Origin of the sequence: Qipengyuania gaetbuli (assembly GCF_020524765.1) — a bacterium.
Lineage (GTDB): Bacteria > Pseudomonadota > Alphaproteobacteria > Sphingomonadales > Sphingomonadaceae > Qipengyuania > Qipengyuania gaetbuli_A.
This window is the reverse complement of the sequence record NZ_JAIVLR010000002.1, coordinates 1-109,970: the sequence shown is the minus strand read 5'-3', so window position 1 is coordinate 109,970 and position 109,970 is coordinate 1. Positions and strand designations below refer to the sequence as shown.

The window sequence follows — 109,970 nt, the reverse complement described above, 5'->3', positions numbered from 1 at the left end:
GTCGAGCTTTCGCCCAGTTCGCGCGCAAGGCGGCGATGCGCCTCGGGCAGTGAATGGTAGGGCATCGAGGGCATCAGGTGGTGCAGCGCGTGATAGCGCAAGCCCACCGGCGCCCAGATCTCTGCAATGAAGCCGGGCGGCGGCACGTTGACGCTGTCGAGGAATTGGGCCGTGACGGTCATCGCCTCGCCTTCGTTCTCCCACAAGTGCGCCACAAGCGTCCGCAATTGGTTCAACAGCGCGACGGCCGAGGCCACGCCCAGCGCAATCAGCAGCGGCTTCCAGCCGAATGCGAAAACGCTGCCGATCAGCAGCCAGGACCAGAGGAACCCGCCTGCCTCCTGCAGCAGGACGCGAGGTGCAAGATCGCCTTCGGGCGCGCGGCGGCGGAAGTCGGGATTGATGGCGAGCGCACTGGCCCTCTGCCAGGTCAGGCGGCGGATCGCAGGGATGATCGCACCAAGCGGTACCAGGACCGCAAAGCGGATCAGCAGGGCGACCGGCGCAAGGATGGCGATGATCACGAAGAGCGGCAGGCTCCACGGCTTCATGAGGGCGAGCGGCAGGTACTCCGGATCCTCGATCGTGCCGTACTGCGTGCGCTTGTGGTGCAGCGTGTGCACCTGTTCGTACATGAAGGACGGCGTCAGCATGGGAATGCCGACGAAGAGGTTCCACGCCGCACGGAAGCCGGGCAGCGCACCGTTCCGGAAATGGGAAATTTCGTGGATGAACAGCAGCGCGCGGTAGAGCGCGAGAACGGAAACTACGGCCAGCGCGACGGCCAGCGCGGTATTGTCCACCAGGATCGCCCCTGCCAGCGCGGCATAGCCCGCCAGTGCCGAGCCGACCATGTCGGTCCAGTAGATGGCGGCGCGGTGATCGGCGATATCCTTGGTCAGGTCGCGCGCTGCGCGCAGCATCGCCTTGTCGTCGGCGATTTGCGAATGCCAGCCGCGGCCATCGTGCAAGGGCGCGGCACTATCGGCAGAAATGGTCTGTTCGGCGTTCATGATCGGTTTTCCTGGGGGTGCCCTTAGTCGAATGGCGCGAAAAATGACAGTCTCACCTCTCGATCATAGTGATCGGGCGCGCGCGATTCCTTGACAAAGATCATATGCCATACGCAGGGCTAACCCCCGCTGAACAAGGGACCTGATGCGTGGCAGACCAGAATATCGTGATCGAGGAAGCGAATGGCAAGGCGGGGCGGGCAGCCTTCGTCGACCTTGGGCGGGAATTCGCGGCCAGTGTGCCGCATTCCGTGCCGCAGATCCGCTCGGAACAGCTGGAACTGATCGACCCGGGCAAGAACCCCTTCTTCGGCCATGCCAGCGTGCAGCTGTTCATCGCCTACCGCGCCGGCAAGCCGGTGGGTCGCATCGCGGCGCATATCGACCATCTGGCGCTGGAACTTCCCGTGGAACAGGGCATGGGCCCGGGCACGGGCATGTTCGGCTATTTCGATGCCGAGGACGAGGCGGTCGCCAACGCGCTGCTGGCACGGGCGGAGGCATGGCTGCGCGACAAGGGCATGACGCGCGTTATCGGCCCGATCTCGCTGTCGATCTGGGAAGAACCCGGCCTCCTGGTCAAGGGCCACGACCATTCACCGATGATCATGATGGGCCACGACCCGGCGCACTACCAGCCGTGGATCGAGGGTGCGGGCTATGGCCGTGCCAAGAGCCTGCTGACCTACGATCTCGACATCTCGAAGCCCTTCCCGCCGCTGATCCAGCGCATCGTCCAGTCGGGCGAGCGTAACGAACGCATCCGCATCCGCCCGGTCGACAAGTCGCGCTGGCAGGAGGAAATCCGGCAGGTCCTCGAAATCCTCAATGATGCCTGGTCGGACAATTGGGGCTTCGTCCCCTTCACCGAGGACGAGATCGCCTATGCGGCCAAGAAGCTGAAGCCGGTCATCAAACCCGAACTCAACATGCTGGCCGAACTCGACGGGCGCCCCGTCGCCTTCATGGTCGTGCTGCCCGACATCAACGAAGTGCTGATGCGGACGGGCGGCAAGCTCTTCCCCTTCGGCTGGTTCCACCTGCTACGCGCGCTCGGCAATCCGAAGGGCCTGGGCATGCGCGTACCGCTGATGGGCGTGCTCAAGGAATTCCAGAGCTCGCGCCTCGCCAGCCAGCTGGCCTTCATGCTGATCAGCAAGATCCGCGAGAACGCCAACAGCCTGTACGGCTCGACCCGCGGCGAGATCGGCTGGATCCTCGACGACAACAAGGGCATGATCGCCATCGCCGATGCGATCGAGAGCAAGATCAATCGCGAATACGTGATCTACGAAAAGGCCCTCTGAACCTGTCCCGCGTTGCAATCGGGCAACGCGGGCGAAGAATGGTCGGACAGCGGGAACTCACGCCCCCGCGCTTCCGTTGATTCCGAAAGGCGCGATCATTGCGCCTTGCCTACAGGATCGACTGCAATCGCCCGCACCAAGCCATCGAGGAAGTCCCTGCCCGCCCACGTGTTGCTGGTGGAGGACGAGGCCGTGCTCGGCATGCTGATCGAGGACGCCCTGCGTGCCGCCGGCGTGGCGGAAGTCGATACCTGCTCCACCACCGACAGCGCCCTCGCCGCGCTCAGGCGCAAGCAGCCCGATGCGATCGTGCTCGACGTGCACCTCGCCGACCGGGACGACGGCTGGGCGATCGCGGAACTGGTCAAGACGCTGGGCCCCGACAGCCCGCGCATCATCTTTTCGACCGGCCAGCCGGAGGACATTCCGGCCAACATCGCCGAGATGGGGAGCGTGCTCGAGAAACCCTACGAACCGGCGGTGCTGGTCGACCTGCTCTCGCAGCCCGAAAGGCGCGGCGTTATCTCGCGCCTGCGCGGCGCCTTGCGTCCCGGCTGACCCGCCGACCCCGCCCGGCATTCCCTCTGCGCAAGTCCCGCTCGCTCTTACGGGCAAGAAAAAAGGCCTCCGCTCACGGGGAGCGAAGGCCTTTCGGGATCGTATCACCAGCCGCTTGGACGGGAGGGGGGTCTCGGCGGTGACATAGGGGAAATGTCCGGACGGGAAGGTAGTTCCCTGCGACGAAAAAATTTTTTTCGCCTGTCAGATGAAGGGTCTGACAGTCTTTCCGGACAAGTCGAAATCGGCGAATTCGGCAGCCTTATCCATGTCCGGCACGCAGATCTCGCGCGAGGTCCACTGGACCAGCCCGTCGCGGTCCAGCGCGCGGATGGTGCGATTGGTATGGACGAGCGACAGCCCGAGCATGTCGGCGATCTGGGACTGGGTAATCGGCATGGCGAACTTGTTGCCCTCGCGAGCGAGGCCTGTCGCCAGTGCGCGGTCGAGCAGCCAGACGGCAAGGAACACGACACGCTCGCGCGCGCTGCGCTGCCCGAGCGAGACCAAGTGCCCCTCCAGCGCGCTTTCCTCTTTGGCAGCCAGCCAGGTGATGTCGTAGCCGAGCCGGGGATGCTCCTTGATCAGCGCGACGAAGTCGTTGCGACGGAAACGGCAAAGGCGCAGCGGCAGGATCGCCTCGACCGAATGGCTCACGACATCGTCGAATGCGCCCTGCAGGCCGATAAGGTCACCGGGGAACATGAAGTTGACGATCTGCCGGCGCCCGTCGTCGAGGGTGAGGAAACGGATCGCCACCCCTTCGAGGATCGTGAAGAGGTAATCGCAGCTTTCCTGTTCCTGCAGCACGGTGTCCCCGCGCTCGAAACGGTATTCCCCGGTCTTGATGGTCTGGATATAGTCCAGCTGCCGCTCTTCCAGCGGTCGCAGGCCCGGACAATGCTGCAGGGGGCACTCCCTGCACGCATAAGGTTTCGCTACTTCAAACATCCCGGCTCTCCCCAGCAACCAGAATTCCATCGAGCGACCGCGGTTCGTTGATTTCCCGGCTCGGTGCTTTTTACAAACAACGCGGATTTTCCTGCGTCGGGATAGGAACCACCGTCGCGATGGGACGTTCCATGCGCGCAAACCACGGAAGGGGTTATATGTCGCTTGGTGATCAAATCGCGAAAAATCTGCCTTACCTGCGCCGCTATGCGCGCGCGCTGACCGGCTCGCAGGCAACGGGGGACGCATTCGTCCGTGCCACGCTGGAAGCCGCCCTGGCCGACGACCAGCTGAAGGCTTCGCTGGAAGGTGGCCGCGTGCCGCTCTACCGCGCATTCAACAAGGTCTGGGCCAGCGCATACATGGACGTGCCCGAGCCTGTCGGCGAAGGCCATGAAGGCGCTGCGCAGGACCGGCTCAAGTCGATCACCCCGCTCAACCGCCAGGCATTGCTGCTGACGACGCTGGAGGACTTCTCGGTCGAACAGGCCGGCGAGATCATGGACCTCGCTCCCGACCAGATCGAACGGCTGGTGCAGGAAGCGGTCAGCGAAATCGACCGCGAAAGCGCGACCAGCGTGCTCATCATCGAGGACGAGCCGCTGATCTCCATGCAGCTTGAAGACCTCGTGACCTCGCTCGGCCACGAAGTGTGCGGCACCGCTGCCACGCGCACGCAGGCACAGGAAGTCGTCGCCCAGAAGACGCCGGGCCTCGTGCTGGCCGATATCCAGCTGGCCGACGGCTCCTCAGGCCTCGATGCGGTCGACGATATCCTCGCCATCGACAGCGTGCCGGTGATCTTCATCACTGCCTATCCCGAGCGCCTGCTGACCGGCGACCGTCCCGAACCGACGTACCTGGTGACCAAGCCGTTCCAGGAACAGACGGTGCGTGCGGCCATCAGCCAGGCCCTGTTCTTCGGATCAAGCCGCCCGCTGGGCTGAGCTGCCAGACCTCTACAAAAGGGCCGCCCGGACTATGGTCCCGGCGGCCTTTTTCGTGCCTGCAATCTGGTGACTGGCTTGATCAGTGGCCCTTTTGCGGGGGCGGGCCGCTGCGCAGCATGAACTCGTTGGGTTCGCGCACAGGGACCAGCAGCTTGCACCGCACGCCCGTCGGCAGGAATTCCAGCTCCACCGGATGGCGCAGTTCGTGGGCGACGATCTTTTCGATGAGGTCGGTGCCGAACCCGCGCTTCTGCGGCTCGGTCACGCGCGGACCGCCGCTTTCGGACCAGTCGATCCGGGCAAGCCCTTCGTTCACCAGCGTCCAGATGACGGTGACCTTGCCGCCTGCCCGGCTCAAAGCGCCGAATTTGGCGGCATTGGTCGCCAGTTCGTGGATCGCCAGCCCCATCGAGAGCGCATCGTTGGGCGCCAGTTCGACATCCGGCCCTTCCATCACGACCGTGTGGTCTTCTGCATTGGCATAGGGTGCCAGTTCGACCTCGATCACCGAACGGATCGGCGTGGTGCCCCATTCGGACTGGGTGAGCAGGTCGTGGGTTGCCGACAGGGCGCGGATGCGGCTGTCGATGCCTTGCGCGAACTCGTCCAGATTGTCCGCCCGCCGCCGGGTCAGCGACACGATCGACAGCACATTGGCGAGCGTGTTCTTGACGCGGTGGTTCAGCTCGCGGGTGAGCGAATTGCGGATCGAGTTCTGTTCAGCGAACCATTCGAGCGAACGGCTGTCTTCCTGCGCCTGCTGGGTCAGCAGGCGGGCGACCACCAGGAGGAGGCTTGCAACCGCCAGGCCGAACAGCAGCGTGATCATCGAAAGCGGCGAAAGGACTTCCACCGCGCTGGACTGGACGACCAGCAGCATCTTGCGGTTGGCCATGTCGACCTCGCGCTCGACATAGGGAACGTCCGGCTTCCAGCCCGGCAGTTCCGCCATCAGGTCGCGCTTGTCGTCACCGATGTCGTAGAGCCGGACCCCCGTTTCGTCATCGCCGACGAGATCACCCGCCGAGGCAAGGAATTCGCCCGCATTGAACGGGCTGTAGACGAAGCCCTTGAGGACGCGGTCGGTGATGCCGCCGTCGAAGACGGGCATGTAGATGAGGAAGCCCGGCTCCTCCACGCCGCCCTCCTGGACCAGCACCACCTTGCCGGTCGAGGTAGGCCGCGCGGACTTGGTCGCCTCATCCAGCGCTTCGCGCCGGACTGGCTCGGAATACATGTCGAACCCGAGCGCGCGGCGGTTTCTCAGCGTGTCGGGCTGGAGATAGAGCACAGGGACGAGCTGCGAGCGCGGCTGGTCGACGATGCTGGGCGTAATCCTGACGCGGCTGACGCGCCCCTCGCTCAGGAGGTCCTCGGTCCTCACGATTTCGCCGGAAGAGATCGCCGGGGCCCAGCCGATACCCTCTGCCCCGCGGTAATCCGCATCGAGCCGCAGTTCGGTGACGAATTGCCGGAAGCTGTCGCTGCTGACCTCGCCTTGCGAGCTGAAAAGGGCAGCCGCGGCGCGCAGGAAGGCGGAATTCGAATAAGCGCGTCGCTCGATCGCGGAAACCATCGACTGCGCCTTGCGGTTGAGTTCCGCCTCTTCGCGCACGGCCTGCCCGCTCTCGATCGCGACGACGCTGACGAAGGTGACGGCCGCGACCAGCAGGAAGATGGCCAGCGGCACCACGCGCGGGTAATCGACCAGCCACCGCCGGCGCCGTCCCCTGCGCAGAATCCTGTTCTCTTCCAGCATCCGTCCCCGAAGGCTCACAACCTGTGATGCTCTATATCCGTGGGCCGCTGTAAGGTTCCGCCGAAGGAGAATTCCAGCAAAAAAGCACTACATAGCTGGAACCCCCGCGCCTCCGCTGCGTTAGCGGTGCACCAAAGGGATCGTTAAGCTTATCCGGCCGGGCGCGACCCGGCACGCGATAGGGCAAGGCAAGGACGTATTTTAGACACGATGACCTCTTCAGCATCTTCCGACAATCAGGGCGGGAAGGCGAAGCCGCAGGGCGAAAAGCAGCCCGAGTGGGCAAACGGCCTGCGCAAGCTGTATGATTCCGTCGTCGACGAGCCCCTGCCTGACGCGTTCAAGGACCTGCTTTCCAAACTGGACTCGAAGGACTGATGGGGGCCGAGCAACGCACGGCCTCCGAAAAGGCCGACTTCAAGCGCGAACTGACCGAGGTCGTTCCGCACTTGCGTGCCTTCGCCCGCGGCCTGTGCGGGCGCGCCGACATGGCCGACGACCTCGTCCAGGAAACGCTGCTCAAGGCATGGGCCGCGCAGGACCGCTTCCAGCCCGGCACCAGCATGCGCGCATGGACCTTCGTGATCCTGCGCAATGCCTATCTCACCGACATGCGCCGCAACCGCTTCCGCGGCGAATATGACGAGACGGTCGCCGAACGTGTCCTGACCGCCCCTGCCGGACAGGAAGAGCCGATCCACCTCGCCGACATGCACCGTGCGCTGCTGACCCTGCCGCCGGAACGGCGCGAGGCGCTGCTGCTGGTCGGTGCCGGCGGCTTCTCCTACGAGGAAGCGGCCAATATCTGCGGCTGCGCCGTAGGCACCATCAAGAGCCGCGTGGGCCGCGCCCGCGCGACGCTCAATTCGATGCTGCAGGAAGGCTCGATCCCGAGGCGCTCGCTCGACGACGATACCGCGCACCGCGCCATCCTCGAGGAACTCGACGATGTCGCCGCCGGGCTCGGCGTAGCGGCGCGCAGCTGAACTCGCCTAACGTCCCGCTTGCCCGGCAACCCGCGTCGCGGCAGATAGACAGGCGATGAGCGAGAGCGAACCCGACAAGCGGCCGCAAGAAGGGCCTGCAACGCCGCACCACATGCCGCGTTACGCGTTCGCGCAGCAGGAACTGCGCCTGATTTCGGCGCTGGTGCTGATCCTTGGCGCAGGCCTGTTCCTCGCCCTGCCCTTCGTCCTCTCGATCGGGTCGGTCGTGTTCCTGCCGGTGGTCACCGCGGTGATCCTGACCGTCATCCTGTCCCCGCTGGCGGACAAGCTGAACGGCTGGGGCCTGCCCAACGCGCTCGCATCGCTGGTTTCGCTGGTCGTATTCTTTGCGATCCTGCTGCTCGCGCTCGCGCTGATCCTGCAACCAGCCATCACGCTGTTCGACGAACTTCCCGCACTGGTCCAGCGCGTGGGCGAACGCTTCCTCGAGCTGCGCGAGCGGTTTTCCTGGATCGAGCAGATCAACCGCCAGCTGGTCGAACTGGTCGAGCGTGACGGCCAGCCACGCGAAGTGGTGCTGGCAACGCCCAGCTACCTCGAAGAACTGGCCTTTGCGACGCCGACCGTCATCATCGAGGCGATCCTGACGCTGCTGATGGCCTATTTCATGATCGAGGCGCGCGTTCGCCTGCGCCAGAAACTGCTGTTCGGCCGCACCAGCTTCGGGTCGAGCATCAAGGCCGCACGCGTCATCCGCGAAGTGCAGGACCGGGTCGCCGCCTACATATTGACTGTTGGCTGGATCAACGCGCTGGTCGGCGTGATCGTAGCGCTCGGGGCATGGGCACTGGGCGTCGATGCGCCGATCATGTGGGGCGGCCTTGCCGCGATCCTCAACTTCCTGCCCTATATCGGGCCCACCGTGATGGTCGGCCTGCTTGCCCTGTTCGGCATCGGCACGGCGGACACGGTACTTCTCGGCCTCGTCCCTGCCATCGCCTATCTCGGCCTGCACACCATCGAGGCCAATGTCGTGACCCCGTCGATCCTCGGCGCGCGGTTCACGATGAACCCGGTGCTGATCCTGATCGCCCTGTCCTATTTCACCTGGATCTGGGGTGCATTCGGCGCGCTGCTGTCGGTGCCGATCCTGCTGATGCTGACCGCTTTGTTCGACCATGTCGGCCGCCCGAACCTCGTCGGCTTCATCTTCGGCGAGCCTTTGTTCCCGGGCAGCATATTGGGCGAGGAAGAACACACCCCCGAAAACTGAAAGGCCCGCCGCGCATAGTCAGCGCAGCGGGCCATCCGTTCGAGCCTGGTGGCTGTGATCAGGAAGGATACTTCCAGGTGCTGCCGCGCGACAGATTGTCGTGCGCGAAGCTCCAGTTGAGCTTGCCGTTGACGGCCTCGAGGTATTCCGGACGCGCGTTCTGGTGATCGAGGTAATAGGCGTGTTCCCACAGGTCGATCACGAGCAGCGGGTTTACGCCGTCGAGGTCGGCCAGCGTGTCGCCGTCATGGGTTTCCTCGATCGTCAGCTTGCCGTCCTTTTCGGCCAGCCAGACCCAGCCGCTGGCGAAGTGGCCGGTGCCGCGTTCCTTGAGCTTGGCCTTGAGGTCGGCAACCGAGCCGAAAGCGGCTTCGATCATGCTCTTCAGTTCGTCGGAAATCGAGGTTTCCGATGCGGCCATCGAATGCCAGTAGAAGCCGTGGTTCCAGCTCTGCGCGGCATTGTTGAACAGGCCCTGGTTGCTGCCGCGCGCGGCAGCGATGACGTCTTCGAGGCTCTTGCCGGCAAGATCGGTGCCTTCGATCGCCGCGTTGGTCTTGTCGATATAGGCCTTGTGGTGCTTGCCGTGGTGGTACGACAGGGTGCGGGCCGAAACCGCCGGTTCCAGCGCGGTGTCGTCGTAAGGCAGGTCGATCAGCTCAAAAGCCATGGATGGTTCCCCTTTTGGTGTCCGTGTTCGTTTCGCGATTTACCCAGCCAACGCATGGGCGCGCGGGTGGTTGCATAGCGGCTGGGAAAATCCGCGCCATGGCTTTTATTCCGCGCCAATCGCGGCCAAGACGTTAGCGCAAAGAGACGGAGCGCATAATCGATGGCACGCAAGTTCTTCGGCACCGACGGTATCCGCGGTCGCACCAATGAAGGCGTGATGACCGCAGCCACCGCCATGCGCGTGGGCCAGGCGGCAGGCACGCACTTCCTGCGCGGCGGGCACCGGCACCGGGTGGTGATCGGCAAGGACACGCGCCTGTCCGGCTACATGATGGAAAGCGCGATGGTGGCCGGCTTCACCAGCGTGGGCATGGATGTGGTTATGACGGGACCGCTGCCCACGCCCGCCATTGCCCTGCTGACCCGCGAAATGCGCGCCGATCTGGGCGTGATGATCTCGGCCAGCCACAATCCTTACGAGGACAATGGCATCAAACTGTTCGGTCCCGACGGCTTCAAACTGTCCGACGAGGCCGAGGCGGCGATCGAGATCTTGCTCGAACAGGAACCGCTGCTGGTCCAGGCCGACCGCATCGGTCGTGCCCGCCGGATCGACGATGCGCGCGGCCGGTACATCCACGCGATCAAGCAGTCGGTCGCCTCCGACATCCGTTTCGACGGACTGAAGGTCGTGGTCGATTGCGCCAATGGCGCGGCCTACCAGGTGGCACCCTCGGCCATCTGGGAACTGGGCGCGGACGTGATTGCCATGGGGGTCGAACCCAATGGCACCAACATCAACAAGGACGTCGGCTCGACCTCGCTCGATGCGATCAAGTCCCGCGTGGTCGAGGAAGGCGCCGACATCGGCATCGCGCTCGACGGCGATGCCGACCGGCTGATCGTGATCGACGAGAAGGGCCAGGCTGTCGACGGCGACCAGATCATGGCGCTGATCGCGACCCGCCTCCAGGCGCGCGGCGACCTCAAGGGCGGCGGCGTGGTGGCGACGGTGATGAGCAATCTCGGCCTTGAACGCTATCTCGAATCGCAGGGCCTCACGCTGGAACGCGCCAAGGTCGGCGACCGCTATGTGCTCGAAAAGATGAAGGCCGGCGGCTTCAACGTGGGCGGCGAACAGTCGGGCCACATGATCCTGCTCGATCACGGCACCACCGGCGACGGCACCGTTGCCGCGCTGCGCGTGCTCGCCAGCCTAGTGCGCTCGGGCAAACCGGCGAGCGAGCTACTGCACGTCTTCGATCCCGTGCCCCAGCTGCTCAAGAACGTGCGCTATTCCGGCGGCAAGCCGCTGGAGACCGACAGCGTCAAGCAGGTCATCGCCGATGCGGAAAAGGAGCTGGAAGGCACCGGCCGCCTCGTCATCCGCCCCTCCGGCACAGAACCGGTCATCCGCGTCATGGCGGAAGGCGACGATGCGGCGCAGGTCGAACGGATCGTGGACCGGATCTGCGATGCAGTGAGGGAGGCCGTCTGATGCTGGAAATGCGCCCCGATTGCGAACGCTGCGGCGCCGATACGCCGGCCGATGCGCCCGGCGCCTTCATCTGCAGCTTCGAATGCACCTTTTGCGCGGACTGCGCCGAGGCGCTCGACGATTTGTGCCCCAATTGCGGGGGCGAACTGATGGATCGCCCGACCCGCGCGCGCAAATTACTCGACAAGTTTCCCGCCTCGACCGAGCGGAAGTTCGAAGGATGAGCGGCGCCCCGCCGCGCGTGCTGACCATCGCCGGCTCCGATTCCTCCGGAGGCGCCGGCATTCAGGCCGACATCAAGACGATCACAATGCTCGGCGGCTACGCCATGAGCGCGATCACCGCCGTGACGGCCCAGAACACTACCGGCGTGCAGGGCGTGGAGGTTTTCTCGCCCGGTTTCGTGATGCAGCAGGTGGAAAGCTGCCTGTCCGACATCGGTGCCAATGCGATCAAGATCGGCATGCTCGGCTCACCCAAAATCGCCCTGCGCCTTGCCGAACGGCTCGACACCTTTCCCGGCCCGATCGTTTTCGATCCCGTCATGGTGGCGACCAGCGGGTCCGAACTGGCGAGCGCTGACACCGTGGCCGCGTTCGGCGCGCTGATGGATATCGCCACCGTCGTCACGCCCAACCTGCCCGAACTCGCGGCGCTGACGGGCCGCGCGGACATTCCCGACGACGAGGTCTTCGACGCGGCGCGCGTCCTGGCGGAAAAGCACGATACGGTGGTGCTGGCCAAGGGCGGCCACGGCGAAGGCGACGAGGTGCTCGACCGCGCCGTGTCCTCGACCGGCAAGCTGGCGAGCTTCGGCCACGCGCGCATTGATACGCCGCACACCCACGGCACGGGCTGCACGCTGTCGGCGGCGCTTGCGACCTTCCTCGCCTATGGCCAGCCGACGACGCACGCCATCAGGCTGGCGCGCGGCTTCGTCTATGCGGCGATCGAGAATGCACCGGGCTTCGGCGCAGGCTCCGGCCCGCTCGGGCACCAGGCGGTTCGCAAGCTGGGCTAGGCGCCTGCCTCAGCAGCCGAGGTTGTAGAAGTCGCAGAGGTATTCCCACGCCTCTTCCGCGGTTTCGCACCAGCGGAACAGTTCGAGATCCTTCTTCGAGATCGTGCCTTCTTCCGCGATGGCTTCGAAGTTCACCACCCGCGTCCAGAAATCCTTGCCGAACAGCAGAATCGGGATCGGCTTCATCTTGCCGGTCTGGATCAGGGTCAGCAGCTCGAAGAACTCGTCGAACGTGCCGAATCCGCCCGGGAACACGGCCACCGCCCGCGCACGCAGCAGGAAGTGCATCTTGCGCAGCGCGAAATAGTGGAAGTTCAGGGACAAATAGGGCGTCACATACTGGTTGGGCGCCTGTTCGTGCGGCAGGATGATGTTGAGGCCGATGGATTCCCCGCCCGCCTCGCTCGCACCGCGATTGGCAGCTTCCATGATCGAGGGGCCACCGCCCGAGCAGACGACGAACTGGCGCTTGCCGTTCTCGATGATCGACTTTTCCGTCGCCAGCTTCGCCAGCTTCAGCGCCTCGGCATAATATTTGGACTTGGCCACGAGGCTCTCGACCACCTTGCGGTCTTCCTCGGGCAGGTCCTTCGCGCCTTCAAGCGCGGTTTCGGCGGCTTCCGGCGGGGGAATGCGGGCGCTGCCGTACATCACCAGCGTCGAGCCGACGCCGGCTTCGTCGAGAATCATCTCGGGCTTGAGCAGTTCGAGCTGGAAGCGGACCGGCCGCAATTCCTCGCGCAGCAGGAAGTCCTTGTCCTGGAAGGCGAGCTTGTAACTGGGATGTTCGGTCTGCGGCGTGTGGACCGCGAGGCCCTTCTTCTCGAACTTGGCTTCCTGTTCGGCCGCGTAGAACTTGCGGTCCTGGATGCCGCGCTTTTGCTTTTCTTCTTCTGTCATGACGGGCGCAGTAGGCCCCGCCGATGAAAGCGACAAGTCATTGAAGAAAGGAAATGGCAGGGGTGACAGGATTCGAACCCGTGGCCCTCGGTTTTGGAGACCGATGCTCTACCAGCTGAGCTACACCCCTGCAGCCGAGGGCGCGCATTAGTCGCTCTGTGCGCTGCTGGCAAGCCGCGTATCGCGTGGAAATGCAAACTGCTAGGATGGTCCCTGCCATGCATGCCCCCGTGCCCGATCTGATCCCTGTCGACCTGCTGCTGCACGCCTATCGCAGCGGCATCTTCCCCATGGCCGACCACCGCGGGGACCGCGAGGTTTACTGGGTCGAACCGCGCGAGCGGGCGATCATCCCGCTCGACGGGTTCCGCTTCTCCAAGAGCCTGCGCAAGGTGGTGAAACAGGACCGCTTCCGCGTGACCTGCGACCGCGATTTTCGCGCGGTCATCGCCGCCTGCGCCGAACCGCGCGAGGAACATGCGGAAAGCTGGATCAGCTACCAGATCGAATCGAGCTACATCGCGCTGCACGAGGCGGGCCATGCCCATTCGATCGAGGTGTGGGACGACGGCGAGCTGGTCGGCGGGCTCTACGGCGTGGCCTTCGACCGGGTGTTCTGCGGCGAAAGCATGTTCAGCCGCACCGACAATGCCAGCAAGACCGCGCTGGCCTGGCTGGTCGCCGCAATGCGCGAGGCGGGGTACGCACTGCTCGACTGCCAGTTCATGACCGACCACCTGGCGACCATGGGCGCGGTGGCCCTGCCGCAGTCGGCCTATCTGGAGAAATTGCGCGAGGCACGCGGTCCGGCGTCAGGATCGATACCGCAGGCCGTGGCCGCGGCGAACGCTCATTCCTCGCCCGGGAATTCCATCGCGCAGTCCTTGACCCAGATATCGTAGATCGGGTGCTCGACCACGTTCAGGCTGGGCGAATTCTTGAACAGCCATCCGGAAAAGATCTTGCGGAACTGGTTCTCGCTGCCCCGGTCGAGGACGAGGACCTGCACGAAAGCGCCGGTTTCCTGCGGCATTTCCCACGGCGCGGTGCGCTCGCAAGCCGAAAGGCGCACGATCACGCTGCCGACGCGTTGCTGCTGGCCGGGCTTCAGTTCGAGCTCGCGGGTCTCGTTGTTACGCTTGTTGAGCAGGCCGATCGTCGCGACCCGGTCTTCCATCGGCGTGCCGATCGCGGCTTCCGCGGCGGCTTCGACCTTGGGCAATTCGACGCGCTTCAGCTCGTCGGGAATTTCGGTGCTGACGGCTTCCGGCTCGGGCGGGTCCTGCGAACAGGCAGCCAGCAAGGCCAGGCTGCAAAGGATCGCACCGGCGCGGAGCACGATCAGGCGTCCGGCGACCAGGCTTCGTAATCGCCGACGGCGGCGGCGCGCTTGCCCCCGCGTTCGAGCGCGCCCTGCGGACGGTAGGCAGAGGCGGTGCCGGTGGCATTCGGCGTGTAATCGGCTTCCCAGATGCGCGGCGCGGGCAGGAAGCTTTCGGGCACGTCGTCACCCGAGCCGTGCAGCCAGCCGTGCCATTCGGCCGGCACGCGGCTGGCATCGTTGGTGCCGTCGTAAATCACCCAGCGGCGTTCGCGCTGGCCTTCGCCGCGCTTCTTCGAACGGTAGTACTTGTTGCCCTGTGCGTCGGTACCGACGTGTTCGCCGTTGCGCGAGGACCACAGCATGGTGCCGATGGTGGCACCGTCCCACCAGGTGAAGATCTTTCCGAGTACGCTCATGGCCGCGCGCCTAGCCGATTCCCGCGCGTGCGCCAAGCGCGCGCATGCGGGAAATCGCCTACCATTCGACGAGATCGCCCGGCCCGATGCCGAGTTCGGCCGCCAGGCCGCCGCGGATTTCGAGCACGCCGCTGGTGAGCCCGTCCGAATAGACCGATTCGAGCGAGTAGGGTTCGGTCATGGCGGCGATGTTGAGGATACGCCCGTCCGTGCCGATGAAAATGATGTCGAGCGGCAGCGGCGTGTTCTTCATCCAGAAGCTGCGCGCGGTCTGCGGCACGCTGGGAAAGATCATCGCAGCATCGTCGGGCAGTTCGGTGCGGAACATCAGTCCCTTGCCCTGCGCCTCTCGCGAATCGGCCAGTTCGGCGCGGAAGACGTGCTTCACCTTGCCCGCGGTGACGGTGACCGGGATGATCTTGAGGCCGGAGATCGGATGCACCTCGTCCTGCGCCTGCTGCGAGGCGGAAGGTGCCGGCTCGTTCGCCGTGCCCTGCTGGGCGCAGGCCATCAAGGCCAGCGGGAGTGCACAGATCAGCGCGGAGCGGAATTTCATGCCGTATTTCCTGTAGTTGGGCCCGGTTAATCGCCCTCTTCGAGCCATTCGTCGAGAGCGCTTTCGTCGCGGGCGGACAGTACCGCCTGCGCATGGGCGAAGGTGTGGCCTGCACGGACCATCGCCGCAAGCTGCTTTTCGCGCCGCTTGTGGCGCTCTTCCACCGGTTCGTCTTCCTGCCCGGTGCCGAAAGGTCCGAATCGGCGCCGCCGGGCAAGCGATACGGCCGCCTGCCGCGCCTCGCGTTCGGCCGGGGCGAGCTCGTCGCGCAGCCCCTCGTCCAGCCCCGCCGACCGCAGTGTCTCGTCCACCCGCCGCGCACCATAGCCGCGGGCCAGCAGGCCGCTGGCTTTCATCCGCCCGAAGCCGCGATCGTCGACATAGCCGCGATCGACGAATTTCCCGACCAGGCCATCGACATCGGGGCCCTCCTCGCCGTCCCAGCCGCGTTCGCGCAGCTTGCGATTGAGATAGGTGCGCAGCTTGCCCGCGCTGGTGGCGAACCGCGCGACATAGGCCAGCGCGAGATCGTTCAGGCGCGTGCGGTCGAGCGGTTTGGGCGTGCGACGGCTTCGCCGCGATGTTGCGTTACGTTCAACCATCGGCCATATTCGTGCCACACTCCTTATCGAATGGGAAAGCTCGATAACGCGCCGGCTCGGGTTGCACGGCGTACGGGACAATGGGGATGGCCGCAAGGTTCTGACTTTTCACGGGAATCGTAACAAAAATGACCGACGCCGCATTGACGCCGACGCCCAATGACTGCGACCTGCCGAGGCGCAGGGCCGACTTCGACACCTTCAACGAGGCGGTCGATTACGCTGCGCGCAGCGAAAAAGGACTCAATTTTCACGATATGCGTGGCGACCTCGTGCGCCCCTATCCGTTCAGCGAGATGCGTGAGGACGCCCTGAAGTTCGCGCGCCAGCTGGTTGCTGCCGGAATCGGCAAGGAAGACCGCGTCGCGCTGATCGCCGAAACCTGCCCCGAATTCGCCGCGCTGTTCTGCGCCTGCACCTATGTCGGCGCCTGGCCGGTCCCGCTGCCCCTGCCCACCGGCTTCGGCGGCAAGGAAGGCTATATCGACCAGCTGTCAGTCCAGCTGCAGAGCAGCGATCCCAAGATGCTGATCTATCCCGGCGAGATCGAGGAGATGGCGCAGGCCGCTGCCGAACGGCAGGGCTGCGAAGGCCAGAGCTGGCAGGATTTCAGCCAGCGCCCCGACCCGGAATGCGAATTGCCCGAAGCCCGGCCCGACGATATCTGCTATCTGCAGTATTCGTCCGGTTCGACCCGCTTCCCCACCGGGGTTGCGGTCACCCACCGCGCGCTGCTGCACAACCTCTTCGGCCATTCGACCGGCGTGGACCTGGGCGTCAACGACCGCGTGGTCAGCTGGCTGCCGTGGTACCATGACATGGGTCTCGTCGGCTGCCTGCTCTCCCCGATCGCGAACCAGGCATCGGTCGACTATCTCAAGACCGAACACTTCGCCCGCCGCCCCCTGGCGTGGCTCGACCTTATCAGCCGCAACAAGGGCAATACGCTCAGCTATTCGCCGACCTTCGGCTACGACATCTGCGCACGCCGCATCTCCAGCCAGAGCCATGTCGACGAACGCTTCGACCTGTCGCGCTGGCGCACGGCAGGCAATGGCGCGGACATGATCCGCCCCGACGTTATGCAGAGCTTCGTCAATGCCTTTGCGCAGGCAGGCTTCAAGGCCAGCGCCTTCACCCCCAGCTACGGCCTTGCCGAAGCGACACTGGCGGTCACCGTCATGCCGCCCGGCGAAGGTATCCGCGTCGAACTGGTGGAGGAGGAACGCCTGTCGGGCCGTCCGCGCAATCTCGACAATCCGGCGCGCTATCGGGCCATCGTCAATTGCGGCAAGGCCCTGCCCGGCATGGAAGTCGAAATCCGCGACGAAAGCGGCAAGGCCAAGGGCGACCACCAGATCGGCAAGGTCTGGTGCCGCGGAACCAGCGTCATGCATTCCTACTTCCGCAACGAGGAAGCGACCAATGAATGCCTCGTCGACGGCTGGCTCGACACGGGCGACATGGGCTATCTTGCCGATGGCTACCTGTTCATCGTCGGCCGCGCGAAGGACATGATCATCATCAACGGCAAGAACCTCTGGCCGCAGGATATCGAATGGGCGGTCGAACAGCTGCCCGGCTTCAACCACGGCGATATCGCCGCCTTCTCGATCGAGACCGAGAACGGCGAGGAAGCGCCTGCCGTGCTGGTCCATTGCCGCGTGTCCGATCCGGAAGAGCAGCTGCGCCTGCGCGACCAGATCGCCGACAAGGTCCGCGGGGTCACGGGCATGAGCTGCGTCGTCGAACTGGTTCCGCCGCGCACCCTGCCGCGCACCAGCTCGGGCAAGCTCAGCCGTGCGAAAGCCAAGCGGCTTTACCTCGCCGGCGAAATCCAGCCGCTCGACCTGGCGGCCTGATTCAAGGCGATCCGTCGCAATTCAACGTGCTGTCCTGCGATGGCACCTTGAAACTCGTGTTATAGAGACCTAATACAGAAGGAAATCTTCTGGGAGGCCTCTTGTAGTTCCATGAGTGACGAAAAACCTCAGGCAGCCGCCGCTCCGTCCGCAGCCAAGCCCGCCGCCACGGCGACCATGGCTCCGCCCGAATTCGACCTGACGCCGCCCGATCCGGTGCCCGCCGTCGCGCCCGAGAAGGCCGCCGGGCTCGTTCCCGTGTCGGACGAGGTGAAGAGCAAGCTGGAAACCAAGGTCGACGGCTTCGTCGCCGACCTCATCGCGCAGGACGCCAATTCGCCCGAATTCGGCAAGAAGGTCGACCAGCTGACCAACATGGGCCGCAAGGAAATCATGGCGGCCGCCGGCATGTCCAACCGCTTCCTCGACCGCCCTGTGCGCGCGATGGACAAGGACGAAGGCGTCGGTGCCAACCTCGCCGAACTGCGCCGCGTGGTGGAGGATCTCGATCCGGGCAAGCGCGGCAAGCTGTCGGGCACCCGCAAGTTCCTCGGCATCATTCCCTTCGGCAACAAGCTGACGAACTATTTCCGCAGCTACCAGAGCGCGCAAACGCACATCCAGTCGATCCTCCTGAACCTTGCCAGCGGCAAGGACGAGCTGATCATGGACAATGCCGCGATCGACGTCGAACGGCAGAAGCTGTGGGAAGCGATGGGCAATCTGGAACAGATGATCCACATCTCCAACACGCTGGACCAGAAGCTGGAAGAAAAGGCCGCCGAACTCGACGCGACCGATCCGGCAAAGGCCAAGGCCGTGCGCGAGACCGCGCTGTTCTATGTCCGCCAGCGCACGCAGGACCTGCTCACGCAGATGGCAGTGAGCGTGCAGGGCTATCTTGCTCTCGACCTGGTCAAAAAGAACAATGTCGAGCTGGTGAAGGGCGTCGATCGCGCCAGCACCACCACCGTCGGCGCCCTGCGCACGGCAGTGACGGTTGCCGAAGCGATGACCAACCAGCGCCTCGTGCTGGGCCAGATCACGGCGCTCAACGAAACGACCGCCGGGATCATCGATTCCACCAGCACCATGCTGCGCGACCAGACCGGCAAGATCCACGAACAGGCCGCCGCCAGTACGATCCCGCTGGAAACGCTCCAGCGCGCATTCCAGAACATCTACGACACGATGGACGAGGTCGACGCCTTCAAGCTGCGCGCACTCGACAGCATGAAGCAGACCGTGACCCTGCTTACGAGCGAGGTCGAGAAGTCGAAGGGCTACATCGCCCGCGCCGAAGGGCAGGCCCAGGCGCAGAAGCAGGTCGCCGAAAGCGGTCTGCTGAGCATCGAGGGCTGAGGAGCGAACCTTGGGCGACCTTACCCGCGAAAGCCAGCGCCTGATCGAAGAAGGCCGGCGCCTGCGCGATGACAACCGTTCCGGCGGGCGTCATCGCCGCTCGGTCTCGATTGGCGAAGGCTCGGCCAGGGCAAAGCGCAAGCACCTGATGAGCAAGGTGCGCAACGTGGTCATCGCCCTGTTCGCCCTGTGGGTCGGCATGGGCGTGCTGGGCCTGATCGTCGACGGCATCGGTTTTGCCGGCATCATGGCCCTGATCGTTGCCAGCGTCGTCGCGGTCGGCATCTTCGGCAATTATCCCAAGATGAAAGTCCCCAAGCGCGCCGAGATCAACAAGGGCAATGTCCAGCAGATGGTCGCGCGTACCGAGTTGTGGCTCGAACACCAGCGCCCAGCCCTGCCCCCGCCGGCGGTCAACCTCGTCGACCAGATCGGCGTGCAGCTCGACGGGCTCGGCTACCAGCTCGACGGGCTCGACCAGAACCACCCCAAGGCGCGCGAAATCCGCAGCCTGGTGGGCGAGCAATTGCCCGAGATGGTCGACAGTTATCGCAAGATCCCCGCGCATCTGCGCACCGAAAAGCGCGCCGGCGTGACGCCTGACGAGCAGCTGACCGACAGCCTTTCCAAGATCAGCGGCGAAATCGATTCGATCACGCGCCAGTTGGCCGAAGGATCGCTCGACGATTTGGCGATCAAGCACCGGTACCTCGATTACAAGTTCGGCAGCGGTGCCGAGACCAGCCCGCAACTGGAGCACAAGAGCTGATGCGCGTCCCGATCGCCCACGAACTTCCCAAGGAAGAGGTCCGCCGCCGCCTGTCCGACCACAGTCACGAGATCGCCGAGGTCGTGCCCGGCGGTATGGCCGACGTGGCCGTGTCCTGGGCCAGCGAGGACACGATGAACGTCGATGTCACCACCATGGGCCAGACGCTCAAGTCACGCGTGCTGGTGGAAGATTCCCAGGTCGTGTTCGAAGTGGATATCCCGCTCGCGCTGTCCTTCGTCGAACCGATGATCAAGGGCGCCATCAAGAGCAAGGGCGAGAAGCTGCTCGCCCCGCCAAAGGCCTGACACCCGACCCCTAGTTGAAGAACCGCTGCTGGTAATAGAAGGGCGCCGATACCGGCTGGCCTTCTGCATTGCGCGCGGGTTCGAACCGCAGCTGGTCCAGCGCCAGGCGACACACTGTCGCATCCGTTTCGGGGAACGGACTGGCGCGGTAGATCGAGCAGGTCACCGCGCGGCCTTCGGCCGAAACGGTCAGCTTCACGATCACGGACTTCCCGATCCGCGCTTCACGTCCGCCCGGCGGGACGGGAAAGGCACTGGCGTCCGTAATCGCCCGGATGAGCACCGGCTTCGTCGCAGCGACGCCGCCCTGCCCGCCGCCGCCGCGTCCCGCACCCGTGCCAAGACCGCTTCCGGCAGCACCCGTGCCATCGCCCGATTGGGTTGCCCCTGAATCGGTCGCTGTTCCGGTCGAGGAGGCGCGCGGCACCGGCCGGTCCTCGCGCACCTGCCGGCGCGGCGTAGGGGCTGTCACCGGCTGCGGCACCGCTTCGCGCCCCGGATCGCCCTGCGCGCCCTCGTCGGGCTCGGGCTCGACCTCGGGTGTCTCCTGTTCCGGCGTAGTGACCGTGACCGAGAACGCAGAGACGACCTCGCGCTCCACCGTGGCGACGACGCCCGGGGCCAGGGCACGTATTAATGCGTAGAAGATTCCCAAATGAATCAACAGTATGAGGAGGATAACCCAAGCGTTGGGCCGCCTCCTAGCCGTGCTGAACCGGGTTTCGCTTTCGGTCATTGCACCCCAACGGGAAAGGGGGCGCACCTGTTCCGACCCGCCCGCCGCTCGGGTCATGGCTAGGAGATCGTCCATGGCAACGCAACCATTGCGCCCCTCGCTGCCGGGTTGGAGCAGGCGCCTCGACTTGCGCATGGTCTTCGCCGCCCTGCTTGGCTTCGCGGGTTTCGCCCTGCTCGCCTACGCCAGCATCGACCTGACGCGCGGGTCCGGCCGGATCGCGGTCGTCTGGCTACCGAATGCAATAGCCGTCGCAATCCTGCTTCGGGCCCGGCTATCGAGCGAGCGATTATTCCTCCTCGCATTGTTTGCGGGCAATTTCGTGGCGAACCGGCTCGTCGGTGACGATACCTTTACCGCGCTGACGCTGTCCCTCGCCAATATCGTCGAAATCCGGATTGCGGTGGAGGTCGTCCGCAAACTGGCCGGCCCCCGCCCCTGCATGGGTGACGCAGGCGAACTGATGCGCTTCGTCTTCGGCGCATGCCTGGTCGCGCCACTGGCTTCGGCGACAATCGCCTCGCTGGTCCTGTCAGGTGGAGAGGCATCGCTGGCGGGCCTGCTCCAGTGGGCCGCATCCGATGCGCTGTCTATGATCATCGTCGCGCCATCCGTGCTCGTTTTCTGGGACGCGCTGCAAAGGCCGCGCTGGCCCACTGCCCGCGAAGTCCTGGAATGGTCTGTCCTGACCACGGTCGGCACCGGCGTGACGCTGGTGGTCTTCCTCCAGACCGCCTACCCGCTGCTGTTCCTCGTACCGCCGGTCATCGTCTGCCATGCTTTCCGCCTTGGGGTCCTCGGCACGGCATTCTCGGTTCTGAAAGTGGCCACCATCGCGTTGATCTGCACGCAGGCAGGCACGGGCCCGATCAACCTCCTGCCCATGCCGCTGCACGCCCAGTTGCTGGTGTTCGAGGCATTTCTCGCCTCCTCGGTGCTCGTTGGATTCCCGGTCGCCGCCATCCTTTCGACCCGCGAACGGCTGCTGCGCGAGGTGCGCGAGGGCAAAAAGCAGATGGCACTGCTGGCGGACAACATCACCGACGCGATCCTGCGATACGACTTGGAGGGCGTATGCACCTACGCCTCTCCCTCGACCCGCCACGTGCTCGGCGCGGAGCCGCGCGAATTCGTCGGACGCCGCACGTCGGACCGGGTCCATCCCGAAGCGCGCAAGGCCATCGCTGCAGCGCAGGAAAGGCTGCTGTCGGGTCGCAGCAAGAGCGAGCGATTTACCTACCGCCGCTTCCTCGACGATGCGGCAGGAGAGGCGGTTTACATCGAAGCGGACTGCGCTCTCGCACTGGACGGCGCGACGGGGGAACGCGAAGGCATCATCGTGTCTGCCCGCGACGTGACCAAGCGTGTCGCGCTGGAGAGGAAACTCAATCGGGCGACCCGCCATGCGGAAAACGCTGCACGGGCAAAAGCGCAGTTCCTTGCCAATATGAGCCACGAAATCCGCACTCCGATGAACGGGGTGCTGGGTTTCGCGGATCTCCTGACCCGCATGGAGCTCGATCCGGAAGCGGCCCGCTATGCGGATCTCATTTCGCGTTCCGGCCGCTCCATGATGATGCTGCTGAACGATATCCTGGATATCTCGAAGATCGAATCCGGACAGCTGGTCATCAATTACGAGGATTTCGACCTGCCGGTCCTGATCGACGATTGCGTCAGGCTGCATATGTCGGTCGCAGACGAAAAAGGCATCGCGCTGACCTTGTCCTGTCCCCCGGAAATCCCGCACCTCCTGCGCGGAGACGCGCTGCGGTTGCGGCAGATCTTGCTCAACCTCGTCGGCAATGCGGTGAAATTCACCGAAAAAGGGCGGGTGGATATCTCGGTCCGCGTCGAAGGTTCGAACCTCGTGATCGATGTCGAGGACAGCGGGATAGGGATCGCCCCCAACCGGATCGACAATATCTTCGATCCTTTCGTCCAGGAGGAGGCCAGCACGACCCGCAGGTTCGGCGGGACCGGCCTTGGCCTCGCCATTTCGCGGCAACTCGCCGAAATTCTCGGCGGATCGCTGGGAGTGGATTCGATGCCGGGTGTCGGCTCGCGCTTTTCGCTGCGGGTGCCGCTTGAACAGGCCAAGGGCGCAGTGCCCGCGCCGGGTAAGCAGGAAAGGCGGGCCGGCCACATGGCTGCCCCGAAGGCAAACGGCCGCATCCTGCTGGCGGAAGATCACGACATCAACCGGATGCTCGTGACGGCCATGCTCGAAGACCTGGGACAGCGAGTGCGCATTGCACATGACGGGGCAGAGGCCATCGCGGCCGTGCTCGATGCAGCGGACAGGGGCGATCCCTTCGACATCGTGCTGATGGATATCCAGATGCCGGGCTGCGACGGCTACACCGCCACGCGCGAAATCCGCAGGAGCGGGATCACCCCGAGCGACCTGCCGATCATCGCGCTCACCGCAAACGCTTTTCCCGAGGACATCGCCGCAGCGCTGGAAGCGGGTATGCAGGCCCACCTTGCAAAACCGCTCGTCTTCGAGGAACTGGCCGCATCGCTTGCGCGCTGGCTGCCGGTAAGCATCGTACCTGACGCTTTGGCCATCACCGGCCAGCCCGACAACACCGAGGCCACGACCGGGCACTCACCCGAAATGCAGGAGCGCTGGCTCGCGCGCCGCAGCGAAGCGATCGAGGCAGTCGTTGCCGCGGTCGAGGAGGATGTTCTCGAAGGCGTCCGGGTCGAGGAACTGGCGCGCACGGTGCACAAGCTTGCCGGCACTGCGGGGATGTTCGGCGAAGAGAGCCTCGGCGAAAAAGCGGCTGCGCTGGAACGCGCCCTGCGCTCGAATGTGGAGCCGCTGGTGCGCCGCAAGCTGGCCGAGGAATTGCTCGCGGCCGCCTGATCCTGGTTTCGGGCAAAGAAAAAGGGCGGCCCCGCATGGGAGCCGCCCTCTTCTTTTCGGTTCGCGATCTGGCTTAGTAGCCGATGATCAGCGAGATGCTGCCGGCGCGCGGAGCACCGATCTGTGCGAAGCCGAAGTCGTCCAGCGAGCCACCGAAGAAGCCGATGTAATATTCATCGAACAGGTTGGTGAGGTTCAGCTGGATGGCTGCGTCGCCGCCGGTTGCGAATTCGCCGAGCGTGATACGCGCGTCGAGGTCGACAACGGTGTAGGACGGAGCCTTGTCTTCGTTGGTGTCGTTGATCCACCGCGGACCGGTGTGCTTCACCTGTGCGCCCAGTTCGAAGTCACCGAAGGCGATCTGGCCACGGCCACCGAACGAGTAGGTCGGCGTACCCGATTCCTGCTTGCCGGCGGTCGGGATGAAGCCACCGCGGTCAAGCACGTCGTCCTGGATTTCGGAGTCGTTGTACGAGCCGAAGACATACAGGAGCGAGTTGCGCGACGGACGGTAGGCGATCGAGCCGTCGATGCCCCACTTGTCGACCTTGCCGAGGTTACGGAAGACGAATTCGCCTTCGCCGTCATTGGCAGTCGGGTCGAACGCAACCGCCAGGCGGTTGTTGTACTTGGTGTAGTAGGCACCAAGCTGGGCTTCCACGTCTCCGGTCTGGTAACGCATGCCGAGGTCGAAGCTGTCGGTCGTTTCCGGAACCGGGCGAGCGACGTCTTCATCGGCGAAGTACAGCGAATCGTACAGCGGGTCGGTACCGGGGACCGAGAGGCCCTTGGCGTAGTTACCGAACACCGACATCGCGTCGCTGATGTCGTAGGTGAAGCCGACGTTCGGCAGCAGCTCGTCGTACTTGTAGGTACGCGACTGCGGTGCGGCGTGATCGTCGTTGAACGAGGCGTTCACGTAGTTCGACAGGTCTGCACCCGGGTTCGGACAGTCGACGAAGCCGCCAGCCGAGGTGGTGAAGCAGTTCTGGTTCAGCTCACGGGTGAAGAACGGAGCACGCAGTGCGAGCTTCGCGGTGAGGTCGCCGAACTGGCCGGTGTACTCTGCCGAAACCTGGTGCAGGATGGCGTACGACAGACGGTCACGCTTCTGGACCGGGTTGCCGTTGACGTCGAGCACCGGCTCATCGATCGCGAACACGTTCCACGGTTCACCGTTTTCGTACATGCCGCTGATTTCACCCGTCTGACGGTGACGTGCACGGTCCCAGGTGTAGGTCAGACGCGCACGATGGTTGTCGGCGATGTCGTAGATCAGGTTGGCAATGACGCCGTAACGGTCGGTGGTCGTCTGGCTCGGGTCGGTACCTGCCAGGCGGTCGAGCAGGTCGCCGTCGCCGTTGAGGTCGCGTCCGAAGTAGTAACCGCCGTTGAATGCACCCGTGTAGGAGCCGCCGTTTACGGTGAAGAACGATTCACGCAGATCGTCGGGGCCGCCACCGTTCGCCTTGACGTACTGGTAGCTCGGATCGAACGTGAAGGTCAGGCTGTCACCGATGCTGAAACGCGAGGCGCCGCGGATGTTGCCCGTGTTCGACGGGTTGTAGCGACGGTAGAATGCCGCGCCGCAACCGTTGCGGTCGTCGTAGCGGTCGCTGACGCCGGGGTTGCCCACGCCGCCGACCAGTTCGTCGGCCGCGATGCTGCAGGGATATTCGCCGTTGGTCTCGTAGATCGAGAAACGGCCTTCCTTGTCGTTGTAGGTGACGCCGTTGATTTCGACTTCGCCATCTTCAGCCATCGGCAGGAGGAAGCGCAGGCTTTCCGAACCGGCGAAGTTGTTGCGGTTCTCGTTGTAGTGGCCCGAAACCGCCACGAAGTCGCCGTTCGAACCCAGGTCCTGCCAGATGCGGGCGTTGAACTGCTTCTTATCGATCTTGCCGTACGGGTTATAGGGAACGCCGTAGCTGGTGTAGCTGGCCGAACCGAACATCTTGAGGCCGTTGCCGGTGATGTCGCCGGTGTCGAGCATCAGGAAGCCGCGCATGTAGACGGTGTCTTCGGCGCCCTTCGAAAGGACGTCGCCGAAGGTCATCGTCGCGGTGATGCCGGCATCGTCGCTGGGCTCACGCGTACGGATGTTGATCGTGCCGCCGGTTGCCGAAGCGGTCGGGCTGTCGACGTCGGTGGTGCCGAGGTTGACGTTGACCTCTTCGAGGACTTCCGGGTCGACCTGCTGGTTGGTGTAGAGGGCGTAGTTACCCGAATCGTTCAGCGGCAGGCCGTCGAGGGTCTGCGAAACGCGGTCCGAGCTGAAGCCGCGGATGGTGAAGCCACCGCCCGACGAACCCCAGGGGTCGTTGTTCTGGAAGCTGACGCCGGGAACCAGGTTCACGATGTCGTTGACCGTCTGGCCCGGACGCTGGCGACGGATGATCTCTTCGTTGAGAACCTGCTTCGCCTTGGTGGTGTTCGGGATTTCGACGCCGCCGACACCATTGTCGGTGGTGCCGGTAACGATGATCACATCGTCATCGAAGTCGATCGAACCGGTCGACTGGGCTGCGGCGGGCATTGCGCCTGCAGCTGCGATACCAGCCACCGACGTGGCCAGGAGATATTTGAACTTCATCGAGAAGACCCCTTCGTCTCTTCGGGTGAATACTTGATGCTTTACGGAAGCGCAGCCCCGCTAGGCCGTGCATGTTTCGGCAAAGCGATGCTTTTGTGACAGAGTCAAGACAGCCACCGGGGGCTGTGAATCAATTGCGCCACACAAAGGGATAAATTCAAGTAATTCAGCAACTTAGATAAGTTGCAAAATTGCACCATTTGGAATTTATCTTGCCGGCCGGGTTCCGCCGCGGATTTGGGCCCACGGCGGATCGGGGTTGTCCGGATCAGGCGAGATTGATCTCGCGCAGGCGCTGCAGCAGGAAATCGTGGCTGGAAATCGGCGCCGGATGGTCGTCCGGACGCGCCGGATCGATGCAGCTTTCCAGCGTCTCGATCGTGTAGTCCGGGCGGAAGTGCAGGAAGAAGGGCATGGAATAGCGCGCCCGATATGCCGCCTCGCCGCGCGGATTTACGACGCGGTGCGTGGTCGAACGCAGCTTGCCGTTGGTCAGCCGGTCGAGCATGTCGCCGACATTGATGACCAGCGCGCCTTCCGGCACGTCCACGGCCTTCCATTCATCCTGCTTGGTCAGCAGTTCGAGACCGGCCTCTTCCGCGCCCAGCAGCAGCGTGATCGTGTTGATGTCGCCATGCGCTGCGGCACGGATGGCTCCTTCGGCTTCCGCGCCTTCGAGCGGCGGGTAGCGCAGCAGGCGCATGACCGAATTGCCGTCCTTGACGGTGGCGGCGAAGAACTCGCGCGGCAGGCCGAGATGGAGCGCGATCGCCTCCAGCACGCGGCCGCCGGCTTCCTCGAAGGCCGTGTAGAGTTCGGTGAAGGTCTCGCGGAAACCGTCGACCTCGTCCGGCCAGACATTGGCGGCCATGTATTCGGCCAGCTCGTGCCCTTCGGGAAGTTCGCGCCCGACGTGCCAGAATTCCTTGAGGTCGTGGACCTTGGCGTCCTTGGCCTTCTCGGTCCCGAACGGCGTGTAGCCGCGTGCGCCGCCCCCGCCCGGGATGTGGTAGGCGCGCTTGGCTTCGTCCGGCAGCGCGAAGAATTCCTTCGACAGCGCTTCGGCGCGGTCGATCAGTTCCTGCGGGATGCCATGGTCGCGAATTACGGCAAAGCCGTATTCCTGGAAGCTGCGGCCAAGCTCGTCGGCGATGTTTTCGAGCGGCTGTGCCAGCGACACAACCGCGATATCGGTGTTGGAATCGGTCATAATGGAAGCGGCCCTTAATACGGTAGGAAGAGTCCCGCCAGTGCCGCGCTCATCAGGTTGGCGAGGCTACCGGCAGCCAGGGCGCGGATACCGAGCTTGGCGATGACCGGTCTTTGATTTGGCGCAAGGCCGCCCGTCACCGCCATCTGGATGGCGATCGAGCTGAAATTCGCAAAGCCGCAGAGCGCGAAAGTGATGATCGCCCGGCTGCGTTCGGTAAGGACAGCCGCGTCCATGGCGCCCAGTTCGATGAAGGCGACGAATTCGTTGAGCACGATCTTGGTGCCGAACAGCCCGCCGGCAGCGCCGGCCTGCTCCCACGGAATGCCGATGAGGTACATGACCGGCGCGAATACATAGCCGAGCAGCTGCTGGAAGCTGATGTCGGGATAGCCGAACCAGCCGCCGATGCCGCCGAGTATGCCGTTGGCGAGCGCGACCAGCGCAACGAAGACCATGACCATGGCGCCGACGGCAACCGCCAGCTTCACGCCGGTCTGGGTGCCTTGGGCCGCTGCCTCGATGACATTGGCAGGCTTGTGGCCTTCCTCGAAAGTCTCGGCCACCTCGACCTCGTGCGGTTTGCCGCTTTCGGTGAGCGCCGCCGGCCCGTCGCCGCTGATGCGGGCATCAGGCAGCTTGACCTCGGCCATCTCGGCCGCGTCACGCGCGAGATCGCTCTCGTCGTCGGGCATGATGATCTTGGCCATCAGGATACCGCCGGGTGCCGACATGAAGGCGGCTGCCAGCAGGAACGGCACGGCTTCTGCGCCGATGAAGCTGGCGTATGCAGCCAGGATCGTGCCCGCCACGCCGGCCATGCCGACGCTCATCAGGGTGAACAGGCGGCTGGGCGTGAGCGCTGCGAGATAGGGGCGCACGACCAGCGGGCTTTCCGACTGGCCGACGAAGATATTGGCCGCGCTGCCGAGCGCCTCGACCTTGGAGATGCCCGTAATCCAGCCGATCGCACCGCCGACCCAGCGCACCAGCCGCTGCATGATGCCCCAGTGGTAGAGGATCGAGACGAGCGCGGCGAAGAAGATGATCACCGGCAGGGCGGCGATCACGAAGGTATTGGTGAAGGGATTGCCTTCCATCGGACCGAAGATCGCGGTGATACCGGCCTTGGAATAGTCGAGCAGGGCAATGACGCCGTTCGACATCGCCAGGATCGCCTCGACACCCCAGGGCGTGCGCAGGACGAGCAGCGCCATCAGGGCCTGCAATGCGAAAGCCGCACCCACGACACGCAGCTTGATGCGGCGCTTGCCGGTGGACAGCAGGAAGGCGATCAGGAGGATCGCGAGGATACCGGCGATATTGACAATGAAAGGCGGCATTGCGGACCCCTTCGCGATGCGACAAGTTGCGGATGAAATCAGCCGCTACCTTGCGCGGCGGGTCCGCTTAGTCAATTTCTGCGCCCTCCGCCAGCGCGCGCTGTCACCAGTTTGAAAGATTGTCCTACCCCGTCATGACCGAAAGCCCGGCCAACGAAACCCGCCTTGCCGCAGCTGCCATGCCGCTCGGCCTGTTCGTCTATATCCTGCTCTACGGGGGCATGACCGTGCTCGCGGGCGTGCTCGCGTTCAAGCAGGTGCAGCTGTGGCCGACCGACCTCGCGGTGGAATCGGGCATCTTCGCCTTCCTCTTGCTGGTGGTGATTTCCAGCACCATCGCCCAGCTCTACGGAGAAAAACTCGCCAACCGGATCGTGTGGTTCGGGTTCGTCCCGCTGCTGATTTCCGGCTTGCTGATGCAGCTCGTGCTGAACCTTCCCGCATCGCCCGAAATGATCGGCGGACGGGCAGAGGACCTGGCGGCGTTCGAGCGGGTCCATGCGACGATCTGGCGCGTCTGGGCGGCCGGACCTGCGGCCTACATCGTCTCGCTGCTGCTCAACGTGTGGATCTTCTCGCGCCTGCGCGGCAATGCCGAAGGCGGCGGCGCGTTTTCACTGATGGCACGCGGCGCGGTCGCGTCGGCGCTGAGCCAGGCAATCGATTCGGTGATCTTCATCACGCTGGCCTTCTACGGCCAGTTCCCGATCACCAACCTCCTCATCGGACAGGTCATCGCCAAGGTGACGCTCAGCATCGTGCTGGTGCCCTTCCTCATCACGGGCGGCGTCGCGCTGGCGAAGTGGCTGGACAGCCGCAAACGCGCCTAGGCCGAGCAGCTGGCCCCGCCCAGCACGCAGAAGCGCGCGCAATGCGGGTGGTTCAGGGCCACCTCTCCGCTCGCCTCTGCCAGCGTTGCACCGAGGTCGAACCCCGCGTCATAGGGAATGAGCGTGCAGGCCGCGACGCGTGGGCCCGGCTCGCCCTTGCGGTGCACGACCATGCGGCTCGATGCGCACATGATGTCGGAAGGTGACTTGCCGAGAATGTCCCAGCACGCGGTGGTGATCTCCGCGATGTCCTTGCCTGCGTCCATTTCGGGAAACAGCACCAGCCGCACAGGGTCATGTGCATCGATTGCGATCCCTTCGGCAGCGAACAGCGCGGCATAGGCGCGGCGCGCCTCCTGCTCGCCCTCGCCCGGCAAGAGGCGTCCGGCAACGGCGATCGAAAAGCCATGGTCCGACAGCCAGCGCAGCCCGTCCATCGCGGGAACCCAGCTGTTGGCACCCCGCTCCGCCTCGTGGACGGGCCGCGAATGGTGGTCGAGGCTCACACGCAGGGTCAGCCGCTCGCCGAACCTTTCGCGCAAGGTGAGCAGCGCGCGCTCGTGCCTGCGCATCGGCCGCATGGCATTGGTCAGGACCAGGACCTCGAATCCGCGCGCAAGGCAGTCCTCCAGCATCGCGAGCATATCGGGGTTCATGAAAGGCTCGCCACCTGTGAAGCCGATCTCGCGGGTCCCCATGCTTGCCGCTTCATCGAGGAAGCGGCCCGCATCGTGGCTACGCAGATAGACCAGCGCATCATTGGTCGGGCTGCTTTCGATGTAGCATGTGGCGCAGGCCAGATTGCACAGCGTGCCGGTGTTGAGCCACAGCGTATCGAGCCGGACCAGCGGCACGCTCGCGCGCGGCTCACCCTTGGCCGTGATGGCTGGATCTGCGAATTTTTCGCGCGGAAGTGCTGCCGCCTCGACCGCGAAGGGCGACGGGCCAGCCGGTGCGTTGCGGGAAGCCGAACGCGCGTTCACGAAAACCGCCGCCTCATCTGGGCAAGGAACCCGGCCCATTTCTTCGGCAGCGGCCCGAACACGGTCGGCTCCCATGCGGCAAAGGCAGTCGCCTTGGTGATCTCGCTGCGGGTGGGATAGGCGATGACCGCCGAGCCTAGCGCGAAGGTGCTGCTCTTGCCGGTGATCGTCTGCGTGTAGGGCAGCAGCAATTCGCCGACATTCTTGCCCACCAGGCTGGCGCCGACGACCTTGGTGCCCTTGAGCATCACCTTCGCCTGGCCCTTGTCATTGCCTTCGGTCAGCGCGCGTTCGTTGTCGTGGAAGCTTTCGGTGACGACCCGCAGCTTCTCGCCGAATTTCTCGCGTGCTTCCTGTTCGGTCAGGCCGATCTGGGCAACTTCCGGCTCGGTATAGGTGCACCAGGGCAAAGCCGAATAATCTACCTTGGCGGGCAGGCCGAGGGTGATTTCGAGGGCGACGTTGGAGCCTTCGTAGCCCGACACGTGGGTCAGGCGCGGCCCGTCGCGGCAGTCGCCGATAGCGTAGATGCCTTTCACGGAGGTGCGGCGGCGTGCGTCGGTCACGATACCGCCGCGGCCCATCTTCACGCCGATGTCTTCCAGGCCGAAGCCTTCGCACCGGGCCTTGCGGCCGGTGGCGATCAGCAGATGCGATCCGTCGATAACCTCCTCGCCGACATGCAGGCGGACAGCGCCTTCGCGGCCCTCGACCTTGCTGGCGAGCCCCTTGACGAAGCGGACGCCCTCGCACTCCATCACTTCGCGCACCAGCGCCACGCTCTCGCGGTCGTCACGGGCCATCAGCTCGTCCGGCTCGACCACGGTGACGGCGCTGCCGAGACGGCGGAAGGCCTGCGCCATTTCCATGCCGATCACCCCGCCGCCGACGATCACGAGGTGATCGGGCAGTGCTTCGATGTCGAAGATGGTCTCATTGGTGAGATAGGGGACATTTTCCACGCCCTCGATCGGCGGGATGGCCGGCTTCGAGCCGGTGGCGATGACGATGCGCGGTGCGCGCAGGGTCCTTCCGCCAACCTCGACCGACTGGGGACCGGTGACTTTCGCCCAGTCGCGGATGACCTCGCAGCCCATTTCCTCGAACCGCTCTTCGCTGTCGTGCGGCTCGATCGCGGCGATGGCATCGCGAATGTGCTGGCGCACGCCGAGCCAGTCGACCTTTGGCTGATCGAGCGTCACCCCGTAGCGCGTGGCTTCCCGCGCCTCTGCCGCACGTTTCGCTGCCGTAATCAGCGCTTTCGACGGCACGCAGCCATCGTTCAGGCACTCGCCGCCCATCTTGCGCCCCTCGATCAGGGCGACTTCGAGGCCGAAGAGCGCGCAGCCGCCGGCAGCGACAAGTCCTGCGGCCCCGCCGCCGATCACGATTACGTCATGGGTGAATTTCATCGCTTGTCCCGTAACCGAAATTGCTCAAGATGCGAACTCTATCGAATTCCCCCGCCCCTTCGACGGACAGGTCCCATCGGTTACATGACGCAAAGGCGCGCCGCGTGAAGGTGCTGGTGACGGGGGCTGCCGGACTGGTGGGCGGCGAGATCTGCGCGAGGCTGCTCGCGCGCGGCCACGAGGTGACCGGCCTCGTCCACCGCAATCCGGAAGTGCGCGCGAACGACGGCGCCGCTGTCGACATCCCCACTGTGAAGGGCGACATCTCGCAAGCGCGCCTGGGCCTGTCCCCCGAGCGTTTCGCCGGGCTGGCGGACGCGCACGACCTGGTCGTGCACTGCGCTGCCAGCGTGCGCTTCGACCTTGAAGAAGAGGATTACCGCGCTGCCAATGTCGATGGCGTGCGCCATGCGCTGGAGCTGGCGGAGGCCGGCGGCATGGGCTTCCTGCACGTCTCGACGGCCTATGTCTGCGGGACGCGCAACGGGCCGATCGCGGAGGACGATGCCCTGCCAGAGGACGGCTTTGCCAATGGTTACGAAGCCAGCAAGGCTGCGGGCGAGCGGCTCGTCCGGCAAAGCACTGCCAGATGGGCGATCGGCCGCCCTTCGATCGTGGTGGGCGCGCATGGGGACGGCGCCATCCGCCAGTTCGACACCACCTATGCAGCCTTCAAGCTGATTGCCGAAGGGCGCGTGCGGCACATGCCTGCCCGCCCGGGCGCGACGCTCGACTTCGTGCCGATCGACCACGTGGCGGCTGGCATTGTCGCGCTGGCCGAACGCATGGACGAGGCAGCCGGCGGCACCTATCATCTCGTCTCCGGCCAGCCGCTACCGGTGGAACGTTTCACCGGGGCAATCGGCGGCTACCCGCACTTCCACGAACCCGAACTTGTCGCCCCCGAGCGCTTCGATCCCGCCTTGCTCCCCGCGCTGGAGCGGCGCTTGTTCAAGCGGGTGGCTGGGCTTTACGCGAGCTATTTCCAGCGCGACCCGCATTTCTCGGACACGCGCTTTCGCGAAGTGACAGGCATCGAATGCGCAGTGACGGGCGAGGACTACATCCGGCGCCTCATCGACCATTGCATTGCCGTGGGCTTCCTGGCCGACGCCTAGCGCACGTCGGGATAGTGCTTTGCCATCCGGCTGCGCAGGCCGAAGGCCCAGAGCATGCCGACCTTGAAATAGATCCAGTTCGCCTTGAGCGCGCCCCATTCGGCAATCCGCCGGTCGGAAGTGTAGACCCGCTGCGGCAGCATCCGCACCCAGCCCAGCCGCGCCAGCTTCACGCACAGATCGGCTTCCTCCATCACCGCATCGCCCGGCGTGCACCCGCCGACGCGGAGGAAATCGGCGCGGCGGAAGAACATGGCATGGTCGCCGAACAGCAGGCGCACACCGCGAAAGAAGAGGTGCGGGCGCGTGATGAGCGGCGCGTACCAGGTCTTGGCCCAATTATGCAGCGTCGTCCCCCAGCGCGTTCGTTCTGGCCCGCGGATGACGGGGCTGAAACTGGCAAGCGCGGTGCGCCGGTCTTGCATCGCGTCCTCGATCACTCGCACCATGTCGGTCGGCGGCAAGGTGTCTGCATGGAGGACGCAGACGATCTCCCCGCGCGCGTCCTCTACCCCGGCGTTGATCTGGAGCGCCCTGCCCCGCGCCGTCTCGAGAATGCGCCATCCCGCATCGCGCGCGATGGCGACCGTCGCATCGCTGCTGCCGCCGTCCACCAGCATGATCTCGGCAGGCGCGGGATCGAGGCTGGCGAGCCGCTCCACCAGCTTGGGCAGCGCCTTTTCCTCGTCCAGCGCAGGAACCAGCAGCGTAACGCTCATTGGAATTCGGGCCAGGCGGCGAGGTCTTCTGCCGTATCGATGTCAGCCAGTTCGGGCAGGATCGCAGGGCCGATCCGGCGCTCTGCCAGCCGCGCGAGCGTTTGCGGCAGGACCTGCGGCGTGCTCCACTCCATCGCCTCGAACAGGAAAGGCATCGGCTCGGCCAGCCCCACGAGGTAGTAGCCCCCGTCATTGGCGGGACCGAGCACCACCTTGCGGTCCGCCAGCGCACCTGCCGCCGCTTGCAGGAGCGGCACGGAGATGGCCGGACAGTCGCTCCCGATGATGAGGCAGGGCGCAGCCACGCCTGCCATCCGCGCCCCCAGATCGCCCTCGCCCTGGTCGACGACGCTCACATCGGCGCCGAAGAGTTCGTGAAACGCTGCTTCCTCGCCCCCTGTCACCCGCAGCTCGAATTCCAGGCCGCTCGCTTTCGCAACCTCGACCGTATGGGCCAGAAGGCGCGCATAGAGGCGTGCCGCCCCCTCTTCCCCGAGAGCGGGGATCAGCCGCGTCTTGACCTTTCCGGGCACGGGCAGGCGGGCGAAAACGGACAGGCGCGGAGCGTTCATCGCTGTCTCGTAACGAAAAATCGCAGGCAGGTGCAAGCAGGCCATGACGCGCATGGAAACGGCTGCTAGGCGGCTGCTTGTCATGACAAAGGTCTATCCAGTTATCCTTTGCGGCGGCAGCGGGACGCGCCTCTGGCCGCGCAGCCGCCGCGTGAAGCCGAAACCTTTCCTTCCGCTCTTGGGCGACCGGACCCTGTTCCAGCAGGCGCTGGACCGCGTATCGGATTCCGGGCTTTTCGAGGCCCCGATCGTGGTAGCCGGAGAGGCGCACACCAGCTTCATCGCAGAACAGGCCGGCGAGCACCGCCTGGTCGTCGAACCGGCGGCCAAGAATACCGCCCCTGCAATCGCGCTGGCGGCACGGCTGCTTCCCCGCGATGCGGTGATGCTCGTCTGCCCGAGCGACCACCACATCGCCGATGAGGCCGCCTTCCTCGACGGAGTGCGCACCGCCGCCTCGCTCGCGCGGGAGGGTTACCTCGTCTCCTTCGGCATCGCACCCGACCGTCCGGCCACCGGATACGGCTACATCAAGCGCGGCCAGACCGTCGGGGCTGGACACCGGATCGAACGGTTCGTCGAAAAACCCGACCTCGAGCGCGCGCAGCAGTTCCTTGATGACGGGGGCTTCGTCTGGAACGGCGGCATCTTCGCCTTTCCGGCGGGAAGGTTGCTCGACGAGCTTGAGACCTATCGCCCCGAAATGGCCGAAGCGGTCGAAGCTTCGGTTGCATCAGGTGAATGGGACGGTTCGCGTTTCGATCCCGAGGCGGCTGCATTTGCGCGCATCGCCGGGGAAAGCGTCGACTTCGCGGTAATGGAAAACACCTCGCACGCTGCTGTCGTGTCGGCGGATATCGGCTGGTCCGATATCGGCGACTGGAGCGCGTTGATGGAAGCTCGCCAGGCGGACGAAGACGGCAATGTCCTGTCGGGCCGAACCGAAGCCATGGGTTGCCGCGGCGTGATGGTCGACACCGATGGCCCGCGCGTGTCCATCGTCGGCCTGAGCGACGTGATCGTGGTCGTCGATGGCGACGAAATCCTCGTCCTCTCGCGCGACCATGCGCAGAGCGTCGGCAAGCTGGACGGGGCCGCCAATCAATGAACTCCCGGATCTTGCCGACCAAGCGGGTGGAAAAGGTCTGGGGTCGCAGCCCCTTGCCGCCACCCTTCGCACTTCCCGGAGACGCAGAGCGGATCGGGGAAATCTGGTTCGAGCCGTCCGATGCGATGCCGGACGTTCTCGTCAAATATCTCTTCACCAGCGAAAAGCTCTCGGTCCAGGTGCACCCTTCCGGTGCCGCCAGCCCGACCGGCCGCGGCAAGGAGGAATGCTGGCTGATCCTGGCTGCAGAGCCGGGTGCAAGGCTGGCGATGGGCTTCACGCAGTCGCTCGATGCCGAAGCCATGCGCGCTGCTGCGCTCGACGGATCAATCGAGGACCTGCTCGAATGGCGGACGGTCGAGCCGGGCGACTTCTTTTACATCCCGGCCGGGACGGTTCATGCGATCGGGCAAGGACTGACGCTGCTCGAAGTGCAGCAGAACACCGACATCACTTATCGCCTTTACGACTATGACCGCCCGCGAGAACTGCATCTGGATGCAGCCATCGCAGTGGCTTCCGGCAAGCCCTATCCTGCGGGATTGCACCGGAAGGTGGCGCCCGATGCGGAAGCGGTGCTGGTGGACGGTCCGCACTTCCGCCTGTTCCAGCTCCATGGAGAGCCTTCGGCGGACATGCTCGGCCGGTTGCAGGGCCCGATGCAGGTCTTGCCGCTTTCCGGAGATGTCGCGGTGTCGGACGCGCGCATAGCGCCCGGGTCGAGCGCAATGGCATCGAACATCGACGAGGTCGAATTCGGCACGGCGGCGCGCACGCTGATTGCGTGTTCTGCCGGACAATCCTGAGGGAAAAGGTGGTGAGCCCTGCTGGGTTCGAACCAGCGACCTACTGATTAAAAGTCAGTTGCTCTACCGACTGAGCTAAGGGCCCGACCACGAGGGGCACCTAGGCATGCGATGGCGGGTGGTCAAGCGTGGTTTGGGTTGCTTTCGGGCAGCCCGGCAATTTAGTTTGGCACGGGGCCGCGACAAGGAAGGGACGGGGTTGCAACCACTCGATGCACGCACTGCGCAAAGCCGCAGCGGAGGGCCGTCCTTCCCGCTCGGCTCGCGAATTGCACGGACATTGTGGATGATCGCCTGGTTGCTGCTCGCTCGCTGGACGCCGCCGCTCCTCCACCCGTGGCGCGCGCTGATCCTCAAGGCTTTCGGTGCGCGGCTCGGCAGCAATTGCCGCGTCCATGCGAGTGCGCGCGTCTGGTGGCCCGGCAATCTCGAGCTGGGCGACAACGTGCTGATCGGTCCGGGGGCGCTCCTCTACAACCAGGGACATATCAGCGTGGGCAACGACAGCGTGATTTCGCAGCGCTCGCACCTGTGCGCCAGTTCGCACGATATCGCCGATCCGCATTTCCAGCTGGTGCTCGACCCGGTGACCATCGGCCGCTCTTGCTGGGTGGCTGCCGAAGCTTTCGTCGGCCCGGGCGTCACCATGGGCGAAGGGGCTGTCCTATCTGCGCGCGGTGCCCTGTTCTCGGACGCAGAAGCCTGGACGGTCTATCGCGGCAATCCCGCTATCGCGCTAAAGCCGCGCGCCCAGCCAGCTGCCGGAGAGTAAGGCCCGTCACGGCATCGCGCCAGTCGGGTGCGATCTCGGCAGCGGGAAGCAGCACGAAGTCGCGCTCGCGAAACAGGAGGTGCGGAATGACTAGGTCCGGCGCGAACCAGGCCCCGCCGCTCCACAGCACGATATCGAGATCGAGGCTGCGTGCCCGCCAGCGCGCGCCGCGCCTCTCGCGCCCGAATTCGCTCTCCACCGACTGCAGCAGGGCGAGCATCGTCGGCGGATCGAGCGGGGCGGACACGATTGCCGCGCCATTGGCATAGGTCCTGAGCGAGGGGCCGACCGGGTGGCTGGCCCGGATGTGCGAGGCGATTTCGACCTCTACCCCGCGATCAGCCAGCCGCTCCAAGGCTGTCAGCAGCACAGCCCGCGGTGCGCCGACACCCGGCACGCGCATGTTCGAGCCGAGCGCGATAACGTAACGGTGGCTGCTTGCCTGCCCCATGGCCTGCGCCTAGCGTGCCGGCACGACAAGGCAAGGGAGATTGCGATGAAGGGGATCGGGGCAGCCATCGGCTTCGCGTTGCTGGCAGGCGCGGCGCCGCTTGCAGCGGACGGGCATGAACGCAGTGCGCATGAGCAGCGCAGCTACGAAATCTACCGCGACATCATCGCCTTCCGCACCGCTCGCGGGCACGGTCAGGTGGACGACATGGTCGCCTATCTCGCAGGCCGCCTGTCGAAAGCAGGCTTTGCTGCCGGGGACATCATGGTCACCGACTACGACAGCGAAGGCGATCCCACGCAGGGCCTGATCGTACGGTATCGCGGCGATGGATCCTCGGGTGAAAAGCCGATCGCGCTGCTCGCCCATATGGACGTGGTCGATGCCCTGCCCGAGGACTGGGAGCGCGATCCCTTCACCCTGACCGAGGCCGACGGCTATTTCTACGCGCGCGGCACGCAGGACAACAAATACGGGGTGATGAACCTCACGAGCACCTTCATCCGGTTGAAGGAGGAAGGCTGGACGCCGAACCGCGATCTCTATCTCGTGTTCTCGGGAGACGAGGAGACGGGCATGGTCTCGACCCGCGCGCAAGCGAAATGGATCGCGGAAAACGTGGACCCTGCCTACGTCCTCAATTCGGACGCCGGCGGCATCGGGCTGGCCGACGATTTCTCGCCGCTCGCCCAGCAAGTCCAAATGGCCGAGAAGACCTACGTCACTTTCGACCTGACCGCGACCAACCAGGGCGGCCATTCTTCCCGCCCGCGCAGCGACAACGCGATCTACGACCTGGCCGCGGCACTGCTGAAAATCGCCGAATACCGGTTCCCCGTGCGCGATACGCAGCTGACCCGCACCTATCTCGGCGCGCTCGGCCAGAGCATGCCCGGCGAGCTTGGCGAGGCACTGAAACGCTTCGCTGCCGACCCGTCGGATGCCTCGGCCATCGAGATCATCCGCGCCGATCCGAGCCTGGTGGGCACGCTCGGCACCACCTGCGTGGCGACCATGCTGAAGGGCGGGCATGCCCAGAACGCGCTCCCCCAATCGGCCAGCGCGGCAGTCAATTGCCGCGTCTTCCCGGGTGACGGGGTCGACAATGTGAAGGCCCAGCTCGCCGCAGCGATCGGCAATCCCGAGATCGCCATCGTCCAGCGCGCCGAAGCGACCGAAAGCGGCGTCAGCGAGTTTCCGGACGAGGTTCGCGATGCCCTGTCCAAGGCGCTCGTCGCACGCTTCGGCAAGCCCATCCCGATGCTGCCGCACATGTCGTCGGGCGGCACGGACGGCATGCATTACCGCACGCTCGGCTATGACACCGTCGCCATCGGTGCAGGCGCGAGCAGGCCGCAGGACATCTACGCCCACGGCCTCAACGAACGGATGCGGGTCGATGCCTTCTATGCAGGGCTCGACCACTGGACGATTATCCTGAAGGAACTCGCCGGCAGCTAGAAGATCGTGTTCTCTGCCGGGCTTGAGGTGAATTCTCCCAGCGACAGGCGGCGGCGACGCCGGATGAGGCCTTCGGAGGAAAGCGCAAAGGGCACTTCCACGTCCTGGCTGTAGTTCGGCGCTCTCAGCTGGACGAACAGCCGGGCCGTCTCCGTGCAATGCCTGACGATGGCGGCGGCGCGAATGAGGCCGTCCTGCGCCCGGCTGCGCAGAAGGTCGGACAGCCGGCCGAGTACGCCCTCGCTCCCGCTGATCGGTGCCGCGTCGAGGACGGCGACATTGTGGATCACCCCGTTGGACCGCAGTTCGAAGACGAGCGGGAAAAAGTGCCCGTCTTTCTCGATCCGCGCGATTCCGGCTTCGAGCGCGGCAGTGAACAGCTGGTCCAGCTGGCCCTGGTCGATCCCTCCGCCGGTGCCGGTCACCGTCAGCTGTCCTCGCAGATCCTGCCGTAGAGCTGCGGGCGGCGGTCGCGGAAGAAGCCCATCCCCGCGCGGTGCGTGGCGGCACGGTCGAGGTCGAGCGTGGTCACCAGCACTCCGGTTTCCTCGCGCCCGTATTCTTCGACGAGGTCGCCCCATTCGTCGGAGATGAAGCTGTGGCCGTAGAAGCTCTGCTGCCGGTCGGCTGGACCTTCATGGCCGATGCGGTTGGCAGCCGCGACAGGCATGCAGTTCGAGACTGCGTGCCCGATCATGGCGCGGCGCCACATCCGGCTGGTATCGAGATCGGCGTCATAGGGTTCGGAACCGATGGCCGTCGGGTAGAACAGCACTTCGGCACCCTTCAGCGCCATCACGCGGGCGCATTCGGGATACCACTGGTCCCAGCAAATGCCGATCCCGATGCGCGCGGTGCCACCCGTGCAGGGCACGTCCCAGACTTTGAAACCGTCGTTCCCGGGGCGGAAATAGTACTTTTCCTCGTAACCCGGACCGTCGGGAATGTGGCTCTTACGATAGGTCCCCATGATCGCGCCGTCGGGCCCGATCATGGCGAGCGTGTTGTAATAGTGGTGCCCGTCCCGCTCGAAAAAGCTGGTCGGGATCGCCACCGAATGTTTCGCTGCCAGTTCCTGCATGGCGAGCACCGAGGGGTGCTCTGCCGTCGGACGGGCGAGGCTGAACAGTGCCTCGTCCTCCTCGCGACAGAAATATTCGCCCGAAAACAGCTCGGGCGGCAGGATGACCTGCGCGCCCCTGCCCGCCGCCTCCTCCACGAGGGCGGCCACTGCGGCCACGTTCTCGCTCTCGTCCTTTCGGGCGAGGGTAAGCTGGAGGACTGCGACGGTCAGTTCGCGCATGCCGGGTCTCAGGGCCGCTTCTTGAAGAGAAGCGTCATACGGTCGCTTTCGCCCTTGTCGGCGAGGTCGGCGCGCTTGGTGCTCTGGACAGGCGGCATTTCCCACACGCCGCCTTCATGGTCGGCGGTATCGTTCGGATTGGCGTTGATCTCGCTCGCAGCGACGAGCTCGAAGCCGTTGAGGCGCATGAAATCGATCACGTCCTGCTGGCGCAAGTAGCCCTTGGTGCCATTCGCATAGGACCACGGCGCATCTGCCTTCGCGCGGTGCTGGACAATGCCGAGGTAGCCGTCATCCTTGAGCAGTTCGCGCATCGCCCGCATCTCGGTGTCGGCAATGCCCGTGCGCGTGATGCCGTGGAGACCGCGGATCACCAGGATACGATCGAAGGTGCCCTTCTGGTCATCGGGGATCGTCTCCAGCGTCATGCCCGAGAAGTTGTCGGCGGGAAGTCCGGTGTAACCCGCCACTTCGGCGCCGAAGCCGGCAGCGGCAGCGCGGATGCGGTCCTGCCGCTCTGCATCGGCAGCAGCATTGAGCGGGTTGGCATAGATACCGACCAGCTTGCCCTCGCCGCCGAGATAGTGGCCGAGCAGGCGCGAGTACCAGCCGCCGCCGGGCGCGTATTCACCCACCTTCATGTGCGGGCCGACGTGGAAGAAGGCGAGCGTTTCGGCCGGGTGGCGGAACTGGTCGCGCTTGCGGTCTTCTGCACGGGTCGGATGGTTGATGGCACCCGACAGCGCTTCGCCGTGGTGCTTCATGAACATGGCGGTGTCTTTGACATGCTCGGCCATGTCGTGCTGGCCGTGATGGCCCCCATGTTCGCTCTTGTGTTCGCCCTGTCCGTGATTGTGGGCGGCGGCAGGCGCTGCGATCGCGATGGCGGCAGCGGCAAGCAGGTAACGCATCGTGTGTCTCCTTCGAACTCCCCGCGCGCCTCCTGCCCTCACATCGGGCAGATGACAAGCGCCCACAGGCTTCCTATCTGCCTGTCCAACAAGGAGACTGACTACATGGCGCAGCAACAGGCGATTGTCGCAGGCGGGTGCTTCTGGTGCACCGAAGCGGTGATGAAGGACGTGATCGGGGTGAGCGGGGTCGAAAGCGGCTATATCGGCGGGACCAAGCCCAATCCGACCTACAAGGAGGTCTGCACCGGCGAGACGGGCCATGCCGAAGGCGTGCGCGTGACCTTCGACGACGAGGCGATCACCCTGCCCCAGATCTACGACGTCTTCCTCGGCACGCACGATCCGACCCAGCTCAATCGCCAGGGCGGCGACATCGGCACGCAGTATCGAAGCGCGATCTTCCCGCTCGACGATAGCCAGCGCGCCGAGGCCGAGGCGGCCATCGCCCGCTGGAACGAAGATCACCCTGGCCAGAGTGCGGTCACCACGATCGAGACCGGCGAATGGTACCCGGCCGAGGACTACCACCAGGAGTATTGGGAAGGCGAAGGCCAGCGCAATCCCTACTGCCTCGCGGTCATCCCGCCCAAGCTGATGAAGCTGCGCAAGAGCTTCCAGCAGTACCTCAAGCCCGAGGCCTGAACCACAGGCGACGCTTGTCGCGCGGGCCTTGGGGTGCAATCTTCCCGCCGATGCCGGGAGCGCACACCAAGGCCTTTACCAGCGACCATGTCGTCAATCCCGACGGCAGCGTCGAATTCGCCTGTTCGCAGGACGAAACGCTGTGGCCGTGGTTGCGGATCGGTCCGCATCATCCCGGAGCGATCCAGGCGGCAAGCTACTGGCTGAGCGTCGAGAGCGCGATGGCTCTGGGCGGCTGGGACCCCGACAAGTGGTCGGCCCTGACATGGACGCACTGGCGCTGCGGCGAGCCCGGCGTCGGCCGCATGGCCCGTGGGCGCTACGAACGCACGCGGATTGAGGGCAAGGAAAGCTTCTCCATCCATCTTCATGACGCATCGGGCGCGCTGGTCTGCCGCCTGGACGGGCGCGGCGTCGTTTTCCGCACGCGCGACTTCGAGAAATGGCGCAGCGGAGCCAAGGAACGGGACGACAAGGTTTCCTCCGCCGATTTTGCCTATGCCGACCAGTCAATGCTCGGCCTCGGCGATAGCGAATCCCCCTTTCTCGGCCCGCTGGACGGCAAGCAGGCCGCAGGCCTCCTCGATCCCGCCAATGCCATGCCTCCCGCCCACCCCTGGCTCGACGGATCGGGCGACCACGTGAACTCGGCGCACCTTGCCGAAGTGGCCCGCCAGTTCGCCAGCCTGCTGCGCGGCGGAAATCCGTTCAGGGTGAGCGAAGCCGAAATGCGCTTCGACCGCTACGTCGAACTCGGGGTCCCGTTCGAGGTCGAATGCATTGCCGACACAGGGACTCGCATCACCATGCAGATCCGCCAGTCGGGCAGGGACTGTACGTCGATCGAATACTGCATCGACAGCTGATTACCGACCGCATTTGGCGGAGCGCCGCACCCGTGATATCTGCCGCGAACGGCAAAAGCTCGGGTCGCGCTGGGGAGGGATCGGGCATGCCTTACAAATACGGACATTATTTCGTCGCTTTCACGCTGGCGATCACGGTCGGCGGTTTCTGGGCAAGTTACTTCACCGCGAGCGGCCCGATGCCGCTTGCGTTCCATGTCCACGCGGTAACGGCGATGACGTGGCTTGCATTCCTGCTGGTCCAGAGCGTTTCCATCCATTCGCGGCGCAACGCGCTCCACAAGACGATGGGTCAGGCGAGCTTCGCCCTGTTCCCGCTGCTGATGCTGGGCTTTGTCGCCATCATCAACCTTTCCGCATCGCGTTACCTTGCGCAGGAAAGCCCGTTCATCATGGAACTCGGCCCTGCGTTCGGGATCGCCATGGTTATCGCGCTCGCCGCCTATCTGACGCTGTTCTACAACGCGCTCAAATACCGGCGGAACATCAAGCTGCATGCGGGATACATGCTCGCAACCCCGATGATCCTGTTCGAATCTCCGTTCAGCCGACTGATGGAGCACCTCTTCCCGTGGATGAATTTCATCCAGAGCGGTGGGCCGCGAAATGTGCTCGACACGATCGCGATCAGCGACACTCTGGTCGCGGCCTTTGCAATGGTGCTCTATTTCCGCGACCGGAAGCATGGCGCACCGTGGCTGATGGCCGCAGGGTTCGTGATGCTGCAGGCAGTGGTGACGTGGTTTGCGCCCGACATGACGTTCCTCAACGCACCGTTCAAAGCCTATGCGCAGATACCGGGTAGCATCACCCTGGCTGCCGGTGCGCTGGCCGGGATCGCCGTGACCTATTTCGGCTGGGTCGCCGGATCGCGCCCCGCCGCACCGCGCGCAGTGCCAGAAGCCGGCTGATCAGTCGTTGCGCCATCGTGCGATGAAAAAGCCGTCCAGGCCGCCTTCATCGCCCAGCATTCCTGGGTCGGTGCGCAGATAACCTTCGGCAGTGGGGACCAGGCCCGCTGGCAGTTCGTCGCTGGCGATGGGAAGCGGCGGCATACCGACCTTGGCTGCCTGCGCCTCGCCCTCCTCGTGCTCTAACGAGCAAGTCGCGTAAACCAGCGTGCCGCCGGGCTTGAGCCAGCCATGCGCGCGCTCGAGGAGTGCTGCCTGCAACTCGGCCATTTCCTCGATCTGGCGCGGGCCGATGCGGTGCAGCACGTCGGGGTGACGCCGCGCGGTCCCCGTCGCTGTACAGGGCGCGTCGAGCAGGATCGCGTCGTACTGGTGTTTCGGCTCCCAGCTGAGTGCGTCGGCGCGCACGGCTCCTGCGGCAAGGCCGGTGCGCTTGAGATTGGCTTTCAGGAGGTCGAGGCGGCGCTTGGAAATATCGAGCGCGGTCACCTTCCACCCTTGCGCGGCCAGTTGCAGCGTCTTGCCGCCGGGAGCCGCGCACAGGTCGAGCGCGTGGCGGCCCTCGCCCGCGCCGAGCAGGCGCGCCGGGATCGAGGCGGCAAGGTCCTGAACCCACCAAGCCCCGTCCGCAAAACCGGCCAGCTTCTCGACACTCTCGCCGCGCGGCAGGCGCAGATGGCCTGGCATCAGGCTGTCGGCGGCGAGCTTCGCTTTCCAAACCTCGGTTTCTGCCGGATCGCGCAGTGTCAGGTCGAGCGGCGGCGGTTCTGCGAGGCCGGCAGCGATAGCCGATGCCCGTTCGCCCCAGCGTGCGGCCACTTCGGCGGGCAGGGTTGGCGCATCGGGCAGCGCAAGCTCGCTCTTGGTCAGCGTGGAGAAGACCCCGTGCGCCAGCCTGCGCGGACCGCCGGCAAGCAGCGGCAGGCCGGTCGCGATCACCGCATGGGGCGGCGTGTCGAGGCGCAGCCACTGGGCCAGCATCATGCGCAATACGGTGCGCACCTTGGCATCGTCGGGCAACTTCTGCTTCGTCGCGCTGTCGATGGCCGCGTCGAGATCGACCAGCCAGCGCAGCACTTCGCCCGCGATGGCGCGTGCCAGCGCCTTGTCCTCGAACTTGCGCACGTCGCTGGTGGCCGCGCCGAAAGCGACGTCGAGCGTCTCGCCCCGGCGAAGAACCGCGTCGAGCAGGCGAAGCGCGGCCTTGCGCGCGTGGATTCCCTGAGGCTGTGCCATTTGTGCTGCGCCCCTACCCCCACTTGAAACCATGCGCCAGCCTGCGCATTCTAACGGCATGACCGAACGCGCGACCAAGCGGCCCGAGAAATTCGAGAAGCCCGAACACTGGAGCAGCGAACCGCCGCCCAAGCCCAAGAAGGGCGAGGTCGACGAGGACCTGAGCCCGACGCGCTACGGCGATTGGGTCAAGGACGGCATCGCGATAGATTTCTGATATTCCGCGCGCACCATGGCGCGTGCGTGCTCGCAAGATGCGCTGCAAGCGGCTCGCGAAATTATCCCGCTTAGATGCTTTTCAGCCTGATCCGCAGGCCATCCTTCGGTTTCGGGATCGGCCAGGGCTGCCATTCGGGATCGCCTGCAGCCAGCTCGATCTCGTAGCGCGGCAGCATCTGCGCCAGCAGGATCTTCACCTGCATGTAGGCGAAGTGCAGGCCGAGACACATGTGCGCGCCGCCGCCGAAGGGGACCCAGGCATATTTGTGGCGCGCCTTCACCGCTTCGGGCGTGAAGTGCATCGGGTTGAAGCTGTCGGGGGTTTCCCAGTGTTCCGCCATATGGTGGACCATGTGGGCGTTGATGCCCACCGGCGTGCCGGCCGGGATCGTGTAGCCGCCGTATTCGAAGTCCCTCAGCGCGCGGCGCGGGGTCGAAGGGACCGGCGGCACCATGCGCAGCGCTTCCTTGAAGGCCATTTCCGACAATTCGAGCTTGCCGAGATCCTCGTAGGCAAGATCGCGCACCTTGCCCTTGGCATCGACGCCGCCGGTCACCGAAATGACTTCCTGGCGCAGCTTTTCTTGCCATTCGGGATGCTTCGCCAGCAGCCAGATCAGCGAGGTCGCCGAGCTGGTGATCGTGTCGTGCGCGGCCATCATGAGGAAGTTCATGTGGTCGACCACCTCGTCGACCGGCATCAGGCTGCCGTCTTCGTGCGTGGCGGTGGCGAACTGGCTGAACATGTCCTGCCCGCCGCCTTCCGCGCGGCGGCGATGCGTTTCCTTGGTGAAGTATTCGACGAGGAATTTGCGCCCGTCGACGCCCTTTTTCATTTGGGTGAAGGGCAGCGGCTTACGCACCGGTGCGACGCTGGCCTGCACCATGTCGATGAAGGCGGTGTTGATCTTGTCGGCTTCCGGCCCCCACTCGATGCCGATGAAACTGTCCGCTGCAAGATCGAGCGTCAGTTCCTTTATCGAGGGGTAGAAACGCATCTCGCCCTCGCCCCACTGCTCCATGCGCTGGGCGATGCCGCGGTTGAGGCTGCCCGAATAATGGCGCATCGGTTCGGGCTTGAAAGCGATCGACAGTGCACGGCGGTCGGCCCGATGATGGTCGAAATCAAGCAGCATGAGGCCGCGCGGGAACAGCTGGTCGAGGATCGGGCCCCAGCCCTGTTCGCTGGAGAACAACTTGCCGCGATCGAACAGCATCAGCTCGTTGGCATCGGCACCGATCAGGGCGACCTGCCAGCCGCCAAAGGCCCAGTTCTTGTAGACCGGCCCGTAGGTCTCGTACATCCGCCGCGCAAAACCATGCGGATCGGCCAGCATGCGGAAGGTATTGCCGACAACCGGCCAGCCGCCCTCGCCCGGAATATGGTCCAGCGCGCCGTCCGGCAGACGGTCGCTCCAGTGGGTGAACTCGACAGGCTTATGCTCGGCTAGCGTGGCCATGAAATAGGTTGCTCCTGACTACTTACTTCCTTGTAAGTAATCCCGGGACCTAAATCCAGCCCGACAATTCGCGCCGCAGCACGCTTTCCAGCATTGCGAGGCCAGCGTCGGAGGCATTGAGGCAGGACAGGGCCGCAAAATGCGTGCCGCCACCTTCGAGAAACTCGTCGCGCCCTTCCATTGCCAGCTCTTCCAGCGTTTCCAGGCAATCGGCGGAAAAGCCCGGTGCGGCAATCGCGAGACGCTTCGTGCCCGCTGCCGCTTCTTCCTTCAGCACTGTGTCCGTCGCCGGCTCCAGCCATTTTGCCGGGCCGAAGCGCGACTGGAAGCTGGTGCGGAACCGGAGCCCGCGACCGGCGAGCCGTTCCTGCAGGAGGCGCGAGGTCTTCTGGCAGTGGCAATGATAGGGGTCGCCCAGTTCAAGCGTGCGCTGCGGCATTCCATGGAAGCTCAGCACCAGCACCTCGGGCGCGAAATCGAGCGCGTCGAGCTGGCGGACAAGGTCGGCCTCCAGCGCATCGATATAGGCGGGATCGTCGTGATAGGGCGGCAAAGTGCGAATGGCCGGCTGCCAGCGCATCTTGCGCAGGGCATCGGCGGCCTTGTCGACCACCGTCGCCGTCGTCGCCCCGCTGTATTGCGGATAGAGCGGGGCGAGCAGTATCCGGTCGCAGCCCGCGTCCATCAGCGCCTGCAACCGCTCGGCAATGGCGGGCTGGCCGTAGCGCATGGCATAATCGACCATCACGCCCTGCCCCAGCCGTTCCTGCATCGCTGCGGCCTGCGTGCGGGTGATAACGGCGAGCGGAGAGCCTTCGGGCGTCCAGACCTTGGCATAGGCTTTGGCACTGCGCTTGGGCCGCGTGTTGAGGATAATCCCGCGCAGGATCGGTTGCCAGACGATGTCGGGGATCTCGACCACGCGCTTGTCCGACAGGAATTCGCCGAGATAACGCTTAACCGGCCCGCGCTCGGGCGCGTCGGGCGTGCCGAGATTGACGATGAGAATGCCGATCCGGCCCGATTTGACAGGCGGGTGATCGGCGGGAAGCTGCTGGTCCTGCCAGGTCACTGCGCGAACCTCATAAACCCTCCGAAAGAAGCGGGAGGCGGCGCAGGCGCAGGCCCGTCGCCGCAAACAATGCATTGCCGATGGCGGGTGCCGCCACCGCCACACCAAGTTCGCCGGGATCGAACGGTTCCGCGTCGCTGGCGATGAAATCGACCACGATCTCCGGACAATCGGCCAGCCGCGGCAGTTCCAGCGCACGCAGATTGCGCGGGACCGGATGGCCGCTTTCGTATTTCACCGAGGAGCCTAGCGCCAGCGACAGGCCGTAGACCAGCCCGCCCTCGATCTGCTGGCGGGCGATATCGAGATTGACGATCCGCCCGATGTCGACCGCTGCGGTCAGCTGCGTCACGCGCGCACCGCCCGGGCCCATGCCCGCCTGCGCCACGCAGGCGATATGCCCTGCTCTCGCCGCGTCCTGCCCCATGCGCACCATCGCGATCCCCTGCCCGCTGCCGGAGCGCCCGCCGTCCCATTCGCCGAGGCGCGAGGCGCGGCGCAGGCATTCGGCCATGCGCGGCGCGCCGCCGAGCAGCGCCATGCGATAGAGGAAGGGGTCGCGCCGGGCCTCCACGGCCAGTTCGTCGATGAAGGTTTCGGTGAAGAAGGCGCTCAACGCCTCGGCCCCGCCGCGCATCCGCGTGACCGGCAGGCGGATGCTGGCCGGAACGTGGTCCACCGCGACTTCGCCGATGCCATAGGGGGGAATCGCACCGGCGACCGCCAGCGCATCGGCCTTGCCGCGGCTTTCTTCGCGTGCGGCCTCGGGCGTTAGATTGTCGAACAGGCGGTGACCCATCTCGCGCATGAAGGGCGGCGTGGTGATCCGCGCCCGCCACGCGAGCGGCTGGCCTTCGCCCCCCATGCTGGCTGCCATGTCCGCCGCTGCCGGAGCGCGCGGCGGCACGGCCTGGATATCCTGCACGCGCGACCAGGTGAGCTGGACCGGCCTGCCGATTTCGGCGGCGATCTGCGCGACCTCGATCGCGTGCTGCTTCTCGATCCGGGCATCGAAGCTGCCGCCTGCCGCAACGGGGTAGAAGACCACGTCCTCGGGAGAGATGCCGATTGCCTTCGCCGCCGCCTCGCGCGCGGCTGCCGGAGCCTGAGAGGCCATCCACAATTCGAGCCGCCCGTCGACTAACCGCGCGGTTGCGCTGGCAGTTTCGAGCGGAACGTGGACAGCGGGCGCTACATCGTAACGGCGCTGGAGCGAAGGCTTGCCCAGCGCGGCGTCGGGATTGCCGAGTTCGAAAATCCGCTCGCCAAGGTCGGCACGCTGTTCGTGGGCGCGCTCTATTTCTGTATCGAGCACTGCCTGCTCGAGCGCGCCAGGACCGGTAAAATGGGCGCGCATCCGCGCAAGCGCCTGGTCGGCGATCCACCAGCTTTCGGCCACCGCCGCCAGCCAGCGCTTCGACTTCACAACGCCCACGAGCCCGCGCATCCCCGCCACCGCGCCTTCGTCGAAGCGGAACAGTTCGGGCAGGCCCACCGGGCCGTGGCGGATCGAGGCGAAGACCATACCGGGCAGGCGGATATCGCCCGCGAACAAATGGCTGCCGTCCACCTTCGACGGCAGGTCGATGCGCGGGAAACTGGTTTGCGCATCCGCTTCACCGAACACAGGGTCCTCGAAGGCCGCGACCGGCAGGAGCGGCGCCGGGTCCGGCGGGTCGAGCTCGCGTGCATCGTCGACCAGTTCGCCGAAGCGCAGCTGGCCGCCGGTCGAATGTCGCACGAAACCGCCGCTTACCTCGCACTCCTCGGCCGCGACGTCCCAGCGGTCTGCCGCTACGCGCACCAGCATGTCGCGTGCGCTGGCAGCCGCGGCACGCAAGGGCGCCTCGTAAGCGGCAAGCGAAGTTCCGCCGACGGTTGCGCCGAACGCCGTTGCGCCGGCGAAGCGTTCGACCAGCCAGTCGTCGGGTTCGCCTGCAAGCGAGGGGAAGTTGGCCCATAGCGGCGCCCATTGCGCTGCCAGGGGCAGGTTGGGGAAATGTCCTGAAGGCGAAACCGGCTCTGCCCCGACCTGCCGCCAGTCCGCGCCCAGTTCGACTGCCGCGATCTGCGCAAGCAGCGTGGTGATGCCCTGCCCCATCTCGAGCTGCGGGATGGCGACCGTGACCACGCTGTCTCGCCCGATGGTCAGCCAGCCGCCGAATTCCGCCTCTCCCTCTCCGGGGACCAGCGAGGTCGGGTAGGTGCGTGGCCAGAGCGTCCATGCCAGCAGCAGGCCGCCGCCCGCTGCCGCGCCGACCAGCAATTGCCGGCGCGAGACATCGGGCAGTTTCACCCGGCCAGCGGCTTCGGTCAGCTTCTTGCGGAAATCCATGCCGCCAGCTTTCCGGCAATCGAGAGGAAGGGTTCGGCCTGCGCGCTGTCGCCCGCCGCCGGCGGTTCGCCCGCATCGCTGCCCTGCCTGATTGCAAGGTCGAGCGGGATGCGGCCCAGGAAGGGTAGCTCCAGCCGCTGTGCCGCAGCCTCGACGCCGCCCTTGCCGAAGGGATCGGAAACCTCGCCGCAATGCGGGCAGGCATAACCGGCCATGTTCTCTACCAGCCCGATCACGGGCACCGATGCCGCGTCGAAGAACTGCCCGGCGCGCGCCGCGTCGATCAGCGCCAGATCCTGCGGTGTCGAGACGAGGATCGCGCCTGCCGGCTTGTATTTCTGCACCATAGTCAACTGCACGTCACCCGTGCCCGGCGGCAGGTCGATGAGGATGACATCTTCCGCATCCCAATGCGCATCGATCATCTGCGCCAGCGCATTGCCGACCATCGGTCCGCGCCAGGCGATGGCGCGACCGGGCGCGACCAGCTGGCCCATCGAAAGCATGCGCACGCCGAATTTCGTCTCCACCGGGATCATCCGGTTGTCGCGGGCGTCGGGCTTGGCATCCTCCGCATCGAAGATGACCTGCTGCGAGGGGCCATATACGTCCGCATCGACGAGGCCGGTGCGAATGCCCTGCCGGGCGAGCGCGATGGCGAGATTGGCGGTCAGCGTCGACTTGCCCACGCCGCCCTTGCCCGATCCGATTGCGATAAGCATGGGCACCTTGCGCTCTGCCGTCATCACCACGCGCACCTCGTTCACATCGCTGCGAGCGGACAGCCGCGCGGTGATGTCACGCTCGATCGCGGCGCGTTCGGCTTCGCCGAGGCCGGCCGCATCGAACACGATCAGCGCGCGTCCGTCCTTCAGCGTCGCAGCGCTGACACGTCCGGCAAATTCGGGTGGTAGATCGTCGGTAATTTCGCTCGTCGCCATGCTGCGGGCTGCTGTAGCATCGAAATCCGCACCGCAACCCCTGTTTTTCCGTCAAACCCTTCCTATAAGACATTCATGAGAATTCTGGACGGATTTGGACGGAGGATCGGCCTCGCAATGGCTGGCGGAAAGAACCCCTGGGGTAGCGGGGGCAGTTCATCGGGAGACGGTGGCGACAAGGACGAGCCCGAGGCAAGCAAGCCCAAGGGCCCCAAGAACCCGTGGCTGCCGCCCGGCAGCGGCGGCGACCGTCGCGGTCCCAATATCGAAGACATCTTCAAGAGCCGCGGCCCCGAAGGCCCGCGCCGCACCGGCGGACCCGGTGGTCCCGGCTTCCGGATGCCCCAGCGCCCCGGCGGCAAGAGCTGGTTCCCCGTGGCAGTGGCCGGCATTGTCACGCTCGGCCTGCTTGCGACCAGCGTCCACCTGATCGGACCGCAGCAGGAAGCCGTGGTCAAGACGCTGGGCAATTACACCCGCAAGATGACCCCGGGCCTCAATTTCTCGCTGCCCTTCCCGATCGAAACGGTCGACGTCGAAGACGTGCAGGGCGTGCGGATCGAACGTGTTCCCGGCTCCAACCAGCAGGTGAAGCTGATCCTGACGGGCGACCAGAACCTCGTCGATTTGAGCTTCATCGTGCGCTGGAACATCTCCGACCTGGAAGACTTCAAGTTCCGCCTCGTCGATCCGGTGGAAACGGTAAACGACGTGGCCGAGGCCGCGATGCGCGCCGCGGTTGCCGAAACCGAACTGGACGAGACTTTCTCGGGCCAGGGTCGTGCGGCGATCGAGCAGGAAGTGCGAGAGCGGATGCAGCGCACGCTCGACGGCTACCAGGCCGGTGTGCGCGTGCTCGGTGTCGAAATCGAAAAGGCCGACCCGCCGTCCGACGTGGTCGAGGCCTTCCGCGACGTGCAGGTCGCCGAACAACAGGCCGATGCCGCGCGCAACAAGGCTCGCGGTGAAGCTCAGCAGGTGCTCGCACAGGCGCAGGGTGAGGCGGAAGCTTTCGACAAGGTCTACGAACAGTACCGCCTTGCGCCCGAAGTGACGCGCCAGCGCCTTTATTACGAAACCATGGAACGCGTGCTCTCCAAGACGCCCAAGACCGTGGTCGAAACCAACAATGTGACGCCTTACCTGCCGCTGCCGGAAATCCGTGCTCGGGCCAAGCAGGGGACGCAGGCGAACACCGTGACCACGCAGGAGGGCCAGTAACATGGCCATGAACATGCAGCAGATCTGGGAAGATCATAAGGCGTCCGTCGCCGCCCTTGGCCTCGCGGTGGTGGCATTCATGCTGAGCGCCTTCGTCGTACCCGAAGAAGAGCAGGTCGTGATCGTCCGGACCGGTGAGCCGGTCGGCACGATCAATACGCCCAGCGGCAATCTGAAGGCCGGCCTCCACTTCCGCTGGCCCTTCATCGACAAGGTGGTGCGCATCGAGAAGCGCCTTCTCGACCTCGAGATGAGCGACGAGGAAGTCCTTTCGAACGACCAGCAGCGCCTGCTCGTCAATGCCTATGCCCGCTTCCGCATCACCGATCCGGTGACCATGGTGGAACGCGCCGGTTCGACCGACGGCGTGCGCAATGCCCTGCAGCCGATCCTGAACTCGGTCCTGCGCCAGGAACTGGGCCGCCGCACCTTCCAGTCGATGCTGACCGCCGAACGCGGCGATGCGCTAGCCAATGTGCGCGCCAATCTCGACCGGCAGGCCCGCCAGTACGGCGCGGAAGTGGTGGACGTGAAGATCACCCGCACCGACCTGCCCGAAGCGCCGCTGCAATCGGCCTTCCGCCGGATGGAATCGGACCGCGAGCGCGAAGCGCGCACGATCCGCGCACAGGGCGCCCGCGATGCCCGCATCATCCGTGCAGAAGCCGACGCGGAAGCGGCGCGCATCTACGCCGAAAGCTTCGGCAAGGACGCGGGCTTCTATGACTTCTACCGCGCCATGCAGAGCTATGATGCCACCTTCGCACCAGGTAACGGGAATGCGGAAAGCAACATCATCCTGTCGCCGGATAACGAGTACCTGCGGCAATTCCGCGGGCGGCGTTGACGGTTCGTCGAACGCGCAACACCGCGTTCAACGGGCATTCAGCGCCCCTTGGCAGTCTCGCCAGCAGGAACCGCCTGCACGGGTCCCGCATAGAAGCGGTGTGATCTTCGTGCAGACACAGACGAAGAGGAAATGAAGGACGTGAAGCCAGTGCGATATGCATATTCCGTAACCGCCGCCCTGCTTGCCGGAGGCGCCGCTCTTTCCCTCGCCGGATACCCCGCCGGAGCGCAGGTCGCCCAGAACGACGATTCCCACATGGCCCGCGTGGTCCCGCGTGCCGGGGCCCCCGAAAGCTTCGCCGACCTGACGGCCCAGCTGCAGCCTGCCGTGGTCAACATCTCTACCCGCCAGCGGATCGAGATTTCCAACGGCAACGGCGGCAACCCCTTCGCGGGCACGCCGTTCGAAGACCTGTTCAACCGCCGCAATGGTGGCCAGCAGCCGCAAGAACCGCAGTACCGCGAAGGCCAGTCGCTGGGTTCGGGCTTCTTCATTTCGGCCGACGGTTATGTCGTGACGAACAACCACGTCGTCAGCCCTTCGGGCCGCGGCACGGTGGAAGAGATCACCGTCACCCTGCCCGACGGCACGGAATACGAGGCGGAACTGGTCGGCACCGACGCCCAGTCCGACCTTGCCGTGCTCAAGGTCAGCCGCAGCCAGCCCTTCCCCTTCGTGAGGTTCGGCGATTCGAGCCAGGCGCGCGTGGGTGACTGGGTCGTTGCCATCGGCAACCCCTTCGGCCTCGGCGGTACGGTGACCAGCGGCATCGTCTCCAGCGTGCTGCGCAACACCGGCGCGGGTGCATACGACCGCTACATCCAGACCGACGCGGCCATCAACCGCGGCAATTCGGGCGGCCCGCTGTTCGACATGCAGGGCAACGTCATCGGCATCAACAACGCGATCTATTCGCCTTCGGGCGGCAGCGTGGGCATCGGCTTCGCAATTCCGGCCGAAACCGCCGCGCCCATCGTCGACAAGTTGCGCCGCGGCGTTGAGATCGAACGTGGCTATCTCGGCATCCAGATCCAGCCGGTGACCGAAGACGTTGCAGCCTCGCTGGGCCTCCAGCGCAATCGCGGGGAGTTCGTGCAGTCGGTCCAGGCCGGCCAGCCGGCCGAGCGTGCGGGCCTGCAGCCGGGCGACATCGTGCTCAAGGTTAACGGCCGCGACGTGACGCCCGACCAGACCCTGTCCTATCTCGTCGCCAATATCGCGCCGGGCACGACCATCCCGCTCGACGTGGTGCGCGACGGTGAACGCCGCCGCATCAACGTCACCGTGGGCAAGCGTCCCACCGACGAAGAGCTGCGCCAGAGCCAGATGTTTGACCCCGATGCCGAACAGGAAGACGACATGGCGCCGAGCGACAATGCAGTGATCGAGGAACGCCTCGGCCTGCAGGTGCTCGAACTGACGCCGCAGATCGCACGCCAGCTGGGCGCTGGCGCCGATACGCGCGGCGTGGTGATCGCTTCGGTCAACCGCAACTCGGATGCGGCGCGCAAGGGCCTGCAGCGCGGCGACATCATCCTGTCCGCGAACTATCGCCCGTTGACCGCTGTCACCGACCTCGAGACCGCCGTGCGCGGTGCGCAAGCCGACAACCGCGAGGCCGTGCTGCTGCGCGTCCAGCGCCGCGGCCGCCCGGCTCAGTACGTAGCGGTTCGCCTGAGCCGCTAAGCGCAATAGCCAAGGCTAGAAACGAAAAGCCCTCCCGGTTCGCGCCGGGAGGGCTTTTTCTTTGCTCGATCTGCCCGCCTACTGCCGGGGGCGTTCGGGCTGGCGTTGTTCGTTGCGCCCCGTCGCCCGGTCGAGGAAATCGTCGCCGATGGCCTGCGGTGCACCGTCCGCCCCGCGCCCCGGTTGGCCGCGCACAGGCGGCTGCTCGCGCAGCGGGGGCCGCGTAGGATCGGTCGGGACCGGTTGCGGGCGTTCGCCGTCCACCGGGAAGGGTAGCTGCCCGTCGGGCCCTTCGGGCGGACGACCAGGCTCGATCAGATTGCCCTGCTCGTCGATGTAGTAATAGTCGTCCGGGCTGCCGAAGAAGTACTCGTCATCCTCCTCCAGCTGCCATTCGGGCAGCTTGAGTTCGGTTTCGAATTCCTCGACCGGTCGATCCTTCACGGCATAGCGCATGAAGGCAGCGAAGGCCTTGGCCGGGGCGGCACCGCCCTGCAGCCCGCCGACGCGCTTGTTGTCGTCTCGGCCCATCCACACGCCGGTGGTGATGCCGGAGGAGAAGCCGACGAAATAGCCGTCCTTGTTGGAACTGGTGGTCCCCGTCTTGCCGGCCACCGGTCGTCCGATCTGCGCGGCGCGGCCCGTGCCGGTCTGGACGGCCGCCTGCAACAGGTCGGTCATGCCTGCCGCCACGTGGTCGGGCACGAGCTGCGTACTGCGCGACTTCTTGTGCTCATAAAGCGTCTCGCCATCGGCCGTCGTCACCTTGACGATGCCATAGGGTTCGACCGAAGCCCCCTTGTTCGACACCGCGGCAAAGGCGCGGGTCATGTCGAGCAGGCGGACCTCGTTCGATCCCAGCACCATGGCCGGATAGGTGTTGATCGGCGTACTGATGCCGAACCGGCGCGCCATCGACGCGACCGAGCCGAACCCGACCTCGTTGCCGAGCTGCGCGGCCACGGTGTTGACCGAATAGGCAAATGCGGTGCGCAGGTCCGTTTCGCCGATATTGCGTCCGGTCGAATTGCGCGGGCTCCACCCGCCGATGGTCACCGGGGTGTCCACCACCCGGTCTTCGGGCGTGTAACCGGCCTCGAGCGCGGCAAGATAGACGAACAGCTTCCAGCTCGAACCCGGCTGGCGGAGCGCATTGGTCGCGCGGTTGTAATTCGTCTCGACGTAATCGGTGCCGCCCACTAGCGCGAGGATCGCGCCGTCACGGTCGAGGCTGACCAGCGCGCCTTGCGAGCCTTCGGGCACGTTCGACTGGACCGCGGCGGTGGCCGCACGCTGCATCCCGACATCAAGCGTGGTCCAGACCTCGATTGGCTCGAACGTCTCGGGCAGCAGCAGGTCGAGCTGCGGTAGCGCCCAGTCGGTGAAGTAGCGCACCGAATTCTGCGCGGCCTCTTCCTTCAGCCGGACTTCCGAAGGGTCGACTGTCGCGTCCTGTGGGATGAAGTTCTGTTCCTTCATCAGGCGCAGCACCACGCTGGCGCGGCCGACGGCAGCATCGACATCGGCGGTGGGCGAATAGCGGCTGGGCGCTTTCACCAGGCCCGCGATGATCGCTGCCTCCCCGACCGAGAGTTCGTTGGCAGGGTGGCTGAAGAACTTCCGGCTGGCCGAATCGATGCCATAGGCACCGCCGCCGAAATAGACCTTGTTGAGGTAGAGCTCGAGGATCTGCTCCTTGGAGAACTTCCATTCGAGCGCCATCGCCAGCACTGCCTCGCGCAGCTTGCGGTCGAGCGAGCGGTTCGAGTTCAGGAACACGTTGCGCGCCAGCTGCTGGGTTATCGTGGAGGTCGCGCCGAGCCGGTCCTCGCCCGTCGCCCAGACATAGACGGCGCGCGTCAGGCCGTAAGGATCGACGCCGGGATGCGAATAGAACCGCCGGTCCTCGACCGCGATCATCGCATCCTTCATGACCTGCGGGATCTCGTCATGCGACAGCCACTTGCCGTAGCTCGGCCCAAGTTCGACGATCTCGGTCCCGTCGCGGGCGCGCACGACGATGGTCTGCGCGTTCTGCGTGGCCTTCAGCTGGTAGAAGCTGGGCAGCGAACGGGCCGCAAAACCGACCGCGATGGCGAGAAAGAGCGCGCCGACAAGCGCGAGCGCGGCACCCCAGACGAAGAGCCTTTTGGTCCACCGCCAGAACCGGCCGGGTTCGTGTTGACCGTCGGCCTCGGCGCGCTGGGCCCGCTGTGCTCGAGCGGCCTTCTTGCGCCGGCTGCCTCTCTTATCCATTCTTCGCAAAATCCCTCATGCGGCCTGGCAGTGCCCTATAGATGCCACAATCTTGCATGGCGAGCCTCAACCCCCGCTGAACGCCCCGAAACGTCCGGTCAGTCTTCGGGCTCGAAATCGAGCGCGGCGGAATTGATGCAATAGCGCAGGCCCGTCGGGCCGGGGCCATCGGGAAAGACATGGCCGAGGTGGCCGTCGCATTTCGAGCAGACGACCTCGGTGCGAATCATCCCGTGGCTGGTGTCGCGATGCTCTTCGACCGCCGCGCCGTCTGCTGGCGCGCTGAAGGCCGGCCAGCCGCAGCCGCTATCGAATTTCTCGTCGCTTTCGAACAGCAGCTGGCCGCAGGCAGCACAGTGGTATTCGCCTTCCTGCCTGTTTTTGTCATACTTGCCGGTGAAGGCCCGTTCCGTGCCCTTCTCGCGCAGGATATGGTACTGTTCGGGGGTGAGCGTTTCGCGCCATTCGGCCTCGCTCTTGATCAGCTTGTCACTCACGCATTGTCCTTTCAGCTGGCCTACCCATATAGGTGCAACAGGAGGCGATGCACGCGGTTCCTGACGCGGACAGCATGTCATGCGACGATGTGCTTGACGATTCGGGCCCTCACCGCTAAGTGCGCCGCTTTCCGGCGGGGCATCCGCCTCTTTAGACACGACCAGACAAGATTTCGCCGCCCGTAACGTGCGGCCCGACCGAGGACAGACATGGCCAATACGCCGCAAGCCAAGAAGCGCATCCGCCGCAACGACAAGCGCGCCGAGATCAACGGTGCCCGCATGAGCCGCATCCGCAACTTCGTGAAGAAGGTCGAACTGGCCATCGAAGGCGGCGACAAGGAAGCGGCCAAGACCGCCCTGCTCAACGCGCAGCCGGAAATGGCTCGCGGCGTTGCTCGCGGCGTCATGCACAAGAACACCGCGGCTCGTAAGATGAGCCGCCTGTCGAAGCGCGTCGCAGCGCTCTGATTCGGCCTCCGGCGGCAACGCCGGACCACGGAATCGACAAGGGGTCGACACGTCAGGTGTCGGCCCCTTTGACATATCCGGCACACTGTTGTCGCAATTCGTTGCCGCACCGTCTCCGGCCCGCAATCAAAACCCAGCGTTTCCAACGATTCGCATCCTGTGAATGTTCACATTGACGGAAAAACAGGGGTTTGAACGGCGGCCTGCGGGGTTCAGCGAGTCAACAAGTTTATTTCAGATTTTTTGCAGTTATCCCCCTTGCGACTCATCGCCGCGGCGACTTATCAAATAGCTCTGCTCGGGGGGGACAGCCCGAGTTTTCACATCGATGGCCAAATGGGGGAAGCGCCCGGGAATCCTGCGATTCCGGGCAACGGCGGAGCCGTGCCGTCCGCCCACGCCGAATAAAAAGCACACCCGGTCGCGAAGGCCGGGCACCGGGGGTTGAATTCACTATGGTCAAGACGGGTGACCTTGCGAACAAGCGGAAGGCAAAAGACGAAATGGAGGATCTCGAGGCGGTAAACCTGGCAGCCGATTGGGCTGACATCAGCCAGGGGCTCCGCAAGGATCTCGGCCATCAACTGCACAGCCAGTGGATCAAACCGATCCAGCTCGGCAAGATCGATCCGGAAACGGGTACGCTGGACCTGTTCCTGCCGACCGAATTCAGCGCCAACTGGGTCAAGGACCGCTTTGCCGACCGGCTGAGCCTGGCATGGAAGATCGCTCGCAGCGAAGTGCGCCGCGTAGCCATCTCGGTCCATCCGGGTCGCCGCCAGGTCGCCGACCTGCGCCTGCACGGCGACGGCCGTCGCCCGGCCAACGATGGCGATCATTCGATGATGGCGATCGGCGCGGACACGCTCGGCGATCAGGGCTTCACCTCCTCGGTGGGCCTCGACGCCTCGCTCAGCTTCGCTGCCTTCGTGACGGGCGAAGCCAACGTGCTTGCCTTCAATGCAGCACAGCGCATGGCCGCGACCGAAAAGCCGCAGTTCTCGCCGCTCTACCTCAAGGCCGCTACCGGCCAGGGCAAGACACACCTGCTGCACGCCATCGGCCATGCTTTCCTGAAGGCCCACACGCGCAGCCGCATCTTCTACTGCAGTGCCGAGCGTTTCATGGTCGAATTCGTCCAGGCGCTGAAGGCCAACCGGATGATCGAATTCAAGGCGCGCCTGCGCAGCTTCGACCTGCTGCTGGTGGACGACATCCAGTTCATCATCGGCAAGGCGTCCGCACAGGAAGAACTGCTCTACACGATCGATGCGCTGCTGGCCGAAGGCAAGCGCCTGGTGTTCGCTGCCGACCGTGCGCCGCAGGCACTCGACGGGGTGGAACCCCGCCTCCTCTCGCGCCTGTCGATGGGCCTTGTCGCGGACATCCAGCCCGCCGACATCGAACTGCGCAAGAAGATCCTGCATTCCAAGCTGAGCAAGTTCGCGCCGCTCGCCGTGCCGGAAGACGTGATCGAATTCCTCGCCCGCACCATCACGCGCAACGTGCGCGAGCTGGTCGGCGGCCTCAACAAGCTGATCGCCTATGCGCAGCTGACCGGCCAGGAAGTCTCGCTCCAGCTCGCCGAAGAACAGCTGACCGACATCCTGTCGGCCAACCGCCGCCGGATCACGATCGACGAGATCCAGCGCACGGTCTGCCAATTCTATCGCATCGACCGCAGCGAGATGTCGTCCAAGCGCCGTGCGCGCGCGGTCGTCCGTCCGCGACAGGTCGCGATGTATCTTTCCAAGGTGCTGACCCCGCGCAGCTATCCGGAAATCGGGCGCAAGTTCGGCGGCCGCGATCACTCCACCGTGATCCACGCCGTCCGCCTGATCGAGGACCTGCGCGAACGTGATGCCGATATGGACGGCGATGTGCGCAGCCTGCTGCGCCAGCTGGAGAGCTGATTTTTTCCTGACCCTTCGGATCGCACCCCGGGAAAGGAAAAGCTGACGATCGACGGGACTGTCGCAGAGGCCTGTCGACAGTCCCTCCACATGCTGCCAACAGGCTTTCCATGAGCCTGTCCCCAGACGCCAACCTGCCGAGTGCCGTGGGCTACGACCTTCCAGCCAGCCTGTTTGCCGCCATGGTGCGCGGTGTGCGCCATCGCTGCCCGCGCTGCGGCGAAGGCAAGCTTTTCCGTCGCTGGCTGAAGCCGGTCGACACGTGCTCTGCCTGTTCGCTCGACATCTCGGGCCAGCGGGCGGACGATCTTCCCGCCTACATCGGCATCTTCGTGACCGGGCACCTGCTCGCCCCGGTGATCATCGCGCTGGTGACGAAGTGGGAGCTGGGCGCGCTAGCCCTGCTGGCCATCATCATTCCGCTGGCAATCGTGATGCTGGTCGCGCTGCTCCAGCCTTCCAAGGGCGCGGTTATCGGCCTTCAGTGGTGGAACGGGATGCATGGCTTCCGCAAGGAGCGCCTGCCCGAACGCGAGGGGCTGCAGGAATGAGCCTGCCCGAGAACCGGCTGGAGCGATTCGCGCGCCATATCGTGCTCCCCGAGATCGGCGGGGCTGGACAGGTGGCCTTGGCGCAAAAGCATCTCGTGCTGGTCGGGCTGGGCGGGATCGGCTCGCCCGCGCTGCAATATCTGGCCGCAGCGGGGATCGGGAAGCTTACCCTGGTCGATGACGACAAGGTCGATGCCAGCAATCTCCAGCGCCAGACGCTCTACAACGAACGCGACATCGGCTTCGGCAAGGCGACCTGCGCCAAGCGCTGGGTGAAACTGTTCGACCCGGCGCTCGACGTCGAGATAAGCGATCGCCGGATCGATGCCGAGAACGTCGACGCCCTCGTCGCTGGCGCGGATCTCGTGCTCGACGGGACTGACAATTTCGCCACCCGCCTCGCCGTGTCGGATGCTTGCGTGCGCGCAGGCGTCGCCCTGCTGTCGGCTGCCGTGGGCCGGTTCCAGGGTCAGGTCGGAGCTTTTGCCGGGCATCTCGACGAAGAGGCCTGCTATCGCTGTTTCGTGGGCGATGCCTTCGATGCGGAAGATTGCGACACCTGTGCCGAAGACGGTATGCTGGGCGCCATGGCCGGCTGGGTAGCGACCTTTGCCGCGATGCAGGCGGTGCGCATATTGCTCGACGGGACAAGCGCCTTCGGCCGCTCCGACTGGAGCAAGGTCTATTTGCTCGACGGCCTCAGTCCAGCGACCAGGGCTTTTTCGATCGCGAAGGATCCGGCCTGCAGTGGATGCGCGAACCGTTAGCACTTTCCTCGCAGATCCGGCCCAGCCGGTCGCGGCCCGGTTCGGGCGCATCAAGCCAGTAGAACAGGAATGCCGCGAGCAGGACTCCGCCTGCCACCAGCGCCTTCAGCCCCAGCACGGCGCAGCCGCCGCTCACTCCGGCCCCGGCGTAATCCTGCCGGGCGAGGCTGTCCTCGAAACCCCTTTTCGCGCTGAAGAAGGCCGTGCCGCCGACCGCGATCAGGACGATCGGCGTCGCGAACAGCAGCACCAGCGTATAGAAGATCATGTCGCCGGAAATGCGGCATTCGTGGCAGAAGAATAGGAGGCTCGCCCAGTACCACGCGACATAGGCATAGGGCAGGACCAGCAGCAGGCAGACGATGGCGGCGCGGCGTGACATTCCTGCGTGCTAGCGCAGTGGAGTAAAGATTTCGAACCTTCCGCAGATGCGACAGTGGGCCGGGACGCGCCTCTCGGCAGCAAATCCCGGCCCACGCACCCCCGCGGTGTCGCAGTGCCGCGGGAAAGCCGTTCAGTCTCCGCGGCGCTGGAACCAGTCGCTGGTCAGCACTTCCAGGCGGCGGTCGTCCATGTACCAGGCGTCGGTCGCCTCGTCATAAACACAGGGGAAGGCACGGACGAGCAGGCCCGCGACCTCGCCGATATTGGAGAAGGTATCGGGGAAGCGCTGGAGCAGGCTCGGCCGGTCCTCCACGCTGAACCGCGCGCTGGCAGCTTCGCACTGCCCGCGCGAGTCATACGCCGTGCCGAGGTTGAGAATGTGGTTGGCCGAAGCCGGTGCGGGAAGCGCCACCAGCGCCGCAGTGGCCGCAAGAAGCAGTCTCTTCATTTCGCTCTCCTCTCGTTTCAAGCGAACGGCGGATTGCCGCTGAGAGAAGCTTATCGAGTCATCCGGCCGAACCCATGATGGGAGGCTGATGCTTTGCCGATGATTTGGCGAAGGAAGACCGATGGGCGAAACAGGCCTTTTGAACCAGTGCCTTAGCTGCCCAGAATTTCGCTAACCCAATGCGGAACGAGGTCGCCAGCGCGGCCCTGGCGCGATTCGTGGAACCAGTGCGAGCCTTCGCTGCGGTCGAGGTTGAGTTCGAGGGTCCGCGCACCGAGATCGCGGGCATCGCGCACGAAGCCGGCGGCGGGATAGACCGCGCCGCTGGTGCCGATCGACACGAACAGGTCAGCCTGGCGCAGCGCGGCATAGATGCGGTCCATCTGGTAAGGCATCTCGCCGAACCACACGACGTCGGGGCGCAGGGAATGCGCCTCGCAGGTCGGGCAGGCGGGCCGGTCGAGCAGCGGCCCGGTCCAGCGGTGCCGCCGCTCGCAAATGGGGCACAGCGCGCTCAGCAGTTCGCCGTGCATGTGCAGCACGCGGCGTGCGCCTGCACGTTCGTGCAGGTCGTCGACATTCTGCGTGACGATGAGCAGCTCCCCGCCCCACTCCGCATCAAGCCGGGCAAGCGCCTCGTGCGCGGCGTTGGGCGCGACCTCCTGCACCGCTGCGCGCCGGGCATCGTAGAAGCGCTGGACCAGTTCGGGATCGCGGGCGAAGCCTTCGGGCGTCGCGACATCCTCGACCCGGTGCCGTTCCCACAGGCCGCCCGCCGAACGGAAGGTGTCGATCCCGCTTTCGGCGGAAATCCCGGCGCCGGTCAGGACGACGATGTTGCGCAGAGCGACCATAGGTTCCATGAACACGGAAACCCAAGGAGGGGCAATGCCAAGTTTCGGGATTATCGGCAGCAAGGGCGCGATGGGCGAAGCGCTGCACCGCGTGGTGGACGCTTCCGGCCATGAATGGGCGGGCGGCGTGGACAAGGGCGGTGATGTGGCGGGGCTGGCCGATGCATCCGACGCGCTGATCGATTTCTCGGCCCCTGGCGCGCTGCAGACGAACCTGCACGCGGCTGTCGGCGCAGGCATCCCGATCGTTATCGGCACCACCGGCCTCGAAGACCAGCACCATGCCGCCATCGACAGCGCAGCCCGCGCGGTACCCGTGCTGCAGACAGGGAACACCTCGCTGGGCGTAACTCTGCTCGCCCACCTCGTGCGCGAAGCGGCGCAAAGGCTGGGGGACGACTGGGACATCGAGATCGTGGAGATGCATCACCGCCGCAAGGTCGATGCGCCCTCGGGCACGGCCCTGCTGCTCGGCCAGGCGGCTGCGCAGGGCCGAGGGATCGACCTTGCCGCCAACCGCGAAAGCGGGCGCGACGGGCACACAGGTGCGCGGGCGCGCGGCGCGATAGGCTTTGCTGCCCTGCGCGGCGGAACGGTGGCAGGCGAACACAGCGTCATCCTCGCCGGAGATGAGGAGCGGCTGACCCTCTCGCACAGCGCGGAAAACCGTGCCATCTTCGCGCGGGGCGCGCTGAAGGCGGCCGAATGGCTACTGGGGCGCGATCCGGGACGATACAGGATGGAGGACGTGCTCGAACTCTAGCGGGCAAACGATGATGGCGGGGCTGAGGACTTTCCTGCATGAGCAGCTCTTCGTCGGTGCGCATCCCGACGGGCGGCTGACAGTGCTCAACCGCCTGCTGATCCTCACCATCCTTCTGGCCGTCATCACTGCAGCGCTGGCAACCGAGCCGAGCTTGCCGGCCGAATGGCACACCGCGCTGCTGCGCACCGAAGTGGCCTTCGGCTTTGTCTTCCTGCTCGAGTATCTGGCCCGCATCTATGCTGCGGCGGAACAGCCGGGGAGCGGAAGCAACTGGGCCAAGCGCTGGCACTTCATCCGTTCGCCGATCGGGTTGATCGACCTGTTCGTGGTCGTGACAACGCTTGCTCCGCTGATGGTCGCCGATGCCGCGATCCTGCGCACCTTCCGCCTGCTGCGGGTCTTCGCCGTCGCCAAGTTCGGGCGCTTCTCCTACGCGGTGAAGGAATTGTGGGGGGCCGTGGTCGACCGGGTGGACGACCTCATCATCACCGCTGCCGTTGCGTTCGTGCTGGTGCTGTTCGGCGCGACCGCGCTTTACATCGTGGAAGGGGACATCCAGCCCGACACCTTCGGATCGATCCCGCGCGCGCTTTACTGGGCGACCATCACGCTGACCACGGTCGGCTATGGCGATGTGACCCCGATCACCCCGCTCGGCAAATTCTTCGCTGCCGGGCTGGCCATGTCGGGGATCGCCTTCGTCGCAATGCCAACAGGGATCATCGTGGCCGCGTTTTCAGATGCCATGCAGCGCCGCCGCGATCACCTGATCGAGGACATGCGCAAGCATCTCGAAGAACTCGATATCGAGGACGACAAGATCGAAGCCAAGATCGCCGCGCTCGAACGCGGACGGGGGCCGCGCCGCTGACAGCATGACAAAAGACCAGATCTTCGAGTTCTTCCGCCGGTTGGCGGAGGACAATCCCTCGCCCGAAACCGAGCTCGAATACGGCAATTGCTACCAGTTGGTGGTGGCAGTGGCCCTGTCCGCGCAGGCGACCGACGTCGGCGTCAACAAGGCCACGCGCGCACTGTTTCGCGAGGTCACAACGCCTGCACAAATGATTGAACTGGGCGAGGAGGGTCTCAAGGACCACATCAAGACCATCGGCCTGTTCAATTCCAAGGCAAAAAACGTCATCGCGCTGAGCCAGCTGCTGGTCGACGAATACGGCGGCGAGGTGCCCGACACGCGCGAGGATCTGGTCCGCCTGCCCGGCGTCGGGCGCAAGACCGCCAATGTCGTGCTCAATTGCTGGTTCGGGCAGGAAACCTTCGCGGTCGACACGCACATCTTCCGTGTCGGCAATCGCACTGGTCTCGCCAAGGGGAAGACCCCGGACCACGTCGAGGCCAAGCTGGAAAAGCGCGTGCCCCAGCCCTTCCGCCTCGGGGCGCATCACTGGCTGATCCTGCACGGCCGCTATGTCTGCAAGGCGCGCAGGCCCGAATGCTGGCGATGCAAACTCGTGGACTTGTGCAGCTATCGCAAGAAGGTGCTGGAAAAGCCCGGTCGCGCCACCGCCAAGGGCTGACCCCTCCCCGTTTGCCAATCGCGCAGCGAAGGCGCATTATCTGCGCAAGCAGCGGGAGGTTCCGACATGGACGCACGACACCTTGCAGCGTTGGCGGTAATCGCCACCGGCGCGGCCGCCTACACTCCGGCATCGGCCCAGGTGGCGGCCGAGGAAGCGGTGATCCTGTCCGGCAGTTCGGGGCAGGCAGCGGCGCAATCCTCGCTCGGCGAGGCGATTTCGGGCAGCATCAATTCGGCCGGACAGGCGCTGCGCTCGGCCAATTCGGCAAGTTCGACAGGCACGCCGCGAGCAAGGTCGCGCGGCAACACGACCGGTTATGCAGGCACCATCCCCGAAGGCGATCCGCTCGAAAACGGCGACGCCAAGACCTACCAGGTCCAAGGCGGTGCGCGGCTGAAGCTGAGCGGCAGTTTCCGCCCTTCCCGGACCACCAGTTGCGAGAAGAATTGCGACACGCCGCCAGCCGATGCGGAAACGCTGGAAGAACCGGCACCGAAACCGGACTGATCAGGCGCCCCTGCCCTAGCCGAAGTTCTCCGGATCGAGTTCCAGCCCCGCCTTGCCGCCAGCTGCGGTATGCGAGGGGGCGTGCGGATGCTCGACGAAGGGCGGTTCCTCGACCTCCAGCATGCCTTCCCACTTGGTGATGACGCTGGTCGCCACCGCATTGCCGACGACGTTGGTCGCCGTGCGGCCCATGTCGAGGAACTGGTCGATGGCGAGGATGATCGCCACGCCTTCGACCGGCAGGCCGAACATGGCGAGCGTGCCGGTGATAACCACCAGGCTGGCGCGCGGGACCGCGGCGATGCCCTTCGACGAGATCATCAGCGTCAGCATGATCATGATCTGCGTGCCGACGCTGAGGTCGATGCCATAGGCCTGCGCGATGAAGATCGTCGCGAAGCTCATGTACATCATGCTGCCGTCGAGATTGAACGAATAGCCGAGCGGCAACATGAAGCCCGAAATGCGGCGCGGCACGCCGAAGCGGTCGAGCTGTTCGAACAGCTTGGGTAACGCGGCTTCCGACGACGCGGTCGAGAAGGCGATCAGCAGCGGCTGGCGGATATAGCGCACCAGCGTGACGATGCGCCGCCCGAGGAAGGCCGCCCCGATGCCGAGCAGGATGATCCATAGCAGCACGAGGCTGAAGTAGAATTCCAGCAGCAGCTGGAGATAAGTGCCGAGGATGTCGAGCCCGCTCGCTGCGACCACATTGGCCAGCGCCCCGAACACCGCGACGGGGGCGTAGCGCATCACGTAGCCGGTCACCTGCAGCATCATTTCCGCCAGCGCATCGGCGCCCTTCACCAGCGCCTCGCCCCGCTTGCCGATCGCCGAGAGCGCAACGCCGGCAAAGATCGAGAAGACGAGGATCTGGAGGATGTTGTTGGTCGCCAGCGCCTCGAAGGCGTTCTTGGGGAAGATCGACAGGATGAATTCGGTCGCCTTCAGTTCCTTGACCTCACCCACCGCCGCCGCGGCCTCTGCCGCATCGGGTATCGGAGCGCCCACGCCCGGCTGGAACAGGTTCACCATCACGAGGCCGAGGCCGATCGAAACGAGGCTGGCAAGGATGAACCACGTCAGCGCCCGCACGCCGATCCGCCCCAGCGCCGCCGAATCGCCCATGTGGGCGATGCCCACGACGATGGTCGACAGCACCAGCGGTGCGACCAACATCTTGATGAGGTTGAGGAAGATGTCGGACAGCAGCTTCAGCCAGGGGGCGACCTGCCCCTCGACCACGGCCGGGTCCATCGTCAGGTACATTGCCTGCCCGACGATGACCCCGAGGATCATGCCGACGAGGATATAGAGCGTAAGCTTGCGGTCCATCCGGGTCCCTCACTCAAGAACAAGCTCGGGACGTTTGGATCGCCCGTTCAGACGTCGTCTGCGCTCACCATCTCGCGTCTGTCAATCTCGCCCGTCATCACGGCCACAGTTGTCGCGACGGCGGCATCGCCGCTGACGTTGGTGGTGGTGCGCATCATGTCCATGATCCGGTCCACACCGGCGACGAAGGCGATCGTTTCCAGCGGCACGCCGACCGCGCCGAAGACCAGCGCCATCATGATGAGGCCAGCCCCGGGAATGCCCGCTGCACCGACCGCGCCGAGCGTCGCCAGGATCGAGATCAGGAAATACTGGCCCAGCGTCAGGTCGACGCCGAAGATCTGCGCGCCGAACAGCGTGGCAAGGCCGAGATACATCGCCGTGCCGTTCATATTCACCGTCGCGCCGAGGCTGATGACGAAGGCGGCGACCGAATTCGACACGCCGAGGTTACGTTCCGCACAGCGCAGCGTGACGGGCAGCGTCGCGTTGGACGAGGCGGTCGAATAGCTCACCGCCATCGCGTCGATGATTCCGCGGAAGAAGTCCCGCACGGGCAGCCTGGCGAGGAACTTGATCATCGCCGAATACATCACGAAAATGATCAGCAGGCAGCCTGCGTAGTTGAGCGCCACCAGCTTCGCGAGGCTGAGCAGCGCGTCCATGCCGAGCGTGCCGGCGACCCAGGCCATCAGCGCGAAGACGCCGAAGGGGGTGAGTTCCATCACCACCATCGTCACCTTCTGCATGACGACTGCGCCGCTATCGAAGATCTTCTGGACCGGCTCGCCCTCTTCCTTGGCCATCAGGATGCCGATGCCGACCAGCAGCGAGAAGACGATCAGCGGCAGGACGGCGACATCCGCCATCACCTGCACGGGGCTTTCGGGCACGATCGAGAGGATCATGTCGACCGCGGTCGTGGGATTGGGTTCGGGCGTCGCGCCCTTCTGGATCGCGCTGGTATCGACGCCTGCGCCGGGCGCGAAGAAGGTGCCGAGACCGAGGCCGAGCCAGACCGCGATCTGGCCGGTCACGACGAACAGCAGCATCGCCCTGCCGCCCACCGCGCCCAGCTTGCGCAAATCGCCGATGGCGGCGACGCCCGACACGAGGCTGAAGAAGATCAGCGGGACGACCAGCATCTTGATCGACTTGATGAAGAAGTCGCCGATCCACTTGATGCTTTCCGCATCCGGACCCCAGGAATAGCCGGTCAGGACACCGAGCAGGAGCGCTGTCAGCACGCGCTGCCACAGCGGAATTTCAAACCAGGTCCTCAGCACGGCGATCCCCTCGTATTCCAGTATTTACAGTGCCAGCGCGTCTTTCGCGATTGCTGCGTAGATGCGGCTTAGCGTGGAAAGGTCCTCGATGGCCACCGCCTCGTCCCGCTTGTGCATGGTTGCGTTGCACAGGCCGAATTCGATCACCGGGCACACGGCGCGCAGGAACCGCGCGTCCGAGGTTCCGCCGGTGGTCGAGGGTTCGGGATCGAGGCCCGTCTCCGCCTTCACCGCGCGCGCGATGATGTCGGAAAATTCGCCCGGCGGGGTCAGGAACGGCTCGCCCGAGATGATCGGGAGCGCCTGCCCGCCGTGCTTTTGCGCGATCGCCCCGACCATCTCCGACAGCGAGGCGCCCGAGTGGCAGTCGTTGAAGCGGATCGAGATGCGCGCCTTCGCTTTGGCGGGAATGACGTTGTGCGCGCGGTTCGGCGTGTCGATCTCGGTAATTTCCAGATTGCTCGGCTGGAACCAGTCGGTCCCTTCGTCGAGCACCAGCGCATCGAGTTCGGCGAGCATGGCGACCAGCTTGGGGATCGGGTTGTCGGCAAGGTGCGGATAGGCGACGTGGCCCTGCGTCCCCTCGACCTCCAGCCAGATGTTGACCGACCCGCGCCGGCCGATCTTCATCATGTCGCCCAGCCGGTTGACCGAAGTCGGCTCGCCCACGAGGCACAGGTCGGGCTGGTGGCCTTCTGCCTTCATGAAGTCGATCAGCGCGCGGGTGCCGTGGAGCGCGGGGCCTTCCTCGTCGCCGGTGATGATGAAGCTGATGGTGCCGGCCTCTGCAGGCACATTGGCCACGGCGTCGACCATGCAGGCGATCGAGCCCTTCATGTCCACAGCCCCGCGGCCATAGAGCAAGTCGCCGCGTTCTTCCGGCTCGAACGGCGCGCTGGTCCAGCCATCGCCCGGCGGCACCACGTCGAGGTGGCCTGCAAAGGCGAAGTGGCGCGAACCTTCAGGGCCGCGGCGGATGGCGAAGAGGTTCTCCACCGCTTCTTCCGGCGATCCGGGCTCGCCATCGCCGCGCCGGAACCGCGTCACCTCGAAACCGAGCGGGACGAGCATCGCCTCCATCGCGTCGAAAACGGGGCCGGTGGCCGGGGTCACGCTGGGCGCAGCGAGGAGCCGCTTGGCGAGGTCGAGAACTTGGGTCATGTTCGCAGCGCTAGCAGGAGTGCGCCCCGATGCCCAAGCTTGATCTCGATGCGATCCCACAGACCAATGCGACGGGCTATCCCCCGCCCTATGACGCGGAGGTGGAGGGGCGCTGGTATCGCCGCCTCGCGCCGCCTTCCGGCCTTACGAAACTGGGCGCGAGCCAAGTGACGCTGGCACCCGGCGCCTATTCCTCGCAGCGCCACTGGCACGAAGGGCAGGACGAGCTCGTCGTCATGCTGGAAGGCGAGGCCGTGCTGATCGAGGACGGGGGCGAGACACAGGTGGTGCCGGGCGACATCCTCGCCTGGCCTGCAGGCGTGCGCGACGGGCACAGGCTCCACAACCGCTCTGCCGAGCCGTGCGTATTCGTCGCGATCAGCGGCGGCGACAGGGATGAAGACCGGGGCGAATACCCCGATATCGACATGGTGTTCACGCCCGAAGGCTATTTCAGGAAGGACGGCACGCCCTACCCGACGAGCCGCGTGCCCTAGTCGCGTTCCGGCGCGGGCAGAGGTCCCGGCGCGAAGGCGGCATCGAGGAATTCGGCCATGCGGATGCCCGCCTGCGTGACGCGGCGCTGGGCGATGGGGATGGCGCGTTCGATATCCTCCTGCGTCAGCGCGGTTTCGTCCGGCAGGTCCTCGCCCTCGCAGGGCGGGCGGTCGAAAGCAGTCGGATAGACGAAATCGCGGCTCGTCTCCCAGCTCTCGCGGCCCCAGTCTGCAGGGGTGCCCCCGCCAAGTTCTGCGCGCTCTTCGGCAGAATAGCGGCGCACCAGCGGGCTCGGCGCAGAAGTGATCGCACGCTCTGCCAGCGGGCCGTCCCAGATCCAGTGCAGGTTCAATCCCGGCGCGATGCCGTAGGCGGTGTCGATATCGTTGCCGCCGCGATCCTCGTGGTCGCCCGAATGCAGCGGCATGTGCACGTCGCCGATGAAGTGGACGAGGAAAGCGAGCGCCTCAAGCCGCACGTTGGCCGGCAGGCTCTCGTCGGCAAGGATGCGCTGGTTGCGCTCGATCTGCTCGAGGATGCAATTGCCGCCCGAGCAGTTGGAGCGCGGGTTATAGGCCTCGCACACCGGCGCGGTGCGGTAATGCCAGGCGAAGGTATAGCCCCAGCGCCAGCCTTCGGACCGCAGGCAGTCGGGCCACACGCTCGCATCCTGCAAGTCTGCAAGATCGCATTGCGGCACGCCCAGCTGCGGCGCGGCGCGCATCAGGCGCGCGATGCCGGCGCGCGTTTCGGGGCGCACGTTTTCCAGTGCGATGTCCGCCGTGGTGCGGTGGGCATAGAAACCCCACGCGCTCGCCTGGACGGGCAGCAGCGCCAGCAGCGCCGCCAGTGCGGTCAGGAAACGGTTTCGTATTGCTCGATGACCCATTCTTCGCTTTCCGAAGCTGCAATCCACGCCTGCATCCATTCGTGCTCCCACACTGCCTGCATATAGGCGGCGGCAAAGCCCGGGACGGCGATCTGGTAGCTGATGAACCGTGACACCACGGGGGCAAAGAACACGTCCGCCGCACCGAAAGTGCCGAACAGGAACGGCCCGCCGCTGCCGAAGCGGCTGCGCGCTTCCGCCCACAGGCCGAGGATACGCAGGATGTCTGCCGTGCATTCCTCGCTCGGCTCGAACCCGTCGAAGCGCTTGCGCACGTTCATCGGGCATTCGCTGCGCAGCGCCTGGAAGGAGGAATGCATTTCCGCGACCATCGAGCGCGCCATGCCGCGCGCGGTATCGTCCTTGGGCCAGAACCGGTCGCGCCCGACCTTGTCCGAGAGATATTCGAGGATCGCAAGGCTGTCCCACACCACCGTGTCGCCGTCCCACAGGATCGGCACCTTGCCGCTGGAGGGCTGGATCTCGCCGCCCTTGCGGGTCGCTTCCCAGTTCTCGCCGAACAGCGGCACCACGATTTCCTCGAAGGACAGGCCCGACTGCTTGGCAGCCAGCCAGCCGCGCAGCGACCAGCTCGAATAGTTCTTGTTGCCGATGATGACTTTCATGCGCCCACCTTTCGCAAGTGCCGGTAAAGGTTCATTTTGGCAGTGTCGAGCCTGAACGGACGTGCTAGATGCAGGTCATGAGCCTGCGCCCCTTCCATCTCGCCTTTCCCGTCCGCGATCTTGCCGAGGCCCGCGCCTTCTACGGCGGCCTGATGGGCTGCCGCGAAGGCCGCAGCTCGGACGAATGGATCGATTTCGACTTCTACGGCCACCAGATCGTCGCCCATACCGGCGGCGAGAGCGGGGACCGGGCCAGCAATCCGGTCGACGGTCACGACGTGCCGGTGCCGCATTTCGGCGTGGTCCTGACGATGGAGGACTGGCAGGCGCTGGCCGACCGGCTGACCGCCGCGGGCGTGAAGTTCGCGATCGAGCCGACCATCCGCTTCAAGGGCCAGCCGGGCGAACAGGCGACGATGTTCTTCCGCGATCCCAGCGGCAATGCGCTGGAGATGAAAGCCTTCGCCAGCGACGACATGATCTTCGCGACCTGAGGCAGGACTGCGGGGCTGGAGCGTCCGGTGACCGACCTTCTGCCTGCTAGTCCCGCCATCGCAAGGCGTCGATCACGAGCCTGAAGGCCGCCGACCCGTGACGGCGGTGCGGGTAATAGAGGTAATAGGGCGGCAAGTCCTCGCTCCAATCGGTCATGGCTCTCTGCAATCGGCCTGCCGCCAGAAGTTCGGCAACCTGGTCCAGCGGCAGGTTTGCGATCCCGAGGCCAGCAAGCGCCGCATCCCTGATGGGACCAAGCGCATTGAATGCCAGTTGCCCGTCGAGGCGGACGTGGACTGCCTTGCCATCTTTCGACAGCCGCCACTCATAGAATGTCCCGGAGGTCGGCATCCGCAGATTTAGGCACACGTGCCTGCTCAGTTCACGTGGTGTCGATGGCGCAGGATTAAGCGCAAAGTAAGCGGGCGAGGCGACGATCGCCATCGGGACCGGTGGCGATATTCTCACTGCGATCATGTCTTTCTCGACCTGCTCGCCGATCCTGACCCCGGCGTCGAAATGGGACGCGATAATGTCCTTCAGGCCGTAGTCGACTTCGATCTCGACCTTGATGTCGGGATTGTCCGGCAGGATCTTGGCCAAGGCCGGGATCAGGAACTGCCTTGCTGCGTGTTCGACCGAAGTGATGCGGATGGTGCCAGCGGGCTTTTCCTTGGTTTCGCTCAGCGCCTCGATACTGGCGTCGAGATCGCGCAACATCGGAGTGAGGGTCGAGAGAAGTTGCTCGCCCACTTGTGTCGGCGCGACACTGCGGGTCGTTCGTGCAAGGAGCCGCAGGCCTAGCCGTTCTTCCAGCCTTCTCACGATCTGGCTGAGAGCGGACTGGGACATGCCCAGCCGCTTGGATGCGCGGGTGAAGCTCTGCTCCTCGGCGACAACCGCGAAGGCTGCGAGATCGGCCATGTCGTCGCGGCGCATTTATCACCTCGTTGATAAGGGCAAGAAGAATTAAGCGTCTAATCTAATTGGCGCATGCGGTCTATCTTCCAGCTATCGCATCAAGGAGACGACCAGTGACCGCCATTTCAAAGGAAAGAATGCAAGCCGCCCTCGAGCAGGAAAAATCCATTTCTGCCGAAGACCACGAGAAGGTGAAGGGGCTTGCCGCACTCGTGAAATCGCCGCGCAGCTTCATCTTCAAGGACCCCGACTATTACGGCATCGAAGGCTGGGATGACCTGACCATTCCCTCCGCCGACGGCACTCCGCTCGCCGCGTGGTACATGCCGGCCAAGGGTGGCGAGAGCGACAAGCTGATCATCTTCAATCACGCCCTGCCGATGTGCCGGGCTGGCTTCCCCGGCCATTTCGGCGAACCGTGGAGCCTGCTCGACGATTCCGAAATCGATTTCGTAATCCAGTACAAGCACCTGACCGACGCGGGTTACAATGTGCTGACCTACGACTTCCGCAATCATGGCCAGAGCGGCGCTGCCAATGGCGGCGTATCCGGCATCGGCCAGTGGGAGTGGCAGGACTGCGTGGGCGTGAAGCAGTATGTCGATGCGCACCCCCGCCTCGGCAAGATGAAGGTCGCGCTGTTCAGCCAGTGCCTCGGCGGTGTCTCGCAATATGCGGCGATCACCAAGCATCCCGAACTGTTCGAGAACGTGCTCTGCATGGCCAGCCCGCTCGTTCCCAACATGACCGCCATTTTCCAGGCTTTCGGCGAACTGCAGGGGATCGCGCAGTACCAGGAACTGATCGACCTCGAACTGCTCAAGCTGGGCGGCTTCCCGGCGGCGGATATGTCGGGTGCCTTGTGGGCACCGGCCGTAAAGATGCCGGTCCTCATGTGGCAGGTGCGCGACGATGCCTGGACGAAGAACCCGCAGGACGCGCAGTACACGTTCGACCGCCTCGGCAGCGAGGACAAGGAAATGGTCTGGATCGAAGATACCACGCGCCGGTTCCGCGACGGCTACAACTGGTTCGGCCGCAACCCCGAGAAGGTACTATCCTTCTTCGCGAAGCACTTCGCTGAAGCCCGGGTTCCTGAACCCGCGGAATGAAGGATGGAGGGGGTCGGCGATGATCGGCCCCCTCTCGCTTTGTGTCCACCGCAACCCGTTACAGGTCCTTCGCCTCACCGGAGCCGAAACAAAAAAGCCCCGCACTGCAGCGGGGCTTTCTCGTAGCCGGGCCTGGGCCCGAGCCTGGTCTTGATGTCGCCTACCGGCCGCCTGCCGGGTCGGCGAAGTGGGTCGGCAGGTGGGCGTTCACGATGCCGCCGTCGACCGCGATGGTCTCCCCGACCGTGTAGTCGCCTGCGCGGCTGGCGAGGTAGACCGCGCTGCCGCCCATGTCGAACTTGTCGCCCACGCGCTTGTTCGGGATGCCCTTGGCGCTTTCATCCGCCATGTCGCGCGCGACCTTGTTCATGTTCGACGGGAAGGCGCCCGGCGCGATGCCGGTGACGTAGACGTGGTCCTTGACCAGCCGCGCCGCCATGCGCCGCGTCAGGTGAATCAGCGCCGCCTTCGAGGCCTGGTAGGAATAGGTCTCCCACGGATTGATGCGCAGGCCGTCGATGCTGGCGATGTTGATCACCTTGCCCGGCTTTGCCTGGCTGGCATTGGCGGTCAGCAGACCGTGCAGCCTCTGCGTGAGGAAGAAGGGCGTCTTGACGTTGAGGTCCATGACCTTGTCCCAGCCTTCCTCGGGGAAGTCGAGGTAGTCCGCGCCCCATGCCGCGCCCGCATTGTTGACGAGAATGTCGAGATGGTCCTCGCGCGAGGAAATCTCGGCCACCAGTTCGTCGATCCCTTCGAGCGTCGAGATGTCGCCCTGGATCGGCACGACCCTGTCGCCCAGTTCCGCGGCCGTCTCGTGCAGTTCGCCGCCCTTTCGCGCGGTGATGTAGACCCGCTCTGCGCCGGCGGCGAGGAAGCCTTCCACGATCATCCGGCCGATGCCGCGGCTGCCGCCGGTGACGAGGGCGTTACGGCCCTTGAGGCTGAACATATCTTCCAGTGTCATGTCGTCTCTCCCGCTCAGTAGCCGCTCATGTCCGCCACGCGGCTCGCGTGGTAATACATGTCGCCGAGGAATTCCTGCAGCGCACGGTCGCGCTTCATGTAGAGGCCGATGTCGTATTCGTCGGTCATGCCGATGCCGCCGTGCATCTGCACGCCTTCACGCACCGCAAGCCCTGCGGCCTTGGCGACCTTGGCCTTGGCGACCGAGGCCATGAGGTCGGCCTTCTCGCTGCCCCCGTCGAGCAGCTGGGCTGCCTTCATGGTGACCGCGCGGGCGATCTCGACTTCGGAATAGAGATGCGCGGCACGGTGCTGCAGCGCCTGGAATTCGCCGATCAGCTTACCGAACTGCTTGCGCTGCTTGAGGTAGTCGACGGTCATGTCCATCGCACCGCGGGCAACGCCCACGCCTTCTGCGGCAGCGCCGATACGGCCGGCGGTCAGCATGGCATTGAGCACTTCGCGCCCGCCGTCGACTTCGCCGATCACGGCATCGCCGTCGAGCTCCACGCCTTCGAACTTGGTGTGCGAGGCCATCGAGCTGTCGACGAGGCGAACCGCGTCGTGGCTCATGTTGGCTGCATCCTTGGGCACGGCGAACAGGGTGATGCCGTCCGCATCCTCATCGGCGCCAGACGTGCGCGCGGCGACCACCAGCATGTCCGCGCTGGCACCGTGGAGGACGAAGTCCTTCTGGCCGGTCAGGCGGAAGCCGTTGCCCGATTTCTCGGCGCGGGTCTTGATGCGTTCGGGACGGTGCTTGGCACCTTCGTCGATCGCGACCGAATAGACGAGGTCGCCCGACACGAGGCCCGGCAACCAGCGCTGGCGAGCGGCATCGTCGGCGTGCTTGAGCGCAGTCGCTGCCAGCACCGAGCTGGCGAGGAAGGGCGAAGGCGTCAGGTTGCGCCCGATTTCCTCGAGCACGATGCCCGCTTCGTAGCTGCCCATGCCGAGGCCGCCGTCATCCTCGCTGACGAGCATTCCGGTGAATCCCATTTCGGCGAACTGCTTCCACAGGCCGTGGCCGAAGCCGTCCTTGCAATTGCGGTCGCGCCAGTGCCGCAGCTGCTTGGCGATGGCACCTTCCTCGGCCATGAACTGGCTGGCGGTTTCGGCCAGCATCGCCTGGTCGTCGTCATGATAAAGAGGCATGGATCAGGCTCCCGGCAGGTCGAGGATACGCTTCGAGATGACGTTGAGCATGACTTCGCTCGTGCCGCCCTCGATCGAATTGGCCTTCGTGCGAAGCCAGTTGCGCGACGGTTTGCCGCCGCCGGTGTCCTCGCTCTCCCATTCCAGAGCGCGGCTGCCGCCGACCGACATCATGAGTTCGTGGCGCTGCTTGTTCAGCTCGGTGCCGACGTATTTCATCATGTTCGGCTGGGCGGGATGCCCCTTGCCCGACTTCATTTCGTCGAGGAACTTCTCGCCCATCGCGCTGTAGGCCAGCGCATCGACGTCGAACATGGCGATCTGCGCGCGCAGCACGGGGTCGAGTTCGCCCGCCATGCGCTTCATCGCCGCGCCGATGGCGCTGGTGCGATCGCCGCCGCCGGCGCCCGAGATCATCTCGCGCTCGTGGCCGAGCAGGTACTTCGCCACGTCCCAGCCGCGATTGATCTGGCCGACATAGCCGGGGATGTCCTCGCCATAGGACTTGGGCACCTTCACATCGTCCATGAAGGTTTCGCAGAACGGGCTGTTGCCCGAAATCAGCTTGATCGGCTTGGTCGAGACGCCTTCGCTCGCCATGTCGAACAGCATGAAGGTGATGCCCTGGTACTTGTTCTCCTTGTCCGTGCGGACGAGGCAGAAGATCCAGTCGGCTTCATCTGCATAGGAGGTCCAGATCTTCTGGCCATTGACGACCCAGTGGTCGCCCTTGTCTTCGCCGAAGGTCTGCATCGACACGAGGTCGGAGCCGCTACCCGGTTCCGAATAGCCCTGGCACCAGCGGATCTTGCCCGCGGCGATTTCATTGAGGAAGCGCTGCTTCTGGCCTTCGGTGCCGAAGTGGAGCAGCGCCGGGCCGAGCATCCAGATGCCGAAGCTCGAGAGCGGGGGGCGCGCGCCGATGCGCGACATTTCCTGGCGCAGGATCTTGCCTTCGGCCGGCGTCAGTCCGGCACCGCCATAGGCCTTGGGCCATTCGGGAACGGTGTAGCCCTTGTCGCGGCAGGCCTCGAACCATGCCTTCTGCGCATCGTTCTTGAAGGTGGCGTTGCGGCCGCCCCAGTAGACGTCGGCCTCGTCCCGGACGGGCTCGCGCATTTCGGGGGGGCAATTGGCTTCCAGCCATGCGCGCACGTCGGCGCGGAATGCATCCGGATCGGACATCGGGGGGCTCCTCTCTTCAATCTCTCGGGTCTTGCGACTTGACGTTTACGTTAGGGTGATTCGGCCTCGCGCCGCAAGGCCCATCGCGGCGGAGCGCCATGCCGTAGCGTCAGGCGGATTACGTTGACGGCAGGTGCCGTGCGCCTAAGCTGAAAGCCTCGGATTCGAGGGAGAGAAAGCATGGCCGACACCAACCGATTCTCGGGCCGGACCGTCATCATTACCGGTGCCGCATCGGGCATCGGCGCCGAAGCGACGCGCCTTTTCGCAAGCGAGGGCGCGACCGTTTTCGCCAGCGATATCGACGATGAAGGTGGCCGCGCTCTGGAGGCTGCGACAGGCGGCGATGTGCGTTACCGGCACTGCGACGTGTGCGACCCGGCATCGATCAAGGCGCTGATGGACGGCGCCGCGGCAGAGACCGGCGGCATCGATGTCGTGTTCAACAATGCCGGCGCGGGCGGCGCGCGTGCAGCCATCGACGAGATCGAGCCCGACGAGTGGGACTGGACCTTCCACCTCCTCCTGCGCTCGGTCGCCTTCGGCATCCGCTATGCCGTCCCGCACATGAAGGGCCGCAAGGGCGCCAGCATCGTCAACGTGTCGAGCGTGGCAGCCGTGGGCCCGGGCTATTCGCCGACCGCCTATGCCGTCGCCAAGGCGGGCGTGCTGCACCTCACCAAGTGCGCGGCCACCGATCTTGCCCAGCATGGTATCCGCGTGAACGCGGTGCAGCCCGGCTTCATCAACACCAATATCTTCACGGCAACGCTGGGGATCGAAGGCGATTTGCGGCGGCAGGCCAATGCGGCGATCGCGCAGATGTCGTCCAACGCCCAGCCGGTCGCGCGCGGCGGCCAGCCTCGCGATATCGCTGAGGCGGTCGCCTTCATGGCGAGCGATGCGGCCGGTTTCATGACCGGCGCATCGATGATCGTCGATGGCGGCATCACGCTGGGCCCGCGGCATAGCTGGGATCCCGAAGAGCCCGGCCTCTTCGCTGCACTCGAAGCGATGGCGGAACAGGCGCAAGCAAACGCCTGATGCCATTCGTAACCGGCCCCCTGCCCCAGCGGCTCAAGCTGATCCACGGCTTCGGATCGGTCGCCTTCGGGGTGAAGGATTCGGGCTTCAGCTTCTTCCTGCTGCTCTATTACAACCAGGTCCTCGGCATGGATGCCGGGATGGTCAGCCTTGCGCTGGTGCTGGCGCTGCTGGTCGATGCAGTGGTCGACCCGGTGCTCGGCGCGCTGTCGGACCGGACCTACACCCGCTGGGGCCGCCGCCTCCCTTGGCTTTACGCCGCGCCGATCCCGCTGGCGATCGTCTGGATCATGCTGTGGTCCCCGCCGACGGGCGAAGCGCCCAGCTGGTGGGGCCTGTTCGGCATCGCCGTGGTGGTGCGCATCCTCCTGTCGGCCTGCGAGGTGCCGTCGGTCAGCCTCGTCCCCGAAATCACCTCCGATTACGACGACCGCACGACGCTGTTCCGCTACCGCTTCCTGTCGGGCTGGACCGGCGGGCTGCTGATGATGGTGATGGCCTATTACGTCTTCATGCCGACGCCCGAAGCGCTGCTGCAGCGTGACGGCTACATGATTTACGGCATATTCGGCGCGGCACTGATCGTCATTTCCGTCGTCGGATCGGCCTGGGGGCAGCACCAACTCGTCGCGCACCTGCCCGAGGTCAAACCCACCCCGCTCACCTTCCGCGGCATTTTCGGCGAGATCATCGAGGCGTTTTCCGAACGCGCCTTCCTCATCTGGGGCCTCGGCGCGCTGGCGGCCTATGTCAGCCAGGGCATGACCTTCTCGATCTCGAACTACGTCAATCTGTTCGTGTGGCAGTTCAACGGGCTGGCGCTGAAGCTCTACCCGATCGTGCTGTTCTTCTCGGTCATCGTCATGTTCTTCGTCGTCGGGCCGCTGCACCGCCGTTACGGCAAGCCCAAGAGCGCCGCGTGGAGCGCGATTGCCGCCATGGTCGTGGGCCTTACGCCCTACGCCCTGTTCCTTGCCGGTGCCTGGCCGCAGCCGGGCGGTACCGCCTCGACCGCCCTGTTCTATCTGTTCCTGTTTTTCGCCAACATGCTGGGCGTCGTCACCATGATCTCGGCCACCTCGATGATCGCCGAAATCGTAGAGGCGTTCGAGGAACGGCAGGGCCGCAGGGCCGAAGGTGCGTTCTATGCGGGCAACTGGTTTGTCCAGAAATGCGCCACCGGCGTCGGCATTTTCCTGACCGGCCAGATCGTCGCTGCAGCGGGCCTCGCATCGGAAGCCAGGCAGGGCAGCGTGCCTGCCGAGGTGCTGGAGCACATCATCCTGTATTACGGCGGCGCGACCGTCGTCCTCGCCCTGTTCGCGGCCTACTGGCTCGGCCGCTTCCCGATCGGGCGCGAGGAACACGAGGCGCGCGTGCGCGCGCTCGACCTTGCCGCACGCGGCGATATCGACGGCGGCACCATGGTACCCTGATTTCCCCCTTGGCGAGGCTGAAAAGCTCTGCCAGTTTCATCACGCAACGGATTTTTCGAAGAGAGGATTACACGATGGATTTCGAACCCACCGAAAGGCAAACCTACTGGCGCGACCGGGTAAGGAACTTCATCGAAGCCAATGTCCGCCCCGCCGTCGCGACCTACAAGGCGCAGGATGCCGAGGGCGAGCGCTGGAAGGTCATCCAGGTGGTCGAGGACCTCAAGGCCAAGGCCAAGGCCGAAGGCATCTGGAACCTGTTCATGCCGCCGCGGAACGACAGCCACCATCATGTCGACGACACGTTCGAATTCGAAGGCCCCGGCCTCACCAACCTCGAATATGCACTCTGCGCCGAGGAAATGGGCCGCATCGGTTTCGCCTCCGAAGTGTTCAACTGTTCCGCCCCCGACACGGGCAACATGGAAGTGTTCCACCGCTATGGTACGCGCGAGCAGAAGGAGCAGTGGCTGACCCCGCTGATGAACGGCGAAATCCGTTCGGCCTTCCTCATGACCGAACCCTTCACCGCTTCGTCCGATGCGACCAACATCGAATGCCGGATCGAGCGTGACGGCGACGAATATGTCATCAACGGCCGCAAGTGGTGGTCGTCGGGCGTGGGCGATCCGCGCTGCAAGGTCGCCATCGTCATGGGCAAGACCGATTTTTCGGCCGGCCGCCATGCCGCCCAGTCGATGATCCTCATGCCGATGGATGCGCCGGGCGTGACCATCCTGCGCCATCTGCCGGTGTTCGGCTATGACGATGCGCCGCACGGCCACATGGAAGTGGAACTGAAGGACGTGCGCGTCCCTGTCACCAACATGCTGCTGGGCGAAGGCCGCGGCTTCGAGATCGCGCAGGGCCGCCTCGGGCCGGGCCGTATCCACCACTGCATGCGCACCATCGGCGTCGCCGAGGAAGCGCTCCATAAGATGTGCCAGCGCCTCCAGGAGCGCGAGGCCTTCGGCAAGCCGATCTACAAACACTCGGTCTGGGAAGAGCGCGTGGCGCGTGCCCGTATCGATATCGACATGACCCGCCTGCTCTGCCTCAAGGCGGCCGACATGATGGACAAGGTCGGCAACAAGGCGGCCAAGCAGGAAATCGCCATGATCAAGGTGCAGGCGCCGAACATGGCCCTGAAGATCATCGACGATGCCATCCAGGCCCATGGCGGCGGCGGCGTGTCGGACGATTACGGCCTTGCCAATGCCTATGCCCACCAGCGCACGCTGCGCTTGGCCGACGGTCCGGACGAGGTCCACGCCCGCTCGATCGCGCGCATGGAGTTCGCCAAGCACCTGCCCAAGGCCGGTCCCACTGCCAACGCCCTGCGCGACGGCAAGGCTCCGACCACCGGCAATGACAACCTCAGCTCGGGCGACATGGGAGTGGCGCGCTGATGGCGAAGGCTGCAATCCTCGAAGCCGTGGGCGGTCTGACGATCGGCGAGGTGGAACTCGCCGATCCCGGCCCGCACGAGGTGCTGATCGACACCAAGGCCTGCGGCCTGTGCCATTCGGACCTGCACTTCATCGAAGGCTCCTATCCGCACCCGCTCCCGGCGATCCCCGGGCACGAGGCGGCAGGCGTGGTCCGGGCGGTCGGCAGCGAGGTGAAGACCGTGAAGCCGGGCGACCACGTGGTCTCCTGCCTTTCGGCCTTCTGCGGCCACTGCGAATTCTGCGTCACGGGCCGCATGGCGCTGTGCATGGGTGCCGACACGCGCCGCGCACAGGACCAGGCCCCGCGCATCATGCGCGCCGACGGCAGCGGCCCGGTTGCGCAAATGCTCAACCTGTCCGCCTTCTGCGAGCAGATGCTGATCCACGAGCACGCCTGCGTCGCGATCGACAAGGACATGCCGCTTGACCGTGCCGCCGTGATCGGCTGCGCGGTAACGACAGGAGCGGGCACGATCTTCAACGCCTGCTCGGTCGTGCCGGGTGAAACCGTGGCCGTGGTCGGCTGCGGCGGCGTGGGCCTCGCGGCCATCAATGCCGCCAAGATCGCAGGCGCCGGCAAGGTCATCGCGCTCGACCCGATCGCGGAAAAGCGCGAACTGGCCATGGTCCTGGGCGCAACCCACGCCTTCGACGCCATGTCGGTCGATGCGGTCGACCAGGTGATGAAGCTCACCGGCGGGGGCGTGCACCACGCCATCGAGGCGGTCGGGCGGCAGGCATCCGCCGACCTCGCGGTCAAGCTGCTGCGCCGCGGCGGTACGGCCACGATCCTCGGCATGATGCCGCTGGACTGCAAGGTCGGCCTCGGCGCGATGGATCTTTTGTCCGGCAAGAAGCTGCAGGGCGCGATCATGGGCATGAACCACTTCCCGGTGGACCTGCCGCGCCTCGTCGATTTCTACATGCGCGGCCTGCTCGACCTCGACACGATCATCGCCGAGCGTATCCCGCTCGAGAAGATCAACGAGGGCTTCGAGAAGATGAAGGCCGGGCATTCGGCACGCAGCGTGGTGGTGTTCGACTGATGGCGACGGGTCCGGAAATCGATTTCGACAAGGAAATGGTCGGCACCATCGAGGTGCCCGAACGCGACCGGCTCGACCTCGACGCGCTGACCGCATGGTTCGAGGCGAACGTGTCCGACTTCGAAGGGCCGATCAGCTATTCCAAGTTCAAGGGCGGCCAATCGAACCCGACCTACCGGATCGATACCCCGGGACGCTCCTATGTCCTCAGGCGCCAGCCGTTCGGCAAGCTGCTGCCGAGCGCGCACGCCGTGGACCGCGAATACAAGGCCATGCACGCGCTCGGGCCGACCGGCTTTCCCGTGCCGAAGACCTACGGCCTGTGCGAGGATCCCGAAGTGCTGGGGTCCAAGTTCTTCGTCATGGGCCTCGCCGACGGACGGTCGCTGTGGAACGGATCGCTTCCGGGCGTCGCCCCGTCGGACCGGCGCGAAATCTACAATGCCATGATCGACACCATGGCCGACCTGCACCTCCAGAAGCCGGAGGAAATCGGCCTCGGCGACTATGGCAAGCCGACCGACTATTGCGCGCGCCAGATCGCCCGCTGGTCCAAGCAGTACAAGCTCTCCGAAACCGAGCACATGGCAAAGATGGAGCGGCTGATCGAATGGCTGCCGCAGACCATCCCGCCGCAGCACGAGAGCAGCGTGGTCCACGGCGACTACCGCCTCGACAACATGATCTTCGAAAAGGATGCCAACCGCGTCCTCGCCGTGCTCGACTGGGAGCTTTCGACGCTCGGCGATCCAATCGCCGATTTCAGCTATCTCATGCTGAACTGGCACAACCCGGCCGACGGGCGTGCGGGCCTGCTGGGGCTCGACCTTGGCGAACTCGGCATTCCCACGCAGGAAGAGGCGGTGGACCGCTATGTCGCGCGCACCGGCTATCCGGTGCCGCCGATGGACTGGTACTTCGCCTACAACCTCTTCCGGCTCGCCGGCATCATGCAGGGCATCAAGAAGCGCGTCATCGACGGCACGGCATCTTCCGCCCATGCCAAGGCGATGAGCGAACGCGTCGGTCCGCTGGTCGACCGCGCCTACGAATTCGCCCAAGCGGCGGGGATGGACTAGCGCGGCAAGGCTGCTAACGACCGCTCCGCATATTCATACGGAGACCAGCATGAGCGCCGAGCTAGAAACCGCCATCGAAGCCGCGTGGGAGGACCGCGCCAACGTCACGCCGCAGAGCGCGGACGTGCGCGCTGCGGTCGAGGCTGCCCTGAAGCTGCTCGACAGCGGTGAAGGCCGCGTGGCCCAGCCCGACGGCAAGGGCGGCTGGCAGGTCAACCAGTGGCTCAAGAAGGCGGTGCTGCTGTCCTTCCGCCTCAACGACAACCGCGTGATGGAAGGCGGAAGCGCCGGCCATCCCGCCTTCGACAAGGTGCCGAGCAAGTTCGCCGGCTGGGACGATGCCCGTTTCCGCGCGGCAGGCTTCCGCGTGGTGCCGGGCGCCGTGGCCCGCGAAGGTGCCTACATCGCGCCCGGCTGCGTGCTGATGCCCAGCTTCGTCAACATCGGCGCCTATGTCGGCAAGGGCACGATGGTCGACACCTGGGCCAGCATCGGCAGCTGCGCGCAGATCGGCGAGAACTGCCATATCTCGGCCGGCGCAGGCATCGGCGGCGTGCTCGAACCGATGCAGGCCAACCCGACCATCATCGGCGACAACTGCTTCATCGGCGCCCGCTCCGAAATCGTCGAAGGCGTGATCGTGGGCGAAGGCTGCGTCGTTTCGATGGGCGTATTCATCACCCAGTCGACCAAGATTGTTTACCGCGAAACGGGCGAAGTCATTCGCGGCCACCTGCCGCCGTTCTCAGTCGTCGTCCCCGGCACGCTGCCCGGCAAAGACGGCGGCCCCGGCCTCGCCTGCGCGGTGATCGTGAAGACCGTCGATGCCCAGACCCGCGAGAAAACCGGCATCAACGAGCTGCTGCGCGACTGAGACGGCGCGGAACATTCGTCACATCCGACCGTAGAAACCCCTGAATCCCGCGCGGTCGCGGAGAACAGGGAGTATTCACGTGCACAAGGAAGGTGACGAAATCCATATCGACGATGTGGAAGCCAGCGGCGGCTCCAAGGAAGGTGTCGTGCGCTACGTGCTCGCAGGCGGCCTGATCCTGGCCATCATCCTGATGTCGGTCGTCTGGATCATTCCGGCGATGACGCAGGGTGATGTCGAGGAAGAAGCCACCGTCAGCGGCGAGATTTCCTCGATGGAAGAGGAAGGCGACAGCACCGACAGCATCCTCGGCACCGACGAGGAACAGGTTGGCGACGACGAAGTTACCCAAGAGGACGGGATCGAAGTTATTGAAAACTAAGATACCGAGGTGACCTCATGAGCAATTCGAACAGTTTCCGGACTGACCAGTACGTGAAGTGGAGCTGGGGCAACGGTACCGCCAAGGGCCAGATCTAGGAACGGTTCGAACGCGAGGTCACCCGCACCCTCAAAGGCTCCGAAGTCACGCGCGACGGGAGCGAGGACAACCCCGCCTATCTCATCAAGCAGGAAGATGGCGACGAAGTGCTGAAGCTGGGCTCGGAACTGCAGGCGCAGGACTGACGGGCCCGGACAGCCCTCACTCCGCGTCGCGGGGCTTGCCCACCGGATATTCGATCGGCGCCATGTCGCGGCGGCTTTCGGCGAAAGCCTCTGCCTCGCGCATGGCGCGCATCATGTTGCGGCTCGAAATCTTTTCCAGGTCCGCCTGCGAATATCCGCGCTTCGCCAGTTCGACGAACAGCGCCGGATACCCGGCCACGTCTTCCATGCCCACCGGGCCGGTCGGCATGCCGTCATAATCGCCGCCGATGCCGATGTGATCGATGCCTGCCACCTTGCGAATGTGGTCGATGTGATCGGCCATGTCGGCCACGGTCGAAACCGGCGGGCGGTTGTTGGCGTCCCATTTCGCCAGCCCTGCCTCGACATTGTCGGGCAGGCCCGGGAACAGGGCCTTCAGCCGCGCTTCTTCGGCCGAGCGATTGGCCGAGTGGTTGCGCAGTTCCTCGTTGATGAACCAGGGCAGCGCGACCACCATCAGGACGCCGCCGTTTTCCGGCAGGCGGGCAAGCACGCTGTCGGGAACGTTGCGCAAATGACCATTAATGGCGCGGGCACCGGAATGGCTGAAGATGACCGGCGCGCCCGACACGTCTAGCGCATCGTGCATCGCGGCCTCGCTCACGTGGCTGAGGTCGACCAGCATCCCCATGCGCTGCATCTCGCGCACGACGTCCTTGCCGAAGGCGTTGAGCCCGTCATGGCGCGGCGCATCGGTCGCGCTGTCCGCCCAGTCGAGCGTCGTCGAGTGCGTGAGCGTCATGTAGCGCGCGCCAAGGTCGTACATCTGGCGCAGCACGGCCAGGCTGTTGCCGATCGAATGGCCGCCTTCCATGCCCATCAGCGAGGCGATCTTGCCCTCTGCCATGGCCTTTTCGACATCGTCGGCAGTCAGCGCGAGCGCGAGCTTGTCCGGATTGCGCGCAATCAGGCGCTTGGTCACGTCGATCTGCTCGATGGTCGCCTGCACCGCTTCGGGCTCCGGCAGTGCGGCGCTGACATAGACCGACCAGAACTGCGCACCGACATCGCCCTTTTCCAGCCGGACCAGGTCGGTGTGCATGGCCGCCCGGTCGCCGTCCTGCGTGTCGAGCGTGTCGACGAAATCGAAATCGTTGATGAGATTGTCGAACCGTCCGCGCAGCTGGATCGGCACGTCGTTGTGCCCGTCCCACACCGGCGCTGCCTCGAGCGCGGCGGCCGCCACCTGTTCCGGGGTCTCTTTCGCCGCTGCCGGCATGGCGAGGACGGCAGTGGTGGCAAGCAGTGCGGCGGCGATGCGGTTCACGCTAATTCTCCCTTTCGGAACGCAACGGGTTCTCGATGGCTCTATTACCCATGGAACAGGGTTTGGAAAGGACTGCGCGATGACTGTTGTGGCAAGCTGGAACGGCGAGGAAATCGCGCGCAGCGACGATACGGTGGTGGTCGAGGGGAACCACTATTTCCCGGCCTCCGACGTGGCGCGCAGCGCGCTGGTGCCGAGCGAGCGGACCAGCGTGTGCCCGTGGAAGGGTACGGCGCAGTACCATTCGGTCAATGCCGGCGGCGCGATCAACCCGGATGCGGCGTGGTATTACCCCGAGCCCAAGGAAGCGGCGGCCGAAATCAAGGACCGCATCGCCTTCTGGAAGGGCGTCGAGGTGCACGAGGAATAGCGCGCAAAGAAAAGCGGCGCCGCGAACTGGTCGCGGCGCCGCCTTCATTGTCAGACCTTCGAGCGATCAGCTCATATGCTTGGAAACAGCACCGGTCATCTTGAACATCGAGATCTGGTCCTTGCCGATCACCGCGCCGAGCTTGGCGTCGGGATTGATCATGCGCTTGTCCTTCGAGTCCTGCAGGTTGTTCGCCTTGATGTGGTCCCACACCTTCGACGTCACCTGGGCGCGGGTCATCGGACCCTTGCCGACGACGGCTTCGAGTTCCGGCGTCAGGTTCACCGGCTTTTGCAGTGCGTTGTTCTTGCCAGCCATTTCAGGTTCCTTTCACTTGGCTATGCTTGGTATTATCAGATGTCGAATTCATCCTCGGCATCCCATTCCTCGACCTCGTGACCTTCGAACCGGGCACTGAGGATCGCGAGTGCGGTGACATGGTTTTCCATGTTCCTGACCAGATCTGCATGCGTGGCGCCGGGCATCAGCGTCAGCGGCAGGTCCAGTGCGAAAAGCTGGAAGGCGTAACGATGCTCCACCCCCACGGGCGGGTCGGGCAGCAGCCATTCCGAATTGCCGCGGGCGTTCTTGCCGGTGCGCGGCGGCACCTCGCCTTCGAAGAGCGCGCCCTTCTGTCCGGGCAGGCCCCAGACGAGCCAATGCACGTCGCCGCGCTCCACGTCCTCGACCACCAGCACGAGTTCCTGCGTGCCGGGAGGCGGCGCGGTCCATTCGAGCGGCGGTGCAACGGCATCGTCCTCGCAAGCCGTGAAGCTGGGGTCGAGTTCGCCGCCATGGCGGAAAGCCGGGCTGGACAGGGTGAAGCCGCCGCGGCCGAGAGCTTTCTCCTCGGCCACCAAAGCAGCGGTCAGCCCGGCCTTCACTTCGCCGCTGCCGATCGCCTGCTGAACCCATGCGGGCACGCCCGTACTCACAACCTCAACTCCGTTTTCTACTGCCAAATTCGCATATCGAGGACAAAGACTAGGCACACCGACGGAGCAAAGGCCACTACACAGGCGCTAATTTGCACTGTTTTCAGGCGAAAACGGCCTTGTTTTCCCCCGAAAGACGATAACTCGCGCAGCGCTCTTGCTCAGGAGGGGTTAATTGCGCAGTTTGCAGTTGCAAATACGGACCGAATTCGGGTCGTTCTGGGAGGAATTTTTCGCATGCCCATGGGTCGCACCATTATCTCTTCGGTACTTGCCATCTCGCTTGCCGCTTGCGGCGGCGGGGACAGCCCCAGCGGTGGCGGCGGCACGCCCACCCCGCCGCCTTCCGGAGGCGGCACGGACACCTGCTCGCTTTCGGCCCGGCAGGACTGGGTTCGCGGCGTGCTCGACGAATGGTACCTGTTCCCCGAGCTGCTCGACAACACGGTCAACAAGGCGAACTATTCGGACGTCCAGACGTATATCGATGCTCTCGTCGCGCCCGCCCGGGCGCAGAACAAGGACCGGTTCTTCACCTACCTGACCTCGATCAAGGAAGAGAACGACCTCATCAACAACGGGTCGAACGCCGGCTTCGGCATCCGCCTGATCTACGACACCGGCGAGAACCGGGTCTATGTCGCGGAATCCTTCGAAACAGGTCCGGCCTTCCCGGCGGGCTTCGATCGCGGTACCGAGATCATCTCGATCAACGGTCAGTCGGTCGTATCGCTGATGGCATCGGGCGGGCCGACCGCGGTCAGCCAGGCACTGGGGCCGTCCGATCCGGGCGTGACGCGGACCTTCGTCATCCGCAATGGCAACGTCGATCAGACCGTGTCGGTCACCAAGACGGAATACCCGCTCGATCCGATTTCGGACCGCTACGGCGTCCAGATCCTGAACGATGGCACGGGCGAGGTCGGCTACGTCAACCTTCGCACTTTCATCGTGTCCGATGCCGGCCCGCAGCTTCGCGCCGCGTTCCAGCAGTTCCGCGATCGCGGGATCACCAAGGTTATCCTCGACCTGCGCTACAATGGCGGCGGCCTCGTCTCGGTGGCAGAGCTGCTCGGCGACCTGATGGCGGACGGACGCGAGGGTCAGGTCTTCTCGCGCACCGTGCTGCGCGATTCCAAATCGTCGGAAAACTCGACCGACCTGTTCCAGAACCAGCCCGAACAGATCGCCGTGACCAAGCTTGCCGTCATCGGGCGCGCGGGCACCGCTTCGGCAAGCGAGCTGGTGACGAACTCGTTCATTCCCTACCTTGGCGGCAATCTGGCGCTGATCGGCACCAACACTTTCGGCAAGCCCGTGGGCCAGTTCGCCTTCGACCGTTCGGCCTGCGATGACCGCCTGCGTGCCGTTACGTTCAAGACCGTCAACTCGGCGGGCAACGGCGAATATTTCAGCGGCCTTGCCGGCGTGATGGACGCCACCTGCCGCGCGGACGACGGTATTTTCAAATCCTTCAGCGATCCGAGCGAGGCATCGATCAGCGTGGCGCTGGACTTCCTAGCAGGGCGCAGCTGCACCGCGATCACCGGTCGCGGTTCGGACCCCTCGGTCCAGTCGGTCGGCACGCGCAAGGAACTGCTGCAGCCGGCCTGGCCGACAGCGGCCCAGCGCGACGTGCCCGGTATCTTCTGATCGCGCCTAGCTAGGTCAAGGCGATGGCTATGGTCATCGCCCCCAGCCCCACCGACAGCGGGACACGCAGCGCCATCCACCAACGCGGCGCGAGCGAGCCGAGGCGCGCATCGACGCCGAGGCTGATCAGCAAGGCTGCCCCCAGCATGACCAGTGAAGGTTCCGGCCAGCGCCAGCCGAATGCCCATGGCAGGAAGCACGCCAGCGCAACGAGGCTCGGTGTGACAGCCGCGATCCACAGCCAGCCAAGGGCCCTGCGCCGTTCGGCAGCGGGCGCCCCTGCGGCAATGCCCCACCACAGCCCGCCGAGGAAGCTGAGGATGAGGGCCGCGTAGATTGCCGCGATGCGCAGGGCGGGCTCGCGCCATTCGGGCGGTCCCAACAGCAGCGCGATCAGGCAGGCCGCCTGCGGCAATAGGCCCGACAGGCCGAGCACCCGTGCAAGACCGGGAATTTGTCTCATCGTACCCTCCGCTGCGAACGAACCTTCGCGCCTTAAACCGCGTCAGGGTGTTTCGGGTCCCGAATAGGGCTGGAGGTCCGTCCACGCGCAGCCCGTGCGCTGCTCTTCGCCAAGCAGGAGCGTAACGGTGAAGGGATAGGTCCGGTCGCTCATCCCGTCAGAACATTCGCCCGGCGTCACGGTCGCATCGAACCGTTGTCCGTCCGCCATGCCGGAAAAGGCCACCCCGTTGAGGCCCGCAAAGCGGCTGGTCGGGAAGCGCAGGCCGTCGATGTTCTCGGGGGTCTTGTAGACGGCCTCGCCATTGACGAGCTCCGCGCTCCAGAAGGGTTCGGTGCCGGTCAGGTATACCGTTTCGCTCGCGGCAATGCCGTCGAATGCCTCGGTCTGGACCGAATTGCCCTGCTCCGTCCCGTTGCAGGCGGCGAGCAGGAGGAGCGGCATCAGGATCGCTGCAAGTTTCACAGGGTATCCTTCACATGGACATGGCGCAGGAAGGCTGCCGTCTCGTCCAGCGCGGCACGGCCTTCGGGGATCGGCAACAGCATCCAGACGTGCTGCATGCGCTCCGCCTCGCGATACACCGCCGGCGGCTCTCCCAGCGAACCCAGCTTTTCGCGCAGGCGCCGCGCGTCGGACACAAGGATATCGGAGGTCCCGGCGAAGACTGCCACAGGCGGCAGGCCGGTGAGATCGCCGAACAGCGGGCTCAGCCGCGGATCGTCGAGCGGCAGGCCGCCCGCATAGCGCGTCCCGCAAGCTTCCAGCCCCGAAGGCGCCAGCATCTTGTCGCGCGGGGCGATGGCGTCCATCCCCTCGCCCGACGCGGTAGCATCGAGCCAGGGCGAGAACAGGACAAGGCTGCCGGGCAATGGCTGGCCGTCCTGCTTGAGGTCCTGCACCAGTGCCAGCGCCATGCCGCCACCGGCACTGTCGCCGCCGACCGCGATGTTTTCCGCGCCGAATTCCCCCGCCAGCTCGTCATAGAGGGCGCGCATGGCGGGCAGCGTGGTGGCCACCGTCACTTCGGGCGCGAGCGGATAGATCGGCACGCTGGCCGAAGCGCCGAGCCGGTCGCACAGCGAGGCAATGGCCTCCCAGTGCAGCGCGGCGATATCCATGACGTAGCCGCCCCCATGGAAGTAAAGCAGGTGCGGGGCGTGCGGCTTCGGCCCGCCGATCGGAATCAGCGTGACCAGCGGGTAGCTGCGCGAAGTGTCTTCCTCGATCGTGAACCGCTTCTGCCACCTGGCGGCGGGGCGCGGCGATTTGGCCTGGCGCATCTTGGCGAGCCGCTCGTCCATTCGGTCGGGCTGGGAAAAGAACCGCTTTATGCCGAGGAGCGGCAAGGCAAGTTCGGCAAGGCGTGCACGCAGGCTGATCATCTAATGTCCTCTCCCCGCAATCGAGAAGCGGACGCTAGCGCAGCGCGGTCATGCTTTCCAAGACTGTTTGCAGCTTCCGCCTCAGCGGCCGAAGAAACGCGCCACGAAGCCGCGCTTCACCGGCTCGTCCTCCTGCCCGGTTTCGGCGACCTTCCGGCGCAGGTCGGCGCCGGTGAATTCCTTCACGTCCTCGACGGTGCGGCGAGCGATGAAATTGGCCGGGATGATCTCCGCCAGCTCGGTGGCTTCCTCGCTCTCGCGGTCCGCTGCCGGATTGCGGGCACCGATACCGTGCACACAAACGACATCCGGGCGCAGGTCCACCATTCCGGCAATCACCGGGATCCCGCCGGGCAGTCCGTGGATGGCGCATTCGCTGGCAACCGCCTGCTGGAACAGCAGGGCCCGCCACCAGCAGGCGACCACGTATTCCACATAGCGTCGCGGAGCGCTGTTGGGCGCATCGTCGCGGAAGAAATGGCGCTGCTTGTGGAACAGAAGGCGCGTGTTGAGGAGGTCCAGCCCCTCGCAATCGAGATAGACTTCGATATCCTCGTCATGGCCGGCCCATGCGGGGCCATCCTCGCGCCGTGTTTCGGCGATGAGGCTGGAGACATCGGCGGCTGAAAAGGCATAGCCCTCGTCCGAATAGAGGCCGAGCATCATGTAGGGCCGGTGCATCTGGCCCTTCTCGAAGGTGCTGTCCGCATCGTTGGCGATGGCAAGGGTCACGCCGGTGATCGGCTCGCCTTCGTGCAGCGCGATGGCTTCGACCAGTTCGGACCAGCCGGAAAGCGACACGTGTTCCGGCGTGATCGCGAGGCATTCGCGGGTCAGCTCGGTATCGAGATCCGTCAGGGCCTGCGCGAGCAGGTCGTGCGCCTTGTCGAGATCGCCCGCCTCGAACAGGTCGCGCAGACCGTCTTCCCAGCGTGCCTCGCCGTCCGCGGCCGCGAACAGGCGCTCCAGTTCATGCATATCCTACCCCAATGTCCTCGCGAATGCCGCGGCTCTCCTAGCTGCGGAACCTCACAATGGCGTTAACTCTAGGCAGGAACCTCTGCGCGCCGCTTACCGTGCGTCCTAAACAAGCCATGAAGGCGTCATCCGGTTAACCACGCGGGGGCGGGAGGGAACCTCGCCAAGGGCTTTCTCGTTCAACCGGCATGAAGTTAGCACCGCACATCATCGGAGCCTTCTTACTGGTCGCCGTGGCAGGGGCCGTCAGCGGCGCAGCGATCGGCGACGCTCCGATCCTGAAGCGCGAGACGCAGGACAGCCTGCCCGAAGCACAGCCATTTTCAGCGCTCGACCAGGCCGCGCATTCGACCAAGCGCCTGCCCGACCAATATGCACTCGAAACGCCCGAAGGCACGGTGGAGGTCGCCGAACTCTCGCTCCGCGGACGCCTGCGCAACACCGCGCATGCCCATTGGTGGCGCGAGAGCGGCGAGGCCAGCGGGCCGGCTGCGAACTACGCTATCGAATATGGCGAGGAGGATCTTGTGCGCCTCGCCCGCGAGGAAGCGCTGATCGCATTTAGCACCCAGCCGGAAGCCCGGCCGCTGCCAGCGTCCACCCGAGCCGAAGCGCCCATGGCGCTCGCGGAGCGCCCCGCTTCCCCGCCCGCGCCCCGTCCCGCAGAGCAGGAAACGATCGCCAATGCCAAGACTATCGACGTCGCCGCCGCGCTCGCAGCGCAGGGTCGATAGACGCTACTCGACCGGACGCCCTTTCCAGGCGAACAGCAGGTAGGCGACACCCAGCACGAGCAGTGCCGGCGCCATGTGCTGCGCGATCCACACCACCCGGAACCAGACATCGTCCTGCGTCGAGAGGAACAGCGCAATGAAGTGGCTGTGGTCTGTTTCGGGCACGTTCCTCAGCGAACTTAGCGCATGGTCGCGGATATGCGCCTGTTGCACCAGCATGGCGGTGAGCAGGCCCATGCCCACGAGGTAGAAGACGAAGGCCGCTACTCTCAGAGAGAGGGCAGCCCGGTGGAGGAAGGTCCACACCGCCACGATCATGGCGAAGTTGATGGTAATCACCATGCCCAGAAGCGCCGCATAGATCGTGTGGACGCCCTCGATCACGTCGAAGAGTTCGCTCTCGCTCATCTTGCCCTCCCCGTGGACTGCCTGCGCATCATGCCACAGGCTTTGCGCCGGACAAGAGCGGACGCAAAAAGGGCGGCCCGCTAGGGACCGCCCTTCCGTATCGAATAGCCCGAGGCTTACTGCGGCATCAGCACGGTATCGATCACATGGATCACGCCGTTCGATGCTGCGACATCGGTCGCGGTGACGGTCGAAGTACCGCCGGCGGCATCGGTCAGGACGACATTGCCATCGACGACCTTGGCGGTCAGCGTGCCGCCATTGACGGTGGTGATCGTGTAGCCGGCCTCGCCTGCATCCTCGATCGCCTTGGTCAGCGTGGCGGCGTCGACGTTGCCCTGCACCACGTGATAGGTGAGGATGCTGCCGAGCGTTTCGGTGTCGTTCGTGGTCAGCTCGGTCAGCGTGGCTTCAGGGATCTTGCCGAAGGCATCGTTGGTCGGAGCGAAGACGGTGTAGGGGCCGTCGCCAGACAGCGTTTCGCCGAGATTGGCTGCGGTAACGGCGCTCACGAGCGTCGAGAAATCGGGGTTGCCCTGCGCGACTTCGACGATCGTGCCGGCGGCGGCAGTGTCGTTGGCCATCTGGTCGGCCATGGCAGTGTCTTCGGCCGGTGCGGTTTCCTCGACGGGATCGCTGCAGGCAGCAATCGCGAGCGATGCGGCAGAGGCGAGCGCAATGGTCAGCTTGTTCATGTTGGTACCCTTTTATGCGTGTGAAATCAGCATATTCGCAGCCGGCCCACCCGGCTGGTGCTTCAAGATACGAACGCAGTGCGGGTTTGGATGTTTCGCAATCCGGCGAAAATGTGACGAAGCGGGATTCGCACGCGGCAGGACGTGGGTGGGTGGCTCAGACCGAGGCGGAGCGCCCCTTCCCCAGCAGTATCGCGAGAAAGGCGAGCATGAAGAGCGCGTCGCCCGCAAGGATCCAGCCGACGGCGGAGGGTTGTGCACCTGATGCGACCTCCGGCCCCATCAGCGCCACCACGCCCAGCTTTCCCAGCACGCCTGCCCACAGGACCGGCCTGAACCGCTCCACATCGCGCGAGACCACTGCGTAGACGACGCCGAAGCACAGCACGAGCAGGCCGACCACCCGCGTTTCAACGGGCGCTCCGGGGCCGAACAGCGATCCGGCCCCGATAACGATATTGTAGAGTGCTGCCACGACCAGCAGCGGCTTTGCCCAATTCATCGCTCGATCTCCCCCCTCGATCGATTGCCTTTGCCTACATCACCTTTTCAGGGCGCGGGTCGTGGCCATGACGGTTGCTCTTGCCGAAATGCCGGTCGAGCCGCTGCGCCAGCGTCGTTGCTGCCCTGCGCGCCGCATCGTCCACCGTGGACGCACCCTCGGTCACGCCGATCGGGCGACCGCCGCGCGGACGTGCCTCGATGGTGCAGGCCTTGTCGTCATGGCCGTGCTTGTGCGCGTTTTCGTCGTGGACGTGGATCTCGATCCGGGTGAGCCGTTCCTCGAACCGCGCCAGCTTGTCCCGCACCTTGGTCTCGATACGTTCGGCGACGTTTGCCGTGCCCATGACGCTGCTGTCGGAATTGAACTGGACCTGCATGGTGCGTGCTCCTCTCGGTTGTGGTTCTCTTACTCCGACATGGGGTGCGAAAGGGCAATGTCAAAGCGATTTCGCCCCTTGCCCGGACCGCTTCGCCGGATCAGCTGCCGAGAGCCTTGTCGGCCAGGATCGTGTCCATGTACTCGCGCACCTCCGCAATCATTCCATCGCGCATCCGGAACACGAAACAGTAGTCATTGTCATAACGCCCGCCGTCGACGGTTGCGGCATTGCCCTTGGCTATCACCGCCACGCGGTCGCCGTCGGCAAGGACCAGTTCCGCAGTGGTCAGATAGGGGCCGTCGATCCGCGCAAAGAGCGGTCCGACAAGATCCCGCTGGACCGCCTCCAGCCCCTTCAGGTGCTTCGACCAGGCGGAAGAGCCCATCACCCGCCACTCGATGTCCGGCGCGAACAGGGCGGTGAAATGGGTTGGATCGCCCTTGGCAAGTCCGTCATAGGCCTTTGTGATCAAAGCACGGTTACGTTCGGTGTCATCGCTCATCGCTTTCTCCTTGCGTAAATGTCGCTTCCGGCCCGCCCTCGCCTTCCAGCCCCAGCCGGCGCGACCAGTCGATCCGCGCCAGCAGGACAAGTGCGCCCAGCATCGCCACCTGCAGCGCAATGCCGAGCGGGCTGGACAGCTCCTCGCGCAGCACTTCGCCCATGCTGGTCGACCGGATGCCCTGCGCGGTCAGGCCGTAGATGGTATAGGACACCACGCGCCCTGCAAAGAAGGCCGCCGTGAAGGGCAGCAGCTTCAGCCGCGCCAATCCTGCCGCCTCGAAGAGCTGCGCCGACGGCACCGGCGACAGCGCGAAGAGGCCGAGCGCCAACAGGCTGTTGCGCCGCCGCCGTTCCAGCGCCTGCCGCGCGGCGGCAAGGTTGGCGTGGGTCTTCGCCGACAGGTACCGCGTCCCCAGCGCGCGCGTCGCGTGGGCAAGCAGGAACCGCCCGCTCGCCGCCGCCAGCGCCGCGAGGCCGACCAGCGGGGCCAGCGCCATGTCGCTGTTGAAAGCATAGAGCGCGATGATCGACCAGGTCGGCGGCCCGAAGGCGGGCAGCAGGTTCACACCGAGCACGAGGGCGAAGAAGAGGAGGTATTCTTCCATCGCCCGTCCGCATCACTCCTTCGCAGTCCCTTGGGGGTTCCACGCCCAGCATTCCATCTCCACCCGCGCGCCCAGCGCCAGGCCGTTCACGCCCATGGCGGAGCGCGTGGGATAGCGGCCCTTCTCGAAATAGGTCGCGTAGATCGCGTTGAAGGCGGGCCATTCGCCCATGTCGGCCAGCATCACCGTGCATTTGAACAGGTCCGCATAGCCCAGGCCATGCGCCTCCAGCGTCTTGCCGATGCGCGCGAACATGGCGCGCGTCTCGGCCTCGATCCCGCCGGGCACGACGGCGCGGCCCGTCTCGTCCGCGCCGATGTCGCCGGACAGGTACAGCACATCGCCCACCTGCACTGCGCTGGAGAAGGGATAGGGCAGTTCCGAAGGCGTGAAGACCGGCGGCGCGGCTTCCTGCGCCAGCGCGGGCGTGGCCATCACGGCTAGTGCGAATGCGAAGAGGCTGCGCATGGCCTAATCCTCCGCGCCCTGCGGCAGCCGTGCGGTCACCTTGACCTCGACCAATGCCGTCGGCTCGTAGAGCGCGCTGATGCCGATCGCCGTCCACGCAGGAAATGGCACCTTGATGAAGCGGTTCTTCACCTCGGCGAAGGCGTTGATCTGGCCGGCAAGGTCGGTGTGGAAGGTCTCGATTTCGATCACGTCGTCCCAGCTCGCCCCGGCGCGCTCCAGCGTGCGGCCGATGGAATTGAACACGCGCACGAAGCTCGGCTCCATGCCATCGTCGCCCTCCATCGGCACCGCGACCACGCCCGACAGGATCACCGTGTCGCCGTGGATGACCGCATCGGAATAGCCGACCGCCTCCTGGAAGGCGCGCGCCTCGTCGTTCTCGGGCATCAGCGTGCGCTTCGCCTCCTGCGCCTGCGCGCTGGTTGCCATTACGAGCGCTGCGAACGCCCCTGCGAATGCTGTAGTTCGTGTCACCGGTACCTCCCCTGTGGCCGCGACCGCTGGCAGACTGAAGCAGCAGGCGAAACTGTCAAGCGCGGGCGGAACGGAGAAGGTGTCATCCGGCGGGGTAGGGTGCAGGAATGGTTCATCGCATGCCAGCCGGAACCATCCGCTCGGAGGGTGGGTTGTCTCGACCATGAAACCCAAGCACGCCTTTGCGCTCCTCACCCTCCCGCTCGCCCTTGCCAGTGCAGCCTGCGTCGGTACGCCAGGCCCTGTCGGGAACACGGCCGTGCCGGAGCCGGCGAAGCCTGTCGCGCTCGATGCCTATCTCGGGAAGTGGTACGAATACGGCCGCTACGAAGCGCCTTTCCAGAAGGGCTGCGAGGGCGTGACGGCGGAATATTCGCTACGTGACGATGACAAGATCAAGGTCGTCAATTCCTGCTACGAAGGCTCGCTCGACGGCGAATTCAAGCAATCCACCGGCAAGGCAAAGATCGTCGAGGACAGCGCGGGCGCAAAGCTGAAGGTGAGTTTCTTCGGTCCCTTCTACGGCGACTACTGGGTGCTCGACCGCGGGCCGGAAGGGGCGGACGGCCTCTACGACTGGTCCATCGTGGGCGAGCCAAGCGGCCGCTATCTCTGGATGCTCACGCGCGAGGCGCAGCCCGACACGGCGACCCGCACCCTGCTGGAGCGGCGGGTCAAGGAACTGGGCTATGACTGGGGGCTGGTCCTCTTGACACAGCAACCAGCTAGCTAACTTCCCTCATCTGCCGCATGCGCAGGAAAAGGTAGAGCGCGAAACCCACCGCCACGCCCGGCACGATACCCAGCACAATGCACCAGACGCCGTAGCGCACCCCATGGGTGCGGCGCTCGTAGAGTATCCATGCCGAGAGGATCGCCCAGCAGGCGACCACGTCGGTAGAGTAGCCGGTGGCATAGGGATTTACGAAACCCGCCGCGAAGGCGCCCGGTATATCGGGATCGGCCAGCAGCGGGGGCACCACGGCTAGCGCGAAAACTCCGAGGAAGATTGCCGCCGCGGCAATGATGGCGGTTTTGAAGGCGGATTCTCCCAAAACAGTCTCCCTAGTCGTGTTCGCGGTCCCCCTGGCCCATGTAGAGTTCGCGGCCCTTTTCCTCGTAGACGCGGCTCGATTCCTTCATGCCTTCTTACGCACCTCCCACCGGAGCGGTCGCCGCCAGGTAGCTGTCCGAGTTCTGCTTGGCCGCGAAGTCGCGGCCCATCTCCCTCACAGGCTGGGTAGCCATTCGTCTCCGTAGTCGTCGTAATAAAAGAGCTCTTGGAGCCACCAGCGCCCGTCTCTCGCCACGAATGCGAATTCGTGCACCGTCACGAAATCGTTAGCGCCGGTGTGCCGGATGGTAACGATGCTGCGGCCATCCTCCTCGCGTTCTTCGAGGATTTCGGACCGTTCCGCATCGTATCTGGCATTGCTGCTAAACACGATTCCTTGGTGGGACTTTTGCGGGCCGCAGTAGAGATCGATCAGGCGGCGATAGGCGGTTTCGGCCACAGTGTAATCGCCCGTCCGGTCATAGTGCTCCCTTGCGAACGCATTCCATGCGGTGTGATCGCGAAGGAAGGCGGCCACGATGTCCCTCGGCTCGGACGGGAGAGGATCGGTGTAGCTCGGCGGCTCTGCCGTCACAGCCTCACCTGCAGCCGGAGCCGCGATCAGCGCGAGCGCGGCTGCGATAGTAGAGCGGATTTTCCTCACGATTGCTCCGGCAAATACAACTTCTCACCCTTCTCGCGGTACACCTCGCTCATCTCCTCCATGCCCTTCTCCGCTTCTGCGGCCTCTTCGGCTGAGGTCTCGCGCTTGATGTTCTCGCTCGCGAGATAGCTGTCCGAGTTCTGCTTCGCCGCAAAATCGCGCACTTCCTGCGTGATCTTCATCGAGCAGAATTTTGGGCCGCACATGCTGCAGAAGTGGGCGGTCTTGGCGCCTTCTGCGGGCAGGGTCTGGTCGTGGTATTGCTCGGCCGTGTCGGGATCGAGCGAAAGGTTGAACTGGTCGCGCCAGCGGAATTCGAAGCGGGCCTTGCTCAGCGCGTCGTCGCGGACCTTGGCGGCCGGGTGGCCCTTGGCGAGGTCGGCGGCGTGGGCGGCGAGCTTGTAGGTCACCACGCCCACCTTCACATCGTCGCGGTCGGGCAGGCCAAGGTGCTCCTTGGGCGTGACGTAGCAGAGCATCGCGGTGCCGTACCAGCCTATCTGCGCCGCGCCGATGCCGCTGGTGATGTGGTCGTACCCCGGCGCGATGTCGGTGACGAGGGGCCCCAATGTGTAGAAGGGCGCTTCGCCGCAGGCCTCCAGCTGCTTGTCCATGTTCTCCTTGATCTTGTGCATCGGCACGTGGCCGGGGCCTTCGATCATCACCTGCACGTCCTGTTCCCAGGCGCGCTTGGTCAGTTCGCCCAGTGTGTAGAGCTCGGCGAACTGCGCCTCGTCGTTTGCGTCGGCGATGGAGCCGGGGCGCAGGCCGTCGCCCAGCGAATAGGCGATGTCATAGGCCTTCATGATCTCGGTGATTTCGTCGAAGCGCTCGTAGAGGAAGCTCTCCTTGTGATGCGCGAGACACCATTTCGCCATGATCGAGCCGCCGCGCGACACGATGCCGGTGACGCGTTTGGCGGTCATGGGCACATAGGGCAGGCGCACGCCGGCGTGGATGGTGAAATAGTCGACGCCTTGTTCGGCCTGTTCGATCAGCGTGTCGCGGAAGATTTCCCAGGTCAGGTCCTCGGCAATGCCGCCGACCTTTTCGAGCGCCTGGTAGATCGGCACGGTGCCGATCGGGACGGGCGAATTGCGGATAATCCATTCGCGCGTGTCGTGGATGTTGCGCCCCGTGGAAAGGTCCATGACCGTGTCCGCACCCCAGCGGATCGACCAGACCATCTTGTCGACCTCGGAGGCCACGTCGGACGCGACGGCGGAGTTGCCGATATTGGCGTTGATCTTGACGAGGAAGTTGCGCCCGATCGCCATCGGCTCGGTTTCGGGGTGGTTGATGTTCGAGGGGATGATCGCGCGCCCGCGCGCCACCTCGTCACGGACGAATTCGGGCGTGACGTAATCGGGGAGCGATGCGCCCCAGGGCTGGCCGTCGTTGCGCGCGGTGAGGCGGGCAGCCTCGTCGCGCAGCATTTCGCGCCCGAGGTTCTCGCGCTCGGCGACGTATTCCATTTCCGGCGTGATGATGCCGCGGCGCGCGTAATGCATCTGGCTGACGTTCATGCCGGGCTTCGCGCGCAGCACCTTCTTCGCCACGTTCGGGAAGGCCGGAACGCCGCCCGAACGGTCGGGGCCGAGCTGGCCATTGTCTTCGGGCTTCACTTCGCGCGCGTCGTATTCCTCGACATCGCCGCGGGCGAGGATCCACTCACGGCGCTTCTGCTCCAGCCCCTTGCGGATATCGATCTGCGCATCGGGATCGGTGTAGGGGCCGGAGGTGTCGTAGACCCGCACGCTGGGCTCGCCGCCCTCGAGGTCGATCTCGCGCATGGCCACGCGCACGCCGCTGCCGCTCTTGGCGCCGACATGGACCTTGCGGCTGCCGCGGATCGGGCCGGTGGTGACGCCGATGTCGAATTTGCTGTTGATGTCGGCCATGCGAATTCTCTCCTTGGCGGATGGAGAGCGGACTTCTGGCGGTGACCAGCCCACTCCCTCCGCCGATGCTAATCGGTTCAGGTTCGACGGGTCGCAGGGCGTTACTCCTGCCTCTCAGCCAAACGGCTCCCCGGGGATGGACACGGGCTTAGCCGAGCTGGCGGGGCAAATCCAGCGCGGAACTTTCGCTTTCGCGCGGCCCCTTCACCCACCACCCCTGCCACGGCGCGAGGAGGAAGGCAGCGCCCGAAAAATAGAGCGGCAGCAGCAGGGACGCCCAATAGTAATTTTCAGCCCGCGCGAAGGTCGACAGGAGCACGAGAATGCCCACGATCCAGAGCAGCGCTTCGCCGCGCGTGCGCAGCCAACCGATGAGCGGCAGAACTGCCAGCGCAAGCGCAGCCCCGCGCGGCAGCATGGGGACGAGCAATTGCAAATCGTCGACGAAGGCGAGCGGCCCGCGCATCCCGTCCCACGGGATCGATGACTTGTCGGAAGCGGTTGTCAGCCCGCTCACCGTGTAGCCGTGCAGCCCGATGAGCGCTGCTGCCGCGACCAGCGCCGCCCAGTGCCAGGGGCTGCGCCAATTCCACAGGAGCAGGACGCCGAGGATCGGGATCGCCAGTTCGCGCACCATCACGGCAAGGAATGCGACGATCAGCTGCAAGCGTCTCGCCCAGCCGAGGCCCAGCGCCAGCGTGACGAGGAAGCCCGCCACCACATCGTGCATGAACCACACCTCGTTGCCGGTAAAGATAGCTCCGGCGAAGGCAAGGCTGCCGAGAAAGACGAGCCGCACGCGCGGCGGCGCGTCGATCAAGGTCCGGTGCCAGGCGAAGAGCGCGGCGAAGAGAACCGCATAGGCCAGCAGGGTCATCCCAGTCGGCCCTAGCCAAGCATTGAACCAAGCCAGAAGCGGCATGCGCACCGTGTAGAAGGGCCGCAGGGGAAATCCGACCTCGCGCTGCGTCTCGACCGCGGCCTCGTGATAGGGTGTGCCCTCGGCCACCTGCTCGGCGATCGACTGGTAGAGCGCGATGTCCTTTTCCCGAGGGTCGGCGGCGAAGGCCGGTCCGGCGAACGCCACCAGCAACCAGATCGCGAGGAGGATGCGTTTCATGCGAATGCGTTATGCCTTCTCGCTCGACTTACGAAAAGGCGCGGGACGAAACGATCCAGAACTATCGCGGGGGTGCGGGAAGGAATGGATGCCCCGTGAGGATTCGAACCTCAATTGACGGAGTCAGAGTCCGTAGGTCAGGTCTGAAATCTAACAATAATTCGGGTCATGCTGCACTCATGCAGCATCGTCAAAGAGCGCCCTCTCGATTGCATTCGCAACCTCTGCATCACTTTCCGCATCTTCGAATAGGTGCCCGTAAGTGTCGAATGTCACGGTAATGGACGAGTGACCCATCAGAGTTTGAATCTTCTTTGCGTTCAGCTTTTGCTCGATCCACAGGCTCGCTGCTGCGTGGCGAAACGCATGCATCGTGTATCTTGGTTTATTAGGATCAGATGATGTGATGCCCACCGCTACTTGGAGTGGGCCGACGAGGTCTTTCATAAGAACGGTATGCGAAAGGACGCGGCCACTCTCACTAGGGAACACAAGGTTCTTGCCATTCGGCGGGCACTCGAGCCTCCACTCCTTCAAAGCCTTAACAACCAAGGCACTCAGAGGAATTGTTCGATAGCCCGCTTCCGATTTGGGCGGACCTACTGTTCCTTTTGCATCCGCTCGTTGTTCGATCTCGACCGTGCCACCGTTCAGATCAAGCGAATCCCAGGCGAGGCCGCGTAATTCTGATGCCCTCATACCAGTGAAGATGGTGAGCGACACAATTGCTGCTGCTTTTCGGTCATCCGTGTCCTTAACCGCCTTGAGAATGACTTTGAGGTCCGCCTTGGATGGTGGCTTTACCTTCCTTTTGCCCCGAGGGGCATTCGCCGGCTTAACTCCTTGGGCAACATTCTGCGCGACGAAACCCTCGTCCCTCGCATTCGTCAGAATGGCCTTAAATGTGCGGAGAACGCGGACAGCCATTGGACGAGAAAGATCTCTCAGCCACCCATTGAGGTAGCCCTTAACCATCGGAGCCGTGAGCTGCGAGAGCCGCACGTTCCCGCACTTAGGAAGGATGTGAAGCCGGATGTGCTGATCATAAGACCCAACGGTCGTCGGTTCTCGGTCGGCATCGCGGACAGTCGCCAGCCAGAGCCTAGCAGCAGATGTAACGTCGATTGAAGCACTGTCGGGAGTGTGGACGCCACTCACGACTTCACTCCGCGCCTTCAACTCCCACGCTTCGGCTTCCTTCTTACGCTTAAATTGCTTGTTCCGCCGCTTTCCTGCTTGATCGGTATAGTCCACCACCCAGGCAGTTTTTGGTGCACCGTCCGGTGCTGTCCAATTTCGCCTACGGATAGCCATTAGCTATTGCTCGGCGGGTTGGGGCTAGCTTTCTGAACAGCTTTCGCGCGATCCAGCTCCCAGTCTTCCAACGCTTTTTTGATTTCGGATGTGCCATTAATTCCCCTCGTATCGCGGGCGAAAGCGATGAAGGCCATCAACAAGGCATGCATATCGATCACCGCAAATCGAGGCGTCTGGAATACCGGGGCCGACAGTAACAATGACGGGATCTCGCTTCTGGAGATCATCATACTGGATCCGCCGGGCTCAGCGGCTGTTGAAGGTCGCAGCGATTGCAGAGCGTTGGGCGAAAAGACGTAGAAAACGGGGTCAGGATCGACTGAGGGTTGCGCAAGTGCGTCCAAGAATCCGTGAACCATATAGCCCCGCTCGATCGTAAGCTGAGCCAAAACACGCTCGGGCGTCATTCCTAGCCTTAGCATTTCGAATGCCATCGCAAGGCTCAGTGACTGATCAACGCCGTAGCCCTCTTTCGCCCCCCTCCCACGGTTTGCCCCGACAGGCCACCCTAGGCGCTGCAGGTGTTTCATACGCGCCTTCAAGGCCCCATGCTTTTCCGGCGCAACCTCGTGAAGAAGGGCGAGGAAACCTTCTAATTCCCCAAAGCTCAAGCGCATAGCGTTACTCATAAGATAAACTTTAGTCTTATCTCTTGACGAGCGCAAGCTCGTGAATGATAATTGATTTTCCAAGGCGGGGGCGTTCTTGGATGGAGTATGGAATGCTAAGCGATGATCTTATCAAGGGCGCCGAAGCCGCCGCCAAATATCTCGGGCTGAAGCGCAAGACCGTTTATGACATGGTCCGGGACGCCACGATTCCATATATCCGGAAAGGTCGGTGCCTGTATTTTCGGAAATCCGAACTGGATGCTTCATTCCGCTCCTAGCGGTTGCGCTCCACTTCCACAGTCGGCGTCCAAGGAAATTCTACGATGAATTTTGATGCCATCGACTGAGGAATAAGAATGAGGATGGTGCATCCTTGCCGTTGTCGAATTTCTCCAATGTCTGCCGCAGTGGCGGCGAAATGAAGGTTCGCGACAAGGGGAAGTCCGCCAAGCCTGCGCAAACCTCTGCACCATTGGCCAGAATATGCCCGATATGAGCAGCAAGTTTCCTGCGGAACTCATTCTCATCCTTGGCGAGACCAGCCGCGAACCAGGCCGTGTGACCCTGACCCGTGGCCAGATCACTCACGGTCCCAAGAAAGATCCGGCATTGAGCTTCGGCAGGCGTCTCTGTGGTTTCCCAAGGGTAAGGCTTTAGATGGAACGGGTTTTCCCCTTCCGCATATGCTTCGACCTCCCCGCTCGCCAGAAGCTGGCGAGCGAGGTCGAGAGTAGCTTCGATCATATCGAGTTCCGCAGCACCCTTTCGGGCCCAATGCCGGGCGAGAGGATCGGATACGGTGGCGCGCTCATACTTGCTCATCTGCCCGGCTCCCACTGTTCCTTGTGCTCGCGCCAGGCAGCCAAGGCAGCTTCGTAACCCTGGTCGCTGCAAAGGGTAGTGCACGCGCCACCGAAGCCGTTGATGTTCAGCTCGCGCGAGAGCACACCGCAATGAACGTGATTACCCTGCCCCTTGAGGCCTCCCATCGCGGGGATATGGGCGATCAGGATAGTGGCAAAGCGGGGAGCGAAATGGGCCCGCGCATAGCTGCGCACCCGCTCGAAGCCGACATGCCAGGCCTCTTCAGGGTCGAGCATGATCTTCACCTGGATCATCGCATGCTGCTCGTGAGGCGGAAGAGTATCGTCGAACCGGTCGACGAGTTCACCAACCCTGACGAGGTCGCCAGGTGCCGTAAGCGGGAGCAGTACATCGTATTTGGCCGCGTAACCGAAGCGGGGGTCTTCACCTGGGAACAGCTTCTTGCCGAGCCAGGAGCGCACGCCCTCCCTGTTCTCCTGCTGTTTGTACCAATACCGGGAGAAGGCGAAATCGGGATGCGCGTCGCACATGCCGTGGACGAAGACGCTCATCTTGTTGCGCGGCGCATCCTCTTCGCATCCGCTATCCAAGCCAGTCTGTGATGTGACCTGAGCCATGATTAGAACCTCCCTTCGAACGAGGGAGTTTCAATTGCGCGGATGATGCCAGCATAGCGCTGATAGCCGCTTTCGTAGGGAGCCCCCTGGAAAGTATCGAGCCCTTTCTCGCTTAGCCGGAAGAAGGGACCTTCAGTGTGTGCGGGAACGAGCCAGAGATCTTCACCTTCGCGTCGCCAGGCGAAATAGTTGCACTGCCAGGCCTGGCCAGCTTCGAGCAGGACATCGAAGGAGGCGCCTTCGAGCGGATCGAAGCGCAACAGCACAATATCCTTCTGCGCAAAGTGCGCCAGAACCTCGCACTCATGATAGAACAGCGGGCGATCGCAGCTGGTAGCGGTCACCACCACTCCGGCGTCCTCGCTCTCGAAGAAGCCGCCCCTGATACGTTCGTCGAAGCGGGCCGTTTCAACGGTGACAAGACCGCAGGACATCAGCAACAAGGCAAAGCGGCTACCCGTGCGATGGGTGATAGGCCGCAGCAAGGGTTCGCCCTCAAGAGGGCGGTGCAAAGAAATCGCATTCATTGGATTTTTTCCTTCGGGGGAGGCCGCCCTGGCCGAGCTCGTCCTCCCTCTTCTATTTTCATAACTCACTCGGCCTACACGCCGAGCCTTCACTTCATTCCGGGATCAGTCGGCCCGGCTCTCGGACCCTTCAGCTAGGAGCAGGGCCATGGCTGTTGAGAGACCGCGCTGCCGGTCGGCCTCGTCAGCCCAAGGCTGACCGACCTTTCGGAGTCCGCGATCGAACTTGAAGGAGGTCTCTCCCGCTTCGGCGGCGTCCTTATCAGGTATGAGGTAGAGGCGACGATCTTGGTCGACCCACGCGCGCATACCTGCAAAACGCTCGGCGCCGCCGTTCTCTGCAAACAGCACGGTAAGGTCGCCGATGCGTTCGCCGTCAGGATAATGCAGGCATCTCACGCCAAGGGCACTCGTCCCCAGCATCGCGATGCCTTTTGCCATCTCGGCGGAGGTCAGCCTGACCCCGGCCATAAGGATCAACGATTGTGAGATGTCGGATGAGCTGCCGACACTATCGGGGATCAGGAACTGGTCACCTGCGACTTCGTAGGCGGTCAGTTCGGCGAGGTTCTGGCACATGAGCAGAGCGTCTTCATAGCACGCTGTGCCCTTCACTAGTTTCTTTGTCATGAGAGTCTCTAGGCGGCGCGCAGCTGGCTGCAGTCTGCGCACCTGTGGTGGAATTTTCACCTTCCGGCGTCAGCCACCTAATTCTCAAACTCCATTTGCAACTTCTACTCCTACGGGCGAGCGAAGCCACGACCTCTCGTGCACTCCGAAATTTGATCTGACAGAAATTTGATCGCCATAGGCATTTGTTGAGGATCGGCCTGAGTGGGCAGATTTGTTTCTTGGCACTCGTCACACGCTGGCACCTCAGTTCGGATTTCTGAAGTTCTCTCACGTTGGGCACGCGTTTCGATTACTCACCGCGATGATCGCGAAATCTCGACCACTAGGCTCAACGAGTGTTGCTGGCAGACCAGTGGTCCGAGGAGCTGAAATCACAGCTAAGCTGCGGGTTGGAAGGGGCATAGAAGGAGACGGCGATGATACAGGTTGAAGGATGGCCAGCCCTTATGTCGACCGAGATGGCGACTCGATATCTGTCGGTTGAGGAATCGCTCTTTATTGAGCTCGTAAACCGCTTCAAAATCCCGGCAGTTGAGGCGGGTGACAGTTCGATCCGGTGGCGAAGGCTTGATCTTGACCGGCTTACCTGTCAATCGGCGTTCAATCGGGACCCCCTATCGGCGCGCAAAAGGGACCCCCTTGCTGAGATGTTGGGTGGTTGATGCTGGGCGCGGTTTTCGCGCTGCTGGCGGCGTAGGGAGGGCGTAGCCCGACCGGAGGCGTCAGCAGCGCGAAGGCGGTTTTCTGGCTGGGTCAGCTGCGGTTTTTGAAGCGCCAGCTGTCGTTGCCGGTCTCGACGATATCGCAATGATGCGTGATGCGGTCGAGCAGCGCCGTGGTCATCTTCGGATCGCCGAACACGGTGGGCCACTCGCCGAAGGCCAGGTTGGTGGTGATGATGACCGAGGTCTGCTCGTAGAGCTTGCTGATCAGGTGGAACAAGAGCTGCCCGCCGGATCGGGCGAACGGCAGATAGCCCAGCTCATCAAGCACCACGAGGTCGAGCCTGCCGAGCTGGGCGGCGATGGAGCCGGCCTTGCCGATGCGGGCTTCTTCCTCGAGCCTGGTGACGAGATCGACCGTGTTGAAGTAGCGCCCGCGGGCCCCGGCACGCACGACGCTGGCGGTGATCGCAGTGGCCAGATGGGTCTTTCCCGTCCCTGTGCCGCCGATGAGCACGATGTTGCGGCGACCGGGCAGGAACGAACCTGCGTGCAGGGAGCGCACCAGCTCTTCGTTGATCGGGGTGCCCTCGAACGCGAAGGCGTCGAGGTCCTTGATTACCGGCAGCTTGGCTGCGGTCATGCGGTAGCGGATCGAGGCGGCATGACGATGCGCGGCTTCGGCGCGCAGCAGGTCGGTCAGGATCTCGTGGGTCGTGCGCTTGCGCTGCAACCCGGTGGTGACCGCCTCGTCGAACGCGCCGGCCATGCCCTTGAGGCCGAGCGAGCGCATCGCCTCGATCATCTCATGCCGCTGCACGGAGGCCTCGCACCGTATCGTAGCGCGCGCAGTCCGCGATCGGCGGGTGGCTGAGCTTGAGATCGGCGGCCACGTCGAGGGGGCGTGCGGATGGCGGATCCCGGTATCGGGCCAGGATGTTGAGGATCACCTCGTCGCTGACGGCACCGCTATCAAGCGCTTCCCGGATCGCGGCCTCGACCGCTTCCAGGCCATCGGTCATTGCGGCTGCCAGCACGCGCACGAAGCGGCGGTCGGCGTCATCACCGCCGCCCAGCTTGCGCCGCAACCGCGTCAGTGCCGGTGGCAGGTCCCACCCCTGGAAGGGTGCACCGTTCCGCAAGGCCCCAGGCTTGTGCGCCAGCACTGGCAGGTAATGCCAGGGATTATAGATCGTCCGGTCGCGGCCGAAGTGCCGGGCATGCTCGGCGATTACCTCATCGCCTAGGCGCACGACGATGCGGTCGGCATAGGCGCGGACCTGAACGGCCCGCCGCGCCGCCTTGGCCATGACCGAGTAGCGGTTGCGGTCGAAGCTGATCAGGCAGGTGCCGGTCACGGCATGGGTGGTCTCGTGGAAGCCGTCGAAGGGCGCAAGCATCGGCTGCAGGGCTGGCCGTTCGAGCGCCAGCGCATCGGCAACGGTCAGCTCCTTCTGCTCGGGATGCGCGTGCGTTGCGGCCCATCGCAGGCACTCAGCTTCCAGCCACCCGTTGAGCTCTTCGATGCTGGCAAAGCGCAAGCGAGGCTGGAAGAAGCGGCCCCGGATGGTCTGCACCTGGTGTTCAACCTGGCCCTTCTCCCAGCCCGCCGCCGGCGAGCAGGCCGTGGGCTCGACCATGTAATGATCGGCCATGACCAGAAAGCGGCGGTTGAACACCCGCTCCTTGCCGACGAACACGGTGGTGACCGCGGTCTTCATGTTATCGTAGATGCCGCGCAGGGGAACGCCGCCGAAGAAGGCAAAGCCGCGCGCATGGGCGTCGAACACCATCTCCTGCGTCTCGCGCGGATATGCCCTGACGTAGACCGCGCGCGACGCGCACAACCGCATCTGCGCCACCTTCACCCGCATCGGCTTGCCCGCGATCTCCACATCCTCGTGGCTCCAGTCGAACTGGTAGGCCTCGCCTGGCTTGAACATGAGCGGGATGAACGCGGGCGCCCCATCACCCGCATCCTTGCGCCTCGCTTCCGTCCAGCGCCGGGCGTAGCGCCGGACCGCGTCGTAGGATCCCTCGAACCCCTCACGGCAAAGCAGGTCATGGATCCGCGTCATCCGCAGTCGATCGCGTCTGTGCCGGGCCTCGTTCTCCGTCAGCAGCACGTCGAGCCGCTCCTGGAACGGCCCAAGCCGGGGCAGTGGTTGAACCGTGCGGCGATAATCGAACGCGCCTTCCGGCGCCCGGATCGCCTTGCGAACCACCTTGCGCGACAGCCGCAGATCGCGCGCAATCGCCTTGATCGCCTTCCCGCTCGCGTGCTCCCGCCGTATCCGAACAACCGTCTCCACCACCAACATCCCGATCTCACCACCTGGAAAACCAGGCAGCCTGCTACACCATCAGAATGAGGGGTCCCTTTTAGACGCCGATCACCCCGCTAACGGGGTCCCTTTTGCACGCCGGTCCACAGGCTTACCAAACAAATGCCTTCGGCAGTCGGGCTACCGGCGATAGCGCAGCCCGTACGCACTTTTCGCTTCGAAGAAGAACAAGTGGAAGCAATAGCGAATGCGGTAGCTCAGAGAAGGGCGCTCTCGTAACGCCGAGAGCCACGCATTATGCTGCAATTCTCGAGCCCAGCGAGCTAGGTGGACTGCTGCGCGCAATCGACGACTTCACTGGCTACATGGTGACGAAGTTAGCTTTGCAAATAGCGCCGCATGTGTTCGTGCGCCCCGGCGAACTCCGGCACGCAGAATGGCATGAGATCGACCTCGTCGATGGGGTCTGGAAGATCCCTGCCGGTAAAATGAAAGCGCGCCGAGCGCATGCCGTCCCGCTTTCCAAGCAGGTTAGAAGCTATCTCACTGACCTGGCCGAGATGCTCTGCCGCGAAGGATATGTTTTCCCGTCTGCGCGCAGCTCCAAGCGTCCCATGAGTGAAAACACGCTCAATGCCGCATTCCGTCGTATGGGATACTCGAAGGAAGAAGTCACCGCGCACGGACTCCGAGCGACAGCATCGACATTCCTGAACGAATCTGGACTGTGGAATCCGGATGCAATCGAGCGTGCCCTGGCGCATGGCGACAGCAATGTAGTGCGCGGCATCTATCATCGCGGCAAGCACTGGGACGAGCGCGTGCGCATGGCTCAATGGTGGAGTGATTACCTTGATGAACTGCGGCTATCGAGCAAAGCTCAGGGCGCAAATTCTCAACGTCAGCTCACAGGGTAAGGCCTATCTAGGTTGCCCAACCTCTCTTCTCTAAGGCGCTTGACCGGCCCCCACTGAGTGGTCCGCGTTGATTGTTAGTGCAGAACCGCCTCTGACGCCATGGCTGTCCGTAGGTGGAGCGTAGCGTAGCCGGAGGGCAGCCATGGCGGTGTCGCCGTT

General features: G+C 64.6%; 118 protein-coding genes, 2 tRNA genes, 2 pseudogenes and 1 riboswitch (1 of these 123 running past the window's edge). Of the genes and pseudogenes, 53 read left to right on the top strand and 69 right to left on the bottom strand.

The genetic code is table 11. The annotated features are described in order from the left end of the window. Positions 1-1,013 carry the 5' portion of a fatty acid desaturase family protein gene (locus LC083_RS09105; RefSeq protein ID WP_226700130.1) on the bottom strand. Its footprint begins 76 nt before the window's first position, so only the first 1,013 of its 1,089 coding nucleotides appear in the window; it begins with the start codon at positions 1,011-1,013; the stop codon falls past the left edge of the window. Between the two features lie 149 nt (positions 1,014-1,162). On the opposite strand from LC083_RS09105, the gene LC083_RS09100 reads away from it, so the two are divergent. Together LC083_RS09100 and LC083_RS09095 are read left to right on the top strand one after the other, a co-directional pair. Further along, positions 1,163-2,320 (top strand): N-acetyltransferase, encoded by a 1,158-nt coding sequence (locus LC083_RS09100; RefSeq protein WP_226700129.1) that lies wholly within the window; start codon positions 1,163-1,165, stop codon positions 2,318-2,320. A gap of 105 nt (positions 2,321-2,425) precedes the next feature. After that, a complete protein-coding gene (locus LC083_RS09095) occupies positions 2,426-2,878 on the top strand; it encodes a response regulator (protein ID WP_226700128.1) in 453 nt (150 codons plus the stop codon). A gap of 204 nt (positions 2,879-3,082) precedes the next feature. On the opposite strand, the gene LC083_RS09090 is transcribed toward LC083_RS09095, so the two are convergent. Next, a complete protein-coding gene (locus LC083_RS09090) occupies positions 3,083-3,829 on the bottom strand; it encodes a Crp/Fnr family transcriptional regulator (protein WP_226700127.1) in 747 nt (248 codons plus the stop codon). A gap of 158 nt (positions 3,830-3,987) precedes the next feature. On the opposite strand from LC083_RS09090, the gene LC083_RS09085 reads away from it, so the two are divergent. After that, positions 3,988-4,776, top strand: a complete 789-nt coding sequence (locus LC083_RS09085) for a response regulator (protein ID WP_160608995.1) — start codon at positions 3,988-3,990, stop codon at positions 4,774-4,776. Between the two features lie 82 nt (positions 4,777-4,858). Here LC083_RS09085 and LC083_RS09080 read toward each other — a convergent pair whose 3' ends face one another. Next, positions 4,859-6,538, bottom strand: coding sequence for a CHASE domain-containing protein (locus tag LC083_RS09080; RefSeq protein WP_226700126.1), 1,680 nt, complete (start codon positions 6,536-6,538; stop codon positions 4,859-4,861). Between the two features lie 210 nt (positions 6,539-6,748). On the opposite strand from LC083_RS09080, the gene LC083_RS09075 reads away from it, so the two are divergent. The 3 genes from LC083_RS09075 to LC083_RS09065 are packed head-to-tail and all read left to right on the top strand — an operon-like array spanning position 6,749 to position 8,758. After that, entirely contained in the window at positions 6,749-6,916 is a 168-nt protein-coding gene (locus LC083_RS09075; protein WP_160608994.1) for a NepR family anti-sigma factor, read from the top strand. Beyond that, the gene (locus LC083_RS09070; protein WP_160608993.1) at positions 6,916-7,524 is read left to right on the top strand and encodes a sigma-70 family RNA polymerase sigma factor; all 609 of its coding nucleotides are present in this window, start codon (positions 6,916-6,918) and stop codon (positions 7,522-7,524) included. Before LC083_RS09075 ends, LC083_RS09070 begins: the two co-directional genes overlap by 1 nt. A 55-nt stretch (positions 7,525-7,579) precedes the next feature. After that, on the top strand, positions 7,580-8,758 hold the full coding sequence (locus LC083_RS09065) for an AI-2E family transporter (RefSeq protein WP_226700125.1): 1,179 nt from the start codon (positions 7,580-7,582) through the stop codon (positions 8,756-8,758). Positions 8,759-8,816: 58 nt separating this feature from the next. Here the strand turns inward: LC083_RS09065 and LC083_RS09060 are convergent, their stop codons facing one another. Beyond that, positions 8,817-9,428 carry a superoxide dismutase gene (locus tag LC083_RS09060; protein ID WP_222554625.1) on the bottom strand — a complete coding sequence of 204 codons (612 nt, stop codon included), beginning with the start codon at positions 9,426-9,428 and terminating at the stop codon, positions 8,817-8,819. Between the two features lie 162 nt (positions 9,429-9,590). On the opposite strand from LC083_RS09060, the gene glmM reads away from it, so the two are divergent. From glmM to thiD, 3 genes are read left to right on the top strand one after another with little or no spacing between them, the layout of a single operon-like run. Continuing rightward, complete coding sequence (gene glmM, locus LC083_RS09055; protein ID WP_226700124.1) at positions 9,591-10,928, top strand: phosphoglucosamine mutase; 1,338 nt, start codon at positions 9,591-9,593, stop codon at positions 10,926-10,928. Continuing rightward, positions 10,928-11,152, top strand: a complete 225-nt coding sequence (locus LC083_RS09050) for a DUF1272 domain-containing protein (RefSeq protein WP_226700123.1) — start codon at positions 10,928-10,930, stop codon at positions 11,150-11,152. Before glmM ends, LC083_RS09050 begins: the two co-directional genes overlap by 1 nt. Further along, positions 11,149-11,949 carry a bifunctional hydroxymethylpyrimidine kinase/phosphomethylpyrimidine kinase gene (thiD, locus tag LC083_RS09045; RefSeq protein WP_226700122.1) on the top strand — a complete coding sequence of 267 codons (801 nt, stop codon included), beginning with the start codon at positions 11,149-11,151 and terminating at the stop codon, positions 11,947-11,949. The genes LC083_RS09050 and thiD overlap by 4 nt, the downstream gene beginning before the upstream one ends. Before the next feature lie 9 nt (positions 11,950-11,958). Here thiD and LC083_RS09040 read toward each other — a convergent pair whose 3' ends face one another. Further along, positions 11,959-12,849: an LOG family protein gene (locus tag LC083_RS09040; protein WP_160608987.1), complete on the bottom strand. Its 891-nt coding sequence runs from the start codon at positions 12,847-12,849 to the stop codon at positions 11,959-11,961. Positions 12,850-12,903: 54 nt separating this feature from the next. Next, positions 12,904-12,979: transfer RNA gene (locus LC083_RS09035), tRNA-Trp, on the bottom strand. Positions 12,980-13,067: 88 nt separating this feature from the next. On the opposite strand from LC083_RS09035, the gene aat reads away from it, so the two are divergent. Next, entirely contained in the window at positions 13,068-13,751 is a 684-nt protein-coding gene (aat, locus tag LC083_RS09030; protein WP_226700782.1) for a leucyl/phenylalanyl-tRNA--protein transferase, read from the top strand. On the opposite strand, the gene LC083_RS09025 is transcribed toward aat, so the two are convergent. The 4 genes from LC083_RS09025 to LC083_RS09010 are packed head-to-tail and all read right to left on the bottom strand — an operon-like array spanning position 13,700 to position 15,747. Then, a complete protein-coding gene (locus LC083_RS09025) occupies positions 13,700-14,188 on the bottom strand; it encodes a DUF2155 domain-containing protein (RefSeq protein WP_222554630.1) in 489 nt (162 codons plus the stop codon). The two genes, aat and LC083_RS09025, sit on opposite strands and share 52 nt — an antisense overlap. Before the next feature lie 2 nt (positions 14,189-14,190). Continuing rightward, positions 14,191-14,589, bottom strand: a complete 399-nt coding sequence (locus LC083_RS09020; RefSeq protein WP_222554631.1) for an NADH:ubiquinone oxidoreductase subunit NDUFA12 — start codon at positions 14,587-14,589, stop codon at positions 14,191-14,193. A gap of 58 nt (positions 14,590-14,647) precedes the next feature. Then, positions 14,648-15,145: a DUF192 domain-containing protein gene (locus LC083_RS09015; RefSeq protein ID WP_160608984.1), complete on the bottom strand. Its 498-nt coding sequence runs from the start codon at positions 15,143-15,145 to the stop codon at positions 14,648-14,650. A 26-nt stretch (positions 15,146-15,171) separates the two neighbouring features. Next, positions 15,172-15,747, bottom strand: a complete 576-nt coding sequence (locus LC083_RS09010) for a regulatory protein RecX (protein ID WP_226700121.1) — start codon at positions 15,745-15,747, stop codon at positions 15,172-15,174. Positions 15,748-15,875: 128 nt separating this feature from the next. On the opposite strand from LC083_RS09010, the gene LC083_RS09005 reads away from it, so the two are divergent. From LC083_RS09005 to LC083_RS08990, 4 genes are all read left to right on the top strand, one after another. After that, positions 15,876-17,609, top strand: a complete 1,734-nt coding sequence (locus tag LC083_RS09005) for a fatty acyl-AMP ligase (protein WP_226700120.1) — start codon at positions 15,876-15,878, stop codon at positions 17,607-17,609. A 111-nt stretch (positions 17,610-17,720) separates the two neighbouring features. Next, positions 17,721-18,971: a toxic anion resistance protein gene (locus tag LC083_RS09000; RefSeq protein WP_407692161.1), complete on the top strand. Its 1,251-nt coding sequence runs from the start codon at positions 17,721-17,723 to the stop codon at positions 18,969-18,971. A gap of 10 nt (positions 18,972-18,981) precedes the next feature. Beyond that, complete coding sequence (locus tag LC083_RS08995; RefSeq protein WP_226700119.1) at positions 18,982-19,740, top strand: hypothetical protein; 759 nt, start codon at positions 18,982-18,984, stop codon at positions 19,738-19,740. Beyond that, on the top strand, positions 19,740-20,048 hold the full coding sequence (locus LC083_RS08990; protein ID WP_226700118.1) for a polyhydroxyalkanoic acid system family protein: 309 nt from the start codon (positions 19,740-19,742) through the stop codon (positions 20,046-20,048). Before LC083_RS08995 ends, LC083_RS08990 begins: the two co-directional genes overlap by 1 nt. A 10-nt stretch (positions 20,049-20,058) precedes the next feature. On the opposite strand, the gene LC083_RS08985 is transcribed toward LC083_RS08990, so the two are convergent. After that, a complete protein-coding gene (locus tag LC083_RS08985; RefSeq protein WP_226700117.1) occupies positions 20,059-20,712 on the bottom strand; it encodes an energy transducer TonB in 654 nt (217 codons plus the stop codon). A gap of 145 nt (positions 20,713-20,857) precedes the next feature. Between LC083_RS08985 and LC083_RS08980 the strand changes: the two genes are divergently transcribed. Continuing rightward, the gene (locus LC083_RS08980) at positions 20,858-23,656 is read left to right on the top strand and encodes an ATP-binding protein (RefSeq protein WP_226700116.1); all 2,799 of its coding nucleotides are present in this window, start codon (positions 20,858-20,860) and stop codon (positions 23,654-23,656) included. A gap of 73 nt (positions 23,657-23,729) precedes the next feature. Here the strand turns inward: LC083_RS08980 and LC083_RS08975 are convergent, their stop codons facing one another. The 3 genes from LC083_RS08975 to LC083_RS08965 form a co-directional block, all read right to left on the bottom strand. Beyond that, the gene (locus tag LC083_RS08975; RefSeq protein ID WP_226700115.1) at positions 23,730-26,249 is read right to left on the bottom strand and encodes a TonB-dependent receptor; all 2,520 of its coding nucleotides are present in this window, start codon (positions 26,247-26,249) and stop codon (positions 23,730-23,732) included. A 268-nt stretch (positions 26,250-26,517) separates the two neighbouring features. Then, positions 26,518-27,459: an isopenicillin N synthase family dioxygenase gene (locus LC083_RS08970; protein ID WP_224831913.1), complete on the bottom strand. Its 942-nt coding sequence runs from the start codon at positions 27,457-27,459 to the stop codon at positions 26,518-26,520. Positions 27,460-27,473: 14 nt separating this feature from the next. Continuing rightward, positions 27,474-28,802, bottom strand: a complete 1,329-nt coding sequence (locus tag LC083_RS08965; RefSeq protein WP_226700114.1) for a NupC/NupG family nucleoside CNT transporter — start codon at positions 28,800-28,802, stop codon at positions 27,474-27,476. Between the two features lie 134 nt (positions 28,803-28,936). On the opposite strand from LC083_RS08965, the gene LC083_RS08960 reads away from it, so the two are divergent. Continuing rightward, on the top strand, positions 28,937-29,632 hold the full coding sequence (locus LC083_RS08960; RefSeq protein WP_224831911.1) for a queuosine precursor transporter: 696 nt from the start codon (positions 28,937-28,939) through the stop codon (positions 29,630-29,632). Here LC083_RS08960 and LC083_RS08955 read toward each other — a convergent pair. Together LC083_RS08955 and LC083_RS08950 are read right to left on the bottom strand one after the other, a co-directional pair. Next, positions 29,629-30,615: a radical SAM protein gene (locus tag LC083_RS08955; RefSeq protein ID WP_226700113.1), complete on the bottom strand. Its 987-nt coding sequence runs from the start codon at positions 30,613-30,615 to the stop codon at positions 29,629-29,631. The two genes, LC083_RS08960 and LC083_RS08955, sit on opposite strands and share 4 nt — an antisense overlap. Further along, on the bottom strand, positions 30,612-32,027 hold the full coding sequence (locus tag LC083_RS08950; protein ID WP_226700112.1) for a dihydrolipoyl dehydrogenase family protein: 1,416 nt from the start codon (positions 32,025-32,027) through the stop codon (positions 30,612-30,614). Before LC083_RS08950 ends, LC083_RS08955 begins: the two co-directional genes overlap by 4 nt. 104 nt (positions 32,028-32,131) lie before the next feature. On the opposite strand from LC083_RS08950, the gene LC083_RS08945 reads away from it, so the two are divergent. Next, complete coding sequence (locus LC083_RS08945) at positions 32,132-33,145, top strand: SDR family oxidoreductase (protein ID WP_226700111.1); 1,014 nt, start codon at positions 32,132-32,134, stop codon at positions 33,143-33,145. On the opposite strand, the gene LC083_RS08940 is transcribed toward LC083_RS08945, so the two are convergent. Both LC083_RS08940 and LC083_RS08935 read right to left on the bottom strand, forming a co-directional pair. After that, the gene (locus tag LC083_RS08940; protein WP_226700110.1) at positions 33,142-33,864 is read right to left on the bottom strand and encodes a glycosyltransferase; all 723 of its coding nucleotides are present in this window, start codon (positions 33,862-33,864) and stop codon (positions 33,142-33,144) included. The genes LC083_RS08945 and LC083_RS08940 overlap by 4 nt on opposite strands. Further along, positions 33,861-34,436: a TIGR04282 family arsenosugar biosynthesis glycosyltransferase gene (locus tag LC083_RS08935; protein ID WP_226700109.1), complete on the bottom strand. Its 576-nt coding sequence runs from the start codon at positions 34,434-34,436 to the stop codon at positions 33,861-33,863. Before LC083_RS08935 ends, LC083_RS08940 begins: the two co-directional genes overlap by 4 nt. 82 nt (positions 34,437-34,518) lie before the next feature. On the opposite strand from LC083_RS08935, the gene LC083_RS08930 reads away from it, so the two are divergent. Continuing rightward, on the top strand, positions 34,519-35,544 hold the full coding sequence (locus LC083_RS08930; protein ID WP_226700108.1) for a mannose-1-phosphate guanylyltransferase: 1,026 nt from the start codon (positions 34,519-34,521) through the stop codon (positions 35,542-35,544). Further along, positions 35,541-36,350: a class I mannose-6-phosphate isomerase gene (locus tag LC083_RS08925; protein WP_226700107.1), complete on the top strand. Its 810-nt coding sequence runs from the start codon at positions 35,541-35,543 to the stop codon at positions 36,348-36,350. Before LC083_RS08930 ends, LC083_RS08925 begins: the two co-directional genes overlap by 4 nt. 9 nt (positions 36,351-36,359) lie before the next feature. Here LC083_RS08925 and LC083_RS08920 read toward each other — a convergent pair. Next, positions 36,360-36,435 (bottom strand) — tRNA-Lys (locus LC083_RS08920). Positions 36,436-36,636: 201 nt separating this feature from the next. Between LC083_RS08920 and LC083_RS08915 the strand changes: the two genes are divergently transcribed. Further along, on the top strand, positions 36,637-37,122 hold the full coding sequence (locus LC083_RS08915; RefSeq protein WP_226700106.1) for a DapH/DapD/GlmU-related protein: 486 nt from the start codon (positions 36,637-36,639) through the stop codon (positions 37,120-37,122). Here the strand turns inward: LC083_RS08915 and folK are convergent. Beyond that, positions 37,079-37,573 (bottom strand): 2-amino-4-hydroxy-6-hydroxymethyldihydropteridine diphosphokinase, encoded by a 495-nt coding sequence (gene folK / locus LC083_RS08910; RefSeq protein WP_226700105.1) that lies wholly within the window; start codon positions 37,571-37,573, stop codon positions 37,079-37,081. The genes LC083_RS08915 and folK overlap by 44 nt on opposite strands. Before the next feature lie 45 nt (positions 37,574-37,618). On the opposite strand from folK, the gene LC083_RS08905 reads away from it, so the two are divergent. After that, a complete protein-coding gene (locus tag LC083_RS08905; RefSeq protein ID WP_226700104.1) occupies positions 37,619-39,034 on the top strand; it encodes a M20/M25/M40 family metallo-hydrolase in 1,416 nt (471 codons plus the stop codon). Here LC083_RS08905 and LC083_RS08900 read toward each other — a convergent pair. The 3 genes from LC083_RS08900 to LC083_RS08890 are packed head-to-tail and all read right to left on the bottom strand — an operon-like array spanning position 39,031 to position 41,248. Beyond that, the gene (locus tag LC083_RS08900; protein ID WP_226700103.1) at positions 39,031-39,459 is read right to left on the bottom strand and encodes a hypothetical protein; all 429 of its coding nucleotides are present in this window, start codon (positions 39,457-39,459) and stop codon (positions 39,031-39,033) included. The two genes, LC083_RS08905 and LC083_RS08900, sit on opposite strands and share 4 nt — an antisense overlap. Before the next feature lie 2 nt (positions 39,460-39,461). Continuing rightward, entirely contained in the window at positions 39,462-40,337 is an 876-nt protein-coding gene (aguB, locus tag LC083_RS08895; protein ID WP_226700102.1) for an N-carbamoylputrescine amidase, read from the bottom strand. A gap of 8 nt (positions 40,338-40,345) precedes the next feature. Further along, on the bottom strand, positions 40,346-41,248 hold the full coding sequence (locus tag LC083_RS08890) for a class I SAM-dependent methyltransferase (protein WP_226700101.1): 903 nt from the start codon (positions 41,246-41,248) through the stop codon (positions 40,346-40,348). 105 nt (positions 41,249-41,353) lie between these two features. Between LC083_RS08890 and msrA the strand changes: the two genes are divergently transcribed. The 3 genes from msrA (at position 41,354) to LC083_RS08875 (ending at position 43,670) form a co-directional block, all read left to right on the top strand. Beyond that, entirely contained in the window at positions 41,354-41,893 is a 540-nt protein-coding gene (msrA, locus tag LC083_RS08885) for a peptide-methionine (S)-S-oxide reductase MsrA (RefSeq protein ID WP_226700100.1), read from the top strand. A 50-nt stretch (positions 41,894-41,943) separates the two neighbouring features. Next, the gene (locus tag LC083_RS08880) at positions 41,944-42,759 is read left to right on the top strand and encodes a hypothetical protein (protein WP_226700099.1); all 816 of its coding nucleotides are present in this window, start codon (positions 41,944-41,946) and stop codon (positions 42,757-42,759) included. An 86-nt stretch (positions 42,760-42,845) separates the two neighbouring features. Then, positions 42,846-43,670, top strand: coding sequence for a hypothetical protein (locus tag LC083_RS08875; RefSeq protein WP_226700098.1), 825 nt, complete (start codon positions 42,846-42,848; stop codon positions 43,668-43,670). On the opposite strand, the gene LC083_RS08870 is transcribed toward LC083_RS08875, so the two are convergent. Then, entirely contained in the window at positions 43,671-44,906 is a 1,236-nt protein-coding gene (locus tag LC083_RS08870; RefSeq protein WP_226700097.1) for an RsmB/NOP family class I SAM-dependent RNA methyltransferase, read from the bottom strand. 58 nt (positions 44,907-44,964) lie between these two features. Here LC083_RS08870 and LC083_RS08865 point away from each other — a divergent pair, with 58 nt between their 5' ends. Further along, positions 44,965-45,123 carry a DUF1674 domain-containing protein gene (locus LC083_RS08865; RefSeq protein WP_160608954.1) on the top strand — a complete coding sequence of 53 codons (159 nt, stop codon included), beginning with the start codon at positions 44,965-44,967 and terminating at the stop codon, positions 45,121-45,123. Positions 45,124-45,193: 70 nt separating this feature from the next. Here the strand turns inward: LC083_RS08865 and LC083_RS08860 are convergent, their stop codons facing one another. The 4 genes from LC083_RS08860 to LC083_RS08845 are packed head-to-tail and all read right to left on the bottom strand — an operon-like array spanning position 45,194 to position 50,933. Continuing rightward, a complete protein-coding gene (locus LC083_RS08860) occupies positions 45,194-46,585 on the bottom strand; it encodes a cytochrome P450 (RefSeq protein ID WP_226700096.1) in 1,392 nt (463 codons plus the stop codon). Positions 46,586-46,634: 49 nt separating this feature from the next. Next, on the bottom strand, positions 46,635-47,657 hold the full coding sequence (gene hemH / locus LC083_RS08855) for a ferrochelatase (RefSeq protein ID WP_226700095.1): 1,023 nt from the start codon (positions 47,655-47,657) through the stop codon (positions 46,635-46,637). Positions 47,658-47,667: 10 nt separating this feature from the next. Then, positions 47,668-49,992 (bottom strand): molybdopterin cofactor-binding domain-containing protein, encoded by a 2,325-nt coding sequence (locus LC083_RS08850; protein ID WP_226700094.1) that lies wholly within the window; start codon positions 49,990-49,992, stop codon positions 47,668-47,670. Continuing rightward, entirely contained in the window at positions 49,971-50,933 is a 963-nt protein-coding gene (locus tag LC083_RS08845) for an Mrp/NBP35 family ATP-binding protein (protein WP_319003433.1), read from the bottom strand. Before LC083_RS08845 ends, LC083_RS08850 begins: the two co-directional genes overlap by 22 nt. Before the next feature lie 117 nt (positions 50,934-51,050). Between LC083_RS08845 and hflK the strand changes: the two genes are divergently transcribed. The 3 genes from hflK to LC083_RS08830 all read left to right on the top strand — a co-directional run bounded on the left by hflK (position 51,051) and on the right by LC083_RS08830 (position 54,690). Then, positions 51,051-52,154: a protease modulator HflK gene (gene hflK, locus LC083_RS08840; protein WP_226700093.1), complete on the top strand. Its 1,104-nt coding sequence runs from the start codon at positions 51,051-51,053 to the stop codon at positions 52,152-52,154. A gap of 13 nt (positions 52,155-52,167) precedes the next feature. Beyond that, positions 52,168-53,001, top strand: coding sequence for a protease modulator HflC (gene hflC / locus LC083_RS08835; RefSeq protein ID WP_226700780.1), 834 nt, complete (start codon positions 52,168-52,170; stop codon positions 52,999-53,001). Positions 53,002-53,133: 132 nt separating this feature from the next. Further along, on the top strand, positions 53,134-54,690 hold the full coding sequence (locus LC083_RS08830) for a Do family serine endopeptidase (RefSeq protein ID WP_226700092.1): 1,557 nt from the start codon (positions 53,134-53,136) through the stop codon (positions 54,688-54,690). 78 nt (positions 54,691-54,768) lie between these two features. Here LC083_RS08830 and LC083_RS08825 read toward each other — a convergent pair whose 3' ends face one another. Beyond that, positions 54,769-56,946, bottom strand: coding sequence for a transglycosylase domain-containing protein (locus LC083_RS08825; protein ID WP_226700091.1), 2,178 nt, complete (start codon positions 56,944-56,946; stop codon positions 54,769-54,771). Positions 56,947-57,044: 98 nt separating this feature from the next. Continuing rightward, positions 57,045-57,443: a peptide-methionine (R)-S-oxide reductase MsrB gene (msrB, locus tag LC083_RS08820; protein WP_222555494.1), complete on the bottom strand. Its 399-nt coding sequence runs from the start codon at positions 57,441-57,443 to the stop codon at positions 57,045-57,047. A 210-nt stretch (positions 57,444-57,653) separates the two neighbouring features. Between msrB and rpsT the strand changes: the two genes are divergently transcribed. The 4 genes from rpsT (at position 57,654) to LC083_RS08800 (ending at position 61,145) form a co-directional block, all read left to right on the top strand. After that, positions 57,654-57,914 carry a 30S ribosomal protein S20 gene (gene rpsT / locus LC083_RS08815; protein WP_222555493.1) on the top strand — a complete coding sequence of 87 codons (261 nt, stop codon included), beginning with the start codon at positions 57,654-57,656 and terminating at the stop codon, positions 57,912-57,914. Between the two features lie 455 nt (positions 57,915-58,369). Next, positions 58,370-59,827, top strand: a complete 1,458-nt coding sequence (gene dnaA / locus LC083_RS08810; protein ID WP_160608943.1) for a chromosomal replication initiator protein DnaA — start codon at positions 58,370-58,372, stop codon at positions 59,825-59,827. 110 nt (positions 59,828-59,937) lie between these two features. After that, positions 59,938-60,378 (top strand): DUF983 domain-containing protein, encoded by a 441-nt coding sequence (locus LC083_RS08805; RefSeq protein WP_226700090.1) that lies wholly within the window; start codon positions 59,938-59,940, stop codon positions 60,376-60,378. Further along, positions 60,375-61,145, top strand: coding sequence for a HesA/MoeB/ThiF family protein (locus tag LC083_RS08800; protein ID WP_226700089.1), 771 nt, complete (start codon positions 60,375-60,377; stop codon positions 61,143-61,145). The genes LC083_RS08805 and LC083_RS08800 overlap by 4 nt, the downstream gene beginning before the upstream one ends. Here LC083_RS08800 and LC083_RS08795 read toward each other — a convergent pair. The 3 genes from LC083_RS08795 to LC083_RS08785 all read right to left on the bottom strand — a co-directional run bounded on the left by LC083_RS08795 (position 61,078) and on the right by LC083_RS08785 (position 62,831). Beyond that, positions 61,078-61,527, bottom strand: coding sequence for a hypothetical protein (locus LC083_RS08795; protein WP_226700088.1), 450 nt, complete (start codon positions 61,525-61,527; stop codon positions 61,078-61,080). The genes LC083_RS08800 and LC083_RS08795 overlap by 68 nt on opposite strands. Positions 61,528-61,659: 132 nt before the next feature. Further along, positions 61,660-61,977 carry a hypothetical protein gene (locus LC083_RS08790; protein ID WP_226700087.1) on the bottom strand — a complete coding sequence of 106 codons (318 nt, stop codon included), beginning with the start codon at positions 61,975-61,977 and terminating at the stop codon, positions 61,660-61,662. A 152-nt stretch (positions 61,978-62,129) separates the two neighbouring features. Beyond that, positions 62,130-62,831, bottom strand: coding sequence for an NAD-dependent deacylase (locus LC083_RS08785; protein WP_226700779.1), 702 nt, complete (start codon positions 62,829-62,831; stop codon positions 62,130-62,132). Positions 62,832-62,865: 34 nt separating this feature from the next. On the opposite strand from LC083_RS08785, the gene dapB reads away from it, so the two are divergent. From dapB to LC083_RS08765, 4 genes are all read left to right on the top strand, one after another. Then, entirely contained in the window at positions 62,866-63,594 is a 729-nt protein-coding gene (gene dapB, locus LC083_RS08780; RefSeq protein WP_226700086.1) for a 4-hydroxy-tetrahydrodipicolinate reductase, read from the top strand. A gap of 13 nt (positions 63,595-63,607) precedes the next feature. Then, a complete protein-coding gene (locus LC083_RS08775; RefSeq protein WP_226700085.1) occupies positions 63,608-64,468 on the top strand; it encodes an ion transporter in 861 nt (286 codons plus the stop codon). Positions 64,469-64,472: 4 nt separating this feature from the next. Further along, a complete protein-coding gene (gene nth, locus LC083_RS08770; RefSeq protein WP_226700084.1) occupies positions 64,473-65,135 on the top strand; it encodes an endonuclease III in 663 nt (220 codons plus the stop codon). Between the two features lie 66 nt (positions 65,136-65,201). Continuing rightward, positions 65,202-65,645 (top strand): hypothetical protein, encoded by a 444-nt coding sequence (locus LC083_RS08765; RefSeq protein ID WP_226700083.1) that lies wholly within the window; start codon positions 65,202-65,204, stop codon positions 65,643-65,645. Positions 65,646-65,660: 15 nt separating this feature from the next. Here LC083_RS08765 and LC083_RS08760 read toward each other — a convergent pair whose 3' ends face one another. The 3 genes from LC083_RS08760 to dapE are packed head-to-tail and all read right to left on the bottom strand — an operon-like array spanning position 65,661 to position 69,427. Continuing rightward, positions 65,661-66,980, bottom strand: coding sequence for a dicarboxylate/amino acid:cation symporter (locus LC083_RS08760; protein ID WP_226700082.1), 1,320 nt, complete (start codon positions 66,978-66,980; stop codon positions 65,661-65,663). A 47-nt stretch (positions 66,981-67,027) separates the two neighbouring features. Beyond that, positions 67,028-68,266, bottom strand: coding sequence for a dicarboxylate/amino acid:cation symporter (locus tag LC083_RS08755; protein ID WP_222555484.1), 1,239 nt, complete (start codon positions 68,264-68,266; stop codon positions 67,028-67,030). Positions 68,267-68,290: 24 nt separating this feature from the next. Continuing rightward, entirely contained in the window at positions 68,291-69,427 is a 1,137-nt protein-coding gene (gene dapE / locus LC083_RS08750; RefSeq protein WP_226700081.1) for a succinyl-diaminopimelate desuccinylase, read from the bottom strand. Positions 69,428-69,456: 29 nt separating this feature from the next. Between dapE and LC083_RS08745 the strand changes: the two genes are divergently transcribed. Beyond that, a complete protein-coding gene (locus tag LC083_RS08745) occupies positions 69,457-69,924 on the top strand; it encodes a cupin domain-containing protein (RefSeq protein ID WP_226700080.1) in 468 nt (155 codons plus the stop codon). Here the strand turns inward: LC083_RS08745 and LC083_RS08740 are convergent. Together LC083_RS08740 and LC083_RS08735 are read right to left on the bottom strand one after the other, a co-directional pair. Further along, positions 69,921-70,814, bottom strand: a complete 894-nt coding sequence (locus tag LC083_RS08740; RefSeq protein WP_226700079.1) for a S1/P1 nuclease — start codon at positions 70,812-70,814, stop codon at positions 69,921-69,923. The two genes, LC083_RS08745 and LC083_RS08740, sit on opposite strands and share 4 nt — an antisense overlap. Next, positions 70,781-71,440: a glutathione S-transferase family protein gene (locus LC083_RS08735; RefSeq protein WP_222555480.1), complete on the bottom strand. Its 660-nt coding sequence runs from the start codon at positions 71,438-71,440 to the stop codon at positions 70,781-70,783. Before LC083_RS08735 ends, LC083_RS08740 begins: the two co-directional genes overlap by 34 nt. Positions 71,441-71,517: 77 nt before the next feature. Between LC083_RS08735 and LC083_RS08730 the strand changes: the two genes are divergently transcribed. Continuing rightward, positions 71,518-71,934 carry a VOC family protein gene (locus LC083_RS08730; RefSeq protein WP_226700778.1) on the top strand — a complete coding sequence of 139 codons (417 nt, stop codon included), beginning with the start codon at positions 71,518-71,520 and terminating at the stop codon, positions 71,932-71,934. A gap of 46 nt (positions 71,935-71,980) precedes the next feature. Here the strand turns inward: LC083_RS08730 and LC083_RS08725 are convergent, their stop codons facing one another. After that, complete coding sequence (locus tag LC083_RS08725) at positions 71,981-72,859, bottom strand: LysR family transcriptional regulator (RefSeq protein ID WP_319003432.1); 879 nt, start codon at positions 72,857-72,859, stop codon at positions 71,981-71,983. Positions 72,860-72,993: 134 nt separating this feature from the next. Between LC083_RS08725 and LC083_RS08720 the strand changes: the two genes are divergently transcribed. After that, entirely contained in the window at positions 72,994-73,968 is a 975-nt protein-coding gene (locus LC083_RS08720) for an alpha/beta hydrolase family protein (RefSeq protein ID WP_226700077.1), read from the top strand. A 160-nt stretch (positions 73,969-74,128) separates the two neighbouring features. Here the strand turns inward: LC083_RS08720 and LC083_RS08715 are convergent, their stop codons facing one another. Genes LC083_RS08715 through LC083_RS08705 form a run of 3 tightly spaced genes read right to left on the bottom strand, consistent with a single transcriptional unit; the run spans position 74,129 to position 77,274 of the window. Continuing rightward, positions 74,129-74,935: an SDR family oxidoreductase gene (locus LC083_RS08715; RefSeq protein WP_226700076.1), complete on the bottom strand. Its 807-nt coding sequence runs from the start codon at positions 74,933-74,935 to the stop codon at positions 74,129-74,131. A gap of 14 nt (positions 74,936-74,949) precedes the next feature. Beyond that, positions 74,950-76,089, bottom strand: coding sequence for an acyl-CoA dehydrogenase family protein (locus LC083_RS08710; protein WP_226700075.1), 1,140 nt, complete (start codon positions 76,087-76,089; stop codon positions 74,950-74,952). Between the two features lie 3 nt (positions 76,090-76,092). After that, complete coding sequence (locus LC083_RS08705) at positions 76,093-77,274, bottom strand: acyl-CoA dehydrogenase family protein (protein WP_160608924.1); 1,182 nt, start codon at positions 77,272-77,274, stop codon at positions 76,093-76,095. A 180-nt stretch (positions 77,275-77,454) separates the two neighbouring features. Here LC083_RS08705 and LC083_RS08700 point away from each other — a divergent pair, with 180 nt between their 5' ends. The 8 genes and pseudogenes from LC083_RS08700 (at position 77,455) to LC083_RS08665 (ending at position 84,831) form a co-directional block, all read left to right on the top strand. Beyond that, positions 77,455-78,318 carry an SDR family NAD(P)-dependent oxidoreductase gene (locus LC083_RS08700; protein ID WP_226700074.1) on the top strand — a complete coding sequence of 288 codons (864 nt, stop codon included), beginning with the start codon at positions 77,455-77,457 and terminating at the stop codon, positions 78,316-78,318. Beyond that, complete coding sequence (locus LC083_RS08695; protein WP_226700073.1) at positions 78,318-79,754, top strand: MFS transporter; 1,437 nt, start codon at positions 78,318-78,320, stop codon at positions 79,752-79,754. The genes LC083_RS08700 and LC083_RS08695 overlap by 1 nt, the downstream gene beginning before the upstream one ends. Positions 79,755-79,828: 74 nt before the next feature. Continuing rightward, positions 79,829-81,163, top strand: coding sequence for an acyl-CoA dehydrogenase family protein (locus LC083_RS08690; RefSeq protein WP_222555039.1), 1,335 nt, complete (start codon positions 79,829-79,831; stop codon positions 81,161-81,163). Continuing rightward, positions 81,163-82,251 (top strand): Zn-dependent alcohol dehydrogenase, encoded by a 1,089-nt coding sequence (locus LC083_RS08685; RefSeq protein ID WP_226700072.1) that lies wholly within the window; start codon positions 81,163-81,165, stop codon positions 82,249-82,251. Before LC083_RS08690 ends, LC083_RS08685 begins: the two co-directional genes overlap by 1 nt. Further along, the gene (locus tag LC083_RS08680) at positions 82,251-83,330 is read left to right on the top strand and encodes a phosphotransferase family protein (protein ID WP_226700071.1); all 1,080 of its coding nucleotides are present in this window, start codon (positions 82,251-82,253) and stop codon (positions 83,328-83,330) included. Before LC083_RS08685 ends, LC083_RS08680 begins: the two co-directional genes overlap by 1 nt. Before the next feature lie 49 nt (positions 83,331-83,379). Beyond that, positions 83,380-84,204 carry a 2,3,4,5-tetrahydropyridine-2,6-dicarboxylate N-succinyltransferase gene (gene dapD, locus LC083_RS08675; protein ID WP_226700070.1) on the top strand — a complete coding sequence of 275 codons (825 nt, stop codon included), beginning with the start codon at positions 83,380-83,382 and terminating at the stop codon, positions 84,202-84,204. 79 nt (positions 84,205-84,283) lie between these two features. After that, positions 84,284-84,586, top strand: a complete 303-nt coding sequence (locus LC083_RS08670) for a hypothetical protein (RefSeq protein WP_226700069.1) — start codon at positions 84,284-84,286, stop codon at positions 84,584-84,586. 17 nt (positions 84,587-84,603) lie between these two features. After that, positions 84,604-84,831 (top strand): annotated as a pseudogene (locus LC083_RS08665) (DUF2945 domain-containing protein). A gap of 16 nt (positions 84,832-84,847) precedes the next feature. Here the strand turns inward: LC083_RS08665 and LC083_RS08660 are convergent. Further along, a complete protein-coding gene (locus LC083_RS08660) occupies positions 84,848-86,071 on the bottom strand; it encodes a dipeptidase (protein ID WP_226700777.1) in 1,224 nt (407 codons plus the stop codon). 127 nt (positions 86,072-86,198) lie between these two features. Between LC083_RS08660 and LC083_RS08655 the strand changes: the two genes are divergently transcribed. Further along, positions 86,199-86,489 (top strand): DUF427 domain-containing protein, encoded by a 291-nt coding sequence (locus tag LC083_RS08655; RefSeq protein WP_222555036.1) that lies wholly within the window; start codon positions 86,199-86,201, stop codon positions 86,487-86,489. A gap of 66 nt (positions 86,490-86,555) precedes the next feature. Here the strand turns inward: LC083_RS08655 and LC083_RS08650 are convergent, their stop codons facing one another. Beyond that, positions 86,556-86,807, bottom strand: a complete 252-nt coding sequence (locus LC083_RS08650) for an SWIB/MDM2 domain-containing protein (RefSeq protein WP_160608914.1) — start codon at positions 86,805-86,807, stop codon at positions 86,556-86,558. A 35-nt stretch (positions 86,808-86,842) separates the two neighbouring features. After that, positions 86,843-87,412 carry a YbhB/YbcL family Raf kinase inhibitor-like protein gene (locus LC083_RS08645; protein ID WP_226700068.1) on the bottom strand — a complete coding sequence of 190 codons (570 nt, stop codon included), beginning with the start codon at positions 87,410-87,412 and terminating at the stop codon, positions 86,843-86,845. Between the two features lie 255 nt (positions 87,413-87,667). Between LC083_RS08645 and LC083_RS08640 the strand changes: the two genes are divergently transcribed. After that, positions 87,668-89,077 (top strand): S41 family peptidase, encoded by a 1,410-nt coding sequence (locus LC083_RS08640; RefSeq protein WP_319003429.1) that lies wholly within the window; start codon positions 87,668-87,670, stop codon positions 89,075-89,077. Between the two features lie 10 nt (positions 89,078-89,087). On the opposite strand, the gene LC083_RS08635 is transcribed toward LC083_RS08640, so the two are convergent. From LC083_RS08635 to LC083_RS08620, 4 genes are all read right to left on the bottom strand, one after another. Next, positions 89,088-89,540 carry a DUF3429 domain-containing protein gene (locus LC083_RS08635; RefSeq protein ID WP_226700066.1) on the bottom strand — a complete coding sequence of 151 codons (453 nt, stop codon included), beginning with the start codon at positions 89,538-89,540 and terminating at the stop codon, positions 89,088-89,090. A gap of 42 nt (positions 89,541-89,582) precedes the next feature. Next, positions 89,583-90,005, bottom strand: coding sequence for a COG3650 family protein (locus LC083_RS08630; protein ID WP_226700065.1), 423 nt, complete (start codon positions 90,003-90,005; stop codon positions 89,583-89,585). Then, complete coding sequence (locus LC083_RS08625; RefSeq protein WP_226700064.1) at positions 90,002-90,925, bottom strand: alpha/beta hydrolase; 924 nt, start codon at positions 90,923-90,925, stop codon at positions 90,002-90,004. Before LC083_RS08625 ends, LC083_RS08630 begins: the two co-directional genes overlap by 4 nt. 81 nt (positions 90,926-91,006) lie before the next feature. Next, positions 91,007-91,903, bottom strand: a complete 897-nt coding sequence (locus tag LC083_RS08620) for a hypothetical protein (RefSeq protein ID WP_226700063.1) — start codon at positions 91,901-91,903, stop codon at positions 91,007-91,009. A gap of 188 nt (positions 91,904-92,091) precedes the next feature. On the opposite strand from LC083_RS08620, the gene LC083_RS08615 reads away from it, so the two are divergent. Beyond that, entirely contained in the window at positions 92,092-92,637 is a 546-nt protein-coding gene (locus tag LC083_RS08615) for a hypothetical protein (RefSeq protein WP_226700062.1), read from the top strand. Positions 92,638-92,640: 3 nt separating this feature from the next. Here the strand turns inward: LC083_RS08615 and LC083_RS08610 are convergent, their stop codons facing one another. The 8 genes from LC083_RS08610 to LC083_RS08575 form a co-directional block, all read right to left on the bottom strand. Then, on the bottom strand, positions 92,641-93,045 hold the full coding sequence (locus LC083_RS08610) for a hypothetical protein (protein ID WP_226700061.1): 405 nt from the start codon (positions 93,043-93,045) through the stop codon (positions 92,641-92,643). A gap of 116 nt (positions 93,046-93,161) precedes the next feature. Continuing rightward, positions 93,162-93,740, bottom strand: coding sequence for a fasciclin domain-containing protein (locus LC083_RS08605; protein ID WP_226700060.1), 579 nt, complete (start codon positions 93,738-93,740; stop codon positions 93,162-93,164). Between the two features lie 157 nt (positions 93,741-93,897). Further along, positions 93,898-94,242, bottom strand: coding sequence for a hypothetical protein (locus LC083_RS08600; RefSeq protein ID WP_226700059.1), 345 nt, complete (start codon positions 94,240-94,242; stop codon positions 93,898-93,900). A gap of 34 nt (positions 94,243-94,276) precedes the next feature. After that, the gene (locus tag LC083_RS08595) at positions 94,277-94,621 is read right to left on the bottom strand and encodes an HPF/RaiA family ribosome-associated protein (protein WP_226700058.1); all 345 of its coding nucleotides are present in this window, start codon (positions 94,619-94,621) and stop codon (positions 94,277-94,279) included. A 100-nt stretch (positions 94,622-94,721) separates the two neighbouring features. Next, positions 94,722-95,126, bottom strand: a complete 405-nt coding sequence (locus LC083_RS08590; RefSeq protein WP_226700057.1) for a nuclear transport factor 2 family protein — start codon at positions 95,124-95,126, stop codon at positions 94,722-94,724. Continuing rightward, positions 95,116-95,733, bottom strand: coding sequence for a hypothetical protein (locus LC083_RS08585; RefSeq protein ID WP_226700056.1), 618 nt, complete (start codon positions 95,731-95,733; stop codon positions 95,116-95,118). Before LC083_RS08585 ends, LC083_RS08590 begins: the two co-directional genes overlap by 11 nt. A gap of 12 nt (positions 95,734-95,745) precedes the next feature. After that, positions 95,746-96,201 carry a RidA family protein gene (locus LC083_RS08580; protein ID WP_226700055.1) on the bottom strand — a complete coding sequence of 152 codons (456 nt, stop codon included), beginning with the start codon at positions 96,199-96,201 and terminating at the stop codon, positions 95,746-95,748. 3 nt (positions 96,202-96,204) lie between these two features. Then, positions 96,205-96,678 (bottom strand): Rid family hydrolase, encoded by a 474-nt coding sequence (locus tag LC083_RS08575; protein ID WP_226700054.1) that lies wholly within the window; start codon positions 96,676-96,678, stop codon positions 96,205-96,207. 163 nt (positions 96,679-96,841) lie between these two features. On the opposite strand from LC083_RS08575, the gene LC083_RS08570 reads away from it, so the two are divergent. Next, positions 96,842-97,411: a lipocalin family protein gene (locus LC083_RS08570; RefSeq protein ID WP_226700053.1), complete on the top strand. Its 570-nt coding sequence runs from the start codon at positions 96,842-96,844 to the stop codon at positions 97,409-97,411. On the opposite strand, the gene LC083_RS08565 is transcribed toward LC083_RS08570, so the two are convergent. The 6 genes from LC083_RS08565 to LC083_RS08540 form a co-directional block, all read right to left on the bottom strand. After that, positions 97,404-97,733, bottom strand: coding sequence for a DUF2834 domain-containing protein (locus tag LC083_RS08565; protein ID WP_226700052.1), 330 nt, complete (start codon positions 97,731-97,733; stop codon positions 97,404-97,406). The two genes, LC083_RS08570 and LC083_RS08565, sit on opposite strands and share 8 nt — an antisense overlap. A 174-nt stretch (positions 97,734-97,907) precedes the next feature. Next, a complete protein-coding gene (locus LC083_RS08560) occupies positions 97,908-98,396 on the bottom strand; it encodes a hypothetical protein (RefSeq protein WP_226700051.1) in 489 nt (162 codons plus the stop codon). Next, a complete protein-coding gene (thiC, locus tag LC083_RS08555; RefSeq protein ID WP_226700050.1) occupies positions 98,393-100,297 on the bottom strand; it encodes a phosphomethylpyrimidine synthase ThiC in 1,905 nt (634 codons plus the stop codon). The genes LC083_RS08560 and thiC overlap by 4 nt, the downstream gene beginning before the upstream one ends. Before the next feature lie 36 nt (positions 100,298-100,333). Beyond that, a riboswitch (TPP riboswitch) is annotated at positions 100,334-100,440 on the bottom strand. A gap of 5 nt (positions 100,441-100,445) precedes the next feature. Continuing rightward, positions 100,446-101,417 carry a hypothetical protein gene (locus LC083_RS08550; protein WP_226700049.1) on the bottom strand — a complete coding sequence of 324 codons (972 nt, stop codon included), beginning with the start codon at positions 101,415-101,417 and terminating at the stop codon, positions 100,446-100,448. A gap of 177 nt (positions 101,418-101,594) precedes the next feature. Continuing rightward, entirely contained in the window at positions 101,595-102,671 is a 1,077-nt protein-coding gene (locus tag LC083_RS08545) for a tyrosine-type recombinase/integrase (RefSeq protein WP_226700048.1), read from the bottom strand. A 59-nt stretch (positions 102,672-102,730) separates the two neighbouring features. Then, entirely contained in the window at positions 102,731-103,363 is a 633-nt protein-coding gene (locus LC083_RS08540; RefSeq protein ID WP_226700047.1) for a hypothetical protein, read from the bottom strand. Between the two features lie 44 nt (positions 103,364-103,407). Here LC083_RS08540 and LC083_RS08535 point away from each other — a divergent pair, with 44 nt between their 5' ends. Continuing rightward, on the top strand, positions 103,408-103,623 hold the full coding sequence (locus LC083_RS08535; protein ID WP_319003428.1) for a helix-turn-helix domain-containing protein: 216 nt from the start codon (positions 103,408-103,410) through the stop codon (positions 103,621-103,623). Between the two features lie 40 nt (positions 103,624-103,663). Here LC083_RS08535 and LC083_RS08530 read toward each other — a convergent pair whose 3' ends face one another. From LC083_RS08530 to istA, 6 genes are all read right to left on the bottom strand, one after another. Continuing rightward, the gene (locus LC083_RS08530) at positions 103,664-104,167 is read right to left on the bottom strand and encodes a hypothetical protein (RefSeq protein ID WP_226700045.1); all 504 of its coding nucleotides are present in this window, start codon (positions 104,165-104,167) and stop codon (positions 103,664-103,666) included. Next, complete coding sequence (locus tag LC083_RS08525; protein ID WP_226700044.1) at positions 104,164-104,787, bottom strand: hypothetical protein; 624 nt, start codon at positions 104,785-104,787, stop codon at positions 104,164-104,166. Before LC083_RS08525 ends, LC083_RS08530 begins: the two co-directional genes overlap by 4 nt. Positions 104,788-104,789: 2 nt before the next feature. Beyond that, on the bottom strand, positions 104,790-105,314 hold the full coding sequence (locus LC083_RS08520; protein WP_226700043.1) for a hypothetical protein: 525 nt from the start codon (positions 105,312-105,314) through the stop codon (positions 104,790-104,792). A gap of 105 nt (positions 105,315-105,419) precedes the next feature. Then, entirely contained in the window at positions 105,420-105,893 is a 474-nt protein-coding gene (locus LC083_RS08515) for a hypothetical protein (RefSeq protein ID WP_226700042.1), read from the bottom strand. Between the two features lie 807 nt (positions 105,894-106,700). Next, a complete protein-coding gene (gene istB, locus LC083_RS08510; RefSeq protein ID WP_264187250.1) occupies positions 106,701-107,414 on the bottom strand; it encodes an IS21-like element helper ATPase IstB in 714 nt (237 codons plus the stop codon). 1 nt (position 107,415) lies between these two features. Next, positions 107,416-108,930 carry an IS21 family transposase gene (gene istA, locus LC083_RS08505; RefSeq protein ID WP_226700040.1) on the bottom strand — a complete coding sequence of 505 codons (1,515 nt, stop codon included), beginning with the start codon at positions 108,928-108,930 and terminating at the stop codon, positions 107,416-107,418. A 224-nt stretch (positions 108,931-109,154) separates the two neighbouring features. Between istA and LC083_RS08500 the strand changes: the two are divergent. After that, positions 109,155-109,811, top strand: a pseudogene (locus LC083_RS08500) (tyrosine-type recombinase/integrase); the annotation flags it as partial. Between the last annotated feature and the right edge of the window lie 159 nt (positions 109,812-109,970).

Bases quoted from the DNA above. Each gene is read 5' to 3' on its own strand.
- LC083_RS09090 (WP_226700127.1), bottom strand. From the start codon at position 3,829: ATGTTTGAAGTAGCGAAACCTTATGCGTGCAGGGAGTGCCCCCTGCAG.
- LC083_RS09085 (WP_160608995.1), top strand. From the start codon at position 3,988: ATGTCGCTTGGTGATCAAATCGCGAAAAATCTGCCTTACCTGCGCCGC.
- LC083_RS09080 (WP_226700126.1), bottom strand. From the start codon at position 6,538: ATGCTGGAAGAGAACAGGATTCTGCGCAGGGGACGGCGCCGGCGGTGG.
- LC083_RS09075 (WP_160608994.1), top strand. From the start codon at position 6,749: ATGACCTCTTCAGCATCTTCCGACAATCAGGGCGGGAAGGCGAAGCCG.
- LC083_RS09070 (WP_160608993.1), top strand. From the start codon at position 6,916: ATGGGGGCCGAGCAACGCACGGCCTCCGAAAAGGCCGACTTCAAGCGC.
- LC083_RS09065 (WP_226700125.1), top strand. From the start codon at position 7,580: ATGAGCGAGAGCGAACCCGACAAGCGGCCGCAAGAAGGGCCTGCAACG.
- LC083_RS09060 (WP_222554625.1), bottom strand. From the start codon at position 9,428: ATGGCTTTTGAGCTGATCGACCTGCCTTACGACGACACCGCGCTGGAA.
- glmM (WP_226700124.1), top strand. From the start codon at position 9,591: ATGGCACGCAAGTTCTTCGGCACCGACGGTATCCGCGGTCGCACCAAT.
- LC083_RS09050 (WP_226700123.1), top strand. From the start codon at position 10,928: ATGCTGGAAATGCGCCCCGATTGCGAACGCTGCGGCGCCGATACGCCG.
- thiD (WP_226700122.1), top strand. From the start codon at position 11,149: ATGAGCGGCGCCCCGCCGCGCGTGCTGACCATCGCCGGCTCCGATTCC.
- LC083_RS09040 (WP_160608987.1), bottom strand. From the start codon at position 12,849: ATGACAGAAGAAGAAAAGCAAAAGCGCGGCATCCAGGACCGCAAGTTC.
- aat (WP_226700782.1), top strand. From the start codon at position 13,068: ATGCATGCCCCCGTGCCCGATCTGATCCCTGTCGACCTGCTGCTGCAC.
- LC083_RS09020 (WP_222554631.1), bottom strand. From the start codon at position 14,589: ATGAGCGTACTCGGAAAGATCTTCACCTGGTGGGACGGTGCCACCATC.
- LC083_RS09015 (WP_160608984.1), bottom strand. From the start codon at position 15,145: ATGAAATTCCGCTCCGCGCTGATCTGTGCACTCCCGCTGGCCTTGATG.
- LC083_RS09010 (WP_226700121.1), bottom strand. From the start codon at position 15,747: ATGGTTGAACGTAACGCAACATCGCGGCGAAGCCGTCGCACGCCCAAA.
- LC083_RS09005 (WP_226700120.1), top strand. From the start codon at position 15,876: ATGACCGACGCCGCATTGACGCCGACGCCCAATGACTGCGACCTGCCG.
- LC083_RS09000 (WP_407692161.1), top strand. From the start codon at position 17,721: ATGAGTGACGAAAAACCTCAGGCAGCCGCCGCTCCGTCCGCAGCCAAG.
- LC083_RS08990 (WP_226700118.1), top strand. From the start codon at position 19,740: ATGCGCGTCCCGATCGCCCACGAACTTCCCAAGGAAGAGGTCCGCCGC.
- LC083_RS08980 (WP_226700116.1), top strand. From the start codon at position 20,858: ATGGCAACGCAACCATTGCGCCCCTCGCTGCCGGGTTGGAGCAGGCGC.
- LC083_RS08975 (WP_226700115.1), bottom strand. From the start codon at position 26,249: ATGAAGTTCAAATATCTCCTGGCCACGTCGGTGGCTGGTATCGCAGCT.
- LC083_RS08970 (WP_224831913.1), bottom strand. From the start codon at position 27,459: ATGACCGATTCCAACACCGATATCGCGGTTGTGTCGCTGGCACAGCCG.
- LC083_RS08965 (WP_226700114.1), bottom strand. From the start codon at position 28,802: ATGCCGCCTTTCATTGTCAATATCGCCGGTATCCTCGCGATCCTCCTG.
- LC083_RS08960 (WP_224831911.1), top strand. From the start codon at position 28,937: ATGACCGAAAGCCCGGCCAACGAAACCCGCCTTGCCGCAGCTGCCATG.
- LC083_RS08950 (WP_226700112.1), bottom strand. From the start codon at position 32,027: ATGAAATTCACCCATGACGTAATCGTGATCGGCGGCGGGGCCGCAGGA.
- LC083_RS08940 (WP_226700110.1), bottom strand. From the start codon at position 33,864: ATGAGCGTTACGCTGCTGGTTCCTGCGCTGGACGAGGAAAAGGCGCTG.
- LC083_RS08935 (WP_226700109.1), bottom strand. From the start codon at position 34,436: ATGAACGCTCCGCGCCTGTCCGTTTTCGCCCGCCTGCCCGTGCCCGGA.
- LC083_RS08930 (WP_226700108.1), top strand. From the start codon at position 34,519: ATGACAAAGGTCTATCCAGTTATCCTTTGCGGCGGCAGCGGGACGCGC.
- LC083_RS08925 (WP_226700107.1), top strand. From the start codon at position 35,541: ATGAACTCCCGGATCTTGCCGACCAAGCGGGTGGAAAAGGTCTGGGGT.
- LC083_RS08915 (WP_226700106.1), top strand. From the start codon at position 36,637: ATGATCGCCTGGTTGCTGCTCGCTCGCTGGACGCCGCCGCTCCTCCAC.
- folK (WP_226700105.1), bottom strand. From the start codon at position 37,573: ATGGGGCAGGCAAGCAGCCACCGTTACGTTATCGCGCTCGGCTCGAAC.
- LC083_RS08905 (WP_226700104.1), top strand. From the start codon at position 37,619: ATGAAGGGGATCGGGGCAGCCATCGGCTTCGCGTTGCTGGCAGGCGCG.
- aguB (WP_226700102.1), bottom strand. From the start codon at position 40,337: ATGCGCGAACTGACCGTCGCAGTCCTCCAGCTTACCCTCGCCCGAAAG.
- LC083_RS08890 (WP_226700101.1), bottom strand. From the start codon at position 41,248: ATGCGTTACCTGCTTGCCGCTGCCGCCATCGCGATCGCAGCGCCTGCC.
- msrA (WP_226700100.1), top strand. From the start codon at position 41,354: ATGGCGCAGCAACAGGCGATTGTCGCAGGCGGGTGCTTCTGGTGCACC.
- LC083_RS08880 (WP_226700099.1), top strand. From the start codon at position 41,944: ATGCCGGGAGCGCACACCAAGGCCTTTACCAGCGACCATGTCGTCAAT.
- LC083_RS08875 (WP_226700098.1), top strand. From the start codon at position 42,846: ATGCCTTACAAATACGGACATTATTTCGTCGCTTTCACGCTGGCGATC.
- LC083_RS08870 (WP_226700097.1), bottom strand. From the start codon at position 44,906: ATGGCACAGCCTCAGGGAATCCACGCGCGCAAGGCCGCGCTTCGCCTG.
- LC083_RS08865 (WP_160608954.1), top strand. From the start codon at position 44,965: ATGACCGAACGCGCGACCAAGCGGCCCGAGAAATTCGAGAAGCCCGAA.
- LC083_RS08860 (WP_226700096.1), bottom strand. From the start codon at position 46,585: ATGGCCACGCTAGCCGAGCATAAGCCTGTCGAGTTCACCCACTGGAGC.
- LC083_RS08850 (WP_226700094.1), bottom strand. From the start codon at position 49,992: ATGGATTTCCGCAAGAAGCTGACCGAAGCCGCTGGCCGGGTGAAACTG.
- LC083_RS08845 (WP_319003433.1), bottom strand. From the start codon at position 50,933: ATGGCGACGAGCGAAATTACCGACGATCTACCACCCGAATTTGCCGGA.
- hflK (WP_226700093.1), top strand. From the start codon at position 51,051: ATGGCTGGCGGAAAGAACCCCTGGGGTAGCGGGGGCAGTTCATCGGGA.
- hflC (WP_226700780.1), top strand. From the start codon at position 52,168: ATGCAGCAGATCTGGGAAGATCATAAGGCGTCCGTCGCCGCCCTTGGC.
- LC083_RS08830 (WP_226700092.1), top strand. From the start codon at position 53,134: ATGAAGGACGTGAAGCCAGTGCGATATGCATATTCCGTAACCGCCGCC.
- LC083_RS08825 (WP_226700091.1), bottom strand. From the start codon at position 56,946: ATGGATAAGAGAGGCAGCCGGCGCAAGAAGGCCGCTCGAGCACAGCGG.
- rpsT (WP_222555493.1), top strand. From the start codon at position 57,654: ATGGCCAATACGCCGCAAGCCAAGAAGCGCATCCGCCGCAACGACAAG.
- dnaA (WP_160608943.1), top strand. From the start codon at position 58,370: ATGGTCAAGACGGGTGACCTTGCGAACAAGCGGAAGGCAAAAGACGAA.
- LC083_RS08805 (WP_226700090.1), top strand. From the start codon at position 59,938: ATGAGCCTGTCCCCAGACGCCAACCTGCCGAGTGCCGTGGGCTACGAC.
- LC083_RS08800 (WP_226700089.1), top strand. From the start codon at position 60,375: ATGAGCCTGCCCGAGAACCGGCTGGAGCGATTCGCGCGCCATATCGTG.
- LC083_RS08795 (WP_226700088.1), bottom strand. From the start codon at position 61,527: ATGTCACGCCGCGCCGCCATCGTCTGCCTGCTGCTGGTCCTGCCCTAT.
- LC083_RS08790 (WP_226700087.1), bottom strand. From the start codon at position 61,977: ATGAAGAGACTGCTTCTTGCGGCCACTGCGGCGCTGGTGGCGCTTCCC.
- LC083_RS08785 (WP_226700779.1), bottom strand. From the start codon at position 62,831: ATGGTCGCTCTGCGCAACATCGTCGTCCTGACCGGCGCCGGGATTTCC.
- dapB (WP_226700086.1), top strand. From the start codon at position 62,866: ATGCCAAGTTTCGGGATTATCGGCAGCAAGGGCGCGATGGGCGAAGCG.
- LC083_RS08775 (WP_226700085.1), top strand. From the start codon at position 63,608: ATGGCGGGGCTGAGGACTTTCCTGCATGAGCAGCTCTTCGTCGGTGCG.
- nth (WP_226700084.1), top strand. From the start codon at position 64,473: ATGACAAAAGACCAGATCTTCGAGTTCTTCCGCCGGTTGGCGGAGGAC.
- LC083_RS08765 (WP_226700083.1), top strand. From the start codon at position 65,202: ATGGACGCACGACACCTTGCAGCGTTGGCGGTAATCGCCACCGGCGCG.
- LC083_RS08760 (WP_226700082.1), bottom strand. From the start codon at position 66,980: ATGGACCGCAAGCTTACGCTCTATATCCTCGTCGGCATGATCCTCGGG.
- dapE (WP_226700081.1), bottom strand. From the start codon at position 69,427: ATGACCCAAGTTCTCGACCTCGCCAAGCGGCTCCTCGCTGCGCCCAGC.
- LC083_RS08745 (WP_226700080.1), top strand. From the start codon at position 69,457: ATGCCCAAGCTTGATCTCGATGCGATCCCACAGACCAATGCGACGGGC.
- LC083_RS08740 (WP_226700079.1), bottom strand. From the start codon at position 70,814: ATGGGTCATCGAGCAATACGAAACCGTTTCCTGACCGCACTGGCGGCG.
- LC083_RS08735 (WP_222555480.1), bottom strand. From the start codon at position 71,440: ATGAAAGTCATCATCGGCAACAAGAACTATTCGAGCTGGTCGCTGCGC.
- LC083_RS08730 (WP_226700778.1), top strand. From the start codon at position 71,518: ATGAGCCTGCGCCCCTTCCATCTCGCCTTTCCCGTCCGCGATCTTGCC.
- LC083_RS08725 (WP_319003432.1), bottom strand. From the start codon at position 72,859: ATGGCCGATCTCGCAGCCTTCGCGGTTGTCGCCGAGGAGCAGAGCTTC.
- LC083_RS08720 (WP_226700077.1), top strand. From the start codon at position 72,994: ATGCAAGCCGCCCTCGAGCAGGAAAAATCCATTTCTGCCGAAGACCAC.
- LC083_RS08715 (WP_226700076.1), bottom strand. From the start codon at position 74,935: ATGACACTGGAAGATATGTTCAGCCTCAAGGGCCGTAACGCCCTCGTC.
- LC083_RS08710 (WP_226700075.1), bottom strand. From the start codon at position 76,089: ATGCCTCTTTATCATGACGACGACCAGGCGATGCTGGCCGAAACCGCC.
- LC083_RS08705 (WP_160608924.1), bottom strand. From the start codon at position 77,274: ATGTCCGATCCGGATGCATTCCGCGCCGACGTGCGCGCATGGCTGGAA.
- LC083_RS08700 (WP_226700074.1), top strand. From the start codon at position 77,455: ATGGCCGACACCAACCGATTCTCGGGCCGGACCGTCATCATTACCGGT.
- LC083_RS08695 (WP_226700073.1), top strand. From the start codon at position 78,318: ATGCCATTCGTAACCGGCCCCCTGCCCCAGCGGCTCAAGCTGATCCAC.
- LC083_RS08690 (WP_222555039.1), top strand. From the start codon at position 79,829: ATGGATTTCGAACCCACCGAAAGGCAAACCTACTGGCGCGACCGGGTA.
- LC083_RS08685 (WP_226700072.1), top strand. From the start codon at position 81,163: ATGGCGAAGGCTGCAATCCTCGAAGCCGTGGGCGGTCTGACGATCGGC.
- LC083_RS08680 (WP_226700071.1), top strand. From the start codon at position 82,251: ATGGCGACGGGTCCGGAAATCGATTTCGACAAGGAAATGGTCGGCACC.
- dapD (WP_226700070.1), top strand. From the start codon at position 83,380: ATGAGCGCCGAGCTAGAAACCGCCATCGAAGCCGCGTGGGAGGACCGC.
- LC083_RS08660 (WP_226700777.1), bottom strand. From the start codon at position 86,071: ATGCCGGCAGCGGCGAAAGAGACCCCGGAACAGGTGGCGGCCGCCGCG.
- LC083_RS08655 (WP_222555036.1), top strand. From the start codon at position 86,199: ATGACTGTTGTGGCAAGCTGGAACGGCGAGGAAATCGCGCGCAGCGAC.
- LC083_RS08650 (WP_160608914.1), bottom strand. From the start codon at position 86,807: ATGGCTGGCAAGAACAACGCACTGCAAAAGCCGGTGAACCTGACGCCG.
- LC083_RS08640 (WP_319003429.1), top strand. From the start codon at position 87,668: ATGGGTCGCACCATTATCTCTTCGGTACTTGCCATCTCGCTTGCCGCT.
- LC083_RS08635 (WP_226700066.1), bottom strand. From the start codon at position 89,540: ATGAGACAAATTCCCGGTCTTGCACGGGTGCTCGGCCTGTCGGGCCTA.
- LC083_RS08625 (WP_226700064.1), bottom strand. From the start codon at position 90,925: ATGATCAGCCTGCGTGCACGCCTTGCCGAACTTGCCTTGCCGCTCCTC.
- LC083_RS08620 (WP_226700063.1), bottom strand. From the start codon at position 91,903: ATGCATGAACTGGAGCGCCTGTTCGCGGCCGCGGACGGCGAGGCACGC.
- LC083_RS08615 (WP_226700062.1), top strand. From the start codon at position 92,092: ATGAAGTTAGCACCGCACATCATCGGAGCCTTCTTACTGGTCGCCGTG.
- LC083_RS08610 (WP_226700061.1), bottom strand. From the start codon at position 93,045: ATGAGCGAGAGCGAACTCTTCGACGTGATCGAGGGCGTCCACACGATC.
- LC083_RS08605 (WP_226700060.1), bottom strand. From the start codon at position 93,740: ATGAACAAGCTGACCATTGCGCTCGCCTCTGCCGCATCGCTCGCGATT.
- LC083_RS08600 (WP_226700059.1), bottom strand. From the start codon at position 94,242: ATGAATTGGGCAAAGCCGCTGCTGGTCGTGGCAGCACTCTACAATATC.
- LC083_RS08595 (WP_226700058.1), bottom strand. From the start codon at position 94,621: ATGCAGGTCCAGTTCAATTCCGACAGCAGCGTCATGGGCACGGCAAAC.
- LC083_RS08590 (WP_226700057.1), bottom strand. From the start codon at position 95,126: ATGAGCGATGACACCGAACGTAACCGTGCTTTGATCACAAAGGCCTAT.
- LC083_RS08585 (WP_226700056.1), bottom strand. From the start codon at position 95,733: ATGGAAGAATACCTCCTCTTCTTCGCCCTCGTGCTCGGTGTGAACCTG.
- LC083_RS08580 (WP_226700055.1), bottom strand. From the start codon at position 96,201: ATGCGCAGCCTCTTCGCATTCGCACTAGCCGTGATGGCCACGCCCGCG.
- LC083_RS08570 (WP_226700053.1), top strand. From the start codon at position 96,842: ATGAAACCCAAGCACGCCTTTGCGCTCCTCACCCTCCCGCTCGCCCTT.
- thiC (WP_226700050.1), bottom strand. From the start codon at position 100,297: ATGGCCGACATCAACAGCAAATTCGACATCGGCGTCACCACCGGCCCG.
- LC083_RS08550 (WP_226700049.1), bottom strand. From the start codon at position 101,417: ATGAAACGCATCCTCCTCGCGATCTGGTTGCTGGTGGCGTTCGCCGGA.
- LC083_RS08540 (WP_226700047.1), bottom strand. From the start codon at position 103,363: ATGAGTAACGCTATGCGCTTGAGCTTTGGGGAATTAGAAGGTTTCCTC.
- LC083_RS08535 (WP_319003428.1), top strand. From the start codon at position 103,408: ATGATAATTGATTTTCCAAGGCGGGGGCGTTCTTGGATGGAGTATGGA.
- LC083_RS08530 (WP_226700045.1), bottom strand. From the start codon at position 104,167: ATGAGCAAGTATGAGCGCGCCACCGTATCCGATCCTCTCGCCCGGCAT.
- LC083_RS08525 (WP_226700044.1), bottom strand. From the start codon at position 104,787: ATGGCTCAGGTCACATCACAGACTGGCTTGGATAGCGGATGCGAAGAG.
- LC083_RS08520 (WP_226700043.1), bottom strand. From the start codon at position 105,314: ATGAATGCGATTTCTTTGCACCGCCCTCTTGAGGGCGAACCCTTGCTG.
- LC083_RS08515 (WP_226700042.1), bottom strand. From the start codon at position 105,893: ATGTGCCAGAACCTCGCCGAACTGACCGCCTACGAAGTCGCAGGTGAC.
- istB (WP_264187250.1), bottom strand. From the start codon at position 107,414: ATGATCGAGGCGATGCGCTCGCTCGGCCTCAAGGGCATGGCCGGCGCG.
- istA (WP_226700040.1), bottom strand. From the start codon at position 108,930: ATGTTGGTGGTGGAGACGGTTGTTCGGATACGGCGGGAGCACGCGAGC.